Origin of the sequence: Streptomyces sp. WAC 01529 (genome assembly GCF_003945545.1) — a bacterium.
Taxonomy (GTDB): domain Bacteria; phylum Actinomycetota; class Actinomycetes; order Streptomycetales; family Streptomycetaceae; genus Streptomyces; species Streptomyces anatolicus.
Window position 1 is genome coordinate 2,308,704 of record NZ_CP029617.1, and the last position, 115,343, is coordinate 2,424,046.

Here is a 115,343-nt window from a genome sequence, read left to right on the forward strand (position 1 = left end):
CCGGCCCATGAAAGTCCGCCAGTCGACGGGCGCCCCGGCCCGGTAGAGACCCGCCGCCGCGTCCCAGAGCGGTTCGAGCCCCGCGCCGCGCCGCAGCGTGGGATACGCCGCCCGGCCCGGCAGTTCGCGCCGCGCCAGCCCGCTGAGCGTGGTGTGCGGGCCGAGTTCCAGGAGTGTGCCCGCGGCGGTGTGCGAGGCGCCGAGTTCGCGCAGGGCGTCGGCGAACCGCACCGGCTCACGTGTCTGTCGTACGAAGTAGTCGGCGTCCGGCGTCCAGCCGGTGGGCCGGGTACGACCGTCGAGGCCGCTCACGAACGGCACCTCGCACGGCCCGAACTCCACCTCGGCGCACAGCTCGCGCAGACCGTCCAGGACCGGGTCCATCAGCGCGGTGTGGAACGCGTGACGCACCTCCAGTCGCCGCGCCGGGACCCCGCGCTCGGCCAGCAGGGCCAACAGGGTGTCCATGGCAGCGGCCGGGCCCGCGAGCACCTGGCTGCGCGGGCCGTTGCTGACGGCCAGTTCGACGCCGGGCACCTCGGCGGCCAGCTCGACCGCCGCGCCCACCTCGACCGGGACCGCGACCATCGCGCCGGGCGCGCAGAGGCGGCGCATCAGCGCGCCGCGCCCTGCCGTCAGGCGCAGGCCGTCCGTGAGCGAGAGCGCCCCGGCCGCGTACAGCGCCGCGTACTCCCCCACGCTGTGCCCGGCGACCACGCGGGGCGCGATCCCGGCCGTGTCCCACAGGCGGACGAGCGCGCACTGGAGTGCGAAGAGAGCGGGCTGCGCCACGTCGGTGGGCCAGACCGGCTCGGCCCCGGCCCCGTGCTCGGTCTCGTGCTCCGTCCCGAGCAGTGGGGCGAGGAGGCTGTCGCCGCCGGTGAGCGCCGCGTACCGCGTCTCGCAGGCGTCGAGGATCTCGCGTACGACGGGGAAACGCTCGTGGAGCAGGCGTGCCGTGCCGCGGTGGAGGCTGCCTTGGCCGGTGAAGAGGAAGCCGATGTCGGCCCCGTCCGTGCCTGCGCCCCCCGCACCTGCCCCGTCCGCGCTCGGTGGCTTAGTGAGCCAGGCGTCGAGGCCGGCCGTGAGCGCGGCGATGGTGTCGCCCCGTACGGCGAGGCGGTGCCTTCGGTGGGCGCGGCCGAGCGCCAGCGTCGTCACCAGGTCCGCGGGGTGCGTGTCGGGGTGGGCGCGCAGGTGGTCGCGTAGGGCGAGGGCGTTGTCGGTGAGCGCGGCCTCGGTGTGGCCCGCGACCAGCAGGACGCCGGGGGGCTGCGGCGTGTCGGCGGGGCGGGGGGCGGGCTCGGGGGCCTCCTCGAGGACGACGTGGACGTTGGTGCCGCCGACACCGAAGGAGCTGACGCAGGCCCGGCGCGGGGTGGCGCCCCGGGGCCACGGGCGCGGGGACTCGGGTATGTAGAAGGGGCCGGCCGCGAGGTCGAGGGCGGGGTTGGGGCGGCGGAAGTTGGCCATCGGCGGGATGATTTTGTGCCGCAGGACGAGCAGCGTCTTGATGAGGCTCGCCAGCCCCGAACAGACGTCGAGGTGCCCGATGTTGGCCTTGACCGAGCCGAGGGCGCAGTAGCCGGTGCGGTCGGTGTCGGCGCGGAACGCGGCGGTGGCGCCCTCGAACTCGATCGGGTCACCCTTGAAGGTGCCGGTGCCGTGGGTCTCCAGATAGCCGACGGTGCCCGCGTCGACCCCGGCCCGCTCCAGGGCGCGCCGGATGGCGCCGCGCTGGCCGTCGGCGCTGGGCGCGGTGAACGCGCGTTTGTCGGCGCCGTCGTTGTTGACTCCCCAGCCGCGGAGGACGCCGTGGATGTGGTCGCCGTCCGCGAGGGCCCGGTCAAGGCGCTTCAGCACGACGGCCGCGACGCCCGTACCGCCGACGGTGCCGTCCGCGTCCGCGTCGAAGGGCCGCAGGTAGCCACTCTTGGAGAGGATGGATCCCTTGACGTACTGGTAGCCGAGGACCTGCGGCACGTGCAGGGCCGTGGCCCCCGCCACCGCGATGTCGCACTCGCCGTGGGCCACGGACTGCGCGGCGAGGGCCACGGCCGTCAGCGAACTGGAGCACGCCGTCTGGACGTTGACGGCCGGTCCCGTCAGGCCGAGGCGGTAGGAGGCGCGGTTGGCGGTGAAGTCGGTGAAGTTGCCGACGGTGACCTGGAGCCCGGCGACCCAGTCGGCCACGCCGTCCGGCAGGACGTTGTTCTGGAGGTAGGTCTGGAGGGAGTAGAGGTGGTAGCCGGTGCTGGCGTAGACGCCGATTTCGTGGCCGGGGGGTGGGCCTGAGTGACCTGCGCCGCCAGAGTGGCCGGCGCCGCCCGCGCCGCTCGGGCCGCCCGCGTACCCGGCGTTCTCCAGGGCGTGGTGGACGCATTCCAGGAAGAGCCGGTGCTGGGGGTCGGTGATGCGGGCCTCGTGCGCGCTCATCCCGAAGAAGCTCGCGTCGAAGCCGGCGATGTTCTCGAGGACGCCGCTCGCCCCGACGAAGTCGTCGGCGCGGTACTGCTCCTCGGACACGCCCGCGGCGGCGAGTTCGGCCTCGGTGAAGCGGCGTATGCGGTCGGCGCCGTCGTGGATCGTGCGCCAGAACTCCTCGGGGGTGTCGGCGCCGGGCAGCCGGAAGGACATCCCTACGACGGCGACGGGGATGGCGCGGGGAGCGGGGGAGGCGTCGCGGGAGGGAGTGACGGTAGCGGTATCGATGTCAATGCCAATATTGATGTCACTGTCGGTGGCGGTCATGCGGCCTCACTCCCGGTCATCGGGCCTCGCTCTCGACGGACGGCACATGGCGTTCGGCCGCGACGGGCCCCGCCCGGCCGCCCCTACGCCCGTACCGCACGAGGACGACGAACATCCCGAGGCACAGCGCGATCGCCAACCCGTGGAGGAGCCCCACCACTTGGAGTGGTGTGAAGCGGTCCAGGAGGGCACCGCTGACCAGCATCCCCAGGCCGAACCCGGTGTTCTCGACCGAGGCGGACAGACCGAAGAGGCGCCCGCGCTGTTCGTCGGGGGCCGCCTGGAGCCTGCTGACGTAGGCGATCTCGGTGAGCCCGTCGGCCATGCCCGCCACCAGGGCGGCGGCGACGGCGACGCCGGTGGGCAGCCCGGCGAAGACCACGATGAACGCGGCCGACATCACGCACGCCCCGATCGCGAAGGCCCGCTCCCCCGGCCCCTGCCGCCCACCGCGCCCGGCCAAGCGCCCGCACAGCTGCTGCATGACGATGTTGCCGATGGCCCAGGTGGCCCAGAACTGGCTGACGAACGTGGCCGGATGGGACGGATCGAGCGCACTCGAATAGACCGGCAGGGCCACGTTGTGCGAGGACGACCCGAGCCCGTCGGCGGCCCGGACCGCGATCATCACGGCGAGGACGGGCGCGGCGCGCAGCAGAACGAGGCCGCCGAGCCGCGCACGCTTCCCCCCACGAGCCTCCCGGTCCTCCGCACTCCCCTCTCCCCCTACTCCCCCTACCCTCTTCGCAGCCTTGGTGCGAATGGGCAGGGACATCAACACACTCGCCGACACGGCGAAGGAGGCGGCGTCGAGGGAGATGGCGGCGACGTATCCGAGCTGCGCGACGACGACGCCCGCCGAGGCGAACCCGGCGATCATGGCGAGCGAACGCCCGGTGGCCAGCAGGGAGTTGGCACGGACTCGCAGCTCAGCGCCGACGATCTCGGGGATGCTGCTGCGCAGGGCGACGCCGGAGAGGGTGGAGCAGAAGCCGGTGACGACGGCGAGTACGTACAGAAGCCCCGCGCGTCCGCCCGCGGGAGCGATCAGCAGCGCTACCATGGCGACGCACTGCGTGAGATCGGCGCCGACCATCAACCTCTTGCGGTCGTACGCCGAGACCAGCCGTCCGCTCACAAAGCCGGATACGACGCTGGTCATCAGACGTACGGCCATGAAGAGCCCGGCGGCCAGGGCGCTGTCGGTCACCTCGTAGATGAAGACGTTCAGGGCGACCATGTTCAGGTAGCTGCCGTACGCCGAGACGCCGTTACCCACGACGAGCAGGCGAAAGTGCCTCAACGTTCCCCCTGGTCCGCCTCTGTGTCGCCACTCCCACGATCATCCGCGGCCGCGCTCGGCCGGGACGGCTTCACACTCACCCGCTCCGAAGCGCGCCTAAAGTCACCCAAGTTGGTGACTTGACAACACGCCACGCCTCGGCGGCTCCCGGTACGGACCAGCCCACCGGGATTCCTTTCTGTTTCCGCACGACCGTGGTTAGATCAAGGCGCGATCACACCTCGTAGAAACTCGTGGAAGCTCGCAGAAGTCGCCGCCCGTCCCTCCCGGAGGGAAGATGCCAGCAACCAGTCGCCCCCAGAGCGCACCGGCGTTATCGCACAGAGAGCGCCAGGTACTGGCGCACATCGCGGAGGGCCTCTCCCACAAGCAGGTGGCCAGGCGGCTCGGCATCAGCGTGCACACGGTCAGCACGTACCTGCGCCGCATCCGCACGAAGCGGACGGCGCCGACGGTGGCCCACCTGGTCCATCTGAGCCACACGGAGAACGCGGCGGCGTCAGCACCGACGGGCCCGCGACCGGCACCCTGAGACGCCGCCTGCTGAGAGCTACGACTCGGCGGCCTGCCGCTTACTCTCCCTGGACGTGGCGCGAGCGCCATTAGCCAGCACGAACTACGCGGCGACAGATGTGACCGGGCCAGCGCTACTTGCCTTCGCCCCTCAGCAAGATCTGAACCTTTGCCGGAAATTGCGGCTCATCCGCCATTACGGAACAGATCACGGAACCACGGAATCCCACGAATTGCATGCGGACGCGTTCGTTCGGATCGTGCAATACGAGCCACCCGGAAGGACACGGGAGCGACACCTCGAAGAGTTTCTCAGGAAGCGCCACAGGAGGAGCCGACTTCCACACCTCACATTCGAAAGGACCGTCGATAACAGCCTGAACGCCGAAGATAAGAGAACTACCCTCTCGACACCAACTGCTCGACGCCGCGTCCGTCACTGACGTCACCCTCGCTGCCCGCATCCCGCAGGATCAGGCATCCTTGCTCGATTTTCACCAGGAATGCAACCACAGGGCTATTAGCTACCATTCCTTCTGCTCTTTCCTTGTGAAAGTTGCGAGCGACGAGACTGGACGGCGGCTGGCGGACCTCAAGTCCGCCCTCGAATACGCAGTTCGCGAGGACGAGCTGCTGCGCACCGTCGGCCGGAACGCCAAGACCGCCGCGCCCCGCCCGAGATGCTTTCAGCCCCTCACCACAGTTTCGAGGCCCGGCGGTTCCGCCGAAAAATCAACGGCGATCGGCTCCACGCCCTGTACGAACTCGCCCTGCGCACCGGTCTTCGAAAGGGCGAAATTTTTGGCCTCCGCCGGGAAGACCTCGATGGAGGCACCGCCAGCATCCACCGTTCCCTCCAGCGCACCCGCAGCCAGGGCCTGACCGCCCTGCACACCAAGACCCTCGCCTCCGAACACTGCATCGCCCCCCTACCGAATGCATCAGCTCCCTCAAGACCCACCAGGAACGACAGCAGGAAGAGCGTCAGACAGCCGGAGGGGGCTGGGCGGAGAAAGGCCTCGCCTTCACCACCTCGAACTGCAGGCCGTTCGACCCCACCAACCTCACCCGCCGCCTTCGCCGCCTCCCCACAGCGCAGAACTTCGGACAATCCGCCTCCACGACCTCCGATACTCGACCGTGACCCTGCTCTTGGCCCACGTTCGGCTCCGCCTGCAACGACGGTCCCGACGTCCCGCCCACCGCAGCCGCCGTTCGCTGACGTTGCCGTCAGACACTCCAGAGGCCCCACCGGACACAAATCCGATGAGGCCTCTACTGGATTATCGGAGAGGGTTTCCGTCAGTGGCCATCAAGGATCTCTTCGACTACCGCCTTGATGGCCTCCAGCGCCGCATCATCCACTGCGAGTGGCGCTGCGAGCGTTTCAACCCAGTGGCGCATTTCGACTGCTGTCAGGTCACGCCAATGCGGATGCAGAGCGGCCCTTCTCGCAATGAGCCGCCAGCGATGCTGATGCTGCGAGAGTTGATACCAGTCAGCCTGTTTTTGCGCTCTCCCTGGCGTTGAGCTCGAACGAAACCCAGAGATCAGACCTTCGCGAAGGCGATTAAGAGCCGACGCATAGACCGGACTCCCATTGAGCACGTCCGCATCATCGGAGAGCTCGAACTTAAGCTCCATGCCAGCACGGAGCAGCATCTCCATCTGGGCAAAGTTGTCGAACTCGACCAGTTCTGACATCAGAAGGGGTTCCTTCCATGGAAGAGGACATTCCCCGCCGGGATCTTCAACGAGCCTCTCGTAATCAGCTCATTTGGCTGAGATCCCCGACCAAGCTCGACACCTTCAGACATCCGGAAGGCGAACATGTAGTCGGCCTTTCCAGCATACATTGGGTTACCGATGAAGATGTTCTGCTCGATCTCTGCCGGGCTTCCAATTTCCTGGGTCACATGGACCTTTCCGGCGGAGTTAGCACCGATTCTGAGACTGCCGTCATCGGCCAAAATCCCACCATGCCCTCCCTCGCTCGTGTAATGGAAGTAGACATTGTCGTCGAGATTATCGACAACGTTCCCGACGTCATGAGTCGCCGCGTTACCGCAGTTATGAACCAGGACCGGCGCGGCCCCCGCCAGCACATAGTACGTATGCAACTCCTCAACAGTGAGGTTGTGCACCGTAGCGCTCGGCGTCGTCCACTTCCTGACGGCAGTGATCTCCACCAGCGTGCCCGCGCCGGTGCGCAGCGCCTCGCCCGTCTTGAGGTCGCCGGCGTCGATCCACTGCCCCAACTCCGGGACCCAGAACGGATGCCCGTCCGTGGCCGTCACCGAGGCGGTCTTCGAGCCCTTCTTGCCGTCCACGTCGATCGTGACCCGGACGAGGTGCTTGGCGCCCTTGCCCTTGATCTCCGCCGTGACCGTCCTGACCTTGGTCTCACCGGTCTTCGGGTCCGTCGCCAGGACCTTGTCGCCGATGTCGACGTCCGCGATGGCCTTGGCCTTCCCGTTGGCCATCAGCACTTTGGTCTTGGGAGTGAAGCTGTTGCTCACGCAAGCCTCGGCCGCATCCGCCGCCTTGTCGCTCTTGCGCCAGCTCTTGAACGTCCCCCACAGCTGTTTGCTCAGGCTGACGAGCCGTTTGCCCAGGGCGTAGGCCTTGTCGAGGCGGTTCCAGTACTTGGCGACCAACTTGCCGACGGGACCGCCGCCGATGAGCGAGGTGACGATGTTGGCCGCCGTGGCTCCGCACGAGCCAAGCGCGCCTGTCGTGAAGCAGTCCAGCGCGTCGGTGATCCCGAGTTCGTCCGCCAGGATCTTGCCGAGCTCCTTGGCGATGGCGATCGCGCGCTGTTTCGCGGCGTCAGCCTTTGCCCGCTGCTGCCGGGCCTTGTAGACCGCCGGTGACTCGTCGGGAGCCTTGACGCCGTAGTACTTGTAGTAGGTCTTGGTGGCCTTGACCTTCCAGCCACCGTTGCTCTTCATGCTGCACTGGATGCCGGTGTAGATGCAGTCGATCGGCTTCAGGCCGTCGGGGTCCGAGAAGGTGACCGGGTTGTTGTAGCTGTAGGCGTAGCCGTTGATCTGTTGGGGTTCGGTGAAGTCGATGATGGGGTCGGCCGAGATGAAGCGGCCGGTCGAAGCGTCGTACTCACGTGCGCCCAGCGTGACCAGGCCCGAGGTCTCGTCGTTCGTCCCGCCGACGAACCCCTTGTCGTCCACCCACTTGGAGGGGTCCGCCGAGTCGGCGTCGCGGCCGGCGCCGAAGGGGTCGAGGCGGCGGCGCTGCGTCGCACCAGTGGTCGCGTCGACGGCGAGCTGGGCCGTGCCGTGGTGGTCCCCGGCCAGGAAGGTGACGCCACCGGAGTCGCGTACCGCCACGGTCTGGCCGCCGAAGGTGTAGTAGCGGGTGGCCTTGACCGTCTTGGAGGACGCGTCGAGGTGCAGCTCCATGCCGGGCAGGTAGAACGTCGTCTCGGTCGGCGACTTGCGCAGCAGGCGGGCGCCCGATGCGTCGTGGACGTAGGACGACGCGCTGCCGTCGGCGTTGGTGACCTTGGTCAGTTCGTTCTGCTTGTCCCAGGTCAGGCTCTGGGTGTCACCGTTCAGGACGCGGGTCTCGGTGTTGCCCGCGGCGTCGTACGTGTAGGTGTCCACGGAGGTGACCGCCGGCTTGGTGCCGGTCGCCGCCGTGTCCGTGGTGACCGACGTCAGCTGGTGCGGCCCCTCGCCGTTCTCCCCGTACTTGTACTTCTTCGTCGAGGTCGCCGAGCCGTCGACACCGTGGTCGGTCAGCGCGGTGCGGTTCCCGGTGGCGTCGTAGTCGTAGCTGTGCCAGTACGGCGCGGTTCCCCCGACCGTGCTCGTGGAGGGGGCCGACGCGCAGGCCGCGTCCGCCTTGCCCGTGCCGACCGCGCCGTCCGACGCCTGCGAGGACGTCCAGTCGTCGGTCGTCCGGCGCAAGCTGTCGTGGCGGAAGCACTGGGCGTCGCGGGTCCCGCCCGCCGGGTCGTCGACGATGGAGAGGACGTTGCCGCCGTCGTCGTAGGTGTATCTCGCGTCGTACGGCTCCGAAGTGGCGTCCTCCACCCTGAAGAGAGCCCTGTTGACCCGCTTGGTGCCCTGCTCGTAGTAGTAGTTCAGCCAGGTCTTCTTGTCCGCGGTCCCGCCGGTCGACAGCTGCAGCTGTTCCAGCTGGTTCGTGGGCGAGTACTTCGCCTGCGGGACGTACGTACCGCCGCCGAGCGAGGAGTTGAGCGCGGCGGGCCGCTGCAGCGAGTCGTACTGGTACGAGACGGCTTCGGCCGCCAGACCTCCCGCGGCGGGGAAGTTCTGGCCCTGCACGGTGCCGTCGTTGTTGTACTGCATCTGGAACTCGTAGGTGCCGCCCAGTTCGGGCTCGGCCGTCTTGGAGAGGTAGTACTTCGTCGAGGCGGGCTTGTAGTCGTTCCTCTCGTCGAGGAGCGGATAGGTCACCGAGGAGTGGACCGCGCCACCCTTGTACGTGTAGGTGCCGTACAGGGCGCCCTTGGCGACCGTGTCGTAGGTGGAGGCGGACAGCTTCGTGCCCGTTTCCGCGGCGCCCTGCCAGGTCGACTTCGTGCGGCCAAGCACGTCATAGACGGTCGTCGTGGTGTTCTCGCGGGAGTCGGTCACCGAGATCTGGCGGTCGAGCTCGTCGTAGCCGAACGTCGATCTGCCGCTGTCCGGGTCGACGGCCTCGATCTTGCGGCGGCGCTGGTCGAATCCGTACGTCCAGGTGTTGCCGTCGTTGTCCTTGACCTTGGACAGTTTCCCGTCGGGCGTGTAGCCGTAGGTGGTGGAGAGGTAATCCGCCGACGTGCCCGTGGGCAGCGGCTTGTCTCCCTTGTACTGGCGCAACTCGACCGTGCGGTCATCGGCGTCCGTGATGGTCGTGGTCGCGGTCTGGCCGGTCGGCGGGTCCATGTGGACGCGGTCTCCGCCGTACGTGTATGTGGTGCGGTTCTTCTCGGTGCCCGCGACCTTGAAGATCGCCGCGGTGGGGCGCCCCGCGCCGTCGAACTCCGTCACCGTCTGCGCGTCGATGTCGGCGTTGCGCGGCTCGAAGAGCGTGGCCCCGGGTGCGCCGGTCGTCCAGTACGTCTCGTTCGCCTTCACCGTGCGGCCGGAGCCGTCGTAGTACGTGTCCGCGATGAGACGGCCGCCGTCCTGGCCGTCCGTCTGCACCTGACGCGGGCGCAGCAGCCCGTCGTACAGCGTGTACTCGCTGCCGTAGGTGGTGCCGCTGTTCTCCACCCGCTGGGTGCGGACATAGTTGGGGCCGGTGGTCCGGATGCCGTACGAATACTTGATCGACGGGGAGAAGGCGTCCGCCTTGGGGCGGTCGGGGAGCCATACCGAGGTCAGCCGGCCCAGGCCGTCGTAGGCGAGTTCGGTGCGCTTGCCGTTCACGTCGATCTGCGCGAGCGGGGCGCCCCATTGCGGGGCGTACTCCGTCTTGTTGGTCCAGCCCAGCGCGTTCGTCTCGGTCTTGGCCGACGCGAGGCCGTTCGTGTCGGTGTACTCGATGGTCTTCGCCGTGCCGGCCGCGTCGGTGACCCGCACCGGGCGCCCGAACTGGTCGTACTTGCTCGTGGAGACCGTCTGGTACGTGCCGACGGTGCCGTTGTGCGACGCGAGCCGCTTGACCGTGGTCGCGTTGCCCAGGCTGGGTGCGGCGCCGTGGGTCGTGGCGTCGTCGTACAGGGTCTGATCGTCGGCGAGTACGTGCTTGGAGCGGTCCGGGGCGGTGGCGCAGTCGACGCTCACCGTCTCCACCCGGGAGACGTAGGCGTACATGTGTTTGGTGACATTGTCGGCGTACTCGGTGCGGGTGCACTGGTTGTCGGAGACGCCGAGTTCACCCAGGTCATTGGTGCGGGTGACGCGTCCGGTCTCGTCGTCGTAGCTGGTCACCGAGGCCGACTGGCGCCATCCGCCGACCGCGAGGGCCTCGTAGGTGTCCGTGCGTTGGGGCCGGACGAACCGGGCCTCACGGGTGCCCCAGTCCTTGACGCGGGTAGCGGTGACCTTGGTCCAGGGCGTGTTGATCGACTTCGAGACGACCTTGTCACCGTTGTACGTGGTCGTCTCCAGCTCGAAGCCGGACTTCCAATCGGAGTCGGTGTGCTCGGTCCCGGTGGAGTCCTTCACCGGGACCGACCTGGTGCCTCCGTCGGGGTCACTGTCCCCGTCCAGCCCTCGGAGGAAGACGTGTTCGGTCTTGGTGTTGGAGGCGCTCTCGGTGCCGTCGGAGGTCGTCACCCGGACCTTGCCGTAGCCCCGCCAGTCGCTCCAGGTCAGATACTCGGACTTGGTCAGGCCGTCGGCCTTGGCCTTCCGCCAGCCCGCGTCACCGAGGTAGCTGTAGGAGGTGATCTGGTCCGCGCCGTTGCCGACCAGGTCCTTCTCCACCACCGACGAGACGGCGTACTTGTGGAACCACTCGGTGACGGGGTCCTTGATGCCCGGCGGGTTCCACTTGACCGGGTAGCAGCGGACGGTGGACTTGCCGGGGGCGGGATGGTCCGCCGAGGTGCACTGGGTGTCGGCGTAGTTGACCGAGAGCACGCCGCCGGATTCGCTCTGCACCGCCGACATGCGGAAGCGGATGAAGGGCTGGATGTTGTCACCGGCGACGTCGACGCGGTTGGCGAGCTGCTTGCCGTAGAGCTTCACCGAGGGGACGGACTCGTCGGTGCCCACCCGGCCGGTGTGGTCGATGGACTTCAGCCACAGCGACTTGGAACCGTCACCGTTGTCGGTGAAGTCGTGCGCCAGTGTCCAGGAGTCGACGTCCGAGAACGTGTCGGCGCCCGTGCGGATCTGGGTCGTGATCGACTTGAGCTGCTTGCGGGTCCAGAACGTCGGCGAGTTCTGACCGGTGCACTTGGTGTTGACCTTGCAGTTGCTGTCCCACGGCACGTCCGGCCAGTCGGCCGCGGTGGAGTCGGTCAGCGCTCCGGTGGAGCAGTCCGTCAGGTCGCCGATGCACCGCTCGCCGGTGGTGAAGACGATGCGTGCGGAGGGCTTGGTGGCGTACACCTTGTCGGCGCGCTGGCCGTAGTCGACGCGCTTGAGGTATCCGCCGCGCGTGTAGGCCTTGCCGTTCTCGCCGGTCTTCAGGCCCTGCGTGTAGTAGTTCGTCTCCTTCGAGTAGTAGTACGACATGGAGTTGCCGTGCGGGTCGATGACGTGGTCGAGGTTCCAGCGCCAGGCCTGCGCGCAGTGGGCGTTCGCGAAGGTCGCGTCGTAGCAGGGCTCCCCGGAGTCGTCACCGTAGACCGGGACGGTCCAGGTGGAGTTGGTCGACTCGTCGCCGGAGGCGTACCCAGTCATCCGGTTCAGACCGAAGAAGTACTGGGTGCCGTCGTCGTCGGTGACCTTCCAGTGCTCACCGCTGTTGTCGCCGTTCGTGGCCCCTGAGAGCTTTTCGACCTTGCTGAAGTCATCGGAACTGACCCGCCACTCGCCGGTCTTGTCGTCCTTGATCAGCTCCCCTGACGAGCCGCCCGCCAGGGAGATCGTGGCGTTGTCGCCGCCCCAGCACTGGTCGCCGAAGGTGTCGCTCTGGCCGTCGTCGGCGCATGGCTTGTAGCGGCGCTCGATGTAGCCCGGCTCATAGGAGAAGCCCTGGCCGATCCATGAGCCCTGGTTGTTGGTGGCCGCTGTCTGGCCGTCGACGGACTGTGAGGTGTAGCCGAGGGAGACCGAGGGGGAGAGCGCACCCGGCACGGGCGGGGCCGTGATCGGATACGACCAGTTGAAGGCACCCGAGGAGTTCGAGACGCTCCACTGCGAGGACGCCTGCAAAGGCGTGGCGCCGAAGTCTCCCTGATCGCCGGAGGCGCCGGCCGTCGCGGCGAACACGGTGACTCCGGCGGGCGCGTCGGCCGCGCGCTCCTTGCGGCCCTGCCCGGCCGCGGGGCCGGTGTCCGCCGCCGCGGAGACCGTCGCGGTCAGCGTCTGCTTCGCCGTGTCGTTTCCGCTCTCGAGCGGCTTGGGCGTGGAGCAGGACTTCTTCCGCGGAGTCGTCAGTACGCAGGAGGGGTACTCGACCAGCCGCAGTCGGGAGCCGTAGCTTCCGCCGTAGGCGCCGGCGAAGTCCGCGTAGTCCAGGCCGACCTCGACCGGCGTGGAACGCTTGACTCCGTCGGTCCGGGCGACCGTCATCAGCGGGGCCTCGACCCCGGCGGCCTCGGACTTCTCGCGCCCCAGCACCGCCACCCGCACGGAAGCCGGTCCGGCCTTGCCGGCATGGGCCACCTTGAGCGGCAGCCCCTCGGCCCGAGCAGGTCTCCTGTCCTTGGCCAGGTCCACGTTGTCCGCGGCCGCCTTCGGCCACCGGGGGGTGTCGGCGGACTTCACCGCGGCACGGCGGGCCGCGTCCGTCTTGCCGTACGTCCTGGCCTTGACGTTCCTGCCGTCAACGGGGTCGTCGAGGTTCGTCTGGGTGGCGGGGCGGGAGAGTCCGCCGTCCTTGGCGGTGGCATCGGGGACGTATTGCGGCAGCAGGCCGACGGCCAGGGCGATACCGAGCCCCAGCGCCGTGCTCCTGGCAGCCGGTATTCGCCACCGTGACCGGAAGGGCGAGCGCATGGCAGCTCCGTAGGAAGAGTCAGAGATTTGTCGACAGCAGAAAGGAAGTACGGGAGGTACGGGGTGGGCGCTCCGCCGCCGGTCCTCACGACCCGCGCCGCGGAGCACCCACCCGCGTCAGACCGTCACGTGACGGTCTCTTCGATGCTCGAACCGGCCGGCAGAACGGCCACCGTGGGTACGGCACTCGCGTCCAGCGCGCCCCGGAACATCCGCAGTTCGTCGACGACGCCGTCGAAGAAGCCGGATGCCGTGGTACCCGTCAGGACCCTGCCGACCTGAAGGGACGCGGTCGTGAAGTCCCACGTGTTGTCCCAGGGCACCTGCCCTGCGAGCGTGCCGTTGACGTAGAGCAGCGCGTCCCCGAAGACCGCCGAGTAGACCAGCGCCAGGTGATCGCCGTCGCCCTCACTGCTCGGCACCGCGCCCTGCGCGTTGACGGCCGACGCCCTCGCACCGGTGGCGTCCTTGTCCGTGACGACGAGCTGCCAGCGATTCGCCGAGGCCAGATACCGCACCGTCAGCGCACTCCCCTTGGTTCCCGCCAGTGACAGGACCGTCTGGTCCTTCGTCGACCCGGTGGTCGCCAGTCGGGCGCGCGCCGTCAGCGTGAAGCTGTCCTCCTTGGCCAGCAGCCCGGCCGCGCGGGTCGCATGGGCGCCTGTGCCGTTCAGTCTCAAGTGGCCGTCGCCCCAGACCGGTTCCGCGGGCGGCACGCACTCCGGGTCCGCCTGCGGATCGCAGGACTCGTCCGGCACATAGATCGTGGCGCCGCCGCCCAGCTTCAGGCCGGTGCCTCCGGCTTCTTCGGGAGAGACGCCGCTGGTCTCCGCGTCCACCTGCCAGTAGGCGAGCTGCCGCGCGGAGATACCGCCCAGTGCCTCACCCTCGGCCTCCGGCACCACGCGGTCGTAGACCTTGACGTCGGCGACGCTGCCCTTGAAGTGGGCGGTGTAGCCGTCCAGGGAGAGCTTGCGTCCGATCTGCAGGCCGCCGGTCGCGTTCCACTTCGTCCGGCGCTTCTGCACGTCCCGCTCGATCAGGTCACCGTTGACGAACAGGCTCATGGTGCCGAGTTCATCGTCGTAGACGCCGATGAGATGGGTCCAGCTGCCGGGTATGGCCGTGGCCCCCGACACCTTCCACGACCCCATGTTCTCCATGTCGTTCATCGGTGTGCGGAACGTCCACGACCGGGTGTCCACGTCGTATCCGAGATCGAATCCCGGTGCCGCCGTCCCGTCCTGACTGACGACGCTCACGTCGTCCTTCGGCCGCTCGGGCAGGTTCACCCAGGCACTCACCGAGAACGTCCCGCTCGTGTCGACCGCGGGCTCGCCCGCGTCGAGATAGGCCTTCTCCGAACCGTCGAGCGACGCGGCGGTGTCCGTGGGCCCCAGCGGGCCCTCCGAGCCGAAGGTCACGCCGGAGCCGGCGGTCGCCGCGGGCGCGCCGCTCATGCCCGCCGCCGCCGTGGACCCCTTGGCGTCGCCGAGCGTCCATCCCGCGGCGGGAGCGCGCCCGTCACTGACGAGGAAGACGTGCGCGGTGGGTGTCTTCTGCGCGTTGCCGGCACCGTCGATCGCCTTGGCCTCCAGGGACAGAGGCCCCTCGTCCGGCGGCATCCAGCGCACCATGGCGGGGCCGCCCGGGCCGTTGGAGTCGACGGTCACCCAGCTTCCCCCGGTGAACCGGTACTTGTACTGGGCCACGTCCGGCGACGGCGAGTCGATGATGAAGAGGCCGTAGTCCCCCACACCCGCGTGCCAGGCGTCGTCGTCCGGATACTGGAACGACTTGACCGCGGGGGCCTTGGGAGCCGTGGCGTCGTAGATGAACTCACAGCGGGTGCCGTTGCCCGCCAGGCTCCACGGGCCCCACGACTCGCCGTCCGAGCCGCGCACCGCCCAGCCGACGGTCACGTTCTGCGGGATGCTGTAACTCGCGTCGTCCTCGTCGGAGGACAGATTCGTGCCGACCGTGTACGAGAACGACGCGCCACCCGTCTGGCCGCTCTTCGAGGCGTCGACCGTGCTCTGTTTCGCCGTGGTCGAGTAGTGGTCGTACGTCTTCCCGCCGACCGTCCAGAACACATGGAACTCGGCGCGCAGAGTCTCGGAGTTGCTGCCGGTGTCGCCGTGGTCGTAGTCCTTGAGGAACGCCTTCAGCTTCGGCGCGTCGGAGACGTAGTGCTCCTCGGCGCTGCCGTACTCACACGAACCACCCGGAGTCATCTTCAGGTCGTCCATGGTCGGCTGCAGCGGCGGACGGTTGTAGGTGACCTCCAGTTGGGCGTTGCCACAGAAGCGCTTCCAGTACGCGTAGCTTCCCTCGTCCTCCGCCTTGAGGCGGAAGGTCGTGGTGTCCCAGCCGCTGCTCGCCGCCTTCTGGACCGTGCCGCTCACGTTGAATCGGACGTTCTGGTTGGTCGACGTGCACGAACCGGCCGGGTTGGTCGGCGACTTCGTGGTGATGGCGTCCTTCAGCGAAGGCTGGTTGCCCCAGTTGGTCTTGGAGCTGATCGCGCTCGCGCCCCCTGAGTTGACGCGCCCGAGCTGAACAGCCTTACCGGCCTCGCTGTAGGTGTGCACCATCGTCACCGCGAACTCCGCGGAGACGATGTCCTTGTCCTCGAACGCCCCCGTGGGGAGTGCGAAGAACTGCCGCTTGACGTCGCTGCCGCTGGTGCAGCGGTAGGAGACGTCCGCCGGGCAGCGCCCGACGCCCTCGTCGTCGTCGAACTTCCAGAACTCCGAGGAGGAGTGGTACGAGGAGACCATGGTCCAACCGGTCCGGTTGGCCGTCTTGTACACCGGGTCGATGTAGACGGGGTAGACCGTGTCGTCGCCCTTGAGCAGCTCGGCGTCGGGCCGCAGTGTCACGGAGTCCGCGTCGGCGGCCACCGTGACATCGGAGACCTGAGCGCCCTCCGGCGGGGTGACCGCACTGTCCGTCCCGGTCCCGTCCGCGGTCGACGCGGATGGGGTGTCCTTCCGCGCGGATCCGACGGTGTGGCTGGAGTCCCACATCATCGGTTGCGGCGCCTCGAAGACCCTGCCGCCACCGCCATCGGCCACGGCTTCCAGTCCGCCGCCGTCCGTCTCCTCAAGCGTGACGGAGTCGGTGTCCAGGGCGAGTTCGAGTTCGGCCAGGCCGGGATGGTCCGCGGCCTTCGCGTTCTTGACGACCAGGACGTGGGAGAAGCCCTCGGCGTCGGCGGTGACCTTGAGGTCGACGCCTTCGAACACGTCGGGGTACGTGGCGGTGGGGCCGGTGACCTTCGGCCGGGGCAGCTTGTGCGGCCAGCCGAGGGAGAGCGACCGTCCGTCCTTGTCGATCTCGGCGAACGTCGTGTCACCGCCACCGGAGAACGACATGGCCGACAGTGCGGCCTTCGGCGCGTAGCTGCCATCGGCCTGTTCGACGAGATCGGTGTCGATGTCCCTCCACTTCCCGCCCTTGCGGGTGCGGATGGGCTGGACGTGCTCGGTGGTGGTGAAGGTGCCGTCCGGATTGGCGAAGGTGGTGCTGCGTTCGTCCCGAAGGGCCGACACCTCCACCTTCTCGCCGGACTCGGCGGCCGCGACCCGGGCCTCGGACGCGCCTCTGGCCGCGGGTGGTTCCCTGTCCGCGGCGGCGGCCGGCCGGGGGTCGCCTCCGAGGCCGACGGGTCCGAGCCCGAGCCCGGAGGCGAGGAGCGCGGTCAGCGTGACGGCGATCATGGCGGCCCGGCGTCCCGGACGGGCGCCGGTCGCGAGACGGTTCATGGTGGTCTGCTTCTCTCTGGCCATGTCGCCGGTCACCCGACCACGCCGAAGGAGGTTCCCGCGTCAGGGATCCCGCCCGTGCCCGGCTTGAGGGTGGTGGTCCCCGTGGTGGTGGAACCGGTGAGGTTCGCCCACGGGATGACGTAGAGCACTCCCTTGGGAGTCTCCGCCGCCTTGCTGTAGGGCACTCCCACGTAGAGGTTGACGCCGCCCGAGGTCAGACTTGTGCCGGTGTAGTCGCGCGCCGTTGCCGTACCGGGCAGGACGCTGCCGCTCGCGGCCCGTGTGATGATCTTGTCGTTCGCGCCGATCGAGCTGTCCAGGGGCCGCAGGATGTGCACGGCACCGGCGTCCTTGACATCCTTTACGTCACGGCCGGGGACGCCCACGGCCAGCCGGATGGTGGCGTCGCTGCTCACCGCAGAGGTGTCCGTGTTGGTGAGGGCCACGCGCTGGCCGAAGAAGTCTCCCTCGGTGGGGAAGCCTTCGACCCCGTCCGTCGCGGCGTCGACCGAGGCGAGTTGCGTGTAGGCGCCGGACGGCTTGATCCGGAGTACGGTCACGGCCCCCGAGTTGGTCACCGAGCCGACGGCCTCACCCGGAGTGCCGATCGCCAGGAGTGCCTCCGAGTTGTACGTCTGGTCGGCGGGGCGGAAGTTCGTCATGTCGATCGACGTGCCGAACTGGTCGTTCGACTCGGCCGTTCCGTCCAGCCCCTCGCCCGACGCTCCCTGGTCGAGACCGACCAGGGGCGTGGGCGCACCGCCCGTGAGGGTGTGGTTGAAGACCGTCACCGCTCCGGCGAACGGGGTGTCGGTGCCGATGGTCTCGCCCGGGGACCCGACCGCGAAGTACCGGTTCGTGCCCGTCAGCGAGTAGCCGAAGCGGTCATGGGCCTCGACGATTCCGGGGACGCCCGGGTCGTCCTCGTTGGCGGTCGACTTGTTCGTGCCCTGCATGTAGTGGATGCAGCCGGCGTCGGCGAACTCCTTGCCACCGCTGGTGATGTTCTCCCCGGGAGCCCCGATGACCAGGTAGGGGGCGCCGGTCGAGGTGGTGCCCGACTGCAAGGCGAAGCCGAAGCGGTCATACTCCTCCGTCACCGTGCCCGGGTCGAACTGGGTCTGCGTGTAACTCTCGACCGGCGAACCGGCACCGATGCCGGCGGGGGTGCCGTGGATGACGTAGACCGCACCGGCGTCGCGCAGGTCGGTGCCGTCCTTCGTCACGTCCTCGTACGGCGCGCCGACCACGAGATCGGTGCAGCCGTCGCCGTTGGCGTCATGGGCCGCGCGTGCGGCGCCGAACTGGTCGCCACGCTCAGGAACCGCGTTCATGCCAGTGGTCGCCTGCGAGATCTCGAAGACGCCCTTGCCGTCACCGAGCACCACACGTACCAGGCCCGCCCGCACCGCGTCCGCCACAGTCGCGTTCGGATCGGCGACGACTGTGTCCGTGACGCCGTCACCGTTGAAATCTGTCGCGGTTCCCCCGGTACAACCGGCGGCGGCCACGGCCTGCTGCCCCTGTGGACCCGGCCCCCCTGCCACCACGAAGACTGCGATAGCCACCGCCACCAGCCCGGCCCCGCTCATGCGCCTACGCATGAGTCATCCCCCCACCCCTCCATATGTCGTTTTCGACCCCGCCAATGCATGCAGATTGAAACTTCAATTCCCTATCCACACACCGGCACGGCGGGCGCAAACGTAATTGCTTAGGCGGCTCTTATGTCAAGCCCATGTCCGTTTTATGGCAGAAAAATGATTCCAAGCCCTCGCAAGGAAATCGTTTGGCGCTTTTTTGTGAGGTTTCAGGCAAGTCGGACAGAAGTGAGGTCACTTGCTTGACGAGAAGTCAGTCTCGGCTTCATAGTTTCTTCACCTCGAACACGCGGATCGTTCGGGATGCCGAAACGCTGCTCCACGGAGAGTCGCGCCCCCGAGTGAACAAATCGGCACATCAGAGGCATATACCGGTGCCGGGCGCGAGCGGAGAGAAGGTTTCGTGAAGCGGCTCTTGGTGTGCCTCGCGACGTGCATGGCCCTGGTCGTCGGCTTCCTGAACCTGGAGTCACGAGAGAGCGTGGCGGCCGAGCGCAGCGAATCCACGTACTCGTACGGCTCACACGCAAGGCAGAAACTGGACGCTTTTTGGAACGCGTCGAACTCCAAGCGCCCGGGAATCGTCATTCTCCACGGCGGGTACTGGTACGAGGATTCCGGCTGGGCGACCTGGTCCCGGCACTTCGCCGACAAGGGATTGGCCGTATTCTCGGTCGACTATCGGCTGAATTTTGACGCCGCCTGGCCCGCACAGCGCAATGACGCCATTTCGGCCATCGAATGGATCAAGTCGAACGCGGCGAAGTTCGACCTCGATCCGGAGCGCATCGTGGTCCTCGGCTCCTCGGCGGGCGGTCAGATAGCGACCTCACTCGCCACTTATGGCGCGGGCGGCGACCGCGTCAAGGGCGTCGTCGCGCTCTCTCCCGTCGCCTCGCCCTACCGGGCCTGGAACGACGGCAACCACGACGGCAGCACGGCCAAGGAACGCAAGGTCCGCGACAACGCCGCCATCCTCGCCCGCTGCTTCCCCGACCCGGCCGACACGGACACCTCGCTCCACCCGAGCTGCTGGGACACCTGGAAGGACATGGTCGTCAAGAACCGCGCGTCCGGCGCGGACGACGCCCCCATGTACCTCATCCACTCGGAGAGCGACTTCGTTCCCGTCGAGCACTCCCTCGACCTCGAAACGGCCGAGGAAGTCGGCCACGACATGCCGACGGACGGCGTCACCGTCGAGACGGTCGCGGACAGCAGCGCGCACGGCGGCGGTCTCCTCGACACCGCGGGCATGCCGGAGAAGGTACTCGCCTGGATCAAGGCCCGCGCCTGACGCGGTTTCAGAAGTAGCACGCGGCACCGACAGACGACGATGGATCCCGAGGTCCCGGCCCGGGTCGGCCCAGGTAGGAACCAGCATGCCCTTACGTACGAAGAGACTCACCGCCCGCCTGCTCCCCACCCGTCTCCGCGAGGAACGGGCCCGGGAAAGCAAGGCGGCCCAGGTCGCGGCGGCGGAAGAAGCGCGGCGGAAGAAGATCGCGGCGGCGGAAGAAGCGCGGCGGAAGAAGATCGCGGCACGCAGGGCCGCCCTCCTCGCGTCGGATCCCGGCATCCGGGAGGTCCGCTTCGAAGGACGCACGTACTACGGGCGTACCGTCGATCACTTCACGGCCGCGGGCGCCTCGGCCCACAACCTGGACCTCGTGGTCAGCGCCCTGGAGCGCGCGGGCATCGACTACTTCCTGGTGCCCGGACGCTCGCACACCCGCCATGTCGTCGCGATGCTTCTCGCCGACCGCAAGAGGCTCTTGGACGAACTGCGTGCGACGTACGGGAGCACCGCGCTGTACGCGCTGAAGCCGGGCACCGCTCCCCTGCCTTCCGATGCGGTGCTGTACGCGGACGGTTCACTGCCCACCGCGATGAAACGGCAGGACGTCATCCGCTTCGGGGAGATCCTGCTCGGTCCGTCCGGCCGGGTGCTCGCCGGCCTGTCCTACGGGTGTGACGTCGAGTTCTGGCGGGACGGCAGCCAACTGCTCGACGACGAGGGGGCGGCCGAACGCCTCGACACCCTGCGTACGCAGGCGCCGCCCGCCGTGCTCCATGATGCGCTTGTCGCCCCTCGCCCGAACGCCGTGACCGACACGCTGCCCCTCCAGGCCCGGGAGCCCGCCCGCCGCACCATCGCGGGTCGCGACCATCCCACGTACGAGGCGTTCTCCCACCCCCGCGTCGACTCCGTGGACTTCCCCGTCGACCTCGTCTACACCTGGGTGGACGGCGCGGACCCCGAACTGCGGGCCCGCCGCGACCTCTACCGGGGGGACGCGCGCACGGCCCGCATCCACGCCCGTGAGACCGGTGCCTCGCGCTACACCAGCCGCGACGAACTCAAGTACTCCTTGCGTTCGGTCGAGATGTACGCGCCGTTCGTCCGGAACATCTTCGTCGTGACCGACGGGCAGACCCCTGCCTGGCTGGACACGAGCGTGCCGGGTGTTCAGGTCGTGGACCACAAGGAGATCTTCACCGACCCCGCGGTGCTCCCCGTCTTCAACTCACACGCCATCGAGACCCAGCTCCACCACATACCGGGCCTCTCGGAGCATTACCTCTACCTCAACGACGACTTCTTCCATGCCGGTCCTGTCACCGCGGGACACTTCTTCCACGGCAATGGCATCGCCAAGCTCCCCTTCTCCTCCTTCCAGCTCGGCCTGGGCGCGCCGCACCCCGACGAACCGGCCCCCAACTCGGCCGGCAAGAACGTGCGGAGGCTTCTCCTCGATACCGGCGGACGCCTGACGGTGAGCAAGTTCAAGCACGCCCCGCAGCCCCAGCTCCGGTCCGTGATGGCGGAGTTGGAGCAGCTGTTCGCGGAGGAGGTGACGCGTACGAGCCGCTCCCGCTTCCGCTCCGTCGCGGACATCGCGATGACCACGGCCCTGCACCACCACCACGCGTACCTCACCGGCAGAGCCGTACCCGGCAGATACAGACAGCGCTACATCGACATCGGCAAGGAGGGCCTGCGGGAGGCCCTCGCGGAGCTGGGTCCCGGGCACAAGTACGACTTCCTCTGCCTCAACGACGTCAACACGCGGGAGGCCGACCAGGAAAGAGTCACGGCCGAGCTGCGGGCGTTCCTCGACTCCTGCTTCCCCTTCCCCAGCCGGTGGGAGCGGTCGGCGGAGTAGGCGAGGTCGCTGCTGGTCGCTGCTTGAGTCTCCCGTACCGAGAGAGGCGAGGATGAGTGCCATGAACGTCTCCGACACCCCGCCCTCTCTGCCGCGCCCCTCCCTCGTACTTCACGCGGACGCCACCCCCACCGCCCCGGCCCTGACCCTCCGCGCCTGGCGTGAGGAGGATGTCGCCGCGCTGGTCGAGGGCCACCGCGGCGCCCCCGCCGACCTCCCCGCGGCGGCCTCAGCCGTGGGGAACGAGGCCGAGGGGCGGCACTGGATCAGTGTGCAGCGGGAGGGGTGGGCCACCGGCTCCCGGTACGCCTTCGCCGTACTGGAGACCCGTCCTGACGGATCCGAGGGCCCCCTGCTGGGCCACGTGGCCCTGAAGGACGCCGCGCCGGGTCGGCCGGTGGCCGAGGTCGGCTACTGGACGGCGGTCCGGGCCCGCGGCCGCGGCGTCGCGCCCAGTGCCCTGGAGACCCTGACCACCTGGGCCTTCACCACCTTCGGCCCCACGGGCCTGACCCACCTGGAACTCCTCCACCAGGTGACCAACCCGGCCTCATGCCGCGTCGCCGAAAAAACGGCCTACCCCTTCACCGAGACCCTCCCGCCCTGGCCCCCCATGTACCCGGCCGAGGGCCACCGCCATGTGCGTTACGCCGACGCCTCGGCGCCCGTAATCGGGACACCGTGAGGGGAATGCCGCATGGGGCATGCCGTAGAGACGCATTTGATATCCCTGGAAATTGGGCCCCCCGCGCGTTCCCGTCAGACGCGCAGGCTGCGGCGCGACTTCGAGAATGGATGGAGGGAGGGGGCAGGGGAGGCCTCGACGCCATCGGCCTCGATCTGAGCGATTCGGACCTGTCCGGCGGTGATTTCTCCGGGTCCTGGCTCACCGATGCGAAGCTGGTCAACTCCAAGCTGGCCGGCGCGGACTTGTACCGGTCGGATGCCGAAGGCGCCGATTTCACCGGAGCCGATCTGACCAGGGCGTCTCTGGTCCGCGTCACCCTCGACGACTCCTGTCTCCGTGAGGCGAAACTCGATGAAGCGGATCTCGTCAAGGCATCGCTCTGCGACGTCGACGCCTCGGGCGCTTCGTTTCGCGGCACACGCTTCATGGGCGCCTCACTGCTTGACGTCGACCTCAGGGGCTCCGACTTGTCCGGTGCGATCCTCCAAGAGAACTCTTTCAAGGTGACGCTGGACAGCAACACGGAACTGCGGGGACTCACAGGGACCCTTTTCGGCCCGGCCCAGCTGATCGACCTGGGTGTCACGCGCGAACTCGCTGGCGCTGACTTGGAGCAATGGCTCCGAACGAGAGGTGGCGATATTTCCGTGCTCTGAAGTCGGAACACGTCGGCCGCCCTCAAAGCCGTGCCCGGAGCGAGCAGCTCTGGGGCGGCAGACGAGTCGGGCTGTACGCCGGGTTCTGTGCCGCGGGTCCTCGCGGACGTCGCGGCGACGGCCATCCATCTAGGGCCGGCATTGCTGCCGGCCTCGTGCGGTCTACCCGCGGACTCGGGCGGGCAGCCCTCGGTCGTCCGCGCAGAGACGCCGGGGCGTCTCCTTTTGACCTTGCTCCAGGTGGGGTTTACCTAGCTGCCCAGGTCACCCTGGGCACTGGTGGTCTCTTACACCACCGTTTCACCCTTACCCGGCGCCGAAGCACCGGGCGGTCTGTTTTCTGTGGCACTGTCCCGCGGGTCACCCCGGGTGGCCGTTAGCCACCACCTTGCCCTGTGGAGCCCGGACGTTCCTCGGGAAGCGCCCCCTGAGGGGTCTTCACGCGGCCGTCCGCCCGGCTCGTCTGCCGTGCCGACCATGTTACCCGCCGGGTCCCCGAGGTCGGCGCCGCCGTCGCCAGGAAGGAGCCCGCCAGGATCAGGGTGAAGGCCGCGAGGACGTCCGCCGTCAACGGCTCGTCGAGGAAGGTGACGCCTGCCGCCACCGCCACGGCCGGATTGACGTACGTGAACACGACCGCCCGCGTCGGGCCCGCCTCCCGGATCAGTTCGAGGAAGATCACGAAGGCTAGTGCCGTGCAGATGACGCCCAGGCCCGCAAGGGACGCCAGCGTCTTGTTGTCCGGCATCGTCTGCGGCCACGTGGCCGCCGCCGCGGGCGCGTAGACGAGGGCCGCCAGGACCAGGCAGGGCGCGATCAGCTGGAGCGTGGGGACCTCGCGGAGGTGGCGGGCCGCTATGAGCGGGGCTATCGCGTAGCCGAGCGCCGTGAGCATGACCTCGGTGAGGGACCACGCGTCGCCGCCCCTCAGATGCGGCACGGTCAGCACCGCGACGCCCGCCAGGCCGAGACCGAGGCCGGTGAGCCTGCGCGGGCCGAGGCGTTCCGTGTCGCCGAAGAAGCGGGCGAGGAGGGCGCCGATGATCGGCACGGCGGCGATGAGCAGCCCGGCCGTGGAGCTGGAGATGCGGCGCTCGGCGTCGGTGAGGGTCCACCACGGGCCGAGGATCTCCACGCAGGCGAAGGCCAGCATGGGGCGCCAGTGCGTCTTCAGTACGCGGGGCAGTCCGCCCTGTCGTACGGCGAAGGGCAGCAGGAGTGCCGCGCCGAGCGCGCAGCGCGTGAAGACCACCATCGACGGGGACAGGTCGCTGTCCACCGCCACTTTGATCATGAAGTACGGGATGCCCCACAGGACACCCATCAGCGAGAAGAGGAACCAGCCGCGTGCCGTCATGCGGGCAGTTTCGGCCGTACCGGCTACGGATGTCTTGAACGTTGTTGCGGGTGCGGTACGACGCTTCTGCGGTATGCCGCCGGGGTCACCCCGAGCACCCTGCGGAACCACCGGGTGAGGTGCGCCTGGTCGGCGAAGCCCACCAGGGAGGCCGCCTCCGCGGGGCGCAGGCCCGCCTCCAGGTGCGCGCGGGCCCGCTTGACCCGGTGCTGGGCGAGCCAGGCGTAGGGCGGCATCCCCGTCGACGTACGGAAGGCGCGCAGGAGCTGGTAGCGGGAGAGGCCGAGCGGGGCGGCGAGTTCGGCGAGGGAGGGCGGGGCGAGGAGTTCGTCGGCGAGGCGGTCGCGGACGGCGCGGGTGATGTGGTCGGCGCCGGGGACGTGGTCGGTGAGCGGGCGGACGCCGCCGTGTCTGCGGGCGAGCGCGGTGAGCAGCCAGGGGAGGCGGGACTCGGCCTCCAGCGGGTCGGTGTGGGCGGTCAGTTGGGTGTGAGTGGTCAGCTCCACGCGGGCGGTCAGCTCCACGCGGGCGGTCGGCTCGGCGTGGGCGGTCCGGTCGGCGTGGGCGCCCAGGTCCGTGTGGGCCGCCCGCAGGGCCGCCGCCAGCTCGGGGTCGTGGACCACCGGGTCCGGGAAGTGCGGCAGCGTCGCGGTGGCCTCGGCGAGGAGGGACGGCGCGGGGTACATGGCGCGGTAGGCGTAGCCGCCGGTCGCGCCCGGGCCGCCGGTGTGCACCTCTCCGGGGGCGAGGATGACGATGGTGCCGGGCCCGACGTGCAGCCGTCCGCCCCGGTAGTCGATGATCTCGGTCCCGCCGACGCAGACGCCGACGGTGAACTCCTCGTGGTAGTGCGGGGCATAGCGGTGCCGGTCGAAACGGGCGGTCAGCAGATCGAGGCTCTCACCACCCGGCCCGAGGGGTGCCCTCGCCCACAGCGCCTGCTCACGGGGACGCCCCGCCCCCTCACGCGGCCGCCCCGCCCGCTCACGCAGGCGCCCCGCCTCTTCCGCCCCGCCGTCCATGCGCAACCCGCTCCCCCGTGCCGCCCCGCGCGGACCGGTGCCCGCGTGGCCTCTTGAGCGAGGCCTGGTAGTACGGGCAACGTCCGCATCCCCTTCTTCCATGCCGCACCGCCGCACGGCCCGGGCCCCGCCCCAACCCCAGCCCCTGCCCCTCCCCCCTCACGCCGGCGTGAACCGCACCTTCGCCGTCCCCGGGTCCGCCCCCGTGAGGCGGACCCGCAGACGCTCCCCCAGCGGCAGTTCCGCGGAGCCGCCCTCGACGCGGGCCACGATCGCCGGAGTGGTCAACTGCACGGTGCCCACGGCCGGTTCACGCTCCTTCACGTCCACCACCACCGCGTCGAAGATTTCCCCCACCCGGTCCTTGAGCAGGGCCGCCTCGACGATGTCCACGCACTCCCGTTCCACCGTGTTGCCGCGCCGGGTGCCGTCCGCCATCTCCTTGGGCAGCTCGCCCAGGGCGGCGAGCACCCACTGGGGGACGCCCGCGCCCGCGCACGCGGCGAGGCAGAGTTCGGAGGCGTAGCGGTCGACGAGGCGGCGCAGAGGAGCCGTGCAGTGGGCGTAGGGGGCGGCGACCGCGGCGTGCAGGGTGTGCTCGGGGATCTCGCCGCCGCTGAACGCCGTGTACCCCGCGCCGCGCAGCAGCGTCGTGCACTCCTGGAGGAAGGCGGCGTGGTGCGAGCGCCGGGGGTCGAGGGAGCGTACGAGTTCCGCGTACGGGACGTGGTGCGGCCAGTCGATGTGCAGCGCCTTCGCGGTACGGCGCAGGCGGCCGACGGCGCCGTCGGGGGCGGTCGGCAGGGTGCGCAGGATGCCCGTACCCGAGTCGATCATGAGCTGGGCGGCGGCCATGCCGGTGAGCAGGGAGATCTGGGCGTTCCAGCCGTCGGCGGGGCGGGGGGCGCGGTAGGCGAGTTCGTACGTGCCGTCGCGCTCCACGATCTCCTGCTCGGGCACGTTGAGGGAGATGCCGCCGCGCTCGACCTCCAGGCGCTCGCGCAGCGTCCCGATCTCCCGCAGCAGCGCGACCGGCTCCTCCGCCGTGCCGTCGTCGATGGCGCGCTGGACGCCCTCGTAGTCGAGCTTGGCCCGGCTGCGTACGAGGGCGCGGTGCACGTCGGTGCGTTCGGTGCGGCCGTCCTCGTCGAGGTCGAGCGTCCACAGGACCGCCGGGCAGCTCTGGCCCGGCAGCAGGCTCGCGGCGCCCTCGCTCAGGGCCGGGGGGTGCAGCGGGACCTTCTCGTCGGGGAAGTAGAGGGTGGTGACGCGGCGGTGGGCCTCGGCGTCGAGCGGGCCGCCGGGCGTGACGTACGCGGCGACGTCGGCGATCGCGTACCGCACCCGGAAGCCGCCGCCCTCGCGCCGCGCCAGGTGCATGGCCTGGTCGAGGTCGACGGAGGTGGGCGGGTCGATCGTGAAGAGGGGGATGTCCGTGGCGTCCCGGTCCGGAAGCCGGGGCGAGGCGGCGGCGCGTTCCGCCTCCGCGAGGACGTCGGCGGGAAAGGCGTCGGGCACGTCGAGTGCCGTACGCAGTTCACGCAGCGCGGCCCGCAACGGAGCCTCCGCTGCGCCGGTCACATGGAGGTGGCGGCGGGGCATGCCCCGAGCGTAGGGCTCCGCGCACGGCTCGGCACCCGGTAGTGCCGCCCCGCCCCGTGGGGCCGGCGGCCGCTTCCGCCCCCGTAACCTCTTGGGCGGGGGCCGCACCCCTCCCTCGTACCGCCTAAGGAGTCCGATCGTGCTCGTCCTGTTGCCGCCGTCCGAAGGCAAGGCCTCGTCCGGGGGCGGGGCACCGCTCAAGCCCGAGAGTCTGTCGCTGCCGGGGCTCACCGAGGCGCGGCAGGCGGTCCTCGACGAGCTGGTCGAGCTGTGTGCCGCCGACGAGGAGAAGGCGCGGGGCGTGCTCGGCCTGAGCGAGGGGCTGCGCGGCGAGGTCGCCAAGAACGCCGAGCTGCGCACGGCGGGCGCGCGGCCCGCCGGGGAGATCTATACGGGGGTCCTGTACGACGCCCTGGACCTGGCCTCGCTCGACGCCGCCGCCAAGCGCCGCGCCGCCCGCTCGCTGCTGGTCTTCTCCGGGCTGTGGGGTGCCGTCGGCGTCAGCGACAAGATCCCTTCCTACCGCTGCTCGATGGGCGTGAAGCTGCCGGGCCTCGGCGCGCTCGGCGCGTACTGGCGTACGCCGATGGCCTCCGTCATGCCGGAGGCGGCGGGCGAGGGGCTCGTCCTGGACCTGCGGTCGTCGGCGTACGCGGCGGCGTGGAAGCCGAAGGGTGAGGTGGCCGGCCGGACGGCGACCGTGCGGGTGCTGCACGCGCAGCTGGTCGACGGCGTCGAGAAGCGGTCCGTGGTCTCGCACTTCAACAAGGCGACGAAGGGGCGGATCGTACGTTCCCTGCTGGCCACGGGCGTCCAGCCGAAGGACCCCGCCGAACTGGTCGAGGCCCTGCGGGACCTGGGCCACGCGGTGGAGGCGGAACCTCCCACGAAGCCGGGGAAGCCGTGGGCGCTGGATGTGGTGGTGCGGGAGATCCACTGAGGGTTTGAGTTTGGCTCGTTGCAGCATGCGCAACGCCCTTTGCGCATACTGTCGGCGCCGGGGCAGGATTCCCCCATGCCCCCTGTGAACTCCTCCGCGCCCTCCGTTCTCGATCTCGCCCCCGTCGTGCCCGTCGTCGTCGTGGACGAGCTGGGGGACGCCGTGCCCTTGGCGCGGGCCCTGGTGGCCGGGGGGCTGCCCGCCATCGAGGTGACCTTGCGGACGCCCGTCGCGCTCGATGCCATTCGGGCCATCTGTGCCGAGGTGCCGGGCGCGGTCGTCGGGGCCGGGACCGTCCTCTCCGCGCGGCACGTCGCCGACTCCGTGGGTGCCGGTGCCCGCTTTCTCGTCAGTCCGGGGTGGACGGAGTCGCTGCTGGCGGCCATGGCGGGGTCCGGGGTGCCGTTCCTGCCCGGCGTCTCGACGGCCTCCGAGGTCGTGGCCCTGCTCGAACGCGGTGTCAGCGAGATGAAGTTCTTCCCCGCCGAGGCCGCCGGGGGCACCGCCTATCTGAAGTCCCTCGGGGGGCCGCTCCCCCAGGCCCGCTTCTGCCCCACCGGCGGGATCACCTCCGGGACCGCGCCGGCGTATCTCGCGCTGGAGAACGTCGGCTGCGTCGGCGGGAGTTGGATGCTTCCCGCCGACGCCGTCGCCGCCAAGGACTGGGCACGCGTGGAGTCCCTGGCGCGCGAGGCGGCGGCGCTAGCGCAGGTGTGAGGTGTCGTTCAGGAGGCGCAGCGAGGCGTTGCCGTCGCGGTAGTAGGCCACCGCGGACACCGACGCCGCCGCGAGTTCCATCCGGAACAGGGACTCCGGCGGGGCGCCGAGCGCGAGGCGCACCAGCGTCTTGATGGGCGTGACGTGCGTGACGAGCAGGACCGTGCGGCCCGCGTACTGCGCCGTGAGCCGGTCGCGCGTGGCCGCCACCCTGCGCGAGACCGTCGCGAACGACTCGCCGCCCGGCGGCGCCGCCTTCGGCGAGGCCAGCCAGGCGGTCAGCTCCTCGGGGTGGCGCTCGCGCACCTCACCGAAGGTCAGCCCCTCCCAGGCCCCGAAGTCCGTCTCGCGCAGGCCCTCTTCGAGGTGGACGTCGAGTCCGAGGCGGTCGGCGACGGCGTACGCGGTCTCCTGGCAGCGCTTGAGCGGCGAGGAGACGATCGCCTGGATCGTGCCGCGCGCGGCGAACGCGGCCGCGGCGCGCTCGGCCTGCTCGCGCCCCACGCCGGAGAGGGACGGATCGGTTCCGCCGCTCCCGGAGAACCGCTTCTCGGGCGTCAGCGCGGTCTCGCCGTGTCGCAGGAGTACGAAGGTGGCGGGCGCCCCGAGATCAGCGGGCGCCGCCCAGCCGACGGGAGGCGTCCGGGCTCCGGTACTGGCCGCGCCGCTCGCCACGCTGCCGGTCGCGCCGCTCGCCACACCGCTCGCCGCGCGCCGGTCGGCCGTCTCACCGGCCTCGGAGGTTCCGGAGGCGCCGCCGCCCGACACCCCGGCCAACGCCGCCCGCGCCCTCGCCGCGCCCGCCGCCGCGTCGCCGGGCGGGCCCGAGGACTCCCGGGCGGCCGCCGCGCGCGCGGCCCGCGTGTCGAGGTCCGCGGTCGACGCCGAGGGCGACCACGCCAGACCCCGCTTGCCCGCGTCCATCGCCTCGTTCGCGAGCCGGTCCGCGTGCTTGTTCTTCTCGCGCGGGATCCACTCGTACGTCACCTGGGACGCGGGGAAGATCCGCGCCGCCTGCGCCGCCAGCGGCTTCATGTCGGGGTGCTTGATCTTCCAGCGGCCCGACATCTGCTCGACGACGAGCTTGGAGTCCATTCGGACATGGACCGAGGCCGCCGGGTCCAACTGGTGGGCAGCCTTCAGCCCGGCCACCAGGCCCTTGTACTCCGCGACGTTGTTCGTCGCGACGCCGATGTACTCCGCGGCCTCCGTCAGGGTCTCCCCCGTGGCCGCGTCGATGACCACCGAGCCATAGCCCGCGGGGCCCGGGTTGCCCCGGGAACCTCCGTCGGCCTCGACGATGAACTCCCGCACGGACAAGGCTCCTAGAGGCCGGACTCGGACGTACGGATCAGGATGCGGCGGCAGTTCTCGCACCGCAGGACGGTGTCCGGGGAGGCCGCCTTCACTTCGTTGACCTCGGTGATGTTCAGCTCCAGGCGGCAGCCCTCGCAGCGCCGCTGGTACAGCTTGGCCGCGCCGACGCCGCCCTGCTGCGCGCGGAGCTTGTCGTACAGCTTGAGGAGGTCGGCCGGGACCGAACCCGCCACGACCTCGCGCTCCTTGGTGACCGTCGCCGCCTCGCCGTCCAGCTCCTCGAACGCCGCGTCCCTGCGGGCCGTCGCATCGTCGATCCGCGCCTGGATCGAGGAGACCCGCTCGGTCAGCTCGGCGACCCGCTCCTGCGCGGACTCGCGGCGCTCCATGACCTCGAGGACGACGTCCTCCAGGTCGCCCTGGCGCTTGGCGAGGGAGGCGATCTCCCGCTGGAGGTTCTCCAGGTCCTTGGGGGAGCTGACCGCGCCGGAGTCCAGGCGCTGCTGGTCGCGGGCCGCGCGCTGGCGGACCTGGTCGACGTCCTGCTCCGCCTTGGTCTGCTCGCGGGCGCAGTCGCTCTCCTCGGTCGTCGAGGCGACGAGCAGGTCGCGCTGCTGCGTGAGGTCCTTGGTCAGCGACTCGATCTCGGCGTGCTCCGGCAGAGACCTCTTCTTGTGGGCGAGCTGCTGCAGGCGGGTGTCCAGGGACTGGACGTCGAGCAGGCGGATCTGGTCGGCGGGCGCGGCGTTCAGTTGGGGGCTCCTGTTGAGTCGGGGGTCGAGGCCGCGTGGGCGGTCCAGGGGTCGGTGACCGTGCGCGAGACGTGGACGCGAAGGCCCCATCCGTTGCGGTCGGAGATCTCGTCTAGCTGGGCTGCGGCCAGCTCGCACCACGGCCACTCGGTGGCCCAGTGGGCGGCGTCGAGCAGCGCGAGCGGGGTGCGTTCGCGGGCCTCGGACGCCGGGTGGTGGCGCAGGTCCGCGGTGAGGAAGGCGTCCACGCCGGCGGCGCGTACGTCGTCGAAGAGGCTGTCGCCCGAGCCGCCGCTCACCGCGACGGTACGGATCGTCGCGGCCGGGTCGCCCGCGACGCGGATGCCCTGCGCGGTGGCGGGCAGCCGCTTCGCCGCGCGCTCGGCCAGCTCGGCGAGGGTCAGGGGGTGGTCCAGCTCGCAGATCCTGCCGAGCCCGCGACGGCCGTGCGGATCGGCGGGGTCCGGTACGAGGGGGCGTACGACACGCAGGTCGAGGGCGCCGGCGAGCGCGTCGGAGACGCCCGGGTCGGCGCGGTCGGCGTTGGTGTGCGCGACGTGCAGCGCGATGTCGTTCTTGATCAGGTCGTGGACGACGCGGCCCTTGAAGGTGGACGCCGCGACCGTCGTCGTACCGCGCAGGTAGAGCGGGTGGTGGGTGACAAGGAGCTGGGCTCCGAGCCGCACCGCCTCGTCGGCGATCTCCTGGACCGGGTCGACGGCGAAGAGGACCCGGGAGACGTCCGCGTCGGGGTCTCCGCAGACCGTGCCGACCGCGTCCCAGCTCTCGGCCAGATCGGCGGGCCACAGGGCGTCGAGGGCGGCGATGACTTCAGACAGACGGGGCACGGGGAAAGGCTACCTTCCCGCTGCGCTTGGCTCGGCGGTGGTTACTTGTGGTCAGCTTGCGGCTACGGAACGCCTGCGTCTGCCTGGTTCCGAGTGGGGGGCGTCCGCGGCTTTTCTGTGGTTGCTCGCGCCGTTCCCCGCGCCCCTTACGGGGCGCTCCTGCGAGGCGGCTCTTACGGGACCGCCCTTACGGGGCCAGGTGGGTCTTGAGGTCTGTCAGGATCTTGTTCGCCGCCGTTACGCCGAGGCCCAGGTACCAGGTCTCGTCCGGCACGTCCTTCGCGTGGCCCTTCTTCACCGCGCCGAGCTTCTTCCACAGAGGGTTCTTCTCGGCCTCGGAGCGGCCGGTCTTCTTCGCGTCGCCGTAGACGCCGGTGAAGATCCAGTCGGCGTCGGCCTGGTCGATCTTCTCGGGGCTGATCTCCGTGGCGAGGTCGTTGACCTGCTGGTTCTTCGGGCGCGGGAGGCCGGCGTCGTCGAGGATCGTGCCGATGAAGGACGCCTTGGCGTAGAGGCGGATACGGTCCGGCATGTACCGGAGCATCGTGATGGTGGGCTTCTTGCCTCCGTGGGCCGCGGCGATCTCCCCGCCCAGCGCCTTCGCCCTCTTCTCGTACGCGGCCAGTTCCCGCTCGGCCTTGGCCCTCTCGTCGAGCGCGGTCGCGTTCAGGAGGTAGTTCTCCTTCCACGTGAAGCCGGGGCGGATGGAGAAGACCGTCGGGGCGATCTTCGAGAGCTGCGGGTAGAGCTTGGCGGCGCGCAGCTCGCTGCCGAGGATCAGGTCCGGCTTCAGGTTCGCGATGGCTTCCAGGTTGAGGGAGTTGATCGTGCCGACGTTCTTGGGGCTGCCGGCCTCCTTCCTCAGGTAGCCGGGGATGCCGTCGTCGCCCTCGGTGGGGGCGTAGCCGACGGGCTTCACGCCGAGGGAGACGACGTTGTCCAGCTCGCCGACGTCCAGGACGACGACCCGCTGGGGCCGCTTCTTCAGCTCGGTCTTGCCGAGGGCGTGCGTGAGGGTGCGCGGGAACTCGCCCGGCTTCGCCGATGTGCCCATCCCCGCCGTCCGCTCGGCGGCCTTGGTGAAGTCGTCGCCGCCCTGGGCGACGGCCTTGCTGCCGCTGCCGTCGCCGGACTTCGCGGTGCCGTCCCCGCCCGAGCCGCAGGCCGCGAGGGTGAGCGCGGCGGTCACGGCGAGGGCGACCGCGGCGGTCCGGGCGGATCGCGGGGACCGCCGGGCGGATCGAGGGGACTGGGGCATCGGGACTCCAAGGGGTGCGCGCCGCTCGGATCCGGCCGAGCTTGAGGCGGATCCAGCCGAGCTTAGGTTCGCCTAACTTTAAGCAGAGCCGCCTCGCACAGCACACCCACCCCCACCCCCTCAGGCGAACCGGGACATCGCCACCCTTCTGTGTGAAGTGGACAGCCACGGATCCCACGCCAGCGCGTACGAAAACTAGCTTCGGGGCCGGAGGTGGCCCGACGATGACAGCGGCAACGATCACGGTGGACGGTTCCTACGCGGCCCGGCTCGCACGGCGGGGCGAGTCCTGGTTCCCCGAGCGCTGGACACTGGACTCCCCCGAGCCCTACGTGGTGCCGCTCGCCGGCCACCAGCCCGAGGAGCCCGGCACCGAAGTGCTGCCAATGACCGACGGGCGCGTACTCATCCACCGCCTTGTGGACGGGCGGCACGCCTTCGCGCTGCTCTACCCCACGGGCCCGGAGACCGGCGAGATCCCGCTGGGCACGGTGGAGTGCGAGGGCGAGCTGCGCCTGCTGCCGCCCGCGCCGGACGGGACGCGCGCCTACGCCCTCGCGGTCGGCGCCCGCTCGACCGACGTATGGCTGGTGGCGGGGGGCTCGTTCGGGCCCGAGCACCTGGCCGAGGTGCCGGGGCGCTGCTCGGGCGGGGTCTGGCTGGACCGCGCGGGGCGGATGCTGGCGCTCGACCGGGAGTCGGAGGGGTGCGTCAAGACGGTGGCGGTCGACCTGGAGCGCGACGGCGAGGTCTCGCCGCTGCTCCAGATCACGGAGGAGAGCGACGACCGGCTGCTGCTCGCCGACATGGACAGCGGGCTGCTCCTCATCCGCTCGAACGCGCCGGGCCACGACCGGCTCGGCTGGGGGGTCCTGGGCGGCACTCGCCCCGTCCGCTTCCCGGAGTCGCTGCGGCTCGCGGACTGCGCGGTCACGCCGTTCGCGATCCAGCCGGGGCAGACGCTGCTCCCGGAGGGCTGCGCGGTGGCGCTGCGGATCGACGGCGCGGCGGGCACCTGGCTCGGCGTCTGGCGCCCCGCGGAGCGGCGCATGCGTCAACTACCCGCCCCTGATGGCTGGTTGGCCGGTTCGGGCCGCTGGACAAGGGACGGCGTGCTGCAACTTCCCTATGTGACGGGCACGATGCCCTGCGGTGTCGCGCGGGTGCCCGCCCCTGCCCAGGTGCTGGTGGAGGCGCCGCGGATGAAGCAGGCTCCGCCCGCCGCCGCCCGCCCCGTTCCGTTGCAGCAGGCACCTCTTACCGGCCGGGGGGTGGCCGGTTAGACTCGCTCGGCTGTACGAAGAATCTTCTTACGGGGTGAGTAACGAGATGTCGACAAAGACCAGTACAGAGACACAGTGGGAGACCGAGCCGCGCCAAGCGGCGACCGTGAACACGACCGCGCGGGACGGCGCCGGTAAACACCGGGGTCCGGTGGCCGAGCACGACGAGGCCACGGCACCGCGGGGGCGCCACCGCAGGCTCGCGTCGAACTCCTGACCAGGGGTTCGGCCCGCAGCACATCGTAGGGAAGTCCCGCTCCTCCGCCGCCAAAAGCGGCACGAGGGCGGGACTTTCGCGCACTCTGCCCCTACTGTCCCCGCTTCAGGCCCAGCACCTCGGACGCCGCGAACGTCTCGCCCCGCGGCCGGTCCGCGTAGTACGGCGAGAGCAACTCGTCCAGCTCGTCGAAGGTGAACGCCTCCTTCGCCGCGTCGAACTTCGCCGCCACCTTGGGGCGTTCGACGACCGCGACCATGCCGCCGTGCACGACGAGCAGCTGGCCGTTGAGCTTCGCGGCGGCGGGCGAGGCCAGATAGCCGACCAGGGGCGAGACGTGTTCGGGCGCCAGTGGGTCGAGGCGGCCGTCGGCCGGTTCCTGGAAGCCCTGGAAGACGTCCTCGGTCATGCGCGTACGCGCGCGCGGGCAGATCACATTGGCCGTCACGCCGTACTTGGCAAGCGCGAGGGCCGTCGATGTCGTCAGGCCGACGATGCCGCCCTTCGCCGCCGCGTAGTTGGGCTGGCCCGCGGACCCGGCGAGGAAGGCCTCCGACGAGGTGTTGACGATCCGCCCGTAGACGGGGCCGCCCGCGGCCTTGGAGCGCTCGCGCCAGTGGGCGGACGCGAAGTGGGTCGTGTTGAAGTGGCCCTTGAGGTGGACGTGGATGACCGAGTCCCACTCGCTCTCGCTCATCGAGAAGATCATCCGGTCCCGCAGGATGCCCGCGTTGTTGACGAGGATGTCGAGCTTTCCGTAGGTGTCGATCGCCGACTTCACCAGCGCGCGGGCCTGTTCGTGGTCGGCGACGTCACCGGTGTGGGCGATGGCCTGACCGCCCGCTTCCCGGATCTCGGCGGCGACCTCCTCCGCGGGCGCCGCCGACGCCTCGCCCGAGCCGTCGCGCCCCGGCTGCCCGAAGTCGTTGACGACCACGCTCGCGCCGAGCCGGGCCAGTTCCAGCGCCTCGGCACGCCCGAGCCCGCGCCCCGCGCCGGTGACGATCGCGGCGAGCCCCTCAAGTGGCAGTGACGGCGACAGTGACATGGGGGGTCCCCCCTCAGATCTCGATGCACGTACGCAGGGCGGTCCCGGTACGCATCTGGTCGAGGGCCTCGTTGATCTCGGTGAGCCGTACGCGGTGCGTGATCATGTTCTCCAGGTCGATGCGGCCCGCCTGCCAGAGCGCGATGGCCCTCTCGTACGACCGCAGGACGTCACCCCCGCCGTACATGGAGGGCAGGATCCGCTTCTCGTCGAAGAACAGCTCGAACATGTTGAGCTGGAGGTGATCGTCCATGGCCCCCGCCCCGACCACGCACAACGTGCCGCCGCGCCGCGTCATCTCGTACGCCGTGCGGGCCGTGGCGGACTTGCCGACGACCTCGAAGACGTAGTCGAAACCCTCGCCCGCGGTGATCCGCTGCTTGGCGTCGGCCAGTTCGTCCGGGGCGACGGCCTCCGTCGCGCCGAACCTCAGGGCGGCCTCGCGGCGCGAGGTGACCGGGTCGACGGCGACGATCTGCGCCGCGCCCTTGAGCCGCGCGCCCTGGATCGCGGAGATGCCGACGCCGCCGCAGCCGATGACGGCGACCGACGAACCGGCCGCCACGTCTGCGGTGTTGATGGCCGCGCCGAGCCCCGTGGTCACCCCGCAGCCGATGAGCGCCGCGATGTCGAAAGGCACGTCGTCGGGGATCGGCACGGCGCACCCGGCGTCGACGACGACCTCCTCGGTGAAGGTGCCCGTGCCCGCGAAGCCGAAGACGTCACCGCCCGCGCGCCGGAAGTTGGGGGTGCCCGCGTTGAGGAAACCGGCGAGACACAGTTGGGTCTGACCGCGCTTGCAGGCCGGGCAGGCCCGGCACGCGGGGAGCCAGCAGACCAGGACCCGGTCGCCCTGCGCGATGCCGCTCACGCCGTCGCCGACGTCGACGATCTCGCCGGCGCCCTCGTGGCCGGGGACGAAGGGGGCGGGCTGCGGCAGCACGCCGTTCATCGCGGAGACGTCCGAGTGGCACAGGCCGGTGGCCCGGATCCGGATCCTCACCTTGCCGGGGCCAAAGCCCAGCGCCTCGACGTCGTCGAACACCTCGAGCTTGTCCTGGCCTGTCTCGTGCAGTACGGCTGCGCGCATGGCGGTACGGCTCCTCTCTGCGTGCGGATCGGCGTACGGATCGGGCGTACGGATCGGCGTACGGACCCCGGTGCGGATCGGCGTGACGAGGTCCCGGGTGCGGCCCGGAGCGACGGCTCAGACGTGTGCGACGACGGTGTCGGCGAGGACCGGCGCGTCGTCCCGCTCGACCGCCGTGACCGTGGCCTGGACGCGGCCCTCGCCGCGCCACATGCGGACACGGAGGGTCTCGCCGGGGAAGACGACCCCGGCGAAGCGCGTGCCGTAGCCGCCCACGCGGGAGACGTCGCCGCCGAGCTGGGTGTCGACGATGGCCTTGAGCGTCATCCCGTAGGTGCACAGGCCGTGCAGGATCGGCCTGTCGAACCCGGCGAGCGCCGCGAACTCGGGGTCGGCGTGCAGGGGGTTCCAGTCGCCGGAGAGGCGGTAGAGCAGCGCCTGGTCCTCGCGGACGGGCCGCTCGACTACCAGATCGGGGTCGCCCTCGGGGGCGGGCAGGCGGGCGGAGGGACCTCGGTCGCCGCCGAAGCCGCCTTCGCCACGCACGAAGATCTGGGCGTCGCTCGTCCACAGCGGGCCCTCGTCGTCGGCGACCTCGGAGCGCAGGACGAGGATCGCGGCCTTGCCCTTGTCGTATACGGCGGCGACCTTGGACGTATTGACGGCCTTGCCGCCGACCGGGATGGGGCGGTGCAGCGTGATGCTCTGGCCGCCGTGCAGCACCGCGGCGAGGTCCACCTCGATGCCGGGTGCCGAGAGGCCGCCGACGACGCCCATGCCCGCTCCCGCGACGGTGGCGAAGCTGGGCAGGACGTGCAGCCTGGACTCCAGCGTGTAGCGCAGTTCGTCGGGGTCGGTGGCGGGCAGGCCCGCGCCGAGGCCGAGGTGGTAGAGCTGGACGTCCTTGTGGTCCCAGGCGATCTCGGTGGACCGGGGCTCGGCGGCGACGGCCTTCTCGGCGTCAATGGGCATGGGGTGGCAGCTCCTTGGCTCCTTGGCCGGCGGCAGAAGACCTCGGTGCGGCCGTCCGCACCGTCGACCGCACCGAGGTCGCAACAGGGCCGTTCTAGAACGCGTTCCAGTCCGGCGTCCCATGTATAGCCGAGCCCCGGGAAGTTGTGAAGGCTCCTGACAGGACGTCAGGTGGGGGTGCGGTGACGGATCCCCCGGGGGCGCCGGGTACGGCGCCGGAGCGGGGTATGGCGGTGGAGCCGGGTGCGGAGGTGGGCGGTGTGTTCAGCGCCAGTCGTCGATCACGTAGGCGTCCGGGTGGCTGTAGCCGGGCTCGTTGGGCTTGTGCATGGTCACGCCTTGCAGCCAGGTGCGGAACCCGCGGTCGACCATGCGCCGGTAGGCGTCCTGGCGGGCCAGGTTCATTCCGGCGTCCAGTTGCCCCAGCCCCTTCTCGGCGGCCAGCTGCTCACACGCGTCCAGCAGTCGTTCGAACCGGTCTCCGGCGTCCGGGCCGGGGCGTACGGCGCCGAACTTGACGAAGCAGACGTCCTCGCCGGCCTCCGACCCCGCTCCGCAGTGGCAGACCGCCAGACCGTCGAGGTCGGAACCGGCGCCCTCTAGGAGGATGGTGTCCCCCAGCCCCTGCGCCTGTACCGCCGTGATCTCGCGCTCCAGGCTCAGACCCTCGTACACGGCCCCTGTCAGTGCCCGGCTGAGGCTCAGCGCGGCGGGCCGCTCAGCGGCGGGCAGCTCGCCGTACAGCACTCGGCCGGGGGGCTCGGTGCCGGAGGGCTCGGTGCCGGGCTCCGCAGCGCCGACGGTGACCTCTTTCTTCATGACGGCTGTCAGGAATCGGGGCCAGAAGCCGTACCGGCGGTAAAGCTCCAGGTGCTTGGGGCTGTGCGAGAAGGTGAACAGGCCGAGGTGGCGGTTCTCCCAGGTGTCGAAGCAGGCCATGACCGGTTCCATGAGGCGCCTGCCGACGCCCTGGTCCCACAGCTCCGGGCTTACGGTCAGCGGGCCGAAGTACCCGACGCTGCCCCAGTCGGCGGCGAAGTTCGACCCGACGACCCGGCCGTCGAGGGTCGCCGCGAAGGCCGCGTGCGGATCTGCCGCCCAGCGGGTGCGGACATAGTCGGCGGTCCCGAAGAACGTCTCCGGCTCGGGGATCCCGAGGAAGGTACCGAAGGCGACCCTGAAGATCTCGTCGGCCCGATCCAGGTCCGGCTCGACCAGCGGGCGGATCGACACCGGGGCGGCGACACTCGTTCGCTTCGCTGCGGGCATGATCGCTCTCCCTTCCGCCCCCATCCGGCCCCCATCCCGCCCCCAGTTCCATGACACCACGGACGCGCGGCGCGGTCTAAGTGGCAGGTCCCCGGGGTGCCGGGGGTCCCTCCAGGAGCCCGGGGGGCGTCGGCTGCGCCTGCTCGTGGCAGCGTCGTGGTGGCCGGTGCGGGAGGGCGGGGGCCGGTGCAGGGCCGGCGCTGGAAGCCGGTGCTGGAGGCCGGAGGCCGGTTTGGAGCGGTGCAGCGCATGGGGAGTTCCGGCCGCGCGGTTCCCCGTCGGAGGCGGCAGGCCCATCGCCAGGGTGCGGCGCGCCTGGCCGGAGAGCCGCCCGGCCCCTGCGCGGCATTCCCTCGCCGGTCCGGCACGATCTGACTGGCCGTCATACTCTGCTCCTGTGAATGAGATGCCCCGGGACCATCGCCCCGCGAAGTGCGTAAGAGTCCTCCTCGCCGAGGACCAGGGCATGCGGCGGGGCGCGCTCGCCCTGCTGCTCGGGATGGAGGCGGATATCGAGGTCGTCGCGCAGGTCGGTGCGGGGGACCAGGTCGTGGACGCGGCCCTGACCTTCCGGCCCGACGTGGCGCTGCTCGATGTCGACCTGCCCGGCCGGGGCGGGATTGACGCCGCCGCCAACCTGCGCGAGGAGTGCCCCGACTGCCGGGTCATCATCCTCACCACCTTCGCCAGGCCCGGCTGTCTGCGCCGCGCCATGGAAGCGGGCGCGGTCGGCTTCCTCGTCAAGGACGGCCCCGTCGAGGAGCTGGCCCAGGCGATCCGCCAGGCCCTGCGCGGCGAGACCGTCATCGACCCGGCACTCGCCACCGACCGGCTGGGCGCCGGGCCTGGCACTGGGGTAGGTGTCGGGCCCAGCGCTGGGCTGGGCGGCGGACCCGGCGCCGGGTCTGACACTGGGCCGGGCTCCGGGTCCAGCCCGTTGACCGGCCGCGAGGCGGAGGTCCTCAAGGCGTCGGCGGACGGCACCTCGGTCGCCGACATCGCGGGCAAGCTGCGCCTGTCGGAGTCGACCGTGCGGGACTGCCTCTCGGCGGCCATCGGCAAGACCGGGGCGCGGGACCCGGTGGAAGCGGTGCGGGAGGCCCGGCAGCGGGGGTGGCTCTAGCGGGGCCCGCGGGGGCGTCCGGGAGGGCTGAGCTGGGTCGGTGGGGGTGCCTGGGCAGGGGGGCGGTGGTCTGGTCTGGAGTGGGGCGGCCTCGGCCGACCTGCGCCGGATCGGTAGGGGCCTGGCCTGGCCGCTAGGCCTCGCCCGGGCAGTGAACCCGCACCCAGGCATGGTCCCGCCCGCCCCCGGTAAGCCTCACCCGGCCAGTGAGCCTGCGCCCGGCCGGTGGACCCGCACCCGTCCGTAGACCTCACCGGGCCGGTGACACCCGTAATCGGCCAGCCCTGCATCCGCCAGGCACGCCTCTCCCGGCCGGCAGAGCTGCGCCCGGCCAGGCCCGCGCAGACCCCATCGCCATGCCGCCCGCCTCAGCTCGCCCTCGCCTCACCCTGGCCCGCTTGGCCTGCCCGGCCAGCCCAACCCAGCCCCGCAGCCCCGCCTCCCCCGCCCCAGGCCCCCGCCCTCAGTCCTTCACCACCGCCGACACCCTCCCCTCCCCGTCGTACAGCCGCACCGTCACCAGCTTGCCGTCCGGGCCCCCGTCTCCCTCCTCCGTGATGAACCACAGGTACGCCGAGCCCGCCGCCCTCCGCAGGTGCGGCTCGGTCGTGCCGTGCTCGTGCTCCAGCTCGACGCGCTTCGTCTTCGGGCCCACGTGGCCGATCATGAGCTTCTCGCCCTTCACCTCTATCTCCACCGAGGCGAAGCTCAGGCCGTCGTCACCCCCCGGCTCCTTGTCCTGGAGGCCAAAGGAGGTCAGCTTCTCCTTGCCGTCGGCCTTCACCACGATCGCGTGCCAGGGGCGGTTCAGGGCCGGGACGGGGTCGGTGGTCCGCTCGTCCCACACGCCCGCCTCCCTCATCGCCCTCTCCTGGCCGCGCGCCTCCGACGCGTCGAGCGGGGCGCCCCACGTCCGCAGCTCCACCCCGGCCACCTCCTTGCCCGCCTTGTCGAGCACCTTGGTCAGCGGGGTGACCTGCGGGGCGTAGACATGCCGGGCCTCCGCCGAGTCCACCAGCGCCGCCGGGCGCGTCCGGCTCTCGCCGTCCACCACGGCGAGCGCCAGCGAACCCGTCGAGCCCGCGATCGCCACGGCCGCCAGCGCTCCGACCACCCAGCGGCGCGTCTTTCTGCGCCGGCCGCCGCGCATCACCGCCTGGTACGGGGCTATGCCGATCTCCACCTCGTCCGCCGCGGCCGTCAGGCGGTGGGCGATGTCGCGGTGCGCGGTGGTGTCCTGCCGCGCCGGGTCCTGGTCCGTGGTCACTGCTTCTCCCCTCGGCTCGCGACCGTCTCGGTTCGGTCTGCGACTCTCTCGGTCCGGCCTGGGACCGCCCCTGTCCGGCCTGCGGTCTTTTCAGTGCGGCTTGCGACCTTCTCGGTGCGGCTTGTGACCTTCTCGGTCAGTGCGGGTATGGCGCGGAGCTTGGCGATTCCCTTGGCGGCGTTGCTCTTCACGGCGCCCACCGAGCAGCCCATGGCCTCGGCGGTCTGTGTCTCGCTCAGGTCCTCCCAATACCGCAGGACGACCGCTTCGCGCTGGCGCGCGGGCAGTTGGGCGAGCGCGCGCAGCAGGGCCGCGCGGTCGTCCGCCTGTGCCATGCGGTCTCCGCGCTCGGGCGCGTCGAGGACCGGCGCCGAGCCCTGGAGCGACAGGAACTCCTTGAGTTTGGGCCGGTGTCTGCGCGCGTGGGTGTTGATCATGATCCGGCGCACATAGGCGTCCGGGTCGCCCGCGCCGCTCACCTTGCGCCAGGACACGTACGTCCGCTCAAGGGACGACTGCACCAAGTCCTCCGCCGCGTGCTGCTCCCCCGTGAGAAGAAACGCCGTGCGCATCAACTGCGGCCAGCGGCTCGCCATGAATCCCTGGAACTCACCGTCCAAGGCCTGCTTTCGCTCCCCCATGAATGCCTCCTTGCACATTGGAGTCCATGAGGGCCACAAACCGTTGCCTCGCCAGCACGCGGAGAAGCTCCAACACCCGAAAGGACCCCCCGCACCAAGAAGGTCAGCGCTGCGAGGCCGCCCGCTGGCCCGGCATCCACAGGAGCAGCACCACCACACCCGCCAGCAGGATGAACCCGCTCGTGCGGAACGCCATCGCATAGCCGTCGGTCAGCGCCTGCCGTGACGTCGAGCCGTCCATCCGCGCCGCCGCCACCGTGGAGAGCACCGCGAGGCCGAGCGCGCCGCCCATCGTGCGGGAGGTGTTGATCAGGCCCGAGACCAGCCCGGCGTCGCCGGGTGCCGCTCCCGAGGTGGCGAGGGAGGCGAGCGGGGTCGTGGCGAGGCCCGCGCCGAACATCATCACGATACCGGGCAGCATGATCGAGGTCACGTACGCCCCGTCGACCGTCATCGTCGACTGCCAGCCGAAGCCGGCGGCGGCCACGACGATGCCGACTATGGAGACGTTCTTCGCGCCGAGCACCGGCATCACGCGCGGCGCCAGCATCGAGCCGAGGACGATGGTGAGGGAGGACGGTATGAGGGCGAGGCCGGCCTTCAGCGGGGAGTAGCCGAGGACGTTCTGGGCGTACAGGGTCATGAACATCCACATGGCGAACATGCCGCCGCCGCACACGAACATCGCCGCGTTCGCGGCCGACACCGACCGCACCCGGAACAGTTTCAGCGGCATCAGCGGCACCTTCGTACGCGCCTCCACCACGAGGAACGCCCCGAGCAGCGCGAGTCCGGCCGCCAGCGGTACGAGGGTCGCGGCCGCCGTCCAGCCCTTCTCCTCGGTCTGCACGATGCCATACGCGAGGGTGGCGAGCCCGGCCGTGACGAGGACCGCGCCCGGCACGTCGAGGCGGCGCGCCTGCCCCGCCCTGCTCTCGGTCAGCCAAGCCGCGCCCGCGAAGATCACCAGGGCGCCGATCGGTACGTTGATGAGGAGCACCCAGCGCCAGGAGAGCAGGTCGGTGAGGACGCCGCCGACCAGGCCGCCCGCCGCGCCGCCGCCCGCGCCGACCGCGGACCAGACGCCGATGGCCCGTATCCGCGCCGGGCCCTCGGGCACCGCGGAGGTGAGGATCGTCAGCGTCGAGGGCGCGAGGACCGCGGCGCCGAGGCCCTGCACCGCGCGTGCCGCGAGCAGTTGCCACTCGGCCTGGGCCAGGCCGCCGCCGAGCGAGGCTGCGGTGAAGAGGCCGAGGCCGAGCAGGAACATCCGCTTCCGCCCGAAGAGGTCGCCCGCGCGGCCGCCGAGCAGCATGAAACCGGCGAAGGCGATGGAGTAGGCATTGACGACCCACTGGAGTCCGATGGCGCTCATGCCGAGGTCGGACCGCATCGAGGGCAGTGCGGTGTTCACCACCGACACGTCGAGGACGACGAGGAACTGGCCCGCGCAGGCGGTGAGGAGAACCGCCCATACCGGTACGGACCTCTTGGGCGGGGCGGTGGCGGAGTCGGGGGTGTAAGTGGTGGAGGGCGTCTGGACCATGACAGCCATCCTCTCAAGCCGCGGGAGCGGCGTGCATCGGCATTTAGCGCCACGTGCCTGGGCCTAAGGGCCTAGGTCCCGGTCTGCCGTCCGTCTGCCTACCGCCTGCCGCCTGCCGCCGGTCGCCGCCTATCGCCTGTCGCTGCCTGTCGCCGCCTGCGGGGAAGCTCCGGGGACGGCCGCACCAGCGCACCGCGCGGGCTGTGCCGGGAACAGGTCAGGGGCGCGGTGCAGGGGTGGGGAGGGCACGGGGGCACGGCACGAGGGCACGGCACGGGGGCAGCGGTAAGGCCCTGCGGCCCGCCCGCAGGGCGCCCGCACCCCCGTCACCCTCACCCCGCCCTACCGCCTCCGCAGAATCGTCACCACCGCCGCCCCGCCCAGTCCGATGTTGTGTGCGAGGCCCACCCTCGCGCCGGGCACCTGCCGGGACCCGGCCTCGCCCCGCAGGTGCCACGTCAGCTCGGCCGCCTGGGCGAGGCCGGTCGCGCCCAAGGGGTGGCCCTTGGAGATGAGGCCGCCGGAGGGGTTCACCACCCAGCGGCCGCCGTACGTCGTCGCGCCGCTCTCGACGAGCTTGCCGGACTCGCCGGGCGCGCACATGCCGAGCGCCTCGTACGTCAGGAGTTCGTTGATGGAGAAGCAGTCGTGCAGCTCGACGACGTCCACGTCCTCGATGCCGAGCCCCGCCCTCTCGTACGCCTGGCGTGCCGCCTCCCGTGACATCGGCCCGCCGACCGCGTCGATGCACGAGCCCGAGGTGAAGGACTCGGCGGTGTCCGTGGTCATGGCCTGGGCCGCGATCTCCACGGCCCGGCCCGCCAGGCCGTGCCGCTCCACGAAGCGCTTGGAGGCGACCACCACCGCCGCCGAACCGTCCGACGTCGGCGAGCACTGGAGTTTGGTGAGCGGGCGGTGGACGGTCCTCGCGGCGAGGATCTCGTCGACCGAGTACGCGTCCTGGAACTGGGCGTACGGATTGTTCACCGAGTGCCGGTGGTTCTTGGCGCCGACCGCCGCGAGCTGCGCCTCCGTCGTGCCGTACTCTTCCATGTGCTCGCGGGCCGCGTTGCCGAAGATCTGCGCGGTGGGCGGGGTCGCCTCGAAGCCGTGCCGGGCGGCCATGACGCCGTAGTGGCGGGCGACCGGGGACGTCTTCAAGTCCCCTCCGCCACCGCCACCGCCCAGCGAACCGCGCGCCATCTTCTCGAAGCCGAGCGCCAGCACGCAGTCGCTCAGGCCGCCCTCGACGAACTGCCGCGCCATCATCAGCGCGGTCGCGCCGGTCGCGCAGTTGTTGTTGACGTTGTAGACGGGGACGCCGGTCAGGCCCAGTTCATAGACCGCGCGCTGGCCCGCCGTCGAGGGCTGGAAGCAGTAGCCGACAGGCACCTGCTCGACTTGTCCGTACGAGATTCCGGCGTCCTCCAGGGCCTTGCCGCCCGCCTCCCTCGCCATGTCCCAGTACTGCCACTCCCGCGTCTCGGGCTTCTCGAACTCGGTCATCCCGACGCCGACGATGTAGCTCTTCACGAGGCTCTCCTTCAGTCACGGGGCAGGCCGAGGATCCGCTCGGCGACGACGTTGAGCTGCACCTGGGTGGTGCCGCCCGCGATGGTCAGGCAGCGCGACATGAGGAAGCCGTGCAGCGCCCGCTCCCCGGCGCCCTCGCGCACCGCGCCCGCCGGGCCGAGCAGTTCCAGGGCCAGTTCGGCGACCTTCTGCTGGTGCGAGGTCTGGACGAGCTTGCGGACGGAGGCGCCCGCGCCCGGCTCGGCCCCGGCGACCTGCCGGAGCGTCGTCCGCAGCCCGATGCAGGCCAGCGCGTGCGCCTCGGCGGCGAGCACGCCGACACGGGCCCGGAGCGCGCCGTCGAGGTCACTGGCGAGGCCCCCGGCGCGGGCGCCGTCGAGGCCCCCCTCGCAGACGCGCGCGATGAGCGCTTCGAGGCCGGTGTCGAAGGTCAGCTGGTCTGCCATGTGGACGCGTTCGTCGCCGAGCGTGTGGCGGGCCACGCGCCAGCCGTCGTCGATCCGGCCGACGACCGCGTCCTCGGGGAGGAGTACGTCGTCGAAGTACACCTCGTTGAAGAGGGAGTCCCCGGTGATCTCCTTGAGGGGGCGGATGTCGAGCCCCCGGGCGTTCTTCATGTCGACGACGAAGTACGTGAGCCCCTTGTGCTTGGGGGCCGCCGGATTCGTGCGGGCGAGCAGGATGCCGTGGTCCGCCCACTGCGCCGCGCTCGTCCACACCTTCTGGCCGTTGACGCGCCAGCCCTCCTCGACGCGCTCGGCCCGCGTGCGCAGGGACGCGAGGTCGGAGCCCGCTTCCGGCTCGCTGAAGAGCTGGCACCAGAGCAGTTCGCCGCGCAGGGTGGGCGCGAGGAAGCGCTCCTGCTGCTCCTTCGTGCCGTACGCGATGAGGGAGGGCACCACCCAGGTCGCGATGCCGAGGTCGCTGAGGCCGACGCCCGCCGCCGCCAACTCCTCCTGGATGACGAGCTGCTGGACGGGCCCGGCACCCAGGCCATGGGGCGGGGGGAGGTGCGGGGCCGCGTATCCGGTGGGGGCCAGGGCCTTGCGCGCCGCGGCGGGGTCGAGGCCGCGGGCCCGTGCGATCACCTCGCGGGCCTCGGCGCGGTACGCCCGCGCCTCCTCGGGCAGCTCAAGGCGCAGCTCGCGCCGTGCCCCGCCCCCGGCGAGCCGCACGGCCCGCAGCCGGTGGGTGTCGCCCGCGCCGAGCAGCTGCCGCGCCAGGACGGCCCTGCGCAGCGAGAGGTGGGCGTCGTGCTCCCAGGTGAAGCCGGTGCCGCCGAGGATCTGCACGCAGTCCTTGGCGCAGGAGTACGCGGCGTCCAGGGCGGTGCCCGCGGCGAGCGCGGCGACCAGGCCCCGCACCTCGCCCGGGAGGCCGGGTTCGCCGGCGGCGCGGGCCGCGTCCCAGGTCAGGGCGCGGGCCTGTTCGACGCGGAGCAGCATGTCGGCGCAGAGGTGCTTGACGCCCTGGAACCGCCCGATGGGCCGCCCGAACTGCTCGCGCACCTTGGCGTGCCCGGCCGCGGTGCGCAGCGCCCGGGCCGCGGTGCCGCAGGCGTCGGCGGCCAGCACGACGGCGGCGAGATCGCCTACGGTCGCGCCGTCCACGGCGAGCACCCGGTCCGCCGGGACGTGCGCGGCCCGTGCGCTCACCTCGGCGGTGGGGCGTGTCGGGTCGGCGCTGTCGTGTGTACGTATGGTCAGCGCGGCCGCGTCGACGGCGAGCCACACCGGGCCCGGCGCGGAGGCGGCGTTCAGGATCAGCAGGTCGGCCTCGCCGCCGGAGAGGACGGGCGGCGCCACCCCCTCCAGGACGTAGCCGTCGCCGTCGGAGAGCGCGGTGAGCGTGCCCGCGCCGAGCGCGACGGCGCCGATGCGGGTGCCGGCCGCCAGCTCGGCGACCATGGCGTCGGCGCCCGCGTGGCGCAGCACCAGTGAGGCGAGGGAGTGCGACACGAGCGGTCCCGGGAACACGGCCCCCGCCGCTTCTTCCAGGACGACCGCCAAGTCGAGTAGGTCCCCTCCCCCACCCCCGCACTCCTCGGGCAGGTGCGCGCCGAGCAGCCCCTGCGCGGCGAGGCCGTCCCAGTGGGCGGGCCGGCCGCTGGGAGGAGGTCCGTCGAGCAGTTCGCGTATCGCCTCCGGGGGGACGGTCCGCGCGATCCACCCGCGTACGGCCGACGCCAACTCCCCTTGCTCCCGCGTGATTCCGATCCCCATGCGCATCCTCGCCGGTAGCAGCTGCCGGGACCGCGCCAGAGTAGAACACGTTCCAATTCGACGGAAGCCTGACGGAGGGTCAGACGCCCTTGGACTTGTCGGCGCCGGGCGCCGGGCCGGTCAACAAAGAGTCAAGAGAGTCAAGAGTTCCCCTCGTACGACGTCCGTCGGAATAGTCGCCCGGGGAAACAGGTTCGAGCTACACGTACCTACGCCGACCACCCACGCTCCCGCGCTCCCGCCGAGCCCGACCCCCGTCCCGGAGGCCCCACGCAATGTCGATGACGACGACCCACCCACGCGGCATACGCGGAGTCGTCCCCGTGCTCGCCTTCTCCGGCATCGTCGTCGCGGTGATGCAGACCCTGCTCGTGCCGGTCATCAAGGACCTGCCGGCCCTGCTGGACACCGCGCCGTCCAACGCCACCTGGGTCATGACCTCGACCCTGCTCGCCGGTGCCGTCTCCACGCCGATCATGGGCCGCCTCGGGGACCTCTTCGGCAAGCGGCGGATGTTGCTCGCCAGCCTCTCCGTCATGGTCGTCGGCTCGCTGATCTGCGGGTTCACCGACAATCTGCTGGTGATGATCGCGGGCCGCGCGCTCCAGGGCTTCGCCATGGGCGCCATCCCGCTCGGCATCGGGCTCATGCGCGACCAGCTGCCCCGCGAGAAGCTCGGCTCGGCGATGGCCCTGATGAGTTCCTCCATCGGCGTCGGCGGCGGACTCGCGCTGCCGCTCGCCGCGCTCACCGCGCAGCACGCCGACTGGCACGCCCTCTTCTTCGGCGCCGCGGGCCTCGGCGTCCTCGCGATGGTGCTGACCGTCGTCTTCGTGCCGGAGAGCCCGATGCGCGCCCAGGGCACCTTCGACGTGCTCGGCGCCATCGGCCTCTCCGCGGGGCTCGTGCTCTTCCTGCTGCCGATCACCAAGGGCAGCGACTGGGGCTGGACCTCGGGCACCACGCTCGGCCTCTTCGCCGCCGCGGCCGTCGTCCTGGCGCTGTGGGGCGTGATGGAGCTGCGCGTGAAGGCGCCGCTGGTGGATCTGCGCACCACGGCCCGCCGCTCGGTGCTCTTCACCAACCTCGCCTCGATCATGGTCGGCGTCGCCTTCTACGCCGTCTCGCTCGTCCTGCCGCAGCTGCTCCAGCTGCCGTCCGCCACCGGCTACGGCCTCGGCCAGTCCATGGTCGTCGCGGGGCTGTGCGTGATGCCGCTCGGCCTGACGATGATGTTCACCGCGCCCGTCTACGCCCGCCTCTCGGCGAAGTACGGCCCCAAGGTGACCCTCATCCTCGGCATGCTGATCATCGCGATCGGCTACGGCGCGGGCCTCGGCCTGATGAGCGCCGCCTGGCAGACCATCGTGGTCTCGGTGGTCCTCGGCGCGGGCATCGGCCTCGCCTACTCCTCGCTGCCCGCGCTCATCATCGGCTCGGTCGACCCGTCCGAGACGGGCGCGGCCAACGGCCTCAACACCCTGATGCGCTCCATCGGCACCTCGGTCTCCTCCGCCGTGATCGGCATGGTCCTCGCCAACACCGCGGACCACGTCGGCGGCGTCGCCGTGCCGACCATGCACGGCTTCCGCGTCTCCTTCCTGATCGCGACGGGCGCGGTCGTCATCGGCCTCGCCTTCGCCCTGCTGCTGCCCTCCGCGCGCCGCTCCACCACCACGCAGCTGCGCGCGAGCAGCGAGGAGGACGCCAACCTGGAGCGCGCGACCAAGGCGCTCGCGGGCTTCCAGGGCCGGGTGCACAGCGCGGACGGCGCCCCGCTGGCCCGCGCGAAGGTGACGCTGATCGACCGGCGCGGCAAGCAGGCGGGCGCCGCCCTCACCGACGACGAGGGCCGCTACGCCCTCGCCGTCCCGGCCGGCGGCTCCTACGTCCTCGCGGCCACGGCGGCGGGCCATGCCCCGCTGGCCTCGGCGGCGGCGCATCACGGGGAGGAGCGCCCGGTCCAGGTGGACCTGGCCCTGTCCGGCTCGCCCGAAGCCCTGTCCGGCGCACCGGGCGCCCTGTCCGGCACGCCCGACGACAGCGACGTGCCGGCCTGACGTCCCCTACGTGCCTCGCCCCTCACGCCACCCCCGTCACTCCCGTGCCGGGGGTGGCGTGCATCATGGGCGCCCATACCCGCGTACGACGTACGACCCGGAGGAACCCCATGGCCGCCGAGCCCAAGACCGAGCCCCGACCGGAGATCCTCGCCGCGTTCGAGGCCGCCGAGGGCTTCATGCCGCGCGGTGAGGGGCTCGCGCTGTACGCGGCGGCGACGGAGGCCGCCGCGCTCGGGCTGCCGCTCCTGGAGGTCGGCACCTACTGCGGGCGCTCCACGATCCTGCTCGCCGACGCGGCCCGGCGGGCCGGGGTGAGCGCGGTCACCGTCGACCACCACCGCGGCAGCGAGGAGCAGCAGCCCGGCTGGGAGTACCACGACCCCCGAACGGTCGATCCCGAGGTGGGTTTGATGGACACGCTCCCCACCTTCCGCCGGACCCTGCACCGGGCCGGCCTGGAGGAGCACGTGATCGCGGTCGTCGGCCGCTCGCCGCAGGTGGCGAAGGTGTGGGGCGGGCCGCTCGGCCTGGTCTTCATCGACGGCGGGCATACGGACGAACACGCCACCGCCGACTACGAGGGCTGGGCGCCGCACGTCGCCGAGGGCGGGCTGCTCGTCATCCACGACGTGTTCCCGGACCCGGTCGACATCATGACCGGGCAGGCCCCCTACCGCGTCTATCTGAGGGCTCTGGCGTCCGGCGCGTTCACCGAGGTCGCCGCGGTGGACTCGCTGCGCGTGCTGCGGCGAACGGGAGCGGGGATCTGACCTCGCCGATAGGCTCGCCCTCGTGTCGTACGTAGGTCCGGAATTCGATCCCTCCCAGCCGCCAAGGCGCCGCATCGGCCACCCGCTGACCGTGACGGTGGCCGCGCTGGTGCCCACTTTCCTGGCCGGGTGGCTGGTCTACCAGGCCACCGGCGGCGAGGACGGTGGCGAACCGGCGAGATCGCTGCCGGCTTCCCCGAGCGCCTCCGCCGGGCGGACCACGCCCTCCGAGGCAGGCCCGCCCGCCCCCTCGAAGTCCGACAAGGGGCAGGAAAAGGACAAGGACGGGAAGGGCGACGGCAACGATTCGAGTACGAAGCCGTCGGCGTCCCGCCCCGCCGTGGACGGCCCGCTCAAGGGCAAGGTGGTCGTCGTCGACCCCGGCCACAACCCCGGCAACTTCCAGCACACCGCCGAGATCAACCGTCAGGTCGACATCGGCACCAACCGCAAGGAGTGCGACACCACGGGCACGTCCACCAACGACGGCTACACGGAGGCGAAGTTCACCCTGGACGTCGCCCGCCGTCTGCGCACGCTGCTCGAAGAGCAGGGCGCCACGGTCAAGTTCACCCAGGACGGCGACCGCCCCTGGGGCCCGTGCGTCGACGAGCGCGCCCGGATCGGCAATGAGGCCCGCGCGGACGCGGTGGTCTCCCTCCACGCCGACGGCTCCGGCGCGGGCAACCGCGGTTACCACGTGATCCTGCCCGCGAAGGTGAAGGGCGGCGCCGCCGACACGTCCGCGATCGTGGGCCCCTCCAAGGAGTTGGGCGAGCGCATCGCGGGTGCCTTTGTGAAGACGACCGGAAGCGCCCCCTCCAATTACGTGGGCGGCGGCACCGGCCTCGACGTCCGCAGCGATCTCGGCGGCCTCAATCTCTCCAAGGTCCCCAAGGTGTTCATCGAGTGCGGCAACATGCGGGACGCGCAGGACGCGGCGCTTTTGAAGAGCGGCGAGTGGCGGCAGAAGGCGGCGAAGGGCATTTCTGAGGGAATCGACGGATTCCTGCGGAGGTAGCCCGTGAACGTCCGCGTACCAATACGTGCACGTCTTTATCCCGAGCAGACACCCCCTGTGTACGGACGATATTGTCCTCCCTACGATGAGGGGCCACCCCCGCGCTTCGCGCACCGCGACACGAACGCGACTACGGCGACAGCGACGCCTCCACTGACGAGACGACTGACGAAGGACCTGAAGTGAATTTCCGCTCCCTCACTCGAGGCGACGGCGTGGTGATCGGAGCAGCGGTGTTGCTCTTCATTGCCTCGTTCCTCGACACCTTTGACGCCGACGGTAGCGACAGCGACAAGCTGCCCAACGCCTGGGAAAACGGCAACCTGCTGCTGAGCGTGTACCTGCTCGGCATCATCGGTGCGGCGCTCATCGTCGTGGGCCGCGCGATGCCGCAGCAGCGCAAGGTCGCGGGCCTGGACCTCGGCCAGCTCGGTGTGGCGTTCACCATCGCCTCCGCCCTCAGCTCGCTCGGTGCGATCTTCGACACCGACCAGTCCTACAACTTCTTCTTCAACAGCAACCTCGGTGGGGCTGACTCCCCCGACGCCGGTGTCGGCCTCATCCTCGGCCTGATCGGCGCGCTCGTGCTCGCCGCCGCCGCGGTCGCCACGCAGCTCGTCCCGGCGCTGAAGGCCCCGCTCATGGGCGCCCCGCGTCCGGCCGCCCCGCAGCCCTACGGCGGTCAGCCGCAGGGTGGCTACGGCTACCCGGGCGCCGGTGCGGGCCAGCCGCAGCCGGGTGCTCCCTACGGCCAGCCCCAGCCCGGCCAGCCGCAGGGTCAGTCCTTCGGTGGCCAGCCGCAGCCGCAGGCCGGGCAGACGCCGCCGCCCGCGCAGGCGCAGCCGTCCGGTGACTTCTCGCCGTTCTGGTTCGCCGTGCCGGTGCCGCGTCCGCTCTACGCGGAGGACGGCTCGCCGACGCCGATCGCCGAGCTGGCGCCCGGCACCTGGTACCTGGCCGTCGAGCAGCGCGGCCAGGGTCTGGTGGCCCAGACGCAGGACGGCCGTCGCGGCGTCCTCCAGGACACCACGGGGATCCAGCGCGGCTGACCCCACAGGCACCTCGCGGCCCCTCGCCCTTCCGGGCGGGGGGCCGTTGTCGTACAGTCCCGACCGCCAGCTGACGTACCGTCAGGCTTTCTGCACCGGGAGGACGTATGCGGCTCGGGCTCGCACTCGGCTACTGGGGGCGCGGCCCCGACCCCGGCCACGTCGCCCTCGCCCAGGAGGCCGAGCGGCTCGGCTACGACTCGGTGTGGACCGCCGAGGCCTGGGGCTCGGACGCCTTCACTCCGCTGACCTGGATCGCGGCACGGACCTCGCGGATCCGGCTCGGTACGGCCGTCGCGCAGATGGCGGCGCGCTCCCCGGTCACCACGGCCATGCACGCCCTCACGCTCGACCATCTGTCGGGCGGCCGGGTGATGCTCGGCCTCGGTCTCTCCGGGCCTCAGGTGGTGGAGGGCTGGTACGGGCGGCCCTTCCCGAAGTCGCCGCTGACCGCGACGCGCGAGTACGTCGAGGTGATCCGGCAAGTGCTGCGCCGCGAGGGCCCGGTGGAGCTGGCCGGCCGCTTCCACGCCCATCCCTATCAGGGCGAGGACGGCTCCGGCCTCGGCAAGGCGCTCAAGCCGATCACCCATCCGCTCCGGGCCGACCTGCCCGTCCTGCTCGGCGCGGAGGGGCCCAGGAACATCGCGCAGACGACCCGGATCGCGGACGGCTGGCTGCCGCTGTACTGGTCGCCGACGCGCACGGACGCGTACGAGGCCTCGCTGAGCGACCTGCGCGAGGGCTTCACGATCGCCCCGATGGCCCGGGCGAAGGTCTGCGACGACATCGCCGAGGGCCTGCTCCCCGTCAAGGCCATGCTCGGCTTCTACATCGGCGGCATGGGGCACGCGGCCCGCAACTTCCACGCCGATCTGATGGCGCGCATGGGGTACGAGGAGGAGGCCCGGCAGGTCCAGGAGCTGTTCCTCGCGGGGCGCAGGGAGGACGCCGTGCGTGCCGTACCGGACGCCTTCGCGGACGAGATCTCGCTGGTGGGCCCCCGCGAACGGATCGCGGAACGCCTTGAGTCATGGCGCGCGGGCCCGGTCACGGACCTCCTGGTACTGGCACCGGACCCGCACACCCTGCGCGTCCTCGCCGACCTCAACTCCTAGGAAACGTCTAGCCCTTGGTCAGCTCCCCGGCCGACGGCACCTTGTCCTTGACCTCCGCGCCCGCGCCCTTGCCCGCGTCCTTCACGGAGTTGATGACGCCGTCGAAGGAGTTGACGATCGAGTCCGTCGACTCGCCCTTGCGGAGCTTGGACGGCAGGTCCTTCAGGGCGTCGATGCCGGCGGTGAGCGGGGCCACGGCCTTGGAGAGGGCCGGGTCGCCCTGCGCGTTCTTCGTCGCCGCCTTCAGCCTGTTGTACGTGAACGCTCCCGCGAGGCCCGCCTTGACGAGGGCGATCCGCCGCCCGTCCGCGCCCTTCTTGAACTTGCCCGCGCGGAACGGCTTCACGATCCACTGGTACGTCGCCCCGGCGGCGAGGCCCGCGTTGGCGACGAACCGCGTCTTGGCGAACTTCTGCTTCTCGGCGCTGCTGCTGGCCGAGGGCGCGGCGGCCTTGGTCTCCTTGCCGTCGCTGCCACAAGCCGTCGCGCCGACGAGCAGGGTGCAGCACAGCGTGAGGGAGACTCCGGCACGGCGGACGGATACGGGGCTTGGCACGGCAGCGGCCTCCAGAGGTGAGCGGTCCTCCGGGCAGCCTCACCCCGGGCGCGGGGCGCCGCCAGCGGGGCGGGCCCGAACGGGTTTCGAACGGGGCGCTCCCCGGTACCCGGCCACCATGTCTCCCACGCGGCACTCCCACGGCAGCACAGCGGCACGGGTCATCGCGCTCGTCGCCGACATCATGGCCGCCATACTCGGCCTGTGGATCCTGATGTACCTGCTGGACGCGAACCGCGCCAACGACCTCGTCCAGTTCATCCACGACGTGGCGCGCTGGCTGGCCGGCTGGTCGCACGACCTGTTCACCTTCGACGAGAAGTGGGCCAGGGTCGTCGCGGGCTACGGCCTCGCGGCGGTCGTCTACCTCGTGGTGGGCCACGCGATAGCGGGCCGCCTACGCCGCTACTGAGCGACGCCCCAAGGGAAGCGCCCCGAGGGGCAGCGCCCCAAAGGGGCGCGGGGAACTGCGCGCCCAGCCACATCGGACCCGCAGGTCAAGCCCCCAAACTCCAGCGGAGCGTCACCCGCAGCACTCCGGATCGAGCCCCCCAGGCAGCCGCTCACCAGAGAAAACCGCACAGGTAGCCTCGTCGCCGCCAAGCGCCGCCACGGCCAGCAGCAGCGACCCCGCCGTCCACGTGGTCAGCTCCTCGGGCCAGATCGCCTTGTCGTCGAAGACGTAACCCGTCCAGTACAGGCCGCTCTTCGGGTCGCGCAGGTGCTGGATGGACTGGAGGACCTTCAGGGCGTGGTCGGACTCCCCCAGCACCCAAAGGGCCAGCGCGAGTTCGGCACTCTCGCCGCCGGTGACCCAGGGGTTGGGGTCGACGCAGCGCACGCCGAGGCCCGGCACCACGAAGCGGTCCCAGCCCTCCTCCATACGGGCCTTGGCCTCCTCGCCGGTCAGCGCGCCGCCCAGGACCGGGTAGTACCAGTCCATCGAGTAGCGGCCCTTGTCGAGGAAGCGCTCGGGGTGGCGGCGGATCGCGTGGGCGAGGGCGCCGACCGCCAACTCCCAGTCGGGCTGCGGCTCTTCGCGCTGCTCGGCGATGGCGAGGGCGCACCGGAGCGCCTGGTGGATGGAGGAGGAGCCGGTGAGGAGCGCGTCGGTGACGGGGGTGCCGTCGGCCTCCCGCTTCCAGCCGATCTGCCCGCCGGGCTGCTGGAGCCCGAGGACGAACTCGACGGCGGCGACCACGGCGGGCCACATGCGGTCCAGGAACGCCTCGTCGCCGGTGGCGAGGTAGTGGTGCCAGACGCCCACGGCGATGTACGCGCAGAAGTTGGTCTCGCGGCCCCGGTCGGTGACGTCGTGCGGGTCGCCGTCGGCGTACGCCGCGTACCAGGAGCCGTCCGGGTTCTGGTGGCGGGCCAGCCAGTCGTAGGCGCGCTCGGCGGCCGCGTGCTCGCCCGCCGCGTCCAGGGCCATGGCGGCCTCGGTGTGGTCCCACGGGTCGAGGTGGTGGCCGCGGAACCACGGGATGGCGCCGTCCTCGCGCTGGACGGCGAGGATGCCCCGTACGGTCGCCGTCGCCTGATCGGCCGTCAGGACGCCGGGCAGGACGAGGTGTTCGGTGCGCTCCGGGCTCGTCACTTGGCGGCCACCGCGGCGGCGTCGGCACCGGCCGCGGCCTCGGGGAGGTGCGGCTTGGTCGCGTACGCCACGAAGCTCTTGCCGACGACGGGGTTGAGCAGCTGCTCGGCGAGCCGGGTCGCCAGCGGCTTCTTCATGATGTCCCAGACGAGCAGCTTGTGGTACGCCCGCACCGGCAGCGCCTTGTCGTTGTCGACGCCGAACGCGCACTTGAGCCACCAGTACGGGGAGTGCAGCGCGTGCGCGTGGTGGGTGCCGTACGGCTTGAGGCCCGACTCCCGCATCCTGGCGAGGAGTTCGTCGGCCTTGTAGATGCGGATGTGGCCGCCCTCGACCTCGTGGTAGGCGTCGGAGAGGGCCCAGCAGACCTTCTCGGGGCCGTAGCGCGGGACGGTCACCGCGATGCGGCCGCCCGGCTTGAGGACGCGCACCATCTCGGCGAGCACGCCCTTGTCGTCGGGGATGTGCTCCATGACCTCGGAGATGATCACGACGTCGAACGACTCGTCGGGGAAGGGGAGGTTGAGCGCGTCGCCCTCCATGGCGGTGGCCGTCGCCCCCGCCGGTGCCTCGCCCGCCTCCTTCATCGCGGCGAACCACTTGGCGACCTCGCGGATCTCCTCGGCGTTCTGGTCGAGGGCCACCACCCGAGCGCCGCGCCGGTAGCACTCGAAGGCGTGCCGGCCCGCGCCGCAGCCCAGATCGAGGACGCGGTCGCCCGCGGCGAGCGGGAAGCGGGTGAAGTCGACGGTCAGCATCAGCGAGGGCTCCCGGAGTACGTCGGGGTGGCCGCGGGGCGGCGGCCGGGGTCGGTGGCCGCGGCGCGGCTCATGGCCTGGCGGTAGCGCTCGGCCGTTCCCTTGGCGGCCTGCGCCCAGGTGAACTTCCTCAGCACCCGCTCCCGGCCCGCGCGGCCGAGGCGGGCCCGCAGCTCAGGGTCGCCGAGCAGCCGTTGCAGGCCGAGCGCGAGCGCGCCCGCGTCGCCCGGCGGCACCGCGAGGCAGGTCTCGCCGTCGGGGCCCGCGACCTCCGGGATCGCGCCGCCGGTCGTCGCGAGCAGCGGCGTGCCGGTGGCCATCGCCTCCGCGGCGGGCAGCGAGAAGCCCTCGTACAGCGAGGGGACGCAGGCGACCTGCGCCGAGCGGACGAGGTCGACCAGCTCGGCGTCGGTGATGCCCTTGACGAACTCGACGCAGCCTTCGAGGCCGTAGCGCTCGATGGCCTGCGCGACGGGCCCGTCCTCGGCGCGCTTGCCGACGACGACGAGGTGGGCTCCGGGGTGCTCGGTGCGCACCTTGGCGAGCGCCTCGACGAGGTGGACGAGGCCCTTGAGCGGTACGTCGGCGCTGGAGGTCGTCACGATCCGGCCCGGCACCTCGGGCACGGCCGGGTCCGGGGAGAAGAGGCCGGTGTCGGCGCCGATGTGGACGACGTCGATGCGGTCCTCGCGCACCCCGAGGTGGTCGATGATCTCCTGCCGGGAGGTGCCGGAGACGGTCAGGACCGAGGGGAGGCGGCGGGCGACGCGCTTCTGCATGCGGGTGAAGGCGTACCAGCGGCGGACGGACATGCGGCGCTTGAAGTCGGGCGCGGCGTCCAGCTCCAGCTGCCGGTCGACGGTGATGGGGTGGTGGATCGTGGTGACCAGGGGGGCGCCGAGGTCGCTCAACAGGCCGTAGCCGAGGGTCTGGTTGTCGTGGATGACGTCGAACTCGCCGCGCCGCGCGCGCAGATGGCGCCGGGCCCGCAGGCTGAACGTGGCGGGCTCCGGGAAGCCGCCGGTCCACATGGTCGCCACTTCGAGCGCGTCGACCCAGTCGCGGAACTCGTCGCGCCGGGGGGTGCGGAAGGGGTCGGGCGAGCGGTAGAGGTCGAGGCTCGGCAGCTCCGTGAGCCGGAGGCCCGCCAGGCCCTCGCCCTCGTCCAGTACGGGGTAGGGCTGGGCGCCGATCACTTCGACACTGTGGCCGAGCCGGGCCAGCTCGCGCGAGAGATGACGTACGTACACACCCTGGCCCCCGCAGAACGGGTTCCCCTTGTAGGTGAGGAGGGCGATGCGCAACGGACGGTCGCCGTCGGCGTCGGAGCCCTTTCGGGGGCCCGCCTCCATGGCCTCAGCGGTCACTCTCGGCCCCCTTCTGCGTGCAGTTGTCCGCGAGGTTACGCCGGGACGGTAATCTAGAACAAGTTTCAGACTTGACCGGCGTCATCGTCGAGGGATCATCGGGTGCTCGCTGGACGATCGCTGATTGATCGCTGGACGAGCTTTGAATCTACCGGCAGGTAGGCGAGGTGTAAGGCCCGGATCAGGTGATTCGCGCCACCACGGGCTCCCTGCCATGCTGTGCGATCTCGCGAGGCGATGCGGAGGGGCACCTATATGACAGCGGAAGCCAAGGCGGCGAGCCCTGCGGCGCCGGCCCTCACCGAGCGCCAGGAGGCGCGCCGCCGCCGCATCCTGCACGCCAGCGCCCAACTGGCGAGCCGGGGCGGCTTCGACGCGGTGCAGATGCGCGAGGTCGCCGAGGCGGCCGGCGTGGCACTCGGCACGCTCTACCGCTACTTCCCCTCCAAGGTCCATCTCCTGGTCGCCACCATGCAGGACCAGCTCCAGCACATGCACACGACGATCCGCAAGCGTCCGCCCGCCGGTGAGACGCCCGCCGAGCGGGTCGCCGAGACGCTGATGCGGGCCTTTCGCGCGCTCCAGCGCGAGCCGCACCTCGCGGACGCGATGGTGCGGGCCCTGACCTTCGCCGACCGTTCGGTGAGCCCCGAGGTCGACACCGTCTCGCGTCTGACGACGGCGATCATCCTGGACGCGATGGGCCTGGAGCAGCCGCCCACCGCGCGGCAGCTGTCCGCCGTGCGGGTCATCGAGCACACGTGGCACTCCGCGCTGATCACCTGGCTCTCGGGGCGTGCCTCGATCGCCCAGGTGAAGATCGACATCGAGACCGTCTGCCGCCTCATCGACCTGACGGCCGAGCCGCGCGGGTAGGGCGGGCGGGGCCCCGGGAGCGGCCGCCGTCAGTCCTCCGGCGGGAAGACGGCCTCCCCGCTCTCGGCGAGCGTGATGGTGATCGCCTCGACCGGGCAGCCCTCGGCGGCTTCGAGCACCTGTTCGTTGGCGTCGCCCTCGGGGGCGGTGGGGTGGGACTGCCGGGCGGTGTCCAGGGTGAACCCGCCGGGCGCGGTGCTCACGCACATGCCCGAGCCGATACAGACGGACCGGTCGACCTCGACGTGCCAGCGGTCGCCCATCAGGCGCCACTCCCCTCATAGCCGGCGGGCAGATGGATCATCTTGTGCTCGAAGAACTCGCCGTACCCCTCGGGCCCGAACTCCCGCCCCAGGCCTGAGTCCTTGTACCCACCGAAGGGTCCGAGCATGTCGAGGCTGAAGGTGTTCACGGAGTACGTTCCCGTCCGCACCCGGCGCGCGACGTCGATGCCCCGCTCGACGTCGGCGGTCCAGACGCTGCCGCTGAGCCCGTAGTCCGAGTCGTCGGCGATCCGCACGGCCTCGCTCTCGTCGCCGTACGGCAGCAGGCAGATGACGGGGCCGAAGATCTCCTCGCGGGCGATGCGCATCGTATTGTCTACGCCGCCGAAGAGGGTCGGCTCGACGTACCAGCCCTGGTCGAATCCGGCCGGGCGGCCGCCGCCCGCGAGGATCTTGGCACCCTCCTCCTGGCCGATGCGGATGTAGTCGAGGGAGCGCCGCTGCTGGCGCTCGGCGACCAGCGGGCCGAGTTCGGTGGCGGGGTCGAGGGGGTCGCCGACCTTGAGCGCGCGGGCCGCGGCGGCGAAGGCGTCGGCGAACTCGTCGTAGCGGGTGCGCGGCACGAGGATGCGGGTCTGGGCCACGCACGCCTGGCCGTTGATCATCCAGGCGAACGGCACGATGCCCGCGACCGCGCTCGCCGCGTCGGCGTCGGGCAGGATCACCGCCGCCGACTTGCCGCCCAGCTCCAGGGTGACGCGGGTGAGGTTGCGGGCGGCGACCTCCATGACGCGCTTGCCCGCGGCGACGGATCCGGTGAAGGACACCTTGTCGACGCCGGGGTGCCCGACCAGGTACTCGCTGACCTCGCGGTCGGCGCAGACGATGGAGAGCACGCCCTCGGGGAGGCCCGCCGCCGCGGCGATCTCCGCGAGGATGTAGGCGTCGAGCGGCGTTTCGGGCGAGGTCTTCAGGATCACCGGGCAGCCCGCGAGGAGCGCGGGGGCGAGCTTCGCGGCGGCGGTGAACTGCGGGACGTTCCAGGGCACGACGGCCGCGACGACGCCCATCGGCTCGCGGCGCACGAGCAGTTTCCCGAGGATCCCGTCGCGGCTCTCCTCGTACGGGAAGTCGCGGGCGACGGTGATCGCCGCGTCCCACACCATCATCGCGGCCAGCGCCTGCACCATCACGCTGGAGGTGTACGGGGTGCCGTTCTCGGAGCTGATGACGCGGGCGATCTCCTCGTGGCGCACCGCGAAGCCGTCCTTGATCCTGGTGACGATCTCGATCCGCTCGTCCAGGGTCATCCGCGGCCAGGGGCCCTCGTCGAACGCCCTGCGCGCGGCGGCGACGGCGCGGTCCACGTCGGCGGGGGCCGCGTGCGGCACGCGGGCGAAGACCTGACCGGTGTGCGGGGAGACGACGTCGATGACGTCCTTGCCGAGCGGGTCCACCAACTCCCCGCCGATGAACAGCTGTCCGTGTTCCACGAGCTCCGTCATGGCTGACTGCCTCCTGCGGGGCGGTTCCCGGGACTTCGCTTTCCTGACACTGCCTCAGGCTGTGCTCGAACTGATACCAGTTCTAGTTGGAGGAGTCCACGAGCGCCAGGGCGGATGTGACAACTCCCCGACATGTCAGTCGACTTGGGCGGGCCATTGAAACCGGTTCTAGTTATAGTGAGGGCATCCGGCGACGACGAGACGAGGCGCCCATGACCCCGCAGACGGCCGAACCGCCGGTGATCGCGCACGGCGGGGGCGTCTGGAGCATCAAGGTCCCGATCCCCGACAACCCCCTCGGCTTCACGCTCGTCCACCTCCTGGACACCGACGCCGGGCCCGTCCTCGTCGACACCGGCTGGGACGACCCGACGTCCTGGGCCACGCTCACCGCCGGGCTCGCGACCTGCGGCGTCGCGGTCGAGGACGTACACGGCGTGGTCATCACGCACCACCACCCCGACCACCACGGCCTGTCCGCGAAGGTCCGCGAGGCGTCCGGGGCGTGGCTCGCGATGCACGAGGCGGACGCCTCCGTGGTGCGCCGCACCCGCTCCCACCCGCCCGAGCGCTGGTACGGCTACATGGCCGCGAAGCTCACCGCCGCCGGCGCCCCCGCCGAGCACGTCGCCCCGCTGGTCCGCGCCCGGGACGAGGGCCGCCCCCGCAGGCTGCCCGGCCTCGACCCCGCCCTGCCCGACCGCGGGATCACCCCGGGCGAACTCCTCGCCCTGCCGGGCCGCTGCCTGCGCGCGATCTGGACACCGGGCCACACCCCGGGCCACGTCTGCCTGCACCTGGAGGAGGCCCACCCGGCGGGGCTCCGGGGCAACGGCCGCCTCTTCTCCGGCGACCACCTGCTGCCCGGGATCACCCCGCACATCGGCCTGTACGAGGACCCGGACGACGACACCGTCACCGACCCCCTCGGCGACTACCTGGACTCCCTGGAGCGCGTCGGGCGCCTGGACCCCGCGGAGGTGCTCCCCGCCCACCAGCGCGCGTTCACCGACGCCCCGGCCCGCGTCCGCGCACTCCTGGCCCATCACGAGGAGCGCCTGACCGGTCTGCTCACCCTCCTCGCCGAACCCCTCACCCCCTGGCGCCTCGCCGAGCGCATGGAGTGGAACCGCCCCTGGGCCGAGATCCCCTACGGCTCGCGCAACATCGCCGTCTCGGAGGCCGAGGCCCATGTGCGGCGCCTGGTGAAGCTGGGGCGGGCGGAGGCGGTGCCGGGCAGTGATCCGGTGACGTATGTGGCGGTGTGAGGGGCGGCTGCTGGGGGCCGTGGGGCGGTCACCCCGCGTCCGGGGGGCGGACGCTCACCTCCAGCGGAGGGATGCGCGTCGGGAGGGGGATGGCCGGCCGCGGGGTGTAGTCGTAGTCGGGCAGGTCGTAGTCCGGAGGCTCGTATCCGCCGTAGTCCGTCACCGAGGGCCGAGGCGGTTGGTACGCCGGTGCCGGGTCGGACCTTGAGCCGTGGTCCCGCGCCGACGCGGCCACCATCAGGACGACGGAGACCACCATCGCCCGCTTCAACCGCAGGTTCCGCATGGCCGGGGTGCGGACCGTGGTCGCGACGCACCGGTGGGGCGCCGGGAGCGGCGCCAGGCGGCGGTCGAGGTCGCCCGCGCCCGCCAGCTCCCGCGCCACGGCCAGGTCGACGAGCCCCTTCCACTGGGCGTGCGTCAGTCCGCTGCCGCGCCCGACCGTACGCAGCCGGGCGGCCCGCTCGGTGCCCGCCTCCGCGTCCAGCAGCGCCCGCATGCCCCGCAGGGTCGGGCGCTCGGGCACCCGGTACGTGACCTCGCGCCAGTACAGGTCGTAGAGATGGCGCAGCCGCTCCTCGGCCCGTACCGCCACCATGCGCTCCACCTCCGCCAGCCAGTCGTCGACGGCCAGGACGTCGGGGGCGCAGTCGCAGCCGAACATCCGCGCCCCCACCTCGGCAGGGAGCGCCTTCGCCAGGACCGCCTCAAGGCCTGGGTCCTCGGCCCAGGCGCCGACGGCGTCCTCCCCCGGCCCCCGGGTCCCCGCCGCCTCCAGCGCCTTCAGGCGCGCGGGCATCGTCGGATGGGTGCCGGGGCGGCGCCGGTTCCGGGGCGGGGGCGGCGCGTGGGCCTCCACGAGCGCGCGCAGCTCCGGGTCCCGGCGCGCCGCGAGGAACGCGCGGAACGGGTCGTCGGGCATGCGGTCGCGGTGGTGGAGCAGGGTGAGGACGCCGCCCCGGAACACGCCCCAGTCCTGGTGGACCGCTTCCGCCGACCGCAGCGCGCGGGCGACCGCGGCGGGCGAGACCACTTGGGCGGCGAAGTCGTCCGCCGCGTACTCCTGGCGGCGCAGCACGGGCGACGTGACGCCCGCGTAGAGGTAGGCGAAGCCGCCGAAGAAGCCGCGCAGCACGCACGCGTACCCCTTCAGCAGCGCGTTGGCGAGCCGGACATCGGTCATCGGGAGGGCGGAGCGGCTGAGGCCCCCGTCGATGTCCCGCAGCTTGGCGGCGCCCCGGTAGACCAGGGCGGAGAACCACGAGTCGTGGCGTGCGTAGTGCCCCAGCTCGTGGGCGAGGACGGCGCGCAGCTCGTCGGCGTCCAGGGCCAGGAGCAGCGGCACACCGATGTAGAGGCAGCGCCTGCGGCGGCGCCGGGTCCAGCCCGTCAGCCGCACCTTCGCGTTGGCGCCCGCCGTGAGCCACAGGTGGGTGGGGGCGGGCGTGCCCGCCCGGCGGGCGAGTTCCTCGACGAAGCACCACAGCCCCGGCGCGTCGAGCCCGGAGACACGCCGCGCGCCGGGCTCGGTCCGCTCGACGCTGCCGCGCAGGGCGCCGAACACGGTCTTCACGACGGGCAGGACCGCGGCCTTGCCGATCACGAACAGCGGTGACATCGAGATCAGCAGCACAGCCGAGACCGCGAGTACGGCGATCGAGCCGACGACGATGGCGGCGGCCAGCAGATAGAGCAGTGCCAGAAGGACCAGGACGAGCCCCGCCGTGAGCCCGCGGGTCCAGCGGTTCCGGGTCAACTACCGCCCCCTTCACGGTTGTTGGCGCCATTGTCCACCGCCGCACGCCGGTACACCTCCGTGAGCCGGGAATTCGTCCGTACGGGGTCCGTGTGTGCCGCGCAGGCGGCGATGAGCCATGCTTCGGCGTGCCGCACGGCGTCGGCGACCGGGTCGTTCCGCGCGGGCGGTTCGCGCCGTTCCCCGACCGCCGACCCCGGCGCGACCGCGGGCACGGGTGCGGGCAGCAGCGCGTCGCCGCCGCCCTCGCCGGCGGGGGCGAGGCCGGAGTCCAGGCCGAGGGCGCTCGCCAGGCGCCGGCGGGCCTGGTGCAGGCTGGCGGCGACGGTGCCCCGGCTGATGCCCAGCGCCTCGCCGATCTCCTTCTGCCCCATGCCTTCCAGGCAGTACAGGACCATGACCTCGCGCTGCCTGGCGGGCAGCCTCGGCATGGCGTCCAGGACCGCCCTGACCTCCGCGGTGTCCTCGACGCGGGCGGCGGGCGGCGGCGCGATCTCCAGCTCCCGCCGCCGCGACCACAGCTTGAAAGCCCTGTGCTGCCGTCGCTTCATCACCAGATACACCCACGCCTCGGGGCTGTCGTAGCCGCGCACCTTGTCCCAGTGGCGCAGCAGTGCGACGTACGCGTCCTGTACCGCATCTTCCGCCTCCCCCAGGTCGCGCCACTCCATGAGCGCCCGCGCGAGGGTGCGGGGGTAGGTGCGGCGGTAGAACGTGTCGAAGTCCTCGTGGTCCGTACGGTTGTCGTGAGTGACAGGGTTCTCCTGGGTCACTGCTGCTCTCCCCCCGCAGTCCGGTCCCGGTCCGTCTTGGACGAGGTGTACTCCCAGTCGGTTTCACGGCCGCGGACGCGCACCGCGCGCGTGACGACACGGCGGCGGCCCACCCGGCTCTCCAGCCAGATCCGGAGCAGGTTCCCCATCGCCGCGAGGGCGCTGAGGCCCGCGGTGAGGACGGCGGGGTCCCGTACGAAGGTCGGCATCTTGCCTCCTGAATCGGTGACGACACCCTTGAGCACCCCGCGGCGGCCGATGTGTTTACCGCTCCCCGTGAATTTCTTCTTTCCCCGCCTTCTTCCCGCCCCCTCGGCCGCCGCGGGGGAAATCGCGGCGCCGATACGGGCCGGTAGAGTGGCCGGGTCGTCCTCACGTCCGCGCAGGGGGAAGCCGGTGCGAATCCGGCGCTGACCCTTCCCCAAGCTCTCGGCTTCGCTCGAGCAGGGGAGGCCCCATTCCGTCAACCACGAATCGTGGTGAGCCGGAATGCCCGGCGCGGAGCGTGACCGGCTCGCTTCATCGGGGCCCCCGATGAGCGGCACCGTCGAGGTATACGGAGCCGGAGCCGCCCGGAAGCCGTGCTCGCACGGTGCCGTGCCGCCCCGCTCCCCGCAGGGAGAGGCAACCCGCCGCATCATGAACGTTCGCCGCAGCGCAGCGGTCCTGGCCGCCGTCGCCGTGTTCGGCTCGGCCGCCGCACCGGCCGCCTTCGCGGACGACGCCTCGCCGTCGCCCTCGACCGCGCTCCCCTCGGGCCTGTACGGCAAGTCCGACCCCAAGTTCGACGGCGTCTTCCGTCAGTCGTACGCCCTGCTCGCCCAGGACACCGTGGGCGTGAAGCCCGCGGCCAAGGCCGTGAACTGGCTGACCGGGCAGCAGTGCGCGAGCGGCGGTTTCGCGGCCTACCGCGCCGACGCGAGCGAGCCGTGCGACTCCAAGACGCAGGTCGACAGCAACTCCACCGCCGCCGCCGTGCAGGCACTCGCCGCGCTCGGCGGCGAGGACAAGAGCCTCGGCAAGACGGTCGACAAGAGCGTGGCCTGGCTGAAGTCCGTCCAGAACCAGGACGGCGGCTGGGGCTACAACCCGGGCCTGCCCACCGACGCCAACTCCACCGGCATCGTGGTCGGCGCGCTCGTCGCCGCCGGTGAGAACCCCGCGAACGTGAAGTCGCAGGACGGCAAGTCCGCCTATGACGCGCTGCCGAAGCTCGCCATGGACTGCGGCAAGGGCGACGGCGCCTTCGGCCTCGCCGACGCCAAGTCCAAGAAGCTCAGCCCGAACGCGGACGCCACCGCGGCCGGTGTGCTCGGCAGCCTCGGCAAGGGCCTGGTCGTGGCGCCCGCCAAGAAGGCGGACGCCGCCGCCCCCAAGTGCGCGAAGCCGGACACCGCCTCGCAGGCCGCGAGCAACGGCACGGGCTACCTCCTGGACGTCCTCGGCGAGAACGACGACCACCTGATGTCCGCGATGCCGGGCGCCAAGGACCAGCCGGACCTCGGCAACACCGCCGACGCCGTGCTCGCGCTGGCCGCCGCCGGCCAGCGCGACCAGGCCGAGAAGTCCGCCGAGTGGCTCGCGGAGAACTCCGCGAAGTGGGCGAAGGAGTCGGGCCCCGCCGCCTACGCTCAGCTGATCCTCGCCGCCCACGCCGCGGGCATGGACCCGCGCGACTTCGGCGGCACCGACCTCGTCGAGCGTCTCGGCGCCCAGGGTCCGCCCGCGCAGAGCGCCTCCGACTCCTCGTCGGCCGATGCCTCGGACGAGAAGAAGGACGAGAACGGCGGCACCAACATCTGGTGGATCATCGGCGTCGGCATGGTCGCCGGCATCGGCATCGGCTTCCTCTACAGCGCCAACCGCAAGAAGCAGCAGCCGTGACGCGGGGCCGGACGCGTCTGGTGCCCCGGCGCGCGTGGCGCGGGCGCGTGGCGGTGGTGGCGTTCGTCGCCGCCCTGCTCGGCGTCCTCGCCGCCGCGCCCTCCCAGGCCGCCGGCTACCGCTACTGGTCGTTCTGGGACCGGGACGGCGGCTCCTGGACGTACGCCAGTCAGGGGCCCGGCACCGCACGGCCCGACGACGGCGATGTGCAGGGGTTCCGCTTCTCGGTCTCCGAGGACTCGAAGGACGCCGCCAAGCCGCGCGGCCCCGCGGAGTTCAAGGAGATCTGCCGGAACACCCCCGCCGAGGACGGCCGCAAGCGGGTCGCCCTCGTCATCGACTTCGGGCTGCCGCAGGACGCGCCCCACGACGACAACCCGCCCGCGCCGCGCACGGCATGCGCCCGGGTCGCCGAGGACGCCACCAGCGCGGAGGCGCTCGCCTCTGTCGCCAAGCCGCTGCGCTACGACAGCAAGGCACTGCTCTGCGCCATCGACGGCTACCCGAGGTCGGGCTGTGGCGAGCAGGTCCACAACGACACCCTGAGGACCGAGGCGCGGCCGAAGGCGGACGGGGACGAGGGCGAGGACGACGGCGGGCCGTCCGTCGGTCTGATCGCGGGGGCCGCCGCCGTGGCGCTGCTCGGCGGCGCCGCGTTCTGGCAGGCCCGGCGCCGCCGCGGCTGACGCGGCCCCGGACACGGACAGCACGATGACGAACCACGGCAGCGGCGCGCCCGGCCTCCTGCGGCGCCGCCTCGCCCCCGAGGCCCACCGGAGCAACGCCCTGCACCCGGGCGCCTGGTGGGTGTGGGCGCTGGGCCTCGGCACGGCGGCGTCCCGGACGACCAACCCGCTGCTGATCGGGCTGCTGATCGGCGTGGCGGGCTATGTCGTGGCCGCCCGGCGGAGTTCGGCGCCCTGGGCGAAGTCGTACGGCGCGTTCGTGAAGCTCGGCCTGGTCGTCATCGCCATCCGGCTGGTCTTCGCGATCGTGCTGGGCTCGCCGATCCCCGGTACGCACGTCCTCGTCACGCTGCCGGAGGTGCCGCTGCCCGACTGGGCCAAGGGCGTGCGGATCGGCGGCAAGGTGACCGCCGAGGGCATGGTCTTCGCGCTGTACGACGGCGTCAGGCTGGCGGGTCTGCTGATCTGCGTCGGCGCCGCCAACGCCCTGGCGAGCCCGTCCCGGCTCCTGAAGTCGCTGCCGGGCGCGCTGTACGAGGTGGGGGTCGCCGTCGTCGTGGCGATGACCTTCGCGCCGAACCTCATCGCGGACGTGCGGCGGCTGCGGGCCGCGCGGCGGTTGCGCGGGCGGCCGGACAAGGGGGTGCGCGGGCTGCTCCAGGTCGGGCTGCCGGTCCTGGAAGGTGCCCTTGAGCGGTCGGTCGCGCTGGCCGCCGCGATGGACGCGCGCGGCTTCGGGCGCAGCGCCGCCGTCCCCGCGGGCGTGCGCAGGCTCACCGCCGTACTGACGCTGGGCGGCCTGATGGGCGTCTGCGTGGGCACGTACGGCCTGCTGACCGCGGAAGGCGCCGCCTACGGACTGTCCTTCCTGCTCTCCGGCCTGCTCGCCGCGCTCGCGGGCCTGCGCCTCGGCGGACGCCGCGCGGTACGCACCCGCTACCGCCCCGACGCGTGGGGCGTACGCGCCTGGCTGGTCGCGGGCTCGGGCCTGGCGGTCGCGGCCCTGACGATCTGGTCCGCGTCGTACGACATGGGGGCGCTGCACCCCGGCGTCGTCCCGCTCGTCCCCCCGACCCTCCCGCTGTGGCCCGCGGCGGCGGCCCTGCTCGGCCTGGTTCCGGCGTTCGTGGCGCCGGTGCCCACGGGGGAGCAGGCGCCCTCGACCCCCGTACGCCCCGTTGTTTCTCCCGAGGAGACCTCATGATCCGCTTCGAGGATGTCTCGGTGACGTACGAGGGGAGTGCCGCGCCCACCGTGCGAGGGGTCGACCTCACCGTCCCCGAGGGCGAGTTGGTGCTGCTCGTCGGTCCGTCCGGGGTCGGCAAGTCGACGCTGCTGGGGACGGTCAGCGGGCTCGTGCCGCACTTCACCGGCGGCACCCTGCGCGGGCGCGTCACCGTGGCGGGCCGCGACACCCGTACGCACAAGCCCCGCGAGCTGGCCGACGTCGTCGGCACCGTGGGCCAGGACCCCCTCGCGCACTTCGTGACGGACACGGTCGAGGACGAGCTGGCCTACGGCATGGAGTCGCTCGGTCTCGCCCCCGGCGTGATGCGCAGGCGGGTCGAGGAGACCCTGGACCTGCTCGGCCTCGCCGAGCTGCGCGACCGGCCCATCGCCACGCTCTCCGGCGGGCAGCGCCAGCGCGTCGCGATCGGCTCGGTCCTCACCCCGCACCCCCGGGTCCTCGTCCTCGACGAGCCGACCTCCGCGCTCGACCCGGCCGCCGCCGAAGAGGTCCTCGCCGTGCTCCAGCGGCTCGTCCACGACCTCGGCACGACCGTCCTGATGGCCGAGCACCGCCTCGAACGGGTCGTGCAGTACGCCGATCAGGTGCTGCTGCTCGCGGCCCCGGGCGAGCCCCCGGTACTCGGCGACCCGGCGGAGCTGATGGCCCGCTCCCCCGTCTGCCCGCCGGTCGTCGCGCTCGGCCGCATCGCGGGCTGGTCGCCGCTGCCGCTGACCGTGCGGGACGCGCGGCGCAGGGCGGGCGCGCTGCGGGAACGGCTCGCCGGGACGGAACCGCGCCAGGAGGAGGCGGCCGTGCGGCCCGTGGAGCGGCCGGCGAGCCGGTGGCCCCGGCCGCGCAAGGAACGTACGCCCGAGAAGGTGCCCGCGGCGGCCGTCGAGCGCCTCGCCGTGCGCCGCGGCCGCGTCGAGGCGCTGCGCCGCGTCGACCTCACCGTCACGCCGGGCGAGACCGTCGCCCTGATGGGCCGCAACGGCGCCGGGAAGTCCACGCTCCTGTCCACCCTGGTCGGCCTCCTGGAACCCACCTCAGGCACCGTCCGCGTCGGCGGCGCGGTCCCCCACAGCACCGCACCGCGCCGGCTGATCCGGCACGTCGGCCTGGTCCCGCAGGAACCGCGCGACCTGCTGTACGCGGACACCGTGGCCGCCGAGTGCGCCGCCGCCGACCGGGACGCGGGCGCCGCGGCCGGGGCGTGCCGGGCGCTGGTGAGCGAGCTGCTGCCCGGCATCGCGGACGACACGCACCCCCGGGACCTCTCCGAGGGCCAGCGCCTCGCGCTCGCCCTGGCGATCGTGCTGACCTCGCGCCCTCCCCTTCTCCTGCTCGACGAGCCGACCCGCGGCCTGGACTACGCGGCCAAGGCCCGCCTCGTCACGATCCTGCGGGGTCTCGCGGCGGAGGGGCACGCGATCGTACTGGCCACGCACGACGTGGAGCTGGCGGCCGAGATCGCCCACCGCGTGGTGATCCTCGCGGACGGCGAGGTCGTCGCGGACGGTCCGACCGCGCAGGTCGTGGTCTCGTCGCCCGCCTTCGCGCCGCAGGTCACGAAGATCCTGGCGCCCCGGGAGTGGCTGACGGTGACGCAGGTGCGCGAGGCGCTGGGCGCGGCGGAGGGGGCGTCATGAGCGCCGCCCCCGGTGAGCAGAGCGCCGCCCCCGGTGAGCAGCGCGCCGCCCCCGGCCAGAGGAGCGCCGTCCGGCGGGCCCGTGCCATTCGCCTGGGCCCCCGCTCGGTCGCCGCGCTCGCGCTGGTCAGCGCGGTGGGTGTGGTCGCCTTCGGGTGGCCGCTGCTGTCGAGCCGGGGCTCGGGGTTCGCCGAGCACGCCCAGGACGCCCCGTGGCTGTTCGCGGCGCTGCTGCCGCTGCTGCTCGGTGTCGTCGTGGCGACCATCGCGGACGTCGGCCTGGACGCGAAGGCCATCGCCATGCTGGGCGTGCTGGCGGCCGCGGGCGCCGCGCTGCGGCCGCTCGGCGCGGGCACGGCGGGCATCGAGCCGATGTTCTTCCTGATGGTGCTGAGCGGGCGGGTGCTCGGGCCCGGCTTCGGGTTCGTGCTCGGGGCGGTGTCGATGTTCGCGTCGGCGCTGCTCACGGGGGGCGTGGGGCCGTGGATGCCGTTCCAGATGCTGTCGATGGGCTGGGTCTGCATGGGCGCGGGGCTGCTCCCGGGGGCGGAGACCTTGCGGGGGCGCCGCGAGCTGTGGCTGCTCGCGGTCTATGGCGCGGTCTCCGCCGTGCTGTACGGCACGGCCATGAACCTCCAGGGCTGGCCCTACCTGGGCGGGATGGCCACCGGCATCTCCTTCCAGCCGGGCGACCCCCTCGCCGAGAACCTCGCCCGTTTCGTCGCGTACTGCCTGGCCACCTCGCTCGGCTGGGACCTGCCGAGGGCCGTCGTCACGGTCCTGCTGAGCCTCACGCTCGGGCCGGCCGTCCTGAAGGCGCTGCGGCGGGCCACGAGGCGGGCGGCTTTCGAGGCGCCGGTCACATTCGAGGCGCCAAAGCCGTGAGGGCTCTTCTGCTCTCCGTTACATGAATGCCGCAAACCCGTGAGGCGGCCCACAGGTCTTTGGTCCTCTACGAAGGGGGCTCGTAGTCGCCACGCCTTGATGGACATGCGTCAATTGCCGCTCTGACCTGCGGATTGAGAGCCACGTCACAGACGGGACATTTGGCTCGGGTGCGACTTCCACTAGTAAGAGGGGTCATTGCGGCGAGGTCTCGGGCCTGTTTCTCTGGATGAGTCGCACGGCGCCGACGTCCCCACGGGAACTCGGCGCTTACGCATGTCCCCCACGTTTCACGGCACGCACCGCGACAACCCCGTCCCCCACCGGAAGGTCCTCTGTGTCCGCCTCGCTCATCCGCCGCATCGCTTCCCCGAAGAAGGCCCTCTCCGGCGGCCTCGTCGCCGCCGCCGCCACCGGCATGGTCTTCGCCGCGGCCCCGGCCCAGGCAGCCACCCCGACCACCACGAAGGCCGCCGTCGCAGCCGCCGCCCCCGCCGCCGCCCCGACCTCCGCCAAGGCGATCGCCAAGGCGAAGATCTCGGACCCCGCGCAGTTCGCCGCGTTCGACAAGATCGTCTCGCACGAGAGCGGCTGGGACGTCAACGCGACCAACTCCTCCTCCGGCGCCTACGGCCTGGTCCAGGCGCTGCCCGGCTCGAAGATGGCCTCGGCGGGCGCGGACTGGAAGACCAACCCGGAGACCCAGATCGAGTGGGGCCTGAAGTACATGAACGAGCGCTACGGCAGCCCCGTCGGCGCGTGGAACCACTGGCAGGCCAACGGCTGGTACTGATTCTGGCGGGGGCGCCTTCAGCGGGGTTTCGTATCGCACCGCTGATCACCTCACCGTCAGATCACCGGCTTCGCCGAGTTCGTCCTCAAACGCCGGACGGGCTGGAGACCCACCTCCAGTCCGTCCGGCGTTTTGTGGTTCCACGGGTCTTCTACAAGCGCTGGAGGATCGTCGCCGTCGCCACCGCGCCGCCCGCGCACATCGTCACCAGCGCGAACTCCTTGTCCCTGCGCTCCAGCTCGTGCAGGGCCGTCGTGATCAGGCGTGCCCCGGTCGCCCCCACGGGGTGCCCCAGCGCTATCGCGCCCCCGTTCACGTTCACCTTCTCCAGGTCCTGGCCGAAGACCTGCGCCCAGCTCAGCACCACCGACGCGAACGCCTCGTTGATCTCGACGAGGTCGATGTCCTTCAGGGACATCCCCGCCCTGCCGAGCACCGCGCGCGTCGCGTCGATCGGTCCGTCCAGGTGGAAGTGCGGGTCGGCGCCGACCAGCGCCTGCGCGACGATCCGGGCCCGCGGCTTCAGCTTCAGCGCCCGCGCCATCCGCTTGGACGCCCACATCAGGGCCGCCGCCCCGTCCGAGATCTGTGAGGAGTTGCCGGCCGTGTGCACGGCGGTCGGCATGACCGGCTTGAGCCCGCCGAGCGCCTCCATCGACGTGTCGCGCAGCCCCTCGTCACGGTCGACGAGCCGCCACATGCCCTGCCCGGCAGCCTGCTCCTCCTCCGTGGTCGGCACCTGCACGGCGAACGTCTCGCGCTTGAAGCGCTCCTCGGACCAGGCCACGGCCGCCCGCTCCTGCGAGATGAGGCCGAGGGAGTCCACGTTCTCGCGGGTGAGGCCGCGGTTGCGGGCGATGCGCTCGGCGGCCTCGAACTGGTTGGGCAGGTCCACGTTCCACTCGTCGGGGAAGGGCTTGCCAGGACCGTGCTTGGAGCCGGAGCCGAGCGGCACCCGCGACATCGCCTCGACGCCGCAGCTGATGCCGACGTCGATGACCCCGGCCGCGACCATGTTGGCCACCATGTGACTCGCCTGCTGCGAGGAGCCGCACTGGCAGTCCACCGTCGTCGCCGCCGTCTCGTACGGAAGCCCCATCGTGAGCCAGGCCGTGCGCGCGGGGTTCATCGACTGCTCCCCCGCGTGGGTCACCGTGCCGCCGACGATCTGCTCGACGCAGTCGGCGTGGATGCCGGTGCGTCCGAGGAGTTCGCGGTACGTCTCCCCGAGCAGATAGGCGGGGTGAAGGTTGGCGAGCGCACCCCCGCGCTTGCCGATGGGGGTGCGTACGGCTTCGACGATGACAGGTTCCGCGGCCATGGGGCTGGTCCTCTCCGTCCATGTCCCGCGAGCCGTCCCGGCGGCTCGCGAGAGGAACTAGTACGCGTTCTAGTTCTGTCAAGCAGTCTGCTGAGCGGGACCCCGGCGCCGCAAGGGTCGTGCACGCACCTTGCGCGAGGCGCGCGCCCAACCGCCCCCTCCGTGGGCCTTGCCTCTTGTAGAACCCGTTACTACCTTGCCTGGCAAGCCTGCTGACGGCACGTCAGAACTCAGCTCACGCCAGGAGTTGCCGATGCCCTGTCCAGCGCTCCCCGACGGGTTCGACTTCACCGACCCGGACCTGCTCCAAGACCGCGTGCCCCTCCCGGAGTTCGCACAGCTGCGGCAGACGGAACCGGTGCGCTGGATCGCCCAGCGGCCGCGCGTGTCCGGCTTCGACGACGCGGGGTACTGGGCCGTCACGCGGCACGAGGACGTCAAGTACGTGTCCACGCACCCGGAGTTGTACTCCTCCCACCTCAACACCGCGGTCATCCGCTTCAACGAGAGGATCAGCCGCGACCAGATCGAGGTCCAGAGGATGATCATGCTCAACATGGACCCGCCCGAGCACACCCGGGTCCGCCAGATCGTGCAGCGCGGCTTCACGCCCCGCGCCATCCGCTCGCTGGAGGACGCACTGCGCGAGCGCGCCCACTCCATCGTCGGGACGGCGCTGGAGCAGGCGGGCCCCGACGGCGCCTTCGACTTCGTGACGAACGTCGCCGCCGAACTCCCCCTCCAGGCCATCGCGGAGCTGATCGGCGTCCCCCAGGAGGACCGCTCCAAGATCTTCGACTGGTCCAACAAGATGGCGGCATACGACGATCCGGAGTACGCCATCACCGAGGAGATCGGCGCCGAGGCGGCCCTAGAGATCGTCAGTTACGCGATGAACCTCGCCGCGGCCCGCAAGGAGTGCCCGGCCAAGGACATCGTCAGCCAGCTGGTGGCGGCGGAGGACGAGGGGAACCTCTCGGGCGACGAGTTCGGCTTCTTCGTGATCCTGCTCGCGGTGGCCGGGAACGAGACCACCCGCAACGCCATCACCCACGGCATGCACGCCTTCCTCACCCATCCGGACCAATGGGAGCTGTACAAAAGCGAGCGCCCCGGCACCGCGGCCGAGGAGATCGTGCGCTGGGCCACCCCGGTCGTCTCCTTCCAGCGCACCGCGACCCAGGACACGGAGCTGGGCGGCGCCAAGATCAAGCGGGGCGACCGGGTCGGCCTCTTCTACTCCTCCGCCAACCACGACCCCGAGGTCTTCGAGAACCCCGGCGCGTTCGACATCACCCGCGACCCCAACCCGCACCTCGGCTTCGGCGGCGGCGGCCCGCACTTCTGCCTCGGCAAGTCCCTCGCGGTCCTGGAGATCGACCTCATCTTCCACGCGATCGCCGACGCCATGCCGGACCTGCGCCTCGCGGCCGATCCGCGCAGGCTCCGCTCGGCCTGGCTCAACGGCGTCAAGGAAATGCGGGTCACCGCCGGCTGACCCGCTCGGTCTCGGCCACCCGCTTTACGGAACCAACGTTTCCGTTGCGCGCCGCGTCTGGAGAGGTGAACCTTGCCTCTCCAAGACTTCGAACGGAAACGGTGGCCGTGGTCTTCGCCGACTTCTCGATCGCCCCGCCCGGCAGCGCGCCCGCGGAGCGGAAGTCCTCCTTCCGGGCCTTCTGCCGACGGCACCGCGTACCGCTGCTCGCCACCGTCCCCACCCTTCCCCTGTACGCGGTGTGGGCGGCGTTCCTCGCGACGGGCGGCGGTGATCTCGCCGCGCAGGAGGCCTGGGCGCGGTTCGCTTCCGAGCACGGCGCGGCCGCCTACAGCCTCTTCTGGTACGGCGGCATGCACACCGCCAACTACAGCCTGATCTCGCCCTATCTGATGGCCGCCGTCGGCGTGAAGACGGTGACCGTCCTCTCCGGGGTCGCGGGCGCCTATCTGGTCGCCGCGCTCATCGAGCGCACCGGCGTCCGCAAGCCCCTGTGGCCCGCGGTGCTCGCCTCGCTCGGCGTGTGGTGCAACGTGGCCTCGGGGCGCACCACCTTCGCGCTCGGCATCGCCTTCGCCTTCGCCGCCTGTCTGGCGCTCACGCGGGGGCGGCGCGCGATCCCGGCCGCCGTGTGCGCGGCGCTCGCCACCATGGGTTCGCCGGTCGCGGGCCTCTTCCTGCTGGTCGCGGGGGCGGGCTACTTCTTCGTACGCGACTGGGCGCGCGCCGCCCTGCTCATCGTGCCGCCCGTCCTCGTGGTGGCGACCACGACGGTGCTCTTCCCGTTCACGGGCGAGCACTTGATGCCGTTCGACCGGATCTTCCCGCCCGTGGTGGTCTCCCTCGTGCTGATCCTGGCGGGCCCCCGCGAGTGGCGGGTGCTGCGCTGGGGCGCGGGCGTCTACGCGGTCGGGACCGTGCTCACGTATCTCATCCCCTCCCCGATCGGCACCAACGTCGAGCGGCTCGCGGAGCTGGTCGGGCCCGCCGCGCTGCTGGCGGCGCTGCTCGCCACCGGCCGCGACCGGGCGCGGCGGATCGCGCTGACGGTGGCGCTGGTGCTCTGCTCGGGCTGGGTGACCCAGAAGACCGTCGACGACCTGGTGGTCTCCACGAAGGTGCCCAAGTGGGCGGTCGACACCCACGGCGTGGTGCGGGCGCTGGAGAGCCTCGGCGCCGACCGCACCCGCGTCGAGGTCGTCCCGGCCCGCAACCACCGCGAGGCCACCGCCCTGGCCCCGTACGTGAACATGGCGCGCGGCTGGAACCGCCAGCTCGACATCGAGCGCGGCCGCCTCTTCTACGACGGGACGTTCTCGGCGGCCACCTACCGGGCGTGGCTGGACAGGTGGGCCGTGGGGTACGTCGTGCTGCCCTCGGGCAAGCCGGACGGGTTCGCCGAGGACGAGGCGGAGCTGGTGGCGAGCGGGCCCCGCTGGCTGGAGCCGGTGTGGCGGGACGAGAACTGGCGGATCTTCCGGGTGAAGGACCCGGTGCCGCTGGTCTCCGAGCCCGCGTCCGTCGTCCGCACCACGGGCTCCGACGTGGTGGTGCGCGTCCCGCGCCGGGGCTCGGTCACGGTGCGCCTCGTGTACTCGCCGTGGCTGCGGGCCGAGGGGGCCTGTCTGAAGCAGGACGGCGAGTTCACGCGGCTCTCGGTGCCGGGGCCCGGCACCTACCGGATCAGCTCGGCGTACCGTCCTTCGCCGAGTCCTTCGACGTGTCGGTGACGGGCGGCGGCGCCCCGGCCGCGGCCGTCAGCGGCCTGCTCACCCGGGGCCCCGAGAGCAGGTGGGTGAGGCCGAAGCCCGCGCCGACGACGGCCGCGCCACCCACCGCGTCGAGCACCCAGTGGTTGCCGGTGCCGACGATCGCGCAGAGCGTGAGGAACGGGTGCAGGAGGCCGAGCGCCTTCATCCACCACCTGGGCGCGATGACCGCGATGACCAGGCCGCACCACAGGGACCAGCCGAAGTGCAGCGAGGGCATCGCCGCGTACTGGTTGGTGAGGTCGGTCAGCGTGCCGTAGTTCGGCTTGGTGAAGTCCTGCACGCCGTGCACGGTGTCGATGAAGCCGAGGTCCGGCATCAGGCGCGGCGGGGCGAGCGGGTAGGCCCAGAAGCCGATGAGCGCGAGGACGGTAGCGAAGCCGAGCGCGGAGCGCGCCCAGCGGTACTCGGCGGGGCGGCGCGCGTAGAGGACGGCGAGGACGCTCAGTGGCACCACGAAGTGGAACGACGTGTAGTAGAAGTTGAAGAAGTCCTCCATCCAACCGATGCGCACGGTCAGGTGGTTGAACCAGTGCTCGACGTCGATCCGCAGGAACTCCTCGATCGCGTGGACCTGTTCGCCGTGGTGCTCCGCCCTGGCCCGGCCCCCGGAGATGGTGCCGCCGGTCGCGGCGAGCCTGACCTGCTGGTAGGCGGAGTAGCCGACGCGGATCAGGAGGAGTTCGAGCAGGAGGTTCGGGCGGGTCAGGACGCGCCGCCAGAACGGCAGCAGCGGCACCCGGCTCCAGCGGGCCGGGACGGGCGCCGCGTACTCCGTGGGGATCGGACGCCGGTACTGCGGGTGGGCGCGGGAGAGAAACGGTACGGCGACGGCGGCGGCGAGCGCGGCGATCAGCACGACGTTGTCGCGGACCGGCTCGGTGACCGGCATGTTCGGCAGCATCATCTTGGCGGGCAGCGTCGACACGAGGACGACGGCCACCGGCCACACGTACCGGTCCGACTGGCGTCTGCCGACCCGGCCGACCACGGCGAAGAGCACCCACAGGAGCTGGTGCTGCCAGGTCGCGGGTGAGACGGCGACCGCCACGCAGCCGGTGATCGCGGTGGCGAGGAGCAGCTGCCCGTCCGCGGCGTAGCGCACGGCGCGGCGCAGGCCGAGCACGACGACGGCGGCGCCGAGCACGAGGAAGAGCCCTGTCTCCAGGGGGCCTTCGAGGCCGCAGCGCAGCAGCATGCCGTGCAGGGACTGGTTGGCGTTGGCGTCCGGGCTCGCGCCGAGGCCCGCTCCCGCGAGGTGGTGGATCCAGTACGTCCATGAGTCGCGCGGCATCGCGGCCCAGGCGAGGACCGTGCAGGCGGCGAAGGCGGCGCCGGTGGACGCGGCGGCCTTCTTGCGGCCGGTGAACCAGAGGAGGCCGGCGAAGAGCAGCATGGTCGGCTGGAGCGCCGCGCCGACGCCGATCAGGACGCCGCTCGCCCGCTGACCGCGCACGGCGAAGAGGCCGAGCAGGACGAGGAGGACGGGGAGGATGCTGGTCTGGCCGAGGTAGAGGGTGTTGCGCACCGGCAGCGACAGGATCAGCAGGCTGATCGCGACGGGGGCGGCGAGCAGCGAGGTGCGCCGGGAGACGGGCTGGGGCAGGGCGCGGGCGGCGACGAGGCCGAGTACGACGACGAGGCCGAGGGTGCCGAAGGTCCAGGCCCAGCCGAGGGCCTGCTCTCCCGAGCGGGCGAGCGGTTTGAGGACGAGGCCCGCGAAGGGCGGGCCGGTGAATCTGTCCGCGTCGTAGAGGGAGCCGTTGACGTGCAGGACGCCGTTCGGCCCGATCCAGGTCTCCAGGTCGGTGAGGCGCTCGCCCTTGGGGGTGCGCAGGACGACGGCCACCTGGCGGATCGCCAGGAAGGCGGCGATCAGCCAGAGGGCGATCCGGGCCGCTCCGATCCGCGCCCCGGGTCCGTCGGCCTGTCCCGTGCCCAAGGCATTACCCGGTCCGCTGTGCTCAACGTTCGCCACGCCCCGTCGGCCCTCCCGCCCGATCGTCACCTGCGGCCCTGTCCGGCCCTGTCGGCCCTCTAATGAGACGCACGCAACCCCCGCTTCACCTGACGGCCACACCGCTTTCTATCGGCTTTTATCAGCCGTATCCAACCCGAAACCGGCCGAAAACACCCTTCGCGCGGCCGAGCCGACCGAGCCGACCGAGGTCGGTGCGGGCTCCCGCGGCGCGGTTCCCGGCCGGAGTCGCGACATAGATCACAAGCGCGGCGCACTCCTCCGACTCCGGGAAACGCCGTTTGACCTGGATAACCACCCTTTGGGCGCGGTATGCGACCACCCGGGCACCGACCGTAATGATGGCTGATGCACCTATGGTCGCTTTTCGGGCCGCCCCGGCTTCCGCGGGCGGCCCTGTCCTTGTCGTCGACCGAAAGCGGGCGAGCGAACCCTTGCCGAGCGCCACATCCGTCGCCCCCCGGAAGCCCGATTCCGCCCGGGGGCCCCAGAACGCGGCGAACCCGGACGTCCCCGCGGGCGCCACCGTCACCGACCCAGCGATGGTCAAGCGCGCGGTGAAGGCGGCCGCCCTCGGCAACGCGATGGAGTGGTTCGACTTCGGCGTCTACAGCTACATCGCCGTGACGCTCGGCAAGGTCTTCTTCCCCTCGGGCAACCCCACGGCCCAGCTGCTCTCCACCTTCGGCGCCTTCGCCGCGGCCTTCCTGATCCGCCCCCTGGGCGGCATGGTCTTCGGCCCGCTGGGCGACCGCGTGGGCCGCCAGAAGGTCCTGGCGCTCACCATGATCATGATGGCGGCGGGTACGTTCGCGATCGGCCTGATCCCCTCCTACGCGACCATCGGCGTCTGGGCGCCGGTGCTCCTCCTGCTGGCCCGGCTCGTGCAGGGGTTCTCCACGGGCGGTGAGTACGCGGGTGCCTCCACCTTCATCGCGGAGTACTCACCCGACAAGAAGCGCGGCTTCCTCGGCAGCTGGCTGGAGTTCGGCACGCTGGCGGGGTACATCGGCGGCGCGGGCCTCGTGACCCTGATGACGGCCCTGATGTCCTCGGACGACCTGCTCTCCTGGGGCTGGCGCATCCCCTTCCTGATCGCGGGCCCGATGGGTCTGATCGGCCTCTACCTGCGGATGCGGCTGGAGGAGACCCCGGCGTTCGCCGCCGAGCTGGAGAAGGCCCACAAGGACGAGCAGACCCGCGCGAAGGTGCGGCTGCGCGACATGGTGACGGGCCAGTGGAAGGCCCTCCTCCTCTGCATGGGCCTGGTCCTGGTCTTCAACGTCACCGACTACATGCTGCTCTCGTACATGCCGAGCTATCTGACCAGCGAGCTGAAGTACGACGAGACGCACGGGCTGCTGGTCATCCTGGGCGTGATGGCGCTGATGATGTGCGTCCAGCCGTTCGTGGGCGCGCTCACGGACCGGGTGGGCCGCCGCCCTGTGATCGCCACGGGCTGCGCGGGCTTCCTGCTCCTCTCCGTCCCCGCCCTGCTCCTGATCCGCGAGGGCTCGCTCTGGGCGATCGGCCTGGGCCTCGGGGCGCTCGGCCTGCTCCTGGTCTGCTTCACGGCCTCGATGCCGGCGACGCTCCCCGCCCTCTTCCCCACGAAGGTCCGCTACGGCTCGCTCTCCATCGGCTTCAACATCTCCGTCTCGGTCTTCGGCGGCACGACACCGCTGGTGGTGACGGCGCTGATCGGCGCGACGGGAGACAAGATGATGCCCGCGTACTACATGATGGCGGCGGCGGTGGTGGGCGGCATCGCGGTCTGGTACCTGACGGAATCAGCGGGCAAGCCGCTGCCGGGGTCTCCGGCGGCGGTAGAGGCAAATTCCAGCCCCTCCGGCGATTGAGGAGCGGGGTCCGGGGCAGAGCCCCGAGGCCGAGCCACGGCACGGGCCGACCGTCGACACGCCACTGACGACCGGCCCCGCCCCCCTACGCTCGAAGGGACCCCGCATGAGCCAACAGCAGTGGAACTCCGTCGACGACTACTTCACCCACCTCCTCGCCCCGGCCGACGAGGCCCTGGCCGCAGCCCTGCGCGACAGCGACACCGCCGGGCTGCCGAAGATCGCCGTCTCCCCGAACCAGGGCAAGCTGCTCCAACTCCTCGCCCGGACCCAGGGCGCCCGCCGCATCCTGGAGATCGGCACACTCGGCGGCTACAGCACGATCTGGCTGGCCCGAGCCCTGCCCTCCGACGGCCGCCTGATCACCCTGGAGCACAAGCGGGAGCACGCCGACGTGGCCCGCGCCAACCTCGCCCGCGCCGGGCTCGACAAGCTCACCGAGGTCCGCGTCGGCCCCGCCCTCGACTCGCTCGCCGCACTCGGCGCCGAGCACGCCGCGCACCCCGCGCCCTTCGACCTCGTCTTCATCGACGCCGACAAGGCCAACAACCCGCACTACGTGGAGTGGTCGCTCAAGCTCACCCGCCCCGGCAGCCTCATCGTCCTCGACAACGTCGTACGCGGCGGCGCCGTCACCGACGCCGCCGACCCGGACCCGCACGTGCGCGGCACCCGCGCCGCGCTCGAACTCATGGCAGAGCACCCGCGCCTTGAGGCGACGGCGATCCAGACGGTGGGCACCAAGGGTTACGACGGCTTCGCGCTGGCCCGCTTACGGGACTGACGGCCACGTACGCCGGTGGGCTCAACCCTCGTGGTAGAAGCCCACGTTCACACTCCGGGGCCCCGACCTGTCCTGGATGACCACCTCGCCCAAGCCGCCCCGGGCCAGCGGCGCGACCCCTCCGTACGCGAGGGGCCGCGCCGCGCCCTCACAGACCAGCCGCACCTCCGACGCGGGGTCGGGGTTCGAGCCGCGCAGCCAGGTCACCGACCAGGCCCCGTCGGGCCCGCAGCGGAACTCCAGGTGCGTACGGGAGACGAAGAGCCAGTCGCCGGGCGTCACCAGACGGCACACGCCCGCGTCCCGCCCCACCCGCAGCACCGCGCCCGGCGCACTCGGCGCCTCGGCCATGAGCATCCCGGCGGTCGCGCCCGCGTCCGCCCCGGACACCGAGGCCATCGTCAGCTCCAGCATCTACGTACGCTCCTTCGACTCGGGGCGGCGCGAGCGTGGTCGGTCATCGCGCGCTGCGGCATCTTAAGGCCACCTCGGGGCGCACGCACCGCGTTTGGCCGCCCGCATCCGGGCAACTCGCTTTCGGGACAGGCGCGATGGCGACACCGCGCCTCGCATCCCAAGGCCCACCCCCCGGGAAGGCACCCATCCATGTCCACAGTCATGATCATCGTTCTGATCGTGGTCGTCGTCGTCCTCGCCGTCGGCGCGTTCGTCGTGCTGAACCGCAAGCGGAACGCGGGCGGCGGCCACAGCCTGAAGCGCCGCTTCGGGCCCGAGTACGACCGCGCGGTCGCCCGGCACGACGGCGACACGAAAGCGGCCGAACGCGACCTCGGGGAGCGTGTGAAGCGACACGGCTCCTTGCAGATACGCCCGTTGGACCCCGCGGCGCGCGAGCAGTACTCCGCCCGCTGGAACCTCGCCCAGGAGCGCTTCGTCGACTCCCCGCGCGAGGCCGTCGCCGAGGCGGACCGGCTCATCGCCGAACTGGCGGCCACCCGGGGCTTCCCCGACGCCGGCCACTACGAGGACCAGCTGGACGCGCTCTCCGTGCACCACGCCACCCACGTCCACGGCTACCGCAGGGTGCACCGGGCGGCGCTCGACACGACGGGTTCCGAGCAGGGCCCGGCAGGCACCGAGGAGATGCGCGAGGCCATGGTCGAGGCGCGGGCCCTCTTCGACGACCTGGTCTCCGACCGGCACGACCACTCCACCGCGCACTCCGGCAAGCACACGCCCGGCAAGCGTTCGACCGGCATCACCCGAGGGGGAGTCCAGCATGGCTGACGACACGACACTGTTCCCGCCCGAGGAGCGCGACAAGCTGACGCTGCGCCTCCAGAACGCCGTCAACGGCTTCGTCGACGGCCCGCGCGGCTCGGTCGAGGAAGTCGACCACGTCCTGGAGGAGGCCATCGCCCGCCTCACGGACACGCTGGCCGAACGCCGCCGCGTCCTGCGCTCCTCCTGGCAGACGACACCGGCACGCACCACGCCTGAGGGCGGCACGCCCCCGGCCGCCGGGATGGCACCGGGCGGCGCCCTGGCCACCGAGGGCGCCCCCGTCGCCCCCGAGCCCTCGGCCACCGACACCGAACAGCTCCGCCTGGCCCTGCGCGACTACCGCGAGACGGCCGAGCGCCTGCTGCGGCTCTGAGGGCCGTGGAGCCGTACGGCAGGATGGCCGCATGAGCATCGTGAAGATCAACGCACTCACCGTCCCCGAGGAACAGCGCGAGGTCCTGGAGAAGCGCTTCGCGTCCCGCGCGGGCGCGGTGGAGAACTCCGACGGCTTCGAGTGGTTCGAGCTGCTGCGCCCCATCGAGGGCACCGACCAGTACCTCGTCTACACCCGCTGGCGCGACGAGGCCTCCTTCCAGGCGTGGATGGAGGGCCCCATGAAGGCCGCGCACCAGGGTGGCGGCGACGGCGGCGGCGAGCGGCCCAAGCCCGCCGCCTCCGGGTCCACGGTCTGGTCGTTCGAGGTCGTCCAGCAGGCCGCGCCCAAGAGCTGACCGGGACCGTCGGCACAGACAGGTACGAGAGCGGCGCCCCGCGAGCCGATCGGCTCGCGGGGCGCCGTCGTCGTACGCGCCGTCGTCGTACGCGGGACCTCACACGGCCCGCAGGCGCGTCGCCCCGGCCGCCCCGTCGTGCGGCCGCTCCGACTCCGAGCCGCACAGCTCGCCGCTCAGCTCCCGGACCAGCTGGGTCAGGTCGGTCGGGCGCTGCGGGCCCCACCAGTCGCCGAGCAGTTCGGAGAGGGACTCCTCGCGGGCGTCGGCGAGTTTCCTGGCGACCTCGCGGCCCTGTGCGGTCAGGAACATGTCGAGGCCCTGGCGTTCGGCGAGGTGCCGTTCCTCGACCTGGCGGGCCGCCGCCGTGATGACGGTGAGCGGCACGGTGGTGCGCTCGGCGAGTACGGCGGGTTCGACGGAGCCGTGCCGGGCGATGCGCAGGAGCAGCCAGCTGGCCGCGGGCAGCAGGTCGTAGCCCGCGCGGGCGGTGATCTTCTCGTAGATCGCCCGGCGGCCCTCCCGGGTGCCGAGGACCGAGAGCGCCCGCGCCACCTCGTCGTACGAGGAGCGTTCGACGGGGTTGCTGGCCAGCGTCTGCGTCTGGTCGGGCGCGGTGACCGAGCCGCGCAGCTTGTCCTCGCGCAGGAACCAGGCGAGGACGAAGGCGAGGAGCGCGACCGGCGCCGCGTAGAGGAAGACGTCGGTGATCGACGAGGCGTACGCGTGCAGGGCGCTGGGCCGCAGGTCGGCGGGGAGGCGCGCGATGCCGCGCGGGTCGGCCTCCAGGGTGCCGACGCTGAGTCCCGGCGGCAGCTGCTGCCCGGCGAGGGCGTCGGTCAGCTTGTCGCCGAGCCGGTTGGTGAAGATCGTGCCGAAGATCGCGACGCCGAAGGAGGCGCCGATGGAGCGGAAGAAGGTCGCGCCGGAGGTGGCGACGCCCAGGTCCTCGTAGCCGACCGAGTTCTGCACGATGAGCACGAGCACCTGCATGACCAGGCCGAGGCCCAGGCCGAAGACGAAGAAGTACGCGCTCATCTCGCCCGTGGAGCTGTGCTCGTTCAGCTGGTGGAGGAGGAGCAGGCCGAGCGTGGTGACGGCCGTGCCCGCGACGGGGAAGACCTTCCAGCGGCCGGTGCGGCTGACGATCTGCCCGGACGCGGTCGTCGACAGGAGCATTCCGGCCACCATCGGCAGCATGTGCACGCCCGACATGGTCGGCGAGACGCCCTGGACGACCTGGAGGAACGTCGGCAGATAGGTCATCGCCCCGAACATCGCGAAGCCGACGATGAAGCTGATGACCGCGGAGAGGGTGAAGGTGCGGATCCGGAACAGCTTCAGCGGGATCACCGGCTCCGCGGCCTTGCGCTCCACCGCCACGAAGGCGGCGGCGAGCACCACGCCGAGCACCGCGAGTCCGATGATCCGCGGCGAGCCCCAGGCCCAGGTGGTGCCGCCGAGGGAGGCGACGAGGACCAGGCAGGTGGCGACGGAGGCGATGAGGAAGGTGCCGAGGTAGTCGATGGTGTGCTTGGTGTCGCGCACCGGGATGTGGAGTGTGGTGGCGATGACGAGGAGCGCGATCACGCCGATGGGCAGGTTGATGTAGAAGACCCAGCGCCAGCTGAGGTGCTCGGTGAACAGGCCGCCGAGCAGCGGTCCGAGCACGCTGGTCGCGCCGAAGACCGCGCCGAACAGGCCCTGGTACTTGCCGCGTTCGCGCGGTGAGACGAGGTCGCCGACGATCGCCATGGACAGCACCATGAGTCCGCCGCCGCCGAGGCCCTGGAGCGCGCGGAAGCCGATCAGCTGGGGCATGTTCTGCGCCATTCCGCAGAGCGCCGAGCCGACCAGGAAGATGACGATCGCGGTCAGGAAGAGCTTCTTGCGGCCGTACTGGTCGCCGAGCTTGCCCCACAGGGGGGTCGCGGCCGTCGCGGCCAGCATGTACGCGGTGACGACCCACGACAGGTGGTCCATGCCGCCCAGCTCGCTGACGATCGTCGGCAGGGCGGTCGAGACGATGGTCTGGTCGAGCGCGGCGAGCAGCATGCCGAGCAGCAGCGCGCCGATGGAGACCAGTACGCCGCCGGGCGGGTGCCCGTTCGCTCCCTTGCCGTGCGCGGGGTCGGGGCCCTGTCCTGTGGGGCGGGCGCTGACATCCTGCGACATGGGCACCTCCTGGGAGTCCGGATTCCGCCTGTGGCTGAGGGTGCTCCCCCTCCATCGTGGTCCGTGTGACCGGTTATGGCCTGTTGAAGCGCCGGTCTGCATAATCGCGGGAGTTCTCGGGGCGGGCGGGACACGGGAGGGGCGGGATGCGGCGATGACCGGACAGGACGGGCAGCGGTGCCCCCGGTGCGGGGCGAGGCGGGCGCTGGGCACGGCCCCGGCCTGCGGCTGCACCCGCCGCGCGGCCGACGCGGCCCTCCGGACGCGCTCCGCGGAGGCGGCGGCCGCGGAGGACTTCGATCCGCTGCGGATACGCCCTTACGTCTCGTTGCCGGACCCCGAGGCGGGGGCTCCGGCCGGGGGCCCGACGGGAGCGGAGGGGGCAGCGCCCTCTTCTCCGGCGGCCCCTGTGGACGTACGAGGGTTCGGCGGGGCAGGAATGAGTCCCGCGCCGGTGGGTGAGCCGGGCAAGGACCGCACCCCCGCCCCGGACCCCGTCGGCGCGACCGCCCCGGCCCCCCGCCCCTCCCGCAAACGCCCCTACCTCATGCTCGGCGGCGCCATCGGTGCCGTGGGGGCCCTCGTCGCCGGGGCCGTCTTCGCGGGCGGGCTCTTCTCCTCCGCCGCCGACCGGCCGGTCCGGGAGCGGGCGCTGGCGCAGGCGCCGGTCTCCGCCCGCGCGGAGCCGACGAAGCCCGCCCCGCCCTCGGCGAAACGGTCCGCGTCCCCCGTCCGCACCCCCTCCCTCGCCCCACGAGACGAGGCGCCCACACGCTCGGCGCCGCCGCCCTCACCCTCGTCGGCACCTCCGTCGACGGCACGCGCCACGGGCTCGGTGGGCCCGAAGCCCTCCCGGTCGTCCCGTGGACCGGCTCCCGGACCGGCTCCCGGCCCGACCACCGGGGCCGCGACCCTCAGCGAGGGCGACAAGGGCCCGGAGGTCGCCGAGTTACAGGGCCGCCTGGCCCAGCTCCACCTGTACACGGGCGAGGCGGACGGCACGTACACCCGCGAGGTCACCCACGCGGTGCTCCGCTACCAGTGGGGCCGCGGCCTGACCTCCGACCCGCCGGGCGCGTACGGCCCCCGGACGCGTCGCAGCCTGGAGTCGGAGACCGAAGAGCCATGAGCCATGGACCATGAGCCGTGAGCCATGGACCGTGAGCCACGAGCCATGAGCCGTAAGCCTTAAGTCCCGTGGTCGGAGGCGCGGACCGGGTATACGGCTCTGCGTGAAAGATCCCCGCGACACCCCACCCCACGAGACACCCCGCGCCACGCCGGACGCCTCCGCCGCCCCGACCGCGCTCAAGAAGGCCCTGACCACCCCGCTCCTGTACTTCTTCATCCTCGGAGACGTGCTCGGCGCGGGCGTGTACGTCCTCGTCGGCCAGGTCGCCGCCGACTCCGGAGGCGCCGTATGGGTGCCGCTGGTCGTGGCCCTGTGCCTGGCGCTGCTCACGGCCGCCTCGTACGCCGAACTGGTCACCAAGTACCCGCGCGCGGGCGGCGCGTCCCACTACACGACGCTGGCGTACGGCCCCTTCGCGGGGTTCGTCGCCGGGTTCTGCATGCTCGCCGCGGGCATCGTGTCCGTCGCCGCGCTGGCCCGCGGGTTCGCCGGTGACTACCTGACCGAGTTCGTCACGCTCCCGGTCGTACTGGTCGTGATCGTCTTCCTGGCCGCCCTCGCGCTGCTGAACGCCCGCGGCATCAGGGAGTCGACGCGCGCCAACGCCGTCGCCACGGTCGTCGAGGTGAGCGGCCTGCTGATCGTGATCGGGCTCGGCCTGTGGATCGTGCTGCGCGGCGACGGCGACCTGGGCAGGCTCACGGAACTGGGTACGGAGAGCCACGGGCCCGCGGCCGCCGTGCTGAGCGGGGCGGTCCTCGCGTACTACTCGTTCGTCGGGTTCGAGACGTCGGTGAACGTGGCCGAGGAGACCCGGGACCCGCGCCGCTCGTACCCGCGGGCGCTCTTCGGCGCGCTGGTCACCGCGGGCGCGGTGTACGCGCTGGTGGGGGCGGCCGCCGCGGCCGCCGTGCCGACCGCGACGCTGGCCGGGTCCAGCGGGCCGCTGCTGGAAGTCGTGCGCGAGGCGGGCGGCGTTCCCACGGAGCTGTTCAGCGCCATCGCGCTGGTGGCGGTCGCCAACGGCGCGCTGCTCACCGGCATCATGTCGTCCCGCCTCGCCTACGGCATGGCGCGGGACGGCCTGCTGCCCGGGTTCCTGACGAAGGTGCTGCCCGGGCGCCGCACGCCGTGGGCCTCGATCGCCGCCACGACGGCCCTGTCCCTGCTGCTCGCGCTGACCGGCGACGTGGCCACGCTCGCCTCGACGCTGGTGCTGCTCCTGCTGGTGGTCTTCTTCCTCGTCAACACCTCGGCCCTGGTGCTGCGCCGCGACAACGCATCACGGCCCGCCGCCCGGGACCACTTCCGGGCGCCGACGGTGGTGCCGCTGCTCGGCGCGGCGTCCTGCGTCGCGCTCGCGACCCAGATCGAGCGTGAGGTGTGGGTGAGGGGCTTGATCGTGCTCGCGGTCGGCGTGGTCTGCGGCGCGATCGCGGCGGCACGGCTGCGGCGGCGCGGCTGAGAACCCATCTTTGAACGTCGCTGTCGAGTCGACTGCCGAGGGTGGGGCCGGTGCGATGTGCACCCGGGTGCGAGTAGCTGACGTACGGGGTGCATGGCCGGTCACCTCCTGGGCCAATCCAGGTGCCGAGCCCGTGCAGGAGTGGGGCATCTGCATCAGCCTGGTGGTACCTGCTCACCCACGCGCGAAGGAGCACTCATGGGCATCGAGGACGAACTGGGCAAGGCGGCCGACCAGGCAAAGAAGGCCGTCACCGGCTCTGATGAGGACAAGCAGCAGAAGCAGCAGCAGGTCGAGACCGCGGACACCAGCAGCAGCGAGACCGACTCGGAGGGGGGAGTTGTCAGCGACGACGAAGGCCGGGCCGGCAGCATCTGAGAACCCGTCCCGGAACCTGCTTCGAGGGTTTCGAGACGGGTTCTGAGCGCCGGGGCGCCGGGGTACTTCGGCGGTACGAGGGGGCTCGGCGGGGTGCGCCCAGCCTCCCGGCTGCCGTGTCTCAGCCGAACGTGAGCCGGAACTCCCCGTCCCCCGCGCCCTCGATCCGTATCCGCGTCAGATCGTCGACGTGCACGGTCGGACCCAGCGCGGCGGCCCGCGCCCCGACGCCGACCACGCGCATGCCGGCCGCCCGGCCGGCGAGGATCCCCGCCTCCGAGTCCTCGAAGACCAGGCAGTCCGCCGGGTCGAAGCCGAGCGCCGCCGCCCCCTTGAGGAACCCCTCGGGGTCCGGCTTGCTCGCGCCGACGGACTCCGCGGTCACCCGCACGTCCGGCAGCGAGAGACCGGCCGCGGCCATCCGCCCGGTGGAGAGCGGCACGTCGGCGGAGGTCACGAGCGCGTGCGGCAGCCGGAGCGCGGCCAGCGAGGCCACGAAGGCGGGCGCGCCCGGAACGGGGACGACGCCCTCCATGTCGGCGGTCTCCGCGGCGAGCATCTCGCGGTTCTCCGCGTGGTTCTCCGCCATGGGCCGGTCCGGCAGCAGCACCGCCATGGACGCGTACCCCTGGCGTCCGTGGACGACCTTGATGACCTCGTCGAAGTCGAGCCCGTGCCGGTCGGCCCAGCGCCGCCAGCAGCGCTCGACGACGGCGTCCGAGTTGACGAGCGTGCCGTCCATGTCGAGCAGGACGGCACGGGCGGTCAGTACAGGGTCGGCGGTCGTGGCCGTCATCGACGTACTCCAGAGCGCAGGGGAAGATCCCCGCGGGACGGACCCGCGACGGGAAGATCAAGGCGGCTCCGCCCGCCGGTCAGGGAGTACGGGCGGAGCCACTTTGTTCCTGCACGGTACAAAACGAAGGCGGCAAAAGCCAACGCCGCAGGTCAGACCCATCGCGAACCCGGCCAAGCCCCGCAAAAAGGACCGACGTCAGGCAATGGCCTCGTAGAGGCTCCACACGCCGAGCCCCAGCATCAGCAGCGCCGCGATCTTCGTGATGAGCGCCAGCGGAACCCGCTTCATCAGCGCCTTCCCGCCGACGATCCCGAGCCCGGCCACGGCCCACAGCGCGAGCACGGCACCGAGGCCGACGGAGAGCGGGTCGTCGTAGCGGGCGGCCATGTTCGCCGTCATGATCTGCGTCAGATCGCCGAACTCGGCGACCAGGATGAGCATGAAGCCCGCCCCCGAGACCTTCCAGAAGCTCTGGTCCTCGGGCTGCTTGACCTCCTCCTCCTCCTCGCCGCCGCCCTTCAGGAGCAGCATCGCGGCGCCGCCCAGGAAGAGGACGCCCGTCAGCGCGTGGACCAGTTGCTGCGGCAGCAGGGTCAGGACGCTGCCCGCCGCGACGGCGAGCACGACGTGGACGGTGAAGGCGGCCGCGACGCCGGCGAAGACGTACGAGGCGCGGTAGCGCGTGCCGAGGACCAGTCCGGCCAGGGCCGTCTTGTCCGGCAGCTCGGCAAGGAAGACGACGCCGAAGACGAGCGCCGTCACGCTGATGCTGATCAAGGGTTCCTCAATCGGTCGGGGCCGCCCCACCGAGAGTGTTCCACCGCTTCGCGTACGACACCTCGGCACGGCAGCGCACGCACGGCGCACACGGGTGTGCGCGCCGGGACGCACACGAGGGCCCACGTCCCGACATGCGCGCGGACGCGCACGCCGGGACGCACGCGAACGCGTACGCCTGCACTGCTTGCCGAAGGTCTCGCTGGCCTGCCCCACGGGGCCTGCCTCCGGGCGCCGGCTCAGACGAGCTGAGCAGTATGTCGACGGTCCGGCGAAGAGCTACTCCCCTTCTGCGCCGTCCATCGTACGGGACGGCGCACGGGCCGCCGCCAGGGCCTTTCGCCCCACGCCGGAGCGCCGCGGAGTGACCTGGATCACTCAAACGCAACTCCCGCCCCACCCAATGCACATGACGCTTCGCCAGAACTATTGAATTGCGCACCTGATTGACGCGACCCTGTCATCAGACGCACACCCACCGGTAACCCCGCCTCGCAAGCATGACCGCCCCACCGGTCAACTTCCCCCCACTCCAAGGGAGTTCACATGACTGCTGTCTACGCGCGTCGACGCCGCCCGGCCGCCATCGGCGCCACCGCCCTGCTGGCCTGCGCGGCCGTCCTCACCACCGGCACCCCCGCCCAGGCCGCTCCCCCGGCCCCGGTCAGCGCCGCCACCGCCCGCACCTATCTGGGTGAACTCACCGTCAAGGCCGAGGGCTCGTCCGACGGCTACAGCCGCGACAAGTTCCCGCACTGGAGCACCCAGTCCGGCGCCTGCAACACCCGCGAGGTCGTCCTCAAGCGCGACGGCACGAACGTCCAGCAGGACGCCAGTTGCGCCGCCGTCTCCGGAACGTGGAACTCCCCCTACGACGGCGGCACTTGGACCGCCGCGTCCGACGTCGACATCGACCACGTCGTGCCGCTCTCCGAGGCCTGGCGGTCCGGCGCCAGCGGCTGGACCACCGCACAGCGCCAGGGCTTCGCCAACGACCTCGCCCAGCCCCAGCTGATCGCCGTCACCGACAACGTCAACCAGGCCAAGGGCGACCAGGACCCCGCCGAGTGGATGCCGCCCACCGCCTCGTACCACTGCTTCTACGCCCGGATGTGGGTGGATGTGAAGCACCACTACAAGCTCACGGTGAACTCCGCGGAGAAGAGCGCCCTGGCCTCGGTGCTCAGCGGCTGCTGAGCATCGGCGCGCGGCTGCTGGGGACCGGCGCGCCGTACACGCGTGCCGGAACCGCCCCGCCCTCCTCCGTCGTTCCGTACCGTACGGGGCGACGGAGGAGGGTGATCACCTGTGGCACGGCTGCTGCTCGGTCCACTGCTGAGGTACGTCGACGGCTCCACGGCGACCGTCTGGGTCGAGGCCGACCGGCCCTGCGCCGCCGAGGTGCGGTGCGCGGACGGCGCGCACGGCTCGGCACGCACGTTCCAGGTCGCCGGGCACCACTACGCCCTGATCCCGGTCACCGGGCTGACGCCGGGCACGGAGACGGCGTACGAGGTGCGGCTGGGGGTGACGGCGGGCGAGCCTGACGGGAGCGAGGGGAGTTCGGCGAGCGAGGGGAGCGCGGTCTGGCCGCTGCCCGGCTCCCGCTTCCCGGCGAGCACCATCCGTCCGCCCGCCGAGGACGGCGCCGACGAGCTGCGCGTCACCTTCGGATCCTGCCGCTGGGCCGCGCCGCCCAACGACGAGGACGACCCCGTGGGGCCGGACGCCCTGGACACGCTGGCCGCCCGCGTCGCCGCGGACCCGGCCGCCGCCCGCCCGGACGTCCTGCTGCTCCTGGGCGACCAGGTGTACGCGGACCAGACCTCGAAGGCGACCCAGCGCTGGCTCGCCGCGCGCAGGGACCTCAGCGAGCCGCCGGGGTCCCAGGTCGCCGACTACGAGGAGTACACCCACCTCTATTACGAGTCCTGGCTCGACCCAGAGGTGCGCTGGCTGCTGTCCACCGTGCCCAGCTGCATGATCTTCGACGATCACGACGTCATAGACGATTGGAACACCAGTGCGTCCTGGGTGGCCGAGATGCGGGCCACGCCGTGGTGGCGTGAGCGCGTCCTGAGCGGCCTGATGTCGTACTGGGTCTATCAGCACCTCGGCAATCTGCGGCCCGAGGAGCTGGAGACCGACGCCCTTTACGCCTCCGTGCGCGCCACGCCCGACGGCACGGACGCGCTGCGCGCCTTCGCCTCGGCGGCCGACGCGGACTCCGGCTCGACGCGCTGGAGCTATCGGCGGGACTTCGGGCGCGTACGCCTGCTGATGGTCGACACCCGGGCGGCCCGCGTCCTGACGGAGGGGGAGCGCGCCATGCTCGACCCGAGCGAGGCGCGGTGGCTGCGCGAGCAGGTGGTGGGCGGGGGCCAGGGGGGCGGTGAGGCTGACGGAGCTAAGGGTGCCGGCGGGGCGGGTGGCTTCGATCATCTCCTCATCGGTACGTCGCTGCCGTGGCTCCTGCCGCACCTCATCCACGACGCCGAGGGATGGAACGCCGCGCTCTGCCGCGGCGTGCGGGGCGCCCGCTGGGCCCGCTTCGGCGAGAACCTGCGCAGACGTTCGGACCTGGAGCACTGGTCGGCCTTCCCGGCGTCGTTCGAGGCGCTCACCGCGCTGATCGCGGAGGCGGGTACGGGTGCGCACGCCCCGGCGACGGTGTGCGTGCTCTCCGGAGACGTCCACCACGCCTACGTCGCCGAGGCGGCATGGCCCGCCGACACCGCCCCCGCCGCCCGCGTCCTCCAGCTGACCTGCTCCCCCGTCCACAACTCCATCCCCGCGTCGATAAAGCTCGGCTTCCGCTTCGGCTGGAGCCGGGTGGGCCGCTCCCTCGGCCGCCGCTTCGCACGCCACGCGGGGCTGACCCAGGCGGGCATCGACTGGCGCCGCACGGGAGGCCCCTGGTTCGGCAACCAGCTCATGACCCTCACCCTGCACGGCCGCTCGGCCTGCCTCCGCCTGGACCAGGCGAGGGCGGTACGAGGTGGCGGCGTACGCCTGGAGACGACGGAGGAACGGAAGCTGTCGTAGGCGGGCTTGGGGCGGGCGCAGGCGGGCACAGAGCCTGGCGCAGGCGGGCGCCATGCCCGGCGCAAGCGGATCGCTCGGGCGGCAGCCGGTCGCGGCCCCCGCCCCTCCCTCCACACGTGACACACCCCACACCCGCACATGGATCCTTCACCCAGGGTTCGGCATCAGGGGTTCCGGCGGCATGATGAGGCGGACCGTCCGCTTCCAGCGTTCGACCGCGTCCTCTATGCCCCGGGAGTCACGCTTTTGTCCGCCTCTCTGCCCGCGCCGCGCCCCTCCGCGTCGCGACCGCCCGCGCCGGATGCGACCGCCCTCGCCCTGGTCGGCGCGGGCCCCCGCGGTACCAGCGTGTTCGAACGGCTCTGCGCGTCGGCGGGTGAACTCCTCGCCCCGCGGACGCGGCTGACGGTGCATGTCGTCGACCCCGCCCCGCCGGGCGCCGGCCGCGTGTGGCGGACGGCGCAGTCGGGCGAGCTGCTGATGAACACCGTCGCCTCGCAGGTGACCCTCTTCACCGACGAGAGCGTCGACTGCTCGGGGCCGATACGGCCGGGCCCGAGCCTGTACGAGTGGGCGGCCGAAGGGCACGCCCCGGGGCTCGGGCCCGACGACTACCCGACCCGCGCCTGTTACGGCCGCTATCTGGAGTGGGTCTTCGCCGAGACGGTGCGCGCGGCGCCCGGCTCCGTCCGCGTACGGGTCCACGCGGCGCGCGCCCTGCGGCTCGACGAGACGGCGGACGGCCTCCAGAGCCTCGTACTGGACAACGGCCTCGAACTGTCCGGGCTTTCGGCCGTCATCCTGGCGCAGGGACACCTGCCGACCCGCGCCGACGACGAGGAGCGGCGCCTGTCCGAGCACGCCGCACTGCACGGCCTGCGCCACTTCCCGCCCGCCAACCCGGCCGACCTGGACCTCTCCGCGATCGCCCCCGGCGAGCCCGTACTGCTGCGCGGCCTCGGCCTCAACTTCTTCGACCACATGGCGCTGTTGAGCAGCGGCCGCGGCGGCCGGTACCTGCGAACCCCGGACGGCACCCTGCGCTACGAGCCCTCGGGCCACGAGCCGCGGCTGTACGCGGGCTCGCGGCGCGGCATCCCGTACCAGGCGCGCGGGGACAACGCGAAGGGCCCCTACGGACGGCACGAGCCCGCGGTCCTCACCGACGACGTCATAGCCCGCTTCCGCAAGCGCGCGGACAGCGGTGACGCACCCGACTTCCTGGACGAGATATGGCCACTGGTCGCGAAGGAGGTGGAGACGGTCTATTACGAGGCGCTGCTCGCCGCGCGGCGCGGCCCCACTGCGGCGGACATCCCCCCGACCAGCGCACCGGACACCCCGCCCCACACCCCCCACACCCCCCGCACCCCCCACACCTTCCGCACCTTCCGCGACCGCTTTCTCGCCACCCCCCACCAGAGCCCCCAAGAGGCCGCGCTGCTCGAAGAGGCGGGCATCACGGAAGCCGAGCGCTGGTCCTGGGACCGGCTCTCCCAGCCGCACCCCGCCCGCGCCTTCACCTCCCCCCGCCATCACCGCGCCTGGCTGCTCGGCCATCTGCGCGAGGACGCCGCCCAGGCCGCGCTCGGCAACGTCGCGGGCCCGCTGAAGGCCGCGCTCGACGTACTGCGCGACCTGCGCAACGAGCTGCGCAGGATCGTCGACCACGGCGGCCTCTCCGGCGCCTCGCGCCGCGCCCACCTCGACCGCTGGTACACACCCCTCAACGCCTTCCTCTCGATCGGCCCGCCGCGCCGCCGCATCGAGGAGATGGCGGCGCTGATCGAGGCGGGCGTCCTCGATGTGCTCGGCCCGCGGCTGACCGTGCGCCCCGGCGGCGGGGCGTTCCTCGCGCACTCCCCGGATGTGCCGGGCTCCGATGTGCGCGTCACCACACTGATCGAGGCCCGGCTGCCCGAGCCGGACGTGCGCCGCACCGACGACGACCTGCTGCGGAGCCTCCTCGAAACGGGAGGGTGCCGCCCCCATGTGGTCGACGGTTACGAAACTGGAGGGGTGGACGTAACACCGCGCCCGTATCGTCTGATCGACCGTCAAGGTCGTTTCCACGCACGGCGGTTCGCGTTCGGGGTGCCCACGGAAGGGGTGCACTGGGTGACGGCGGCGGGCGCGCGGCCGGGCGTCGACTCGGTCACGCTGTCGGACGCCGACGCCGTGGCGCGGGCCGCGCTGCGCATGGCCGCCGGTGGCGCGGAAGTGCCGTCGGGGGCGGAAGCGGAATCCGAACGGCCAAATGTTGAACTTGCAAGCACTAATTAGGTGCACCTAATCTTGGGCCTCCGCTCGGTGACCGTCCCCTCCGACGAAGGAGTCCCCACCATGACTGGACGTCTCAACAGCGCCCAGCCCTACGCCATCGGCCTGTTCCGCATAGTGGTCGGCCTGCTCTTCGCCTGCCACGGCGCCGCCTCGCTCTTCGGAGTACTCGGCGGCGCGGGCGGCGACGGCAGCACCATCGACGCGGGCACGTGGCCCGGCTGGTACGCGGCCGTGATCCAGCTCGTCGGCGGTGGTCTGGTCCTCCTCGGCCTCGGCACCCGCGCCGCCGCGTTCATCGCCTCCGGCTCGATGGCCTACGCCTACTTCAAGGTCCACCAGCCCGAGGCCCTGTGGCCCATGGAGAACGGCGGCGAGGCCTCGGCGATGTTCTGCTGGGCGCTGCTGCTCCTCGTCTTCACCGGGTCCGGCGCGTTCGGCCTCGACCGCCTCTTCGCCGGGCGCGGCGCGGGCAGTGGCGAGGACGACAAGGCCTCGGAGCGCGCGCCGGTCGCGGCCTGACCGCTCCTGACGTGACGGCGCCCCCTTCTTCGTACGTACGAGGTACGAGGAAGGGGGCGCCGTCGTCCACCACGCCCCCGCCCACCGCCTAACCCCGCGGCTCGAACGGCACCGTGAAGCACGCGATCCGGTCGCCCGCGCCGCCCTGTTCGCGGTGCAGGACCACGGAGGCCGCCTCGCCCGGCCGGAAGCCCCAGCGGTGGTGCGCGCGCGCCGACCCGGAGCCGCCCGCCCGGGCGGTGAAGTCCAGCCACACCTCGTTCCTGGGGTTGAGATAGGCCGGGTTCTTCGACGGCTGCACGGGGTCCACGCGGTGCTGGTAGTGGCCGCCGGCCGCCTCGGGGTCCGCGCCGCACGGCTTGCGGTGCACATGGGCGCCGTACGCGTGCCCCGGCTTCAGCCCCTTGACCCGCAACGAGACGGTCGTACCGGCTTCGTCACCGCGCTGCTCGACCTCGATCCAGGCACTCGCGGGCACGAGCCTCATGTCGTACGTCACCGCCGCCGAGGGGATCAGGGCGGTGGGCGGCGCGAACCGCGCCCGCGCCCGCACCTCGCGGCAATCCGCTCCGTCACCGCTCACGCCACCGCCCGCGGCGAGCACCGCCGCCGCCACGGCACCGGCCCACATCCCTGCCACCATCGCCCGCTCCTGTCCCATGGCCCCCTTGTGCTGCCTCCTCGTTCGTACGGGACTCCGGGGACGCACGCCGCGTCGGAGGCGGCAGCCGGGTGAACGTGGTGTGACGAAGACATGCGCCCCCAGTGGATCTACGACCGGGCGCGCGGCGTACGCTGTACAGCTGTCCATCAGGCCGCCCCTGCCGTACCCCGCGACACCGCGGCAACGCGCTGCCGATCGGGGAATCACGGGGGAGTTGCGGTGCTTGAGAGTGTGGGGGCGCTGACCGGTAGTCCATGGATCTACGCGGTCGTGGCCCTGTCCGTCCTGTTCGACGTCTTCGTCCCGGTCCTGCCGAGCGGCGTCCTCGTCATCATGTCCGCCACCGCGGCGGCCGCCGCGGGCACGGGGCGCGTGCCGCACAACGTCCCGGACATCCTGCTGCTGACCCTGTGCGCCGCCACCGCCTCGGTGCTCGGCGACATGGCCGCGTTCCGTCTGGCCTGGCGCGGCGGCGACCGTCTCGACCGCGCCATCGCCCGCTCCCGTCGGCTGACCACCGCGCAGGAGCGGCTGGGCACGGCGCTCGCCCGGGGCGGCGGCGTCCTCGTCGTCATCGCGCGCTTCGCCCCGGCGGGCCGCTCGGTCGTCTCGCTCGGCGCGGGCGCGGCCCATCGCAAGCTGCGCGAGTTCCTGCCGTGGTCGGCGCTGGCGGGCCTGGCCTGGGCGGGCTACAGCGTCGCGCTCGGCTACCTCGGCGGCCAGTGGCTCGGGGCGACCTGGCTGGCCACGGGGGTGTCGCTGCTCGCGCTGTTCGGGGCGGGCGGGGTAGCGGCCTATCTCGTACGTCGGCCGAGGGCGACGGCGGCCTGACCGCCGACCCCGCTTCTGGCTCGCCCCCGCTCAGGAAGCGTGCGCCCGCTCAGGAGGCGCGTGTCCGCTCAGGAAGCGCGCGCCCCGCGCACCTCAAGGTGGTCAAGCAGCTCCGCGGTCGCCTCGGCGACGGCGTCGACGGCACGCTCGAAGACCTCGCGGTTGTGCGCGGCGGGGGCCCGGAATCCGGAGACCTTGCGCACGTACTGAAGCGCGGCGGCCCGGATCTCCTCCTCGGTGGCGTCCTCGGGGATGGCGGGCGGACGGAGCGTCTTGATGCTTCGGCACATACCTCAAGCTTGCCACCGGGGCGGGGGCGAGGGGCGGCGTTCCGCACGGGCCGTGACCGCGAGGGCCGCGGCGGTCGCCAGGGCCAGCAGGGCCCAGGCCGGTGTGAAGCTTCCGGTGCGGTCGACGAGCAGGCCGAGTGCGGGCGGCACGGTCACGATGGCGACCTGGTTGACGGACATGGCGAGGCCCAGGGCGAAGCCGGTCCTGCCGGGCGGGGCCGCCTCGGTGACGTACGCGACCCAGGGGCCGTACCAGCCGAAGCCGAAGAAGCCGAGCCAGACGAAGGTGCCGGAGGCGATGAGCGGTACGCGCCCGGCCGGCGTCATCAGTACGGCGAGACCGGCGACGACGGTGGCCATGCAGACCAGCACGGTGACATAGCGCCCGAACCTGCTCCGGTCGCTCCAGGCCGCGAGGCAGATCCGGCCCGCGACGCCCGCGCCCTGCGATGCCACCAGGATCAGGGCCGCCCGCCCGGCGTCGACCGATGAGGTCCGGTGGAGGTGGAGCACCGCGAGCATGCCCACGCCGCACTGGACCGAGACCAGGCCGGCCCCCGACAGCATGATCTTCGCCATGGACGGTTCGCGGAGCATGCGCAGCCGGGCGCGGAGCTGGGCCGCGGGCGTGCCGGACGGCTCCCTGCCCTCCGGGGCGAGTGGGCCGGGCGACGGCGTCGGCAGGGTGGGCGGGCGCCGGTAGCAGCCCATGAAGAGCGCGGCTCCGAGCAGCGCGACGAGACCACCGGTCAGCAGGGTCGCCCGCCAGCCGAACTCGTCGGCGACGAGCGGGAGTACGGCGGAGGCGAGCGCCGCCCCCAGCGGCAGCCCGGCCTGCCGGACACCCATCGCGAAGCCCCGCTGTGACGCGTCGAACCACGAGGCGACCGACTTGCTCCCGCCCGGCTGGACGGTGCTGTATCCCGCGCCGACGACCAGCAGGGCGGCCAGCAGGGCCGGGTAGCCCGGTGCCAGGCTCCCCGCGGCCAGCGCCATCGCGACCACGGCGGCCCCGGCCCCGACGACCCAGCGCTCGCCGTACCGGTCCAGCAGCACTCCGGCCACCAACAAACCCGCCAGCGGCATGAGTTGGGCCGCCGACACTAGCAGCCCGAGCTGGGCCGTGCTCAGCTCCAGGGCGCGCTGAAGGTGGACGCCGAGCGCTCCGAGCCCGCCCACGAAGAACCCGGAGGCGGCCTGGGTGAAGGTGGCGACGCCCAGCACGGTCCAGCGGTACCGCCATGGGTCGCGGGCAGTGAATTCAGCGCGTCGGGCGGTCTGTTGAGCCATGCGACTCACCCTGAGGTAAGCCCCTTATACATCTCAACCCTTACTCAGGAGGCACCCCTCCTGCGGGACACCGACCGACCACTCCGCCCCCTCCTCGCCCCCCGCAAGCCATTGACAGCCGGGATGGGCGGGCGTTGACTCGCCCCTACCAGCCCCTTGCCGGCCTCTACGAGCCGCGGAGGTGCAGCCATGAACGTACTGATAGTCATCGCGATCCTGGCCCTCGTCGGCCTGGGCTTCGACCAGCCCCTGCTCTGGCTGGCCGCGGCGGCACTCGTCTTCTACCTGGTCCGCTTCTACGACCCCGGCGCCCCGTCCACCAAGAACGCCCCGGGCCCCGGCGGCAGCACCGGCGCGACCGGCGCCGGAGGCGGCGGCTACCCCAAGACCTACCGCGACTACCGCCTCCGCAAGGAACGCCAGGAACGCTGGGACCGCCGCTACCGCAGAACCCACCCGGGCTCGGGCCGCTGACGCCCTCCCGAACACCGGCGCCGACGGGGGCCCGTACCTAACGCGACGCGTACCGCGTCACGTCGGTGACCCGGCACGTCACCTTGCCGGACGCCTCCCGCGTACCGGTGGCGGTCTCGTTGGCCACCTTGTCCGGCGCGAGGTTGTTGGTGGCGGCGAAGCCCTCCGAGATGCGTTCGCCCTTCGCGTCGACGAACTCGACATCGACCCAGTAGTTCGAGTTCTTGGAGCTGTTGTTGGTGATCCGCACCTCGGCGGTCGGCCACCGCGGGGCCTCCAGCACCGAGCACTTCGTGATCTCCACATCGGCCCGGGGCCCCGACACGCTCGGAGCCGTCCGCTCCTGCCGCGGCGGCGGCGTCGAGGGCCCGTTGTCGTCGCCGCCGCCCACCATGAGGGCGAGCGCGGACACGGCGACCAGCAGCACCACGGCCGCGAGGATCACGTACAGGAACATCCGCCCTTTCCCCCGCCCGGACGGCGGAGGCCGCTCACCCCACTGCGGCCGCCCGGAAGGCGGCCCCTAGTTCGGAGGCTGCGAAGGAGGTTGCCGAGCGGCCATGACACCTCCAGAAGACGCGCGGGCCACTACCTCAAGCATCCCCCTCCCGCACCGCCCCCGCCTGACCGGCGGACCCAGTGACGCTTCTACGTGATCTTCGTTGACCAGCCCATGAAGAAGATCACCGCACTCACCGCGCTCGCCCTCAGCACCCTCGCCGTGAAGGTTCTGCCGCCCCTCGGCTGACCGCACGAAGAGGCCCCCCAGTCGATCACGACTGGGGGGCCGGTCAGCCGGCTCTCGCCTGCTGCTTGCTACCCGGTGGGCGCGGACGGTTTCGAACCGCCGACATCCTCCTTGTAAGGGAGGCGCTCTACCCCTGAGCTACGCGCCCGGGACGAGTGAACAGCCTACCTTGCCGCGGGCAGTGCCTCGCAAACCCCTGGTGGTGTCCGGGGCGGCGGCAAAGTCGCGGTGCTCGGTGCGAACTAACCGACCCGTGTGTTCGTCTCTAACCGGTGGGAGAATGTGACACCGGGCAGGGCTGATGACAGCACGGGAGAGGGACAGTGACGGCGACACCTTGGCAGCCGTACACACCGGACGGAGCGGGGAGCGAGCCCTCGGCGGCCGCGGCGGGCGCGGGAGGCTCGACGGTCGCGGTGAGCGCGCCACGCGGCCGGGCCCTGCGTGACGTCCTCACCCTCGTCCTCCTCCCCCTGCCGCTGCTCGCCCTCACCGCCCCTGCCGCGTTCGCGGGCGGCGGCACGCGCCGGTGGTTCGGGGGCCGCGGCGAGAGCGTGCGCGCCGAGGCGCAGGCCGCGAAGGACGCCGCTGCCGCCGCCTTCTACGAACTGGACACCGCCCAGCGCGAGCTGCGCATCTCCATCGAGACGATCACCGCCGTCGACTCCTCGCCCGCGGCCCAGCGCGCCGCCGCCGACTTCGAGGCGATCGGGCGGCGCATCGACGAGGTCAGCCACCAGTACATCAGCGCGGTCGACACCCATGACCTCGACCGGGACGACCTGGACGCGTCGGTCGCGGCCCATGCCAAGGCCGAGCTGACGCGGGCCAAGGACGAGTTGGAGAAGACCAAGGCGGAGCTGGAGCGCTTCCAGCAGGGGCTCGGCCCGCTGCTCGACAAGGCGGAGACCCAGCTCGCCCGTCTCGCCCCCGCCGTCGAGCGGGCCCGCCAGACGCTGCTCGCCGCGAGCAACGCCCTCGATTCCGTACGAGCCGCCGGGCTGAAGGCCGACGATCTCGCCGCCCGCCTCGCCGCCCTCGGCCCGGAGCTGACCAAGCTCAACCAGGGTGCGGGCCGGCACGGCGTGCCGGAGACCCTGCAACGCGCCGACCGCGTCCTGCGCGACGCCGAGGCCGTGCGCGCCGAGGCCGAGCGGCTGCCCGAGCGCGCCGCCGAGATCGACCGACGGCTCGTCTCGCTGCGGACCCGCGCGCAGGCCCTGACCACGCGCAGCGGTCAGGTCGACCCGATCCTCAGCGAGTTGCGGCGGCGCTTCACGCTCGCCTGTTGGCAGGACCTCCAGCGCGTCCCCGACCAGGCCGCGCAGAACGTGCGCCAGGCGGAGACCAAGCTCCAGGAGGCCCAGCGGGCCCGCGAGGAGCAGCGCTGGCCGGACGCCACCTCGCTGCTCTCGACGGTCCGCGCGCTGCTCAACTCCACGGACGAGGCGGTCTCCGCCGCCGGCGACCGGCTCCGGCGGCTCAACGCCGTGGCGAAGGACCCCCAGCAGGAGATCGAGCGCACCCGCTTCGCGATCCGCGACGCGCAGCGCCTCGCGATGGCGGGCCGCCAGACCCCCGAGCCGCGCCACGCACGCCCGTTGGACGACTCGGTGGCCCGTCTGGACCGCGCGGTGACGTCCCTGGAGGGCCGCCACCCCGACTACTGGCACTTCCTGACCGAGACCGACGCGATCCGCTCGACGGTGGCGGGAGTCGTCACACAGATCCGCGAGGAGCGCGGCCAGGGCAGCACCCCGTAGCGGCGCGGGCAGCGCCCCGTCAGGGGCGCGCAGAGGCGCGGGCCAGCAGAAGCGCCCCGTCAGGGGCGCGGGGAACTGCGCGACCAGCCACAACGCCCCCGCAGAGCCCCTTCAACCCCACCCTCAGCCGCAACAACCCCCACCGCAGCAACCGCCCCCGCCAGACGCAGGCGCAGACGAAGCGGCCCCGCCGACAGCGACCGCCGACAGCAACTTCACCGTGTCCTCATGCCCGACAGGGCACACCGCGGGGTCGCCGGACTCGGCCATCGGCCGGCTCAGTTCGAACGTGTCACCACAGGACCGGCACCGGTATTCATATCGAGGCATACGCACAGGCTAGCCCCGCTCCCCCGCCCCGAGGAACGCCCGCAGGATCTCCTCCCCCGCCGCGATCCCCCGCTCCTCAAGGACCGTGAGCCCCGGCGCCACGAAGCCCGTGTCGGCCAGCTCCCCGTGCCCGGGCCGCCATGACCGGTCCGCGGCGAGCAGCAGATCGGTGTCGAGCAGCGAGTCCCCCGCCGTGAGGATCTCCTCCGCGTCCACCCGGCGCGCGACCTCCCGTACCGCCGCGCTCTTGGTGAGCGGCCGCGGCACCACGTAGAGCTTGCGCCCCTGGAGCGAGACCGTCCAGCCGCGCTCCCGCGCCCACTCGCCGAGTTCCTTCACCCAGGCGTCGGGCAGCAGCGAGCGCTCGACGACCAGGTAGGCGAAGAGGTCCTCGGCGACCCGCTCCTTCAGCAGCCAGGCCGGATCGGCGGTACGCACGAGATGCGCGCGGACCTCGTCGAGCGTGGCGCACTCGTCGGCGAGGCGCCGGGCGACCCGCGCCTGCCAGTCGGGGTCGGAGACGCCGTCGACGAGCAGGTGCCCGCCGTTGGCGCAGATCGCGAACTTCGGCGGGGGTCCCGGGAGGTGGATGCGGCCGTACTGCTCGCGGGTGCGTGTCGTGGTCGGCACGAAGACCGCGCGACTGCGCCCCAGCTCGTCGAGGAGTGCGGCGGCGTTCTCGGTGACGTACGACAGCGGCTTGCCCTGGTACACCTCGACGCAGAGCAGGCGCGGCGCCTCGGCGTCGGGCATGGTCAGGCCGAGGGCGGCCGCGGAGTAGATGAGCGTGCGATCGAGGTCGCTCGCGACAAGCTGCGTCGTCACTGGGAAGCCACCGCCCCGCCGTCCGCAGCGCCCGCTCCGCCGCCCCCGGCGACCGCCTTGCCGTCCGCGCCCGTCGCACCCCGCGTATACCGGGGGTGGATCAACCCCACGCAGCTGTAAGGGAGTTCGCCGACCTCCTCGACGGGAACATCCCGCTGCTCGGCCAGCAGCCGCACATGGTCGAGGTCGGCGCCCGCGCCCGCGCGGGCCAGGATCTTCCAGGGGACCCGGCGCAGCAGCACCCGCGTGGTCTCGCCGACGCCCGGCTTGACGAGGTTCACGTCGTGGATTCCGTACTCCTCGCTGATCCGCTCGACCGCGGCCCAGCCCTCCCACGTCGGCGCCCGGTCGGCGGCGAGCGCCTCCTTGACCTGGGATTCGACCGCCTCGGCGACCTCGTCGAAGCGGGCCACGACGGCGTCGACGAAGTGGCCGGACACATCGGCGTCCGCCAGCTCGCGGTAGAACTTCGCGCCGTGAAAGTCGTCCGCGCCGACCAGGTCGGAGCGGAGCACGGTGCGTGAGATCAGCCCGGAGACCGTGGAGTTGAGGCAGGCGGAGGGGATGAGGAAGTCCTCGCGGGTGCCGTAGGTGCGTACGCACGAACCGGGGTCGGCAAGCACCGCGATCTCCGGGCTGAAGCCCGCCGGACCGCCGCCCGCCTCGAACTCCCGCACGGCGTCGGCGAGTTCGCGGGTGATCGCGCCCTTACCGGTCCAGCCGTCGACGAAGACGACGTCGGCGGGGTCGTGGTGGGCGGCGAGCCAGCGCAGCGCATTGGCGTCGATGCCGCGCCCGCGCACGATCGAGACGGCGTAGTGCGGCAGGTCGAGGCCGTGCCGGTGCGCGGCCCAACGGCGCATGAGGACGCCGACGGGCGTGCCCGCGCGGGCCAATGACACCAGGACCGGGCGCGGCGAGCGCTCGGCGAGCACGATCTCGGTGACCGTGCCGACGGCCTGGGCGATCCGGGCGGCGGAGGTGTCGAGCGCGGCGAGGAACAGCTGCTGGTAGCGCTCGCTCGGCTGGTACTCGACCGGCAGCGACTCGGCGTAGTGCGCGCCACCGCTCTGTATCGCCTCCTCGCGCTCCTCGGTGGGCGCTTCGAGCGTCACGTCGGAGAGGTCCTGGAGCAGCCAGCCGACGTCTTCGGGCGCGTACGAGGAGAAGGCGGGGCCACGGAGCGGCTCGGGAAGCATGGGGGACCTTTCGGGGGCGTGGGCGCCCCGCGGGGGGATGTACGAGGGCACGACCGCCAGCACCACATGCCCGGCGTGCGCGGACAGCTGCGCCAACAGGCCTTCAGGGGCGTGCAGTTGAGGTGTGTCCGCCACGGAGTCCACCACCATGACGATCGCGTCGAAGCCCCCGCCGGCGACGTTGTAGGCGAACCGGGGGCCCGCCCCGTCGGCGGGCGCGTCGTGCGCGGGGAAGACGAGGCGCGTGCGTATCGCGTACCCGGGGTCGTCCACGGCGAGCACGGGCGACCGGGTCGTGGTGGAGTACCGCACCTCCGCGCCGGTCCGCTCTGCCAGCTCGCGTTCCAGTTCCACGCCGAGCGCCAGCGGTGCGTACATCAGTTCCTCGAACCCGAGTACGAGCACACGCCGGGCCCCGTCCGGGAGGGCCTGCGCGATCCGCTCGGCCATCCCGGGCAGCGCGCCGCGCAGCCGCTCCCGGTGCGCGGGCGTGAAACCGTGCCGCCCCCCGTCGGGCACCCCGGCCGGCCAGCCCAGCTCGACGCGCGCGACCGTGCCGCGCTCCCCGCGCGGCGGCGGGGCGGGGTCGGCGGGGTCCGTCTCGTGCTCGGCGACCAGGCGCCGCCCCTTCTCCAGGACACCGTCGGGCAGCCGCACCGTCCCGGACGCCAGCGCGATCAGGTCGACGCGCGCGCCGATCTCCCGGGCGAAGGCGGCGAGGCGGCCCTGGTCTTCCGGCGAGCGCATGTCGACGAGCGCCACGATCACGTACCGCTCGCGCGGGAAGCGCTCGTGCAGGGCGCGGACGGTGTTCAGGACCGTGTTGCCGGTGGAGAACTCGTCGTCGACGAGGACCAGCGGGCCGTCCCCGGCGAGCAGCCGGGGGTCCTCGGGCAGCAGCAGGTGCGAGGTGGCGTGCGAGTGGGACTCCTCGAAGCCGCCCGCGCGCTCGACGCCCTCGACGGGGCGCCGCGTGGAGTGCAGATAGGGCGCGAGGCCGACGCCGTCGGCGACCGCGTGGCCGAGGCCGGTCGCGGTCTCCGCGTAGCCGAGTATGACGGCGCGCCGGGCCTCGTCGTCACCGAGCAGGTTCCGCACCCGCACGCCGAGACCGTGCCCGGCCCCGTACACGACCGAGGGGCGCTGCGGCACATGCTTGCCGAGCACGTTCGACACCAGGAGGTGCGCCCGCTTGGGGTTGCGGCGCAGCGCGAGGCCGAGCAGGCCGGGCAGCGCCTCGTCGCCGTCGAGCCCGACCCCCAGCCGCTCGGCGACCCAGCTCCCCGACCACACCGCGTCTTGTGTCACGTACGTCATGTTCCTTACGTTCATCAGCCGGGCAACCCGGCGGTGAGCAGTTCCACGAAGCCGACGTCGGCCTTGGCGACCCCGAAGACCTCGGCACGCCTGAGGGTCCGCTCCGCCCAGGCGCGGTGCGGCTTCACCTCGTTCATCTTGTTCGTGTACGAGGAGCGCAGCACCCCGCCGCCGCCCCGCTCGGGGCGCAGGATGTCCTCGGCGTCGCTGAACTCCTCGTGACTGACCACCGACAGGGCGTGCACGGGCAGGACGTGCGAGGGGTGGATGCAGGTCTTGCCGAGCAGGCCGTTGGCCCGGTCGAGTTCTATCTCGCGGAGCAGGCCGTCCATGTCGTGCTCGATGAGGGCCTGCCGCAGCTCCTCGGCCCGGCCCTCCAGGAAGGGGCTGCGGCGCAGCTGCGGCTTGAACATGCGCTCCTGGACGCGGAAGTACTCCCAGACGGGCCCGGTCACGGTGAACCCCGTGCCGTCGGCCCTGCCGAGCACGTTCACCACGTCCGCGATGACGGAGGCAACGATCTGCACGTCGTACGCGGTCATGTCCGGCGGTCTGCGCAGTCCGTACGCCGAGCAGAAGTCGGTGACACCGAGGCGCAGCGCGAGGACCCGGTCGCGGTACTTGTCGACGGTCCGGGCGATCCCGGTGAGGGTGTCGGCGCGGCTCTCCAGGTGCAGCAGCTCGGGCGACTCCAGGACGGGCATGGCGAAGAGCCGCCGCCCGCCTGCCGCCTCCGCGGCCACGATCGCCTCCAGGAACGGCACGCCCCGCTCCTCGGTGAACTTGGGCAGTACGAATCCGGACAGCAGGCGCAGGCTCGGCCCGAGCCTGCGGGTCAGGTCGGGGATCTGCTCGGCGGCGCGGACCCGGATGAAGAGCAGCGGAGGTTCCACGCCCCGTTCGGCCAGGTCGGCGAAGTGCCGGATCAGATTCTCCTCGGCGTCGGCCACCTCGGCGTCGTCGATGGAGTCCTCCAGGCAGACCACCATGGAGGTCACGCCGCGCCCGGCCTGCTTGAGGATGTCGTCGGCGAGGCGGGGGCGGGTGGCGGGGCTGTAGAGCGTGGCCCCCAGGGCGGAGGCGAGCAGGTGAGGCGGGGAGTCCGCGGTGAAGGCACACGGCTCCCGGTGGAAGAGGCGCCGCCGCACCTCTGGGGCGATGTGCCCGAAATGACGCATGAGATCCCCTGTTATCGCTGTTATCGCCTGTTCCGTCGGCATGGGTCGTTGTGATGTGGCCGGTAATAGTACGTAGAGACGGGTGCCGGGGGTTCCCACCGGGCATGAACTTCAGGTAACCCGGCCATGTCGCACACGCTCACCACACAACCGTCGCACGCTCGCACCACCCGCAGGTCAGGGGCCTGCCGACGCGGCCGGGGCCTTGTGCCCCCCGCGTTGTCCCGCCCGTGCGGGGGAAGGCAGGATGACCGCATGACGCACGCGATGTTGAAGGGGTCCAACGTCCCTCTGGAGGCCTCGGCGGTCCGCGCCGTGCTGCGCTGGACCCCTGGCCAGGGCGTTCCCGACGTCGACGCGTCGGCGCTGCTCCTCGGCGGTGACGGCCGGGTGCGCTCGGACGAGGACTTCGTCTTCTACAACCAGCCGCGCCACCCCGGCGGCACGGTCTGGCGGCTCGGCAAGAAGCGGGTCGCCGAGGGTCTGACCGACACGATTCAGACAGATCTCGCCGGGATGGAGGGCGCGGTGGACCGCGTCCTGCTCGTCGCCTCCGCGGAGGGCGTCGCGTTCCAGCACGTCCCCTCGCTGCGGATCCTGCTGTACGACGCCCTGGTCGCCGACGGCGAGCCGCTCGCCTACTTCGTCATCACTCCGCAGACCGGCGAGGAGACGGCGCTGATCTGCGGGGAGCTGTACCGCCGCGGCGAGGGCTGGAAGTTCCGGGCGCTCGGCGAGGGCTATACGAACGGCCTGGAGGGGCTCGCCTCCGACTTCGGGATCTCCGTGGACGACACGGACTCCGGCACGCCCGAGCCCACACCCTCCGCACCCCCGCCCTCGGCGTCCCAGCCCTCGGCGCCCTTCCCCATGCCCCAGCAGCCCGCGCCCCAGCCGCAGCCCCAGCCCTCGGTGGCCCAGCCCGCGTACGGCTACCCTCCGGCGGCGCCCACCCATCCCGCGCCGATCGGCGGCCCGCCTCCGGTCGCCCAGCCCTCGTACGGCTATCCGCAGCCGGTGACCCCGATGCCGGACCCGAACTTCCGGCTGCCCCCGCAGGGCCCGCAGTTCCTCTCCCGCTGAGGGCGCGGGTCTCGCCGGGGGCGCGGCCGCCGGTGGCACCCGCTCAGCCCACCTTGGTCTTGTAGCCCCGGCCCCACTGCAGCCCCCAGCCGTAGAGCCGGTCCAGCTCCGCCTGGAAGCCGTAGACGAACTTCACCTCGCGGCGCACCATCAGCTCGCCCTTGACGTTCTCGATGGAGACCACCGCGCACGAGCGGGCCTGCGGCTGGCGCTCGTCCAGGTCGATCTCGATCCTCGGCCCGTTGCTGGGGTAGAGCGTGACCTTGGCGTGCGTGCGGTCGAAGGCCGGCGTCTGGTCGTAGATGTACGCGAAGACCAGCAGCCGCTTGATGGACTCGCGGTGGTCGAGGTTGACGTAGATCGTCTCCCCGGACGGCGAGCCGAACCGGTCGTCGCCGCTCAGCTTCACGTACGGCGGCGCGTTGAGGCTGCCGAAGAAGCTCCCCAGCGGCTGTACGACCCCTTTGGTGCCGTCCATCAGCTCGTACAGACAGCCGATGTCGAGGTCCACGTTGACCACGCCCTGGGTGTGCGCCTGCACGACGTCGGGCTGGAACATCTTGAGCGGGTGCCGCAGCAGACCGCGCCCGCGCCGCTGCTTGCCGATGATGTCGGACGTCCGCATCTGCCAGGACAGGTTGACCCGCAGATTGCCGGTGGCCGCGCCCTGCTTGCTGAGCGAGACCGTCGGGTTGCGCTTGGTCAGTTCGATGGAGTTGCTCGCGGCGCTGCCCGATTCGAAGTCCATCGAGCGCCCGCGCCACAGACCGTCCCAGAAGGACATGCCGCCCCCAAGTGTCCTTTGTGCCCCGCACGAATACCGACGGGGCGGCCATGAGGAAACCTCCTCGACGGCCGCCCCGCACAGAGCGTTCCTCACCCTGGCCGCCGTCACACTCCGGAGTACGGAATCGGACAGTTCGGCGAGGGAATCAGTCAGCGTCAGACCCCGGACGAGACCTCGCTCTTCTCTCCCGAGCTGCCCTGCCCCTCGGCCGCGAGCCGCTTGTTGCGCAGCACGGACGAGACGAAGGACCAGGCGATCAGGATGACGCCGACGGAACCGGTGATGACCTCGTGGATCTCGTACTGGATGGTGACGAGGAGGATCACCGCGAGGGCGCCGATCGCGTAGTGCGCGCCGTGCTCCAGGTAGACGTAGTCGTCGAGGGTGCCCTGGCGGACCAGGTAGACGGTGAGCGACCGGACGTACATGGCGCCGATGCCGAGGCCGAGCGCCATCAGGACGATGTCGTTGGTGACGGCGAAGGCACCGATGACGCCGTCGAAGGAGAACGACGCGTCCAGGACCTCCAGGTAGAGGAACATGAAGAACGCGGCCTTGCCCGCCATGACGACGGCGGGGACCTTCTTGCCGCTCTTCCTGGCCTCTTCCTCGGCCTCGTGCTCGCGCTCCTCCTCTTCCTCCAGCTTGTTCTCGAAGTAGCCGGAGAGGCCGCCCACCACCAGATAGGTGATGAGACCGGCGATACCCGAGATGAGGACCGTCTGTGCCTTGTCCACGTGGACGCCACCGTGCTGGTGGGCGTTGGTCGCGAAGGTCATCGCGGTGATCATGAGCACGACGAGGGCGATGCAGACCGACAGCATGTCGACCTTGCCGAGCTTGGCGAGCGGACGCTCGATCCAGCCCAGCCACTTGATGTCACGGTCCTCGAAGATGAAGTCGAGGAAGATCATCAACAGGAACATGCCGCCGAAGGCGGCGATCGACGGGTGAGCGTCGGTGACCAGCTGCTGATACCGGTCCTTGTCGTTGAGCGCGAGGCGCACGGCCTCGATCGGGCCGGTCTTGGCACTGATGGCCACGATGACGACGGGGAAGACCAGCCGCATACCGAAGACCGCGATCAGGACACCGATGGTGAGGAAGATCTTCTGCCAGAAGGCACTCATCTTCTTCAGGATTCCGGCGTTGACCACCGCGTTGTCGAAGGACAGCGAGATCTCGAGGATGGACAGGATGGCGACGACGCCGAATCCTGTCCACCCTCCGTAGAGCACCGCGGCGACAAGGCCGAGCGCGGTCACCGCGAACGACCAGCCGAAGGTTTTCAGAATCACTGGTTACCCAATCGTGTGTGTTACGGGCTCCCGTTGAGCGGTCTCCCCCGCGCCGGTCCCGGCTTTACGAAACGTTGACCCCGAAGTCTAGAGCGATACCTCGCAGGCCCGACGCGTACCCCTGGCCAACGGCGCGGAACTTCCATTCGCCCCCGTATCGGTACACCTCGCCGAAGATCATGGCGGTCTCGGTGGAGGCGTCCTCGGAGAGGTCGTAGCGGGCAAGCTCCTGGCCGTCCGCCTGGTTCACCACGCGGATGAACGCGTTGCTGACCTGGCCGAACGCCTGGCCGCGATTGTCCGCGTCATGGATCGACACGGGAAATATGATCTTGTCGCAGCCGGCGGGCACCTTGGAGAGGTCGACCAGGAGCGACTCGTCGTCGCCGTCGCCCTCACCGGTGGTGTTGTCACCGGTGTGCTCCACGGAGCCGTCGGGGCTCTTCAGGTTGTTGTAGAAGACGAACCACTCGTCGCCGAGCACCTTGCCCGCGTTGCACAGCAGCGCGCTGGCGTCGAGGTCGAAGGGGGCGCCGGTGGTGGAGCGCGCGTCCCAGCCGAGGCCGACGAGGACCTGGGTGAGGTTCGGTGCGGCCTTGGAGAGGGAGACGTTGCCTCCCTTGGCGAGTGTGACGCCCATGTTCGTGGTCCTCCCCGAGGTTGGGTGGTGCGGGCACGCGGTGGTGTGCACGGTGAGCGCGTCCGGCGCCGCACCTCGTGCGTGTGCGGCGCCGGACGTCACGGCGGAGGGGCTGCTCGGCTCAGACGTTGACGCCGAAGTCCTGCGCGATGCCGCGCAGGCCCGAGGCATAGCCCTGGCCGACCGCGCGGAACTTCCACTCCGCGCCGTGGCGGTACAGCTCGCCGAAGACCATGGCGGTCTCCGTCGAGGCGTCCTCGGAGAGGTCGTACCGCGCGATCTCCGCGCCGCCCGCCTGGTTCACCACGCGGATGAACGCGTTGCGGACCTGGCCGAACGACTGCTGGCGCGTCTCGGCGTCGTAGATGGAGACCGGGAAGACGATCTTCTCGACGTCCGCGGGCACCGACGCCAGGTCGACCTTGATCACCTCGTCGTCGCCCTCGCCCTCACCGGTGGTGTTGTCACCGGTGTGCTCGACGGAGCCGTCGGGGCTCTTCAGGTTGTTGAAGAACACGAAGTTCTGGTCGCTGCTGACCTTGCCCTCCGCGTTCGTCAGGATCGCGCTGGCGTCGAGGTCGAAGTCCGTACCTGTGGTGGTGCGGACGTCCCAGCCGAGGCCGACCAGAACCGCGGTCAGACCAGGCGCCTCCTTGCTCAGCGATACGTTGCCGCCCTTGCTGAGGCTGACTCCCACGAGTCCTCCCAATTGGTGTCCAGGGGCGGGGAGCCCCAAGCGTTGCGTTGCCATCGGATCAACGAGTGGATCCTAGTGACCGGTTCCCGGCAGCCACAGGCTCTGCGGCTCAAGAATCACGGGGTGTCGAGCGCGTCGAGCGCCTTGACGTACTCGTTCAGGTCACGCGCGTCGGGCAGGCCGTTGACGACGCTCCAGCGCACGACGCCCTCCTTGTCGATGATGAAGGTGCCGCGCACCGCGCAGCCCTTCTCCTCGTCGAAGACGCCGTACGCGCGCGAGACCTCGCCGTGCGGCCAGAAGTCGGAGATCAGCGGGTACTCCAGGCCCTCCTGCTCGGCGAAGACGCGCAGGGTGTGGATGGAGTCGTTGGAGACGGCGAGCAGCTGCGTGTCGTCGTTGACGAACTTCGGCAGCTCGTCGCGGAGCGCGCACAGCTCACCGGTGCACACGCCCGTGAACGCGAACGGGTAGAAGAGCAGCACCACGTTCTTCTCGCCGCGGAAGTCGGAGAGCCTCACGGAGCGGCCGTGGTTGTCCTTCAGCTCGAACTCGGGGGCCTTGGTGCCGTTCGCGATTCCAGCGAGCGCCATGAGTACGCATCCCTTCGACGGGGCGGGCCCCTCGGATGGGGCCGTTCGGGTGACACCCCACCCTACGTCCGCCGATCTACGTCCCTCCGGGGTCTTCCGGAGCCCTTGCGGATCCCGTCCGGACGCACGTGAGGCCCTCGCCGACGGATGGTCGTCGGTGAGGGCCTCACGGCTGTCTCTGCTGGGATCGCGGCTCGGTGCGCGCGTGGCTAGCGCTTCTTCGAGGCCGCCTTGGGCGTGACCAGGCGGGTACCGCTCCAGTCCTTGCCGGCGTTCGTGCTCTTGGACTGGGACAGGCCCGCGGTGGTGGCCGCCTCGCCGATCTCGCTCGGCTCGACGTAGCCGTCACGACCGGTCTTCGGAGTCAGCAGCAGGATCTGGCCGCCCTCCTCCATGTACGCGATGGCATCCACCAGCGCATCAGTCAGGTCCCCGTCGTCCTCACGGAACCAGAGCACCACGGCATCAGCCACGTCGTCGTAGTCCTCGTCGACCAGCTCTGTGCCGGTGGCCTCCTCGATGGCCTCACGGAGCTCCTGGTCGACGTCTTCGTCGTAGCCGATCTCCTGGACCACCTGGTCGGGCTGGAAACCAAGCCTTACGGCAAGGTTCGTCTCCGCGTGGTCCGCGGTCGCGCTCACGGATTGCCTCCTGATCATGTTTTTCGGGAATGCCTTCAGCCACGCGCGTGCGCGGGGCGTTGGCCGTAGTCCACACGGGCGGGACGGATCGCGCAAGTACCCGGCCGCCGAGACCGCCGAAACGGTGACGTTCCCGGCCGTGTCGCCGCAACTGCCGCCTCATCCGTACGGGACCGAACGGCTCTGCGAAGCGGTTAAGCAGGATGGGCGTATCGTTGCGATTTGGTCGAGCCTACCCCAGGCACACCGGGTGATCGCCTCGGTTACCTCTCGGTAGAGATGACGTTCGCTTCCGTCGGGTACACGATGGGGAGCGGTGCACGGCCAGGCAGTACCCAGGTGAAAGCCCCAACAGCGAAGGAACAGCGTGGCTTCCGGATCCGATCGCAACCCGATCATCATTGGCGGCCTGCCTAGTCAGGTCCCGGACTTCGATCCCGAAGAGACCCAGGAGTGGCTGGACTCCCTCGATGCCGCGGTCGACGAACGCGGCCGTGAGCGGGCCCGCTACCTGATGCTCCGGCTGATCGAGCGCGCCCGCGAAAAGCGCGTGGCCGTTCCCGAAATGCGCAGTACGGATTACGTCAACACGATCGCCACCAAGGACGAGCCCTTCTTCCCCGGCAACGAGGAGATCGAGCGCAAGGTCCTGAACGCGACCCGCTGGAACGCCGCGGTGATGGTCTCGCGCGCCCAGCGCCCCGGCATCGGCGTCGGCGGCCACATCGCCACCTTCGCCTCCTCCGCCTCCCTCTACGACGTGGGCTTCAACCACTTCTTCCGGGGCAAGGACGAGGGCGACGGCGGCGACCAGATCTTCTTCCAGGGGCACGCGTCCCCCGGTATCTACGCCCGCGCCTTCCTCCTGGACCGGCTCTCCGAGCAGCAGCTCGACGCGTTCCGCCAGGAGAAGTCCAAGGCGCCGCACGGCCTGTCCTCGTATCCGCACCCCCGGCTGATGCCGGACTTCTGGGAGTTCCCGACCGTCTCCATGGGCCTCGGCCCGCTCGGCGCGATCTACCAGGCGCGGATGAACCGCTACATGGAGGCGCGCGGCATCGCCGACACCTCCAAGTCGCATGTCTGGGCCTACCTCGGTGACGGCGAGATGGACGAGCCCGAGTCGCTCGGCCAGCTCTCCATCGCCGCCCGCGAGGGCCTGGACAACCTCACCTTCGTCGTCAACTGCAACCTCCAGCGCCTCGACGGCCCGGTGCGCGGCAACGGCAAGATCATCCAGGAGCTTGAGTCGCAGTTCCGCGGCGCCGGCTGGAACGTCATCAAGCTGGTCTGGGACCGCAGCTGGGACCCGCTGCTCGCCCAGGACCGGGACGGCATCCTGGTCAACAAGTTGAACACCACCCCCGACGGGCAGTTCCAGACGTACGCGACCGAGACCGGCGCCTACATCCGCGAGCACTTCTTCGGTGACGACCACCGCCTGCGCGCCATGGTCGAGAACATGACCGACGAGCAGATCCTGCACCTGGGCCGCGGCGGTCACGACCACAAGAAGGTCTACGCGGCCTACGCGGCGGCCAAGGCCCACAAGGGCCAGCCCACGGTGATCCTCGCCCAGACGGTCAAGGGCTGGACCCTCGGCCCGAACTTCGAGGGCCGCAACGCCACGCACCAGATGAAGAAGCTGACGGTCGACGACCTCAAGGGCTTCCGCGACCGCCTGCACATCCCGATCACGGACAAGCAACTGGAGGACGGCGCCCCGCCGTACTACCACCCGGGCCGGGACTCCGAAGAGATCCAGTACATGCACGACCGCCGCAAGGGCCTCGGCGGTTACGTGCCGACCCGCGTGGTGCGCGCGAAGCCCCTCCAGCTCCCCGAGGACAAGACGTACGCGGCCGCGAAGAAGGGCTCGGGCCAGCAGTCGATCGCCACCACCATGGCGTTCGTCCGCATCCTGAAGGACCTCATGCGGGACAAGGAGATCGGCAAGCGTTTCGTGCTGATCGCCCCCGATGAGTACCGCACCTTCGGCATGGACGCGTTCTTCCCTAGCGCGAAGATCTACAACCCGCTCGGCCAGCAGTACGAGGCCGTGGACCGCGAACTCCTCCTCGCCTACAAGGAGTCGCCCACGGGCCAGATGCTGCACGACGGCATCTCCGAGGCGGGCTGCACGGCCTCGCTGATCGCCGCGGGCTCGGCCTACGCCACCCACGGCGAACCGCTCATCCCCGTGTACGTCTTCTACTCGATGTTCGGTTTCCAGCGCACCGGCGACCAGTTCTGGCAGATGGCCGACCAGCTGTCGCGCGGCTTCGTGCTCGGCGCCACCGCCGGCCGCACGACGCTGACCGGCGAGGGCCTCCAGCACGCCGACGGCCACTCGCAGCTGCTCGCCTCGACCAACCCGGGCTGTGTCGCCTACGACCCGGCCTTCGGCTACGAGATCGCGCACATCGTCAAGGACGGTCTGCGCCGGATGTACGGCCCCGACAGCGAGGACGTCTTCTACTACCTCACCGTCTACAACGAGCCGATCCAGCACCCGGCCGAGCCGGCGGACGTGGACGTCGACGGCATCCTCAAGGGCATCTACCGCTTCAAGACCGGTGAGCAGGGCGCCATTCCGGCCCAGATCATCGCGTCCGGCGTCGCGGTGCCGTGGGCGGTCGAGGCCCAGCAGATCCTCGCGTCGGAGTGGAACGTCAAGGCGGACGTCTGGTCGGCGACCTCCTGGAACGAGCTGCGCCGCGAGGCCGTGGACGTGGAGCGCCACAACCTCCTGCACCCCGAGGAGGAGCAGCGCGTCCCGTACGTGACGCGGAAGCTGTCCGGCGCCGAGGGCCCGTTCGTGGCCGTCTCCGACTGGATGCGGAGCGTCCCCGACCAGATCTCCCGCTGGGTGCCCGGCACCTACCAGTCGCTCGGCGCGGACGGCTTCGGCTTCGCCGACACGCGTGGCGCGGCCCGCCGCTTCTTCCACATCGACGCCCAGTCGATCGTGGTCGGCGTGCTGACCGAGCTGGCCCGCGAGGGGAAGGTCGACCGCTCCGTCCTGAAGCAGGCGATCGACCGCTACCAGCTCCTCGACGTCACGGCCGCCGACCCCGGTCCCGCCGGGGGCGACGCGTAACCCTGACAGCGGTACACGCCTCGTCCGGAGGGCGGCGGGCCATGGGTCCCGTCGCCCTCCGGCGTTTCCTACGATGCGCCCATGAAGCATCTACCGGCACAACTCCGCTGGGAACGGCGCACCCAACGTCCGCTCCTCATGCTCGCGGTGGCGTTCGCCGTCGCCTACGCCGTGCCGATCGTCATGCCCGACGCGAGCCGGACCGTCACCCAGACGTGCACGGTCGTGGAGTGGGTCGTCTGGGGTGCTTTCGCCCTCGACTACATCGTGCGCCTCCTCCTCTCCGATCACCGCGGACGGTTCGTCCGCACGCACTGGCTCGACCTGTGTGCCGTGATCCTTCCGATGCTCCAGCCGCTGCGGTTGCTGCGGCTCGTCTCCACGCTGATGCTCGTGGGCCGACGGGCCCGCATGGCGTCGCAGATCACGCTGACCACGTATGTCGTGGGGGCGGTGGTGGGCCTGTTGATGTTCGGCTCGCTCGCGGTGCTCTCCGTGGAGCGGGAGTCGCCGGAGGGGAACATCAAGACGCTCGGCGACGCGGTGTGGTGGTCCTTCACCACGATGACCACCGTCGGCTACGGCGACCACGCTCCGACGACGGGTCTCGGCAGGGTGCTCGCCGTCGGGCTGATGCTGTCGGGCATCGCGCTCCTCGGTGTGGTCACCGCGAACATCGCGGCGTGGTTCATCGCCCGTTTCGAGATGGATGACGTGGAGGAGCGGCGCCAGACGGCGGCGATCCAGGCGCTGACGGCCGAGGTGCAGGCGCTGCGGGCGCAGGTGGCGGCCCTGTCGGGTGTGGTGGTCCCGACGCCCGCCGGGCCTGCCGGTGCCGCCGGGTCCGCGAGGCCCGCCGAGGCCGCCGCCGGGGAGACGGAGGCGCTCGGCGGGACGGCGCGTTATCCCAGTGAGCCCTAGGACCCGGCGGCGTCACGACCCGGGCGTCGC

General features: G+C 71.5%; 93 protein-coding genes, 1 tRNA gene, 1 other RNA gene and 3 pseudogenes (1 of these 98 only partly in view). 46 read left to right on the forward strand and 52 right to left on the reverse strand.

Annotation, left to right across the window (positions count from 1 at the left end; genetic code table 11):
* Both DMA15_RS10400 and DMA15_RS10405 read right to left on the reverse strand, forming a co-directional pair.
* Positions 1-2,751, reverse strand: partial view of a type I polyketide synthase gene (locus DMA15_RS10400; RefSeq protein ID WP_206302704.1) — the 5' portion only. Its footprint begins 987 nt before the window's first position; only the first 2,751 of its 3,738 coding nucleotides appear in the window; it begins with the start codon at positions 2,749-2,751; the stop codon falls past the left edge of the window.
* A gap of 16 nt (positions 2,752-2,767) precedes the next feature.
* Positions 2,768-4,054 (reverse strand): MFS transporter, encoded by a 1,287-nt coding sequence (locus tag DMA15_RS10405; RefSeq protein WP_125512495.1) that lies wholly within the window; start codon positions 4,052-4,054, stop codon positions 2,768-2,770.
* Positions 4,055-4,331: 277 nt separating this feature from the next.
* On the opposite strand from DMA15_RS10405, the gene DMA15_RS10410 reads away from it, so the two are divergent.
* Positions 4,332-4,586 (forward strand): helix-turn-helix transcriptional regulator, encoded by a 255-nt coding sequence (locus DMA15_RS10410; protein WP_125512496.1) that lies wholly within the window; start codon positions 4,332-4,334, stop codon positions 4,584-4,586.
* A 566-nt stretch (positions 4,587-5,152) separates the two neighbouring features.
* Positions 5,153-5,722, forward strand: a pseudogene (locus DMA15_RS37410) (site-specific integrase); the annotation flags it as partial.
* 147 nt (positions 5,723-5,869) lie between these two features.
* On the opposite strand, the gene DMA15_RS36595 reads toward DMA15_RS37410, so the two are convergent.
* From DMA15_RS36595 to DMA15_RS10430, 4 genes are all read right to left on the reverse strand, one after another.
* A complete protein-coding gene (locus DMA15_RS36595; protein WP_164551642.1) occupies positions 5,870-6,271 on the reverse strand; it encodes a hypothetical protein in 402 nt (133 codons plus the stop codon).
* A complete protein-coding gene (locus DMA15_RS10420) occupies positions 6,271-13,152 on the reverse strand; it encodes a polymorphic toxin-type HINT domain-containing protein (protein WP_125512497.1) in 6,882 nt (2,293 codons plus the stop codon). The genes DMA15_RS36595 and DMA15_RS10420 overlap by 1 nt, the downstream gene beginning before the upstream one ends.
* Positions 13,153-13,277: 125 nt before the next feature.
* The gene (locus tag DMA15_RS10425; protein ID WP_240659736.1) at positions 13,278-16,943 is read right to left on the reverse strand and encodes a LamG-like jellyroll fold domain-containing protein; all 3,666 of its coding nucleotides are present in this window, start codon (positions 16,941-16,943) and stop codon (positions 13,278-13,280) included.
* Positions 16,944-16,951: 8 nt separating this feature from the next.
* Positions 16,952-18,526: a VCBS repeat-containing protein gene (locus tag DMA15_RS10430; RefSeq protein WP_125512498.1), complete on the reverse strand. Its 1,575-nt coding sequence runs from the start codon at positions 18,524-18,526 to the stop codon at positions 16,952-16,954.
* A 400-nt stretch (positions 18,527-18,926) separates the two neighbouring features.
* Here DMA15_RS10430 and DMA15_RS10435 point away from each other — a divergent pair, with 400 nt between their 5' ends.
* The 4 genes from DMA15_RS10435 (at position 18,927) to DMA15_RS10450 (ending at position 23,034) form a co-directional block, all read left to right on the forward strand.
* Positions 18,927-19,820, forward strand: a complete 894-nt coding sequence (locus tag DMA15_RS10435) for an alpha/beta hydrolase (protein WP_240659737.1) — start codon at positions 18,927-18,929, stop codon at positions 19,818-19,820.
* Between the two features lie 85 nt (positions 19,821-19,905).
* Positions 19,906-21,690 carry a stealth family protein gene (locus DMA15_RS10440; RefSeq protein WP_125512499.1) on the forward strand — a complete coding sequence of 595 codons (1,785 nt, stop codon included), beginning with the start codon at positions 19,906-19,908 and terminating at the stop codon, positions 21,688-21,690.
* Between the two features lie 61 nt (positions 21,691-21,751).
* Positions 21,752-22,375 carry a GNAT family N-acetyltransferase gene (locus DMA15_RS10445; protein WP_125512500.1) on the forward strand — a complete coding sequence of 208 codons (624 nt, stop codon included), beginning with the start codon at positions 21,752-21,754 and terminating at the stop codon, positions 22,373-22,375.
* Between the two features lie 110 nt (positions 22,376-22,485).
* Positions 22,486-23,034: a pentapeptide repeat-containing protein gene (locus DMA15_RS10450; protein ID WP_240659738.1), complete on the forward strand. Its 549-nt coding sequence runs from the start codon at positions 22,486-22,488 to the stop codon at positions 23,032-23,034.
* Between the two features lie 58 nt (positions 23,035-23,092).
* Here the strand turns inward: DMA15_RS10450 and rnpB are convergent.
* An RNA gene (rnpB, locus tag DMA15_RS10455) (RNase P RNA component class A) lies at positions 23,093-23,496 on the reverse strand.
* Between the two features lie 80 nt (positions 23,497-23,576).
* Between rnpB and DMA15_RS37415 the strand changes: the two genes are divergently transcribed.
* Positions 23,577-23,819 (forward strand): hypothetical protein, encoded by a 243-nt coding sequence (locus DMA15_RS37415; protein WP_240659739.1) that lies wholly within the window; start codon positions 23,577-23,579, stop codon positions 23,817-23,819.
* Between the two features lie 595 nt (positions 23,820-24,414).
* On the opposite strand, the gene DMA15_RS10465 is transcribed toward DMA15_RS37415, so the two are convergent.
* Both DMA15_RS10465 and DMA15_RS10470 read right to left on the reverse strand, forming a co-directional pair.
* Positions 24,415-25,413, reverse strand: coding sequence for an AraC family transcriptional regulator (locus DMA15_RS10465; RefSeq protein WP_125512502.1), 999 nt, complete (start codon positions 25,411-25,413; stop codon positions 24,415-24,417).
* A gap of 159 nt (positions 25,414-25,572) precedes the next feature.
* A complete protein-coding gene (locus DMA15_RS10470) occupies positions 25,573-27,015 on the reverse strand; it encodes an RNB domain-containing ribonuclease (protein ID WP_125512503.1) in 1,443 nt (480 codons plus the stop codon).
* A 139-nt stretch (positions 27,016-27,154) separates the two neighbouring features.
* Between DMA15_RS10470 and yaaA the strand changes: the two genes are divergently transcribed.
* Positions 27,155-27,955 carry a peroxide stress protein YaaA gene (yaaA, locus tag DMA15_RS10475; protein WP_125512504.1) on the forward strand — a complete coding sequence of 267 codons (801 nt, stop codon included), beginning with the start codon at positions 27,155-27,157 and terminating at the stop codon, positions 27,953-27,955.
* A 75-nt stretch (positions 27,956-28,030) separates the two neighbouring features.
* Entirely contained in the window at positions 28,031-28,672 is a 642-nt protein-coding gene (gene eda, locus DMA15_RS10480) for a bifunctional 4-hydroxy-2-oxoglutarate aldolase/2-dehydro-3-deoxy-phosphogluconate aldolase (protein WP_125512505.1), read from the forward strand.
* On the opposite strand, the gene DMA15_RS10485 is transcribed toward eda, so the two are convergent.
* From DMA15_RS10485 to DMA15_RS10500, 4 genes are all read right to left on the reverse strand, one after another.
* Positions 28,658-29,986, reverse strand: coding sequence for a bifunctional RNase H/acid phosphatase (locus tag DMA15_RS10485; RefSeq protein ID WP_125512506.1), 1,329 nt, complete (start codon positions 29,984-29,986; stop codon positions 28,658-28,660). The genes eda and DMA15_RS10485 overlap by 15 nt on opposite strands.
* Before the next feature lie 11 nt (positions 29,987-29,997).
* Positions 29,998-30,741, reverse strand: a complete 744-nt coding sequence (locus DMA15_RS10490; RefSeq protein WP_206302922.1) for a C4-type zinc ribbon domain-containing protein — start codon at positions 30,739-30,741, stop codon at positions 29,998-30,000.
* Entirely contained in the window at positions 30,738-31,589 is an 852-nt protein-coding gene (locus tag DMA15_RS10495; RefSeq protein WP_125512508.1) for a Nif3-like dinuclear metal center hexameric protein, read from the reverse strand. Before DMA15_RS10495 ends, DMA15_RS10490 begins: the two co-directional genes overlap by 4 nt.
* A gap of 187 nt (positions 31,590-31,776) precedes the next feature.
* Complete coding sequence (locus tag DMA15_RS10500) at positions 31,777-32,847, reverse strand: iron-siderophore ABC transporter substrate-binding protein (protein WP_125512509.1); 1,071 nt, start codon at positions 32,845-32,847, stop codon at positions 31,777-31,779.
* A 224-nt stretch (positions 32,848-33,071) separates the two neighbouring features.
* Here DMA15_RS10500 and DMA15_RS10505 point away from each other — a divergent pair, with 224 nt between their 5' ends.
* On the forward strand, positions 33,072-34,130 hold the full coding sequence (locus DMA15_RS10505) for a hypothetical protein (protein ID WP_240659740.1): 1,059 nt from the start codon (positions 33,072-33,074) through the stop codon (positions 34,128-34,130).
* Positions 34,131-34,176: 46 nt separating this feature from the next.
* A complete protein-coding gene (locus tag DMA15_RS36600; protein WP_164551643.1) occupies positions 34,177-34,347 on the forward strand; it encodes a hypothetical protein in 171 nt (56 codons plus the stop codon).
* Positions 34,348-34,438: 91 nt separating this feature from the next.
* Here the strand turns inward: DMA15_RS36600 and DMA15_RS10510 are convergent, their stop codons facing one another.
* The 4 genes from DMA15_RS10510 to DMA15_RS10525 form a co-directional block, all read right to left on the reverse strand.
* Complete coding sequence (locus DMA15_RS10510) at positions 34,439-35,389, reverse strand: 3-oxoacyl-ACP reductase (protein WP_125517573.1); 951 nt, start codon at positions 35,387-35,389, stop codon at positions 34,439-34,441.
* 19 nt (positions 35,390-35,408) lie between these two features.
* Positions 35,409-36,485, reverse strand: coding sequence for a Zn-dependent alcohol dehydrogenase (locus DMA15_RS10515; RefSeq protein ID WP_125512510.1), 1,077 nt, complete (start codon positions 36,483-36,485; stop codon positions 35,409-35,411).
* A 117-nt stretch (positions 36,486-36,602) separates the two neighbouring features.
* Positions 36,603-37,457: a MaoC/PaaZ C-terminal domain-containing protein gene (locus tag DMA15_RS10520; protein WP_125512511.1), complete on the reverse strand. Its 855-nt coding sequence runs from the start codon at positions 37,455-37,457 to the stop codon at positions 36,603-36,605.
* Between the two features lie 264 nt (positions 37,458-37,721).
* Positions 37,722-38,726: a GNAT family N-acetyltransferase gene (locus DMA15_RS10525; protein WP_164551721.1), complete on the reverse strand. Its 1,005-nt coding sequence runs from the start codon at positions 38,724-38,726 to the stop codon at positions 37,722-37,724.
* A gap of 406 nt (positions 38,727-39,132) precedes the next feature.
* Here DMA15_RS10525 and DMA15_RS10530 point away from each other — a divergent pair, with 406 nt between their 5' ends.
* Positions 39,133-39,849, forward strand: coding sequence for a response regulator transcription factor (locus DMA15_RS10530; RefSeq protein WP_125517579.1), 717 nt, complete (start codon positions 39,133-39,135; stop codon positions 39,847-39,849).
* A gap of 463 nt (positions 39,850-40,312) precedes the next feature.
* Here the strand turns inward: DMA15_RS10530 and DMA15_RS10535 are convergent, their stop codons facing one another.
* The 5 genes and pseudogenes from DMA15_RS10535 to DMA15_RS10555 form a co-directional block, all read right to left on the reverse strand.
* Positions 40,313-41,116, reverse strand: coding sequence for a hypothetical protein (locus tag DMA15_RS10535; RefSeq protein WP_125512512.1), 804 nt, complete (start codon positions 41,114-41,116; stop codon positions 40,313-40,315).
* A 143-nt stretch (positions 41,117-41,259) separates the two neighbouring features.
* Positions 41,260-41,757, reverse strand: a pseudogene (locus DMA15_RS10540) (SigE family RNA polymerase sigma factor); the annotation flags it as partial.
* 103 nt (positions 41,758-41,860) lie between these two features.
* Entirely contained in the window at positions 41,861-43,303 is a 1,443-nt protein-coding gene (locus DMA15_RS10545) for an MFS transporter (RefSeq protein ID WP_125512514.1), read from the reverse strand.
* 342 nt (positions 43,304-43,645) lie between these two features.
* Positions 43,646-44,836 (reverse strand): lipid-transfer protein, encoded by a 1,191-nt coding sequence (locus DMA15_RS10550; RefSeq protein WP_125512515.1) that lies wholly within the window; start codon positions 44,834-44,836, stop codon positions 43,646-43,648.
* Positions 44,837-44,847: 11 nt separating this feature from the next.
* A complete protein-coding gene (locus DMA15_RS10555) occupies positions 44,848-47,058 on the reverse strand; it encodes an acyl-CoA dehydrogenase (RefSeq protein WP_125512516.1) in 2,211 nt (736 codons plus the stop codon).
* A gap of 275 nt (positions 47,059-47,333) precedes the next feature.
* Between DMA15_RS10555 and DMA15_RS10560 the strand changes: the two genes are divergently transcribed.
* From DMA15_RS10560 to DMA15_RS10580, 5 genes are all read left to right on the forward strand, one after another.
* Entirely contained in the window at positions 47,334-49,118 is a 1,785-nt protein-coding gene (locus tag DMA15_RS10560) for an MFS transporter (RefSeq protein ID WP_125512517.1), read from the forward strand.
* Positions 49,119-49,228: 110 nt separating this feature from the next.
* Positions 49,229-49,891, forward strand: a complete 663-nt coding sequence (locus tag DMA15_RS10565) for a class I SAM-dependent methyltransferase (RefSeq protein ID WP_164551722.1) — start codon at positions 49,229-49,231, stop codon at positions 49,889-49,891.
* A gap of 22 nt (positions 49,892-49,913) precedes the next feature.
* Positions 49,914-50,912 (forward strand): N-acetylmuramoyl-L-alanine amidase, encoded by a 999-nt coding sequence (locus tag DMA15_RS10570; RefSeq protein ID WP_125512519.1) that lies wholly within the window; start codon positions 49,914-49,916, stop codon positions 50,910-50,912.
* 182 nt (positions 50,913-51,094) lie between these two features.
* A complete protein-coding gene (locus DMA15_RS10575) occupies positions 51,095-51,961 on the forward strand; it encodes a DUF5336 domain-containing protein (RefSeq protein ID WP_125512520.1) in 867 nt (288 codons plus the stop codon).
* 107 nt (positions 51,962-52,068) lie between these two features.
* Complete coding sequence (locus DMA15_RS10580; RefSeq protein WP_125512521.1) at positions 52,069-53,079, forward strand: LLM class F420-dependent oxidoreductase; 1,011 nt, start codon at positions 52,069-52,071, stop codon at positions 53,077-53,079.
* 7 nt (positions 53,080-53,086) lie between these two features.
* Here DMA15_RS10580 and DMA15_RS10585 read toward each other — a convergent pair whose 3' ends face one another.
* Positions 53,087-53,635 (reverse strand): hypothetical protein, encoded by a 549-nt coding sequence (locus DMA15_RS10585; RefSeq protein ID WP_125512522.1) that lies wholly within the window; start codon positions 53,633-53,635, stop codon positions 53,087-53,089.
* Positions 53,636-53,753: 118 nt separating this feature from the next.
* Here DMA15_RS10585 and DMA15_RS10590 point away from each other — a divergent pair, with 118 nt between their 5' ends.
* Complete coding sequence (locus tag DMA15_RS10590) at positions 53,754-54,047, forward strand: hypothetical protein (protein WP_125512523.1); 294 nt, start codon at positions 53,754-53,756, stop codon at positions 54,045-54,047.
* 111 nt (positions 54,048-54,158) lie between these two features.
* Here DMA15_RS10590 and DMA15_RS10595 read toward each other — a convergent pair whose 3' ends face one another.
* The 3 genes from DMA15_RS10595 to DMA15_RS10605 are packed head-to-tail and all read right to left on the reverse strand — an operon-like array spanning position 54,159 to position 57,357.
* A complete protein-coding gene (locus DMA15_RS10595) occupies positions 54,159-55,232 on the reverse strand; it encodes a prenyltransferase/squalene oxidase repeat-containing protein (RefSeq protein WP_125512524.1) in 1,074 nt (357 codons plus the stop codon).
* On the reverse strand, positions 55,229-55,990 hold the full coding sequence (locus DMA15_RS10600) for a class I SAM-dependent methyltransferase (RefSeq protein WP_125512525.1): 762 nt from the start codon (positions 55,988-55,990) through the stop codon (positions 55,229-55,231). The genes DMA15_RS10595 and DMA15_RS10600 overlap by 4 nt, the downstream gene beginning before the upstream one ends.
* Entirely contained in the window at positions 55,990-57,357 is a 1,368-nt protein-coding gene (locus DMA15_RS10605; protein ID WP_125512526.1) for a glycosyltransferase family 4 protein, read from the reverse strand. Before DMA15_RS10605 ends, DMA15_RS10600 begins: the two co-directional genes overlap by 1 nt.
* Before the next feature lie 255 nt (positions 57,358-57,612).
* On the opposite strand from DMA15_RS10605, the gene DMA15_RS10610 reads away from it, so the two are divergent.
* Positions 57,613-58,233, forward strand: a complete 621-nt coding sequence (locus tag DMA15_RS10610; RefSeq protein ID WP_125512527.1) for a TetR family transcriptional regulator — start codon at positions 57,613-57,615, stop codon at positions 58,231-58,233.
* 29 nt (positions 58,234-58,262) lie between these two features.
* On the opposite strand, the gene DMA15_RS10615 is transcribed toward DMA15_RS10610, so the two are convergent.
* A complete protein-coding gene (locus DMA15_RS10615) occupies positions 58,263-58,496 on the reverse strand; it encodes a ferredoxin (RefSeq protein ID WP_125512528.1) in 234 nt (77 codons plus the stop codon).
* Complete coding sequence (locus DMA15_RS10620) at positions 58,496-59,962, reverse strand: aldehyde dehydrogenase (protein WP_125512529.1); 1,467 nt, start codon at positions 59,960-59,962, stop codon at positions 58,496-58,498. Before DMA15_RS10620 ends, DMA15_RS10615 begins: the two co-directional genes overlap by 1 nt.
* A gap of 212 nt (positions 59,963-60,174) precedes the next feature.
* On the opposite strand from DMA15_RS10620, the gene DMA15_RS10625 reads away from it, so the two are divergent.
* Positions 60,175-61,230 carry an MBL fold metallo-hydrolase gene (locus DMA15_RS10625; RefSeq protein WP_125512530.1) on the forward strand — a complete coding sequence of 352 codons (1,056 nt, stop codon included), beginning with the start codon at positions 60,175-60,177 and terminating at the stop codon, positions 61,228-61,230.
* Between the two features lie 28 nt (positions 61,231-61,258).
* On the opposite strand, the gene DMA15_RS10630 is transcribed toward DMA15_RS10625, so the two are convergent.
* From DMA15_RS10630 to DMA15_RS10640, 3 genes are read right to left on the reverse strand one after another with little or no spacing between them, the layout of a single operon-like run.
* Positions 61,259-62,986, reverse strand: a complete 1,728-nt coding sequence (locus DMA15_RS10630; RefSeq protein ID WP_125512531.1) for a M48 family metallopeptidase — start codon at positions 62,984-62,986, stop codon at positions 61,259-61,261.
* Positions 62,983-63,759, reverse strand: a complete 777-nt coding sequence (locus DMA15_RS10635) for a sigma-70 family RNA polymerase sigma factor (protein WP_164551723.1) — start codon at positions 63,757-63,759, stop codon at positions 62,983-62,985. Before DMA15_RS10635 ends, DMA15_RS10630 begins: the two co-directional genes overlap by 4 nt.
* Positions 63,756-63,968 (reverse strand): hypothetical protein, encoded by a 213-nt coding sequence (locus DMA15_RS10640; protein ID WP_125512533.1) that lies wholly within the window; start codon positions 63,966-63,968, stop codon positions 63,756-63,758. Before DMA15_RS10640 ends, DMA15_RS10635 begins: the two co-directional genes overlap by 4 nt.
* A gap of 430 nt (positions 63,969-64,398) precedes the next feature.
* On the opposite strand from DMA15_RS10640, the gene DMA15_RS10645 reads away from it, so the two are divergent.
* The 6 genes from DMA15_RS10645 to DMA15_RS10670 all read left to right on the forward strand — a co-directional run bounded on the left by DMA15_RS10645 (position 64,399) and on the right by DMA15_RS10670 (position 70,886).
* Entirely contained in the window at positions 64,399-65,643 is a 1,245-nt protein-coding gene (locus DMA15_RS10645; RefSeq protein ID WP_125512534.1) for a prenyltransferase/squalene oxidase repeat-containing protein, read from the forward strand.
* Positions 65,640-66,329 (forward strand): SCO2322 family protein, encoded by a 690-nt coding sequence (locus DMA15_RS10650; RefSeq protein ID WP_240659741.1) that lies wholly within the window; start codon positions 65,640-65,642, stop codon positions 66,327-66,329. Before DMA15_RS10645 ends, DMA15_RS10650 begins: the two co-directional genes overlap by 4 nt.
* Before the next feature lie 25 nt (positions 66,330-66,354).
* Positions 66,355-67,533, forward strand: a complete 1,179-nt coding sequence (locus DMA15_RS10655) for an energy-coupling factor transporter transmembrane component T (protein WP_125512535.1) — start codon at positions 66,355-66,357, stop codon at positions 67,531-67,533.
* Entirely contained in the window at positions 67,530-69,209 is a 1,680-nt protein-coding gene (locus DMA15_RS10660; RefSeq protein ID WP_125512536.1) for an ABC transporter ATP-binding protein, read from the forward strand. Before DMA15_RS10655 ends, DMA15_RS10660 begins: the two co-directional genes overlap by 4 nt.
* On the forward strand, positions 69,206-70,093 hold the full coding sequence (locus DMA15_RS10665) for an ECF transporter S component (RefSeq protein ID WP_125512537.1): 888 nt from the start codon (positions 69,206-69,208) through the stop codon (positions 70,091-70,093). Before DMA15_RS10660 ends, DMA15_RS10665 begins: the two co-directional genes overlap by 4 nt.
* A 337-nt stretch (positions 70,094-70,430) precedes the next feature.
* Positions 70,431-70,886: a transglycosylase SLT domain-containing protein gene (locus tag DMA15_RS10670; protein WP_240659742.1), complete on the forward strand. Its 456-nt coding sequence runs from the start codon at positions 70,431-70,433 to the stop codon at positions 70,884-70,886.
* Between the two features lie 151 nt (positions 70,887-71,037).
* Here DMA15_RS10670 and DMA15_RS10675 read toward each other — a convergent pair whose 3' ends face one another.
* Positions 71,038-72,207 carry a steroid 3-ketoacyl-CoA thiolase gene (locus DMA15_RS10675; protein WP_125512539.1) on the reverse strand — a complete coding sequence of 390 codons (1,170 nt, stop codon included), beginning with the start codon at positions 72,205-72,207 and terminating at the stop codon, positions 71,038-71,040.
* A 253-nt stretch (positions 72,208-72,460) separates the two neighbouring features.
* Between DMA15_RS10675 and DMA15_RS10680 the strand changes: the two genes are divergently transcribed.
* Positions 72,461-73,705 (forward strand): cytochrome P450, encoded by a 1,245-nt coding sequence (locus DMA15_RS10680; protein WP_125512540.1) that lies wholly within the window; start codon positions 72,461-72,463, stop codon positions 73,703-73,705.
* Between the two features lie 107 nt (positions 73,706-73,812).
* Complete coding sequence (locus DMA15_RS10685) at positions 73,813-75,435, forward strand: hypothetical protein (RefSeq protein ID WP_240660192.1); 1,623 nt, start codon at positions 73,813-73,815, stop codon at positions 75,433-75,435.
* Here DMA15_RS10685 and DMA15_RS10690 read toward each other — a convergent pair.
* On the reverse strand, positions 75,389-77,452 hold the full coding sequence (locus DMA15_RS10690; RefSeq protein WP_125512542.1) for a bifunctional glycosyltransferase 87/phosphatase PAP2 family protein: 2,064 nt from the start codon (positions 77,450-77,452) through the stop codon (positions 75,389-75,391). The two genes, DMA15_RS10685 and DMA15_RS10690, sit on opposite strands and share 47 nt — an antisense overlap.
* 434 nt (positions 77,453-77,886) lie before the next feature.
* On the opposite strand from DMA15_RS10690, the gene proP reads away from it, so the two are divergent.
* Together proP and DMA15_RS10700 are read left to right on the forward strand one after the other, a co-directional pair.
* Positions 77,887-79,311 carry a glycine betaine/L-proline transporter ProP gene (gene proP / locus DMA15_RS10695; RefSeq protein WP_125512543.1) on the forward strand — a complete coding sequence of 475 codons (1,425 nt, stop codon included), beginning with the start codon at positions 77,887-77,889 and terminating at the stop codon, positions 79,309-79,311.
* Between the two features lie 106 nt (positions 79,312-79,417).
* Complete coding sequence (locus DMA15_RS10700) at positions 79,418-80,095, forward strand: O-methyltransferase (RefSeq protein WP_125512544.1); 678 nt, start codon at positions 79,418-79,420, stop codon at positions 80,093-80,095.
* A gap of 21 nt (positions 80,096-80,116) precedes the next feature.
* Here DMA15_RS10700 and DMA15_RS10705 read toward each other — a convergent pair whose 3' ends face one another.
* Positions 80,117-80,509, reverse strand: a complete 393-nt coding sequence (locus DMA15_RS10705; protein WP_125512545.1) for an FHA domain-containing protein — start codon at positions 80,507-80,509, stop codon at positions 80,117-80,119.
* 192 nt (positions 80,510-80,701) lie between these two features.
* Here DMA15_RS10705 and DMA15_RS10710 point away from each other — a divergent pair, with 192 nt between their 5' ends.
* From DMA15_RS10710 to DMA15_RS10720, 3 genes and pseudogenes are all read left to right on the forward strand, one after another.
* On the forward strand, positions 80,702-81,343 hold the full coding sequence (locus tag DMA15_RS10710; protein ID WP_240659743.1) for a hypothetical protein: 642 nt from the start codon (positions 80,702-80,704) through the stop codon (positions 81,341-81,343).
* Positions 81,344-81,353: 10 nt separating this feature from the next.
* Positions 81,354-81,713, forward strand: a pseudogene (locus tag DMA15_RS10715) (hypothetical protein); the annotation flags it as partial.
* Positions 81,714-81,744: 31 nt separating this feature from the next.
* Entirely contained in the window at positions 81,745-82,071 is a 327-nt protein-coding gene (locus tag DMA15_RS10720) for an antibiotic biosynthesis monooxygenase (protein WP_125512547.1), read from the forward strand.
* Positions 82,072-82,170: 99 nt separating this feature from the next.
* On the opposite strand, the gene DMA15_RS10725 is transcribed toward DMA15_RS10720, so the two are convergent.
* Entirely contained in the window at positions 82,171-84,246 is a 2,076-nt protein-coding gene (locus DMA15_RS10725; RefSeq protein ID WP_125512548.1) for an MFS transporter, read from the reverse strand.
* A 154-nt stretch (positions 84,247-84,400) separates the two neighbouring features.
* Here DMA15_RS10725 and DMA15_RS10730 point away from each other — a divergent pair, with 154 nt between their 5' ends.
* The 3 genes from DMA15_RS10730 (at position 84,401) to DMA15_RS10740 (ending at position 87,221) form a co-directional block, all read left to right on the forward strand.
* Entirely contained in the window at positions 84,401-85,375 is a 975-nt protein-coding gene (locus DMA15_RS10730; protein WP_125512549.1) for a peptidoglycan-binding domain-containing protein, read from the forward strand.
* A 190-nt stretch (positions 85,376-85,565) separates the two neighbouring features.
* Complete coding sequence (locus DMA15_RS10735) at positions 85,566-86,843, forward strand: APC family permease (RefSeq protein ID WP_240660194.1); 1,278 nt, start codon at positions 85,566-85,568, stop codon at positions 86,841-86,843.
* A gap of 198 nt (positions 86,844-87,041) precedes the next feature.
* The gene (locus tag DMA15_RS10740; protein ID WP_125512551.1) at positions 87,042-87,221 is read left to right on the forward strand and encodes a hypothetical protein; all 180 of its coding nucleotides are present in this window, start codon (positions 87,042-87,044) and stop codon (positions 87,219-87,221) included.
* A gap of 121 nt (positions 87,222-87,342) precedes the next feature.
* Here the strand turns inward: DMA15_RS10740 and DMA15_RS10745 are convergent, their stop codons facing one another.
* A complete protein-coding gene (locus tag DMA15_RS10745) occupies positions 87,343-88,017 on the reverse strand; it encodes an HAD family hydrolase (protein ID WP_125512552.1) in 675 nt (224 codons plus the stop codon).
* Positions 88,018-88,215: 198 nt separating this feature from the next.
* A complete protein-coding gene (locus DMA15_RS10750) occupies positions 88,216-88,797 on the reverse strand; it encodes a TMEM165/GDT1 family protein (protein WP_125512553.1) in 582 nt (193 codons plus the stop codon).
* Between the two features lie 546 nt (positions 88,798-89,343).
* On the opposite strand from DMA15_RS10750, the gene DMA15_RS10755 reads away from it, so the two are divergent.
* The 4 genes from DMA15_RS10755 (at position 89,344) to DMA15_RS10770 (ending at position 94,644) form a co-directional block, all read left to right on the forward strand.
* Positions 89,344-89,994: an HNH endonuclease family protein gene (locus tag DMA15_RS10755; protein WP_125512554.1), complete on the forward strand. Its 651-nt coding sequence runs from the start codon at positions 89,344-89,346 to the stop codon at positions 89,992-89,994.
* Positions 89,995-90,105: 111 nt separating this feature from the next.
* On the forward strand, positions 90,106-91,842 hold the full coding sequence (locus DMA15_RS10760; RefSeq protein WP_125512555.1) for an alkaline phosphatase D family protein: 1,737 nt from the start codon (positions 90,106-90,108) through the stop codon (positions 91,840-91,842).
* Between the two features lie 258 nt (positions 91,843-92,100).
* On the forward strand, positions 92,101-94,125 hold the full coding sequence (locus DMA15_RS10765; RefSeq protein WP_240660195.1) for an FAD/NAD(P)-binding protein: 2,025 nt from the start codon (positions 92,101-92,103) through the stop codon (positions 94,123-94,125).
* A 60-nt stretch (positions 94,126-94,185) separates the two neighbouring features.
* The gene (locus tag DMA15_RS10770; RefSeq protein ID WP_125512557.1) at positions 94,186-94,644 is read left to right on the forward strand and encodes a DoxX family protein; all 459 of its coding nucleotides are present in this window, start codon (positions 94,186-94,188) and stop codon (positions 94,642-94,644) included.
* Between the two features lie 88 nt (positions 94,645-94,732).
* Here DMA15_RS10770 and DMA15_RS10775 read toward each other — a convergent pair whose 3' ends face one another.
* Positions 94,733-95,305: a superoxide dismutase family protein gene (locus tag DMA15_RS10775; protein ID WP_125512558.1), complete on the reverse strand. Its 573-nt coding sequence runs from the start codon at positions 95,303-95,305 to the stop codon at positions 94,733-94,735.
* 222 nt (positions 95,306-95,527) lie between these two features.
* On the opposite strand from DMA15_RS10775, the gene DMA15_RS10780 reads away from it, so the two are divergent.
* Positions 95,528-96,139: a VTT domain-containing protein gene (locus DMA15_RS10780; protein ID WP_164551724.1), complete on the forward strand. Its 612-nt coding sequence runs from the start codon at positions 95,528-95,530 to the stop codon at positions 96,137-96,139.
* Positions 96,140-96,207: 68 nt separating this feature from the next.
* Here DMA15_RS10780 and DMA15_RS10785 read toward each other — a convergent pair whose 3' ends face one another.
* Complete coding sequence (locus DMA15_RS10785) at positions 96,208-96,429, reverse strand: DUF2277 domain-containing protein (protein ID WP_125512560.1); 222 nt, start codon at positions 96,427-96,429, stop codon at positions 96,208-96,210.
* A gap of 3 nt (positions 96,430-96,432) precedes the next feature.
* Positions 96,433-97,719, reverse strand: a complete 1,287-nt coding sequence (locus DMA15_RS10790; RefSeq protein ID WP_125512561.1) for an MFS transporter — start codon at positions 97,717-97,719, stop codon at positions 96,433-96,435.
* 189 nt (positions 97,720-97,908) lie between these two features.
* On the opposite strand from DMA15_RS10790, the gene DMA15_RS10795 reads away from it, so the two are divergent.
* Positions 97,909-98,193 (forward strand): hypothetical protein, encoded by a 285-nt coding sequence (locus DMA15_RS10795; protein WP_125512562.1) that lies wholly within the window; start codon positions 97,909-97,911, stop codon positions 98,191-98,193.
* Positions 98,194-98,230: 37 nt separating this feature from the next.
* Here the strand turns inward: DMA15_RS10795 and DMA15_RS10800 are convergent, their stop codons facing one another.
* Positions 98,231-98,650: an FxLYD domain-containing protein gene (locus DMA15_RS10800; protein WP_125512563.1), complete on the reverse strand. Its 420-nt coding sequence runs from the start codon at positions 98,648-98,650 to the stop codon at positions 98,231-98,233.
* A 367-nt stretch (positions 98,651-99,017) separates the two neighbouring features.
* Positions 99,018-99,089: transfer RNA gene (locus DMA15_RS10805), tRNA-Val, on the reverse strand.
* A 175-nt stretch (positions 99,090-99,264) separates the two neighbouring features.
* On the opposite strand from DMA15_RS10805, the gene DMA15_RS10810 reads away from it, so the two are divergent.
* Positions 99,265-100,704, forward strand: a complete 1,440-nt coding sequence (locus tag DMA15_RS10810; RefSeq protein WP_125512564.1) for a hypothetical protein — start codon at positions 99,265-99,267, stop codon at positions 100,702-100,704.
* 123 nt (positions 100,705-100,827) lie between these two features.
* Here DMA15_RS10810 and DMA15_RS10815 read toward each other — a convergent pair whose 3' ends face one another.
* The 4 genes from DMA15_RS10815 to DMA15_RS10830 are packed head-to-tail and all read right to left on the reverse strand — an operon-like array spanning position 100,828 to position 105,553.
* A complete protein-coding gene (locus DMA15_RS10815; RefSeq protein WP_125512565.1) occupies positions 100,828-101,034 on the reverse strand; it encodes a zinc ribbon domain-containing protein in 207 nt (68 codons plus the stop codon).
* 9 nt (positions 101,035-101,043) lie between these two features.
* Complete coding sequence (locus DMA15_RS10820; protein ID WP_125512566.1) at positions 101,044-101,859, reverse strand: HAD family hydrolase; 816 nt, start codon at positions 101,857-101,859, stop codon at positions 101,044-101,046.
* Entirely contained in the window at positions 101,856-104,375 is a 2,520-nt protein-coding gene (locus DMA15_RS10825) for a phosphoribosyltransferase (RefSeq protein ID WP_240659744.1), read from the reverse strand. The genes DMA15_RS10820 and DMA15_RS10825 overlap by 4 nt, the downstream gene beginning before the upstream one ends.
* A 14-nt stretch (positions 104,376-104,389) precedes the next feature.
* Positions 104,390-105,553 carry an HpcH/HpaI aldolase/citrate lyase family protein gene (locus DMA15_RS10830; protein ID WP_125512568.1) on the reverse strand — a complete coding sequence of 388 codons (1,164 nt, stop codon included), beginning with the start codon at positions 105,551-105,553 and terminating at the stop codon, positions 104,390-104,392.
* Between the two features lie 255 nt (positions 105,554-105,808).
* Between DMA15_RS10830 and DMA15_RS10835 the strand changes: the two genes are divergently transcribed.
* A complete protein-coding gene (locus DMA15_RS10835) occupies positions 105,809-106,636 on the forward strand; it encodes a TerD family protein (RefSeq protein WP_125512569.1) in 828 nt (275 codons plus the stop codon).
* A 43-nt stretch (positions 106,637-106,679) separates the two neighbouring features.
* On the opposite strand, the gene DMA15_RS10840 is transcribed toward DMA15_RS10835, so the two are convergent.
* The 6 genes from DMA15_RS10840 to DMA15_RS10865 form a co-directional block, all read right to left on the reverse strand.
* Entirely contained in the window at positions 106,680-107,420 is a 741-nt protein-coding gene (locus tag DMA15_RS10840; protein ID WP_125512570.1) for a Tellurium resistance, read from the reverse strand.
* 158 nt (positions 107,421-107,578) lie between these two features.
* A complete protein-coding gene (locus DMA15_RS10845; protein ID WP_125512571.1) occupies positions 107,579-108,721 on the reverse strand; it encodes a DUF475 domain-containing protein in 1,143 nt (380 codons plus the stop codon).
* A gap of 64 nt (positions 108,722-108,785) precedes the next feature.
* Positions 108,786-109,361 (reverse strand): TerD family protein, encoded by a 576-nt coding sequence (locus DMA15_RS10850; protein ID WP_125512572.1) that lies wholly within the window; start codon positions 109,359-109,361, stop codon positions 108,786-108,788.
* A gap of 121 nt (positions 109,362-109,482) precedes the next feature.
* Positions 109,483-110,058 carry a TerD family protein gene (locus DMA15_RS10855; RefSeq protein ID WP_125512573.1) on the reverse strand — a complete coding sequence of 192 codons (576 nt, stop codon included), beginning with the start codon at positions 110,056-110,058 and terminating at the stop codon, positions 109,483-109,485.
* Positions 110,059-110,174: 116 nt separating this feature from the next.
* A complete protein-coding gene (locus tag DMA15_RS10860; protein ID WP_125512574.1) occupies positions 110,175-110,651 on the reverse strand; it encodes a peroxiredoxin in 477 nt (158 codons plus the stop codon).
* A gap of 209 nt (positions 110,652-110,860) precedes the next feature.
* Positions 110,861-111,292, reverse strand: coding sequence for a DUF3052 domain-containing protein (locus DMA15_RS10865; protein ID WP_125512575.1), 432 nt, complete (start codon positions 111,290-111,292; stop codon positions 110,861-110,863).
* A gap of 367 nt (positions 111,293-111,659) precedes the next feature.
* Between DMA15_RS10865 and aceE the strand changes: the two genes are divergently transcribed.
* Both aceE and DMA15_RS10875 read left to right on the forward strand, forming a co-directional pair.
* Entirely contained in the window at positions 111,660-114,392 is a 2,733-nt protein-coding gene (aceE, locus tag DMA15_RS10870) for a pyruvate dehydrogenase (acetyl-transferring), homodimeric type (RefSeq protein ID WP_125512576.1), read from the forward strand.
* An 81-nt stretch (positions 114,393-114,473) separates the two neighbouring features.
* Complete coding sequence (locus DMA15_RS10875) at positions 114,474-115,313, forward strand: potassium channel family protein (protein ID WP_125512577.1); 840 nt, start codon at positions 114,474-114,476, stop codon at positions 115,311-115,313.
* Positions 115,314-115,343: the final 30 nt, after the last annotated feature.

What these genes read in the sequence shown, in the direction of transcription:
- DMA15_RS10410 (WP_125512496.1), top strand. Translation starts at nt 4,332, where the DNA reads ATGCCAGCAACCAGTCGCCCCCAGAGCGCACCGGCGTTATCGCACAGA.
- DMA15_RS36595 (WP_164551642.1), bottom strand. Translation starts at nt 6,271, where the DNA reads ATGTCAGAACTGGTCGAGTTCGACAACTTTGCCCAGATGGAGATGCTG.
- DMA15_RS10420 (WP_125512497.1), bottom strand. Translation starts at nt 13,152, where the DNA reads ATGCGCTCGCCCTTCCGGTCACGGTGGCGAATACCGGCTGCCAGGAGC.
- DMA15_RS10425 (WP_240659736.1), bottom strand. Translation starts at nt 16,943, where the DNA reads ATGGCCAGAGAGAAGCAGACCACCATGAACCGTCTCGCGACCGGCGCC.
- DMA15_RS10430 (WP_125512498.1), bottom strand. Translation starts at nt 18,526, where the DNA reads ATGCGTAGGCGCATGAGCGGGGCCGGGCTGGTGGCGGTGGCTATCGCA.
- DMA15_RS10440 (WP_125512499.1), top strand. Translation starts at nt 19,906, where the DNA reads ATGCCCTTACGTACGAAGAGACTCACCGCCCGCCTGCTCCCCACCCGT.
- DMA15_RS10445 (WP_125512500.1), top strand. Translation starts at nt 21,752, where the DNA reads ATGAACGTCTCCGACACCCCGCCCTCTCTGCCGCGCCCCTCCCTCGTA.
- DMA15_RS10450 (WP_240659738.1), top strand. Translation starts at nt 22,486, where the DNA reads ATGGAGGGAGGGGGCAGGGGAGGCCTCGACGCCATCGGCCTCGATCTG.
- DMA15_RS10465 (WP_125512502.1), bottom strand. Translation starts at nt 25,413, where the DNA reads ATGGACGGCGGGGCGGAAGAGGCGGGGCGCCTGCGTGAGCGGGCGGGG.
- DMA15_RS10470 (WP_125512503.1), bottom strand. Translation starts at nt 27,015, where the DNA reads ATGCCCCGCCGCCACCTCCATGTGACCGGCGCAGCGGAGGCTCCGTTG.
- eda (WP_125512505.1), top strand. Translation starts at nt 28,031, where the DNA reads ATGCCCCCTGTGAACTCCTCCGCGCCCTCCGTTCTCGATCTCGCCCCC.
- DMA15_RS10500 (WP_125512509.1), bottom strand. Translation starts at nt 32,847, where the DNA reads ATGCCCCAGTCCCCTCGATCCGCCCGGCGGTCCCCGCGATCCGCCCGG.
- DMA15_RS10505 (WP_240659740.1), top strand. Translation starts at nt 33,072, where the DNA reads ATGACAGCGGCAACGATCACGGTGGACGGTTCCTACGCGGCCCGGCTC.
- DMA15_RS36600 (WP_164551643.1), top strand. Translation starts at nt 34,177, where the DNA reads ATGTCGACAAAGACCAGTACAGAGACACAGTGGGAGACCGAGCCGCGC.
- DMA15_RS10515 (WP_125512510.1), bottom strand. Translation starts at nt 36,485, where the DNA reads ATGCGCGCAGCCGTACTGCACGAGACAGGCCAGGACAAGCTCGAGGTG.
- DMA15_RS10520 (WP_125512511.1), bottom strand. Translation starts at nt 37,457, where the DNA reads ATGCCCATTGACGCCGAGAAGGCCGTCGCCGCCGAGCCCCGGTCCACC.
- DMA15_RS10525 (WP_164551721.1), bottom strand. Translation starts at nt 38,726, where the DNA reads ATGCCCGCAGCGAAGCGAACGAGTGTCGCCGCCCCGGTGTCGATCCGC.
- DMA15_RS10530 (WP_125517579.1), top strand. Translation starts at nt 39,133, where the DNA reads ATGCCCCGGGACCATCGCCCCGCGAAGTGCGTAAGAGTCCTCCTCGCC.
- DMA15_RS10545 (WP_125512514.1), bottom strand. Translation starts at nt 43,303, where the DNA reads ATGGTCCAGACGCCCTCCACCACTTACACCCCCGACTCCGCCACCGCC.
- DMA15_RS10555 (WP_125512516.1), bottom strand. Translation starts at nt 47,058, where the DNA reads ATGGGGATCGGAATCACGCGGGAGCAAGGGGAGTTGGCGTCGGCCGTA.
- DMA15_RS10560 (WP_125512517.1), top strand. Translation starts at nt 47,334, where the DNA reads ATGTCGATGACGACGACCCACCCACGCGGCATACGCGGAGTCGTCCCC.
- DMA15_RS10565 (WP_164551722.1), top strand. Translation starts at nt 49,229, where the DNA reads ATGGCCGCCGAGCCCAAGACCGAGCCCCGACCGGAGATCCTCGCCGCG.
- DMA15_RS10580 (WP_125512521.1), top strand. Translation starts at nt 52,069, where the DNA reads ATGCGGCTCGGGCTCGCACTCGGCTACTGGGGGCGCGGCCCCGACCCC.
- DMA15_RS10590 (WP_125512523.1), top strand. Translation starts at nt 53,754, where the DNA reads ATGTCTCCCACGCGGCACTCCCACGGCAGCACAGCGGCACGGGTCATC.
- DMA15_RS10600 (WP_125512525.1), bottom strand. Translation starts at nt 55,990, where the DNA reads ATGCTGACCGTCGACTTCACCCGCTTCCCGCTCGCCGCGGGCGACCGC.
- DMA15_RS10610 (WP_125512527.1), top strand. Translation starts at nt 57,613, where the DNA reads ATGACAGCGGAAGCCAAGGCGGCGAGCCCTGCGGCGCCGGCCCTCACC.
- DMA15_RS10615 (WP_125512528.1), bottom strand. Translation starts at nt 58,496, where the DNA reads ATGGGCGACCGCTGGCACGTCGAGGTCGACCGGTCCGTCTGTATCGGC.
- DMA15_RS10620 (WP_125512529.1), bottom strand. Translation starts at nt 59,962, where the DNA reads ATGACGGAGCTCGTGGAACACGGACAGCTGTTCATCGGCGGGGAGTTG.
- DMA15_RS10625 (WP_125512530.1), top strand. Translation starts at nt 60,175, where the DNA reads ATGACCCCGCAGACGGCCGAACCGCCGGTGATCGCGCACGGCGGGGGC.
- DMA15_RS10640 (WP_125512533.1), bottom strand. Translation starts at nt 63,968, where the DNA reads ATGCCGACCTTCGTACGGGACCCCGCCGTCCTCACCGCGGGCCTCAGC.
- DMA15_RS10645 (WP_125512534.1), top strand. Translation starts at nt 64,399, where the DNA reads ATGAACGTTCGCCGCAGCGCAGCGGTCCTGGCCGCCGTCGCCGTGTTC.
- DMA15_RS10655 (WP_125512535.1), top strand. Translation starts at nt 66,355, where the DNA reads ATGACGAACCACGGCAGCGGCGCGCCCGGCCTCCTGCGGCGCCGCCTC.
- DMA15_RS10660 (WP_125512536.1), top strand. Translation starts at nt 67,530, where the DNA reads ATGATCCGCTTCGAGGATGTCTCGGTGACGTACGAGGGGAGTGCCGCG.
- DMA15_RS10665 (WP_125512537.1), top strand. Translation starts at nt 69,206, where the DNA reads ATGAGCGCCGCCCCCGGTGAGCAGAGCGCCGCCCCCGGTGAGCAGCGC.
- DMA15_RS10675 (WP_125512539.1), bottom strand. Translation starts at nt 72,207, where the DNA reads ATGGCCGCGGAACCTGTCATCGTCGAAGCCGTACGCACCCCCATCGGC.
- DMA15_RS10680 (WP_125512540.1), top strand. Translation starts at nt 72,461, where the DNA reads ATGCCCTGTCCAGCGCTCCCCGACGGGTTCGACTTCACCGACCCGGAC.
- DMA15_RS10700 (WP_125512544.1), top strand. Translation starts at nt 79,418, where the DNA reads ATGAGCCAACAGCAGTGGAACTCCGTCGACGACTACTTCACCCACCTC.
- DMA15_RS10705 (WP_125512545.1), bottom strand. Translation starts at nt 80,509, where the DNA reads ATGCTGGAGCTGACGATGGCCTCGGTGTCCGGGGCGGACGCGGGCGCG.
- DMA15_RS10710 (WP_240659743.1), top strand. Translation starts at nt 80,702, where the DNA reads ATGTCCACAGTCATGATCATCGTTCTGATCGTGGTCGTCGTCGTCCTC.
- DMA15_RS10720 (WP_125512547.1), top strand. Translation starts at nt 81,745, where the DNA reads ATGAGCATCGTGAAGATCAACGCACTCACCGTCCCCGAGGAACAGCGC.
- DMA15_RS10725 (WP_125512548.1), bottom strand. Translation starts at nt 84,246, where the DNA reads ATGTCGCAGGATGTCAGCGCCCGCCCCACAGGACAGGGCCCCGACCCC.
- DMA15_RS10730 (WP_125512549.1), top strand. Translation starts at nt 84,401, where the DNA reads ATGACCGGACAGGACGGGCAGCGGTGCCCCCGGTGCGGGGCGAGGCGG.
- DMA15_RS10740 (WP_125512551.1), top strand. Translation starts at nt 87,042, where the DNA reads ATGGGCATCGAGGACGAACTGGGCAAGGCGGCCGACCAGGCAAAGAAG.
- DMA15_RS10745 (WP_125512552.1), bottom strand. Translation starts at nt 88,017, where the DNA reads ATGACGGCCACGACCGCCGACCCTGTACTGACCGCCCGTGCCGTCCTG.
- DMA15_RS10755 (WP_125512554.1), top strand. Translation starts at nt 89,344, where the DNA reads ATGACTGCTGTCTACGCGCGTCGACGCCGCCCGGCCGCCATCGGCGCC.
- DMA15_RS10770 (WP_125512557.1), top strand. Translation starts at nt 94,186, where the DNA reads ATGACTGGACGTCTCAACAGCGCCCAGCCCTACGCCATCGGCCTGTTC.
- DMA15_RS10775 (WP_125512558.1), bottom strand. Translation starts at nt 95,305, where the DNA reads ATGGGACAGGAGCGGGCGATGGTGGCAGGGATGTGGGCCGGTGCCGTG.
- DMA15_RS10785 (WP_125512560.1), bottom strand. Translation starts at nt 96,429, where the DNA reads ATGTGCCGAAGCATCAAGACGCTCCGTCCGCCCGCCATCCCCGAGGAC.
- DMA15_RS10790 (WP_125512561.1), bottom strand. Translation starts at nt 97,719, where the DNA reads ATGGCTCAACAGACCGCCCGACGCGCTGAATTCACTGCCCGCGACCCA.
- DMA15_RS10795 (WP_125512562.1), top strand. Translation starts at nt 97,909, where the DNA reads ATGAACGTACTGATAGTCATCGCGATCCTGGCCCTCGTCGGCCTGGGC.
- DMA15_RS10800 (WP_125512563.1), bottom strand. Translation starts at nt 98,650, where the DNA reads ATGTTCCTGTACGTGATCCTCGCGGCCGTGGTGCTGCTGGTCGCCGTG.
- DMA15_RS10815 (WP_125512565.1), bottom strand. Translation starts at nt 101,034, where the DNA reads ATGCCTCGATATGAATACCGGTGCCGGTCCTGTGGTGACACGTTCGAA.
- DMA15_RS10825 (WP_240659744.1), bottom strand. Translation starts at nt 104,375, where the DNA reads ATGACGTACGTGACACAAGACGCGGTGTGGTCGGGGAGCTGGGTCGCC.
- DMA15_RS10830 (WP_125512568.1), bottom strand. Translation starts at nt 105,553, where the DNA reads ATGCGTCATTTCGGGCACATCGCCCCAGAGGTGCGGCGGCGCCTCTTC.
- DMA15_RS10835 (WP_125512569.1), top strand. Translation starts at nt 105,809, where the DNA reads ATGACGCACGCGATGTTGAAGGGGTCCAACGTCCCTCTGGAGGCCTCG.
- DMA15_RS10840 (WP_125512570.1), bottom strand. Translation starts at nt 107,420, where the DNA reads ATGTCCTTCTGGGACGGTCTGTGGCGCGGGCGCTCGATGGACTTCGAA.
- DMA15_RS10850 (WP_125512572.1), bottom strand. Translation starts at nt 109,361, where the DNA reads ATGGGCGTCACACTCGCCAAGGGAGGCAACGTCTCCCTCTCCAAGGCC.
- DMA15_RS10860 (WP_125512574.1), bottom strand. Translation starts at nt 110,651, where the DNA reads ATGGCGCTCGCTGGAATCGCGAACGGCACCAAGGCCCCCGAGTTCGAG.
- DMA15_RS10875 (WP_125512577.1), top strand. Translation starts at nt 114,474, where the DNA reads ATGAAGCATCTACCGGCACAACTCCGCTGGGAACGGCGCACCCAACGT.